104 protein-coding genes and 1 pseudogene (2 of these 105 cut by a window edge) are annotated in these 115,343 nt (G+C 44.7%); 59 read left to right on the forward strand and 46 right to left on the reverse strand.

Annotated elements, in window-relative coordinates:
• Window positions 1-236 carry the 3' portion of a hypothetical protein gene (locus V7R35_RS13320; protein WP_334015377.1) on the forward strand. Its footprint begins 130 nt before the window's first position, so only the last 236 of its 366 coding nucleotides appear in the window; its start codon lies off the left edge, out of view; it ends in the stop codon at window positions 234-236.
• 83 nt (window positions 237-319) lie between these two features.
• Window positions 320-868, forward strand: coding sequence for a DUF3016 domain-containing protein (locus tag V7R35_RS13325; protein WP_334015378.1), 549 nt, complete (start codon window positions 320-322; stop codon window positions 866-868).
• Window positions 869-1,031: 163 nt separating this feature from the next.
• On the opposite strand, the gene V7R35_RS13330 is transcribed toward V7R35_RS13325, so the two are convergent.
• Complete coding sequence (locus V7R35_RS13330; RefSeq protein ID WP_334015379.1) at window positions 1,032-2,792, reverse strand: acyl-CoA dehydrogenase family protein; 1,761 nt, start codon at window positions 2,790-2,792, stop codon at window positions 1,032-1,034.
• Window positions 2,793-3,036: 244 nt separating this feature from the next.
• Between V7R35_RS13330 and V7R35_RS13335 the strand changes: the two genes are divergently transcribed.
• On the forward strand, window positions 3,037-3,786 hold the full coding sequence (locus V7R35_RS13335; RefSeq protein WP_334015380.1) for an SDR family NAD(P)-dependent oxidoreductase: 750 nt from the start codon (window positions 3,037-3,039) through the stop codon (window positions 3,784-3,786).
• Window positions 3,783-4,694 (forward strand): amidohydrolase family protein, encoded by a 912-nt coding sequence (locus tag V7R35_RS13340; protein ID WP_334015381.1) that lies wholly within the window; start codon window positions 3,783-3,785, stop codon window positions 4,692-4,694. The genes V7R35_RS13335 and V7R35_RS13340 overlap by 4 nt, the downstream gene beginning before the upstream one ends.
• A gap of 88 nt (window positions 4,695-4,782) precedes the next feature.
• Here the strand turns inward: V7R35_RS13340 and V7R35_RS13345 are convergent, their stop codons facing one another.
• The 3 genes from V7R35_RS13345 to V7R35_RS13355 all read right to left on the reverse strand — a co-directional run bounded on the left by V7R35_RS13345 (window position 4,783) and on the right by V7R35_RS13355 (window position 7,329).
• Window positions 4,783-5,967 carry a mandelate racemase/muconate lactonizing enzyme family protein gene (locus V7R35_RS13345; protein ID WP_334015383.1) on the reverse strand — a complete coding sequence of 395 codons (1,185 nt, stop codon included), beginning with the start codon at window positions 5,965-5,967 and terminating at the stop codon, window positions 4,783-4,785.
• 30 nt (window positions 5,968-5,997) lie between these two features.
• Window positions 5,998-6,765: a class II aldolase/adducin family protein gene (locus tag V7R35_RS13350; protein ID WP_334015384.1), complete on the reverse strand. Its 768-nt coding sequence runs from the start codon at window positions 6,763-6,765 to the stop codon at window positions 5,998-6,000.
• 123 nt (window positions 6,766-6,888) lie between these two features.
• On the reverse strand, window positions 6,889-7,329 hold the full coding sequence (locus V7R35_RS13355; protein ID WP_334015385.1) for an NUDIX hydrolase: 441 nt from the start codon (window positions 7,327-7,329) through the stop codon (window positions 6,889-6,891).
• 279 nt (window positions 7,330-7,608) lie between these two features.
• Here V7R35_RS13355 and V7R35_RS13360 point away from each other — a divergent pair, with 279 nt between their 5' ends.
• From V7R35_RS13360 to V7R35_RS13380, 5 genes are all read left to right on the forward strand, one after another.
• Window positions 7,609-8,658 carry an efflux RND transporter periplasmic adaptor subunit gene (locus tag V7R35_RS13360; protein WP_334015386.1) on the forward strand — a complete coding sequence of 350 codons (1,050 nt, stop codon included), beginning with the start codon at window positions 7,609-7,611 and terminating at the stop codon, window positions 8,656-8,658.
• 11 nt (window positions 8,659-8,669) lie between these two features.
• On the forward strand, window positions 8,670-11,774 hold the full coding sequence (locus tag V7R35_RS13365) for an efflux RND transporter permease subunit (protein WP_334015387.1): 3,105 nt from the start codon (window positions 8,670-8,672) through the stop codon (window positions 11,772-11,774).
• Window positions 11,775-12,266: 492 nt separating this feature from the next.
• Entirely contained in the window at window positions 12,267-12,671 is a 405-nt protein-coding gene (locus V7R35_RS13370) for a phosphate ABC transporter substrate-binding protein (protein WP_334015388.1), read from the forward strand.
• Between the two features lie 33 nt (window positions 12,672-12,704).
• Window positions 12,705-13,886 (forward strand): topoisomerase IV, encoded by a 1,182-nt coding sequence (locus V7R35_RS13375; RefSeq protein WP_334015389.1) that lies wholly within the window; start codon window positions 12,705-12,707, stop codon window positions 13,884-13,886.
• A 147-nt stretch (window positions 13,887-14,033) separates the two neighbouring features.
• Entirely contained in the window at window positions 14,034-15,653 is a 1,620-nt protein-coding gene (locus tag V7R35_RS13380) for a methyl-accepting chemotaxis protein (protein ID WP_334015390.1), read from the forward strand.
• Between the two features lie 207 nt (window positions 15,654-15,860).
• Here V7R35_RS13380 and rpoD read toward each other — a convergent pair whose 3' ends face one another.
• From rpoD to rpsU, 4 genes are all read right to left on the reverse strand, one after another.
• Window positions 15,861-17,693 carry an RNA polymerase sigma factor RpoD gene (gene rpoD, locus V7R35_RS13385; protein WP_334015391.1) on the reverse strand — a complete coding sequence of 611 codons (1,833 nt, stop codon included), beginning with the start codon at window positions 17,691-17,693 and terminating at the stop codon, window positions 15,861-15,863.
• A gap of 398 nt (window positions 17,694-18,091) precedes the next feature.
• A complete protein-coding gene (dnaG, locus tag V7R35_RS13390) occupies window positions 18,092-19,870 on the reverse strand; it encodes a DNA primase (RefSeq protein WP_334015393.1) in 1,779 nt (592 codons plus the stop codon).
• A gap of 147 nt (window positions 19,871-20,017) precedes the next feature.
• On the reverse strand, window positions 20,018-20,464 hold the full coding sequence (locus V7R35_RS13395) for a GatB/YqeY domain-containing protein (protein WP_334015395.1): 447 nt from the start codon (window positions 20,462-20,464) through the stop codon (window positions 20,018-20,020).
• Between the two features lie 107 nt (window positions 20,465-20,571).
• Window positions 20,572-20,787: a 30S ribosomal protein S21 gene (rpsU, locus tag V7R35_RS13400; RefSeq protein WP_012517258.1), complete on the reverse strand. Its 216-nt coding sequence runs from the start codon at window positions 20,785-20,787 to the stop codon at window positions 20,572-20,574.
• A 352-nt stretch (window positions 20,788-21,139) separates the two neighbouring features.
• On the opposite strand from rpsU, the gene tsaD reads away from it, so the two are divergent.
• Entirely contained in the window at window positions 21,140-22,165 is a 1,026-nt protein-coding gene (gene tsaD, locus V7R35_RS13405) for a tRNA (adenosine(37)-N6)-threonylcarbamoyltransferase complex transferase subunit TsaD (RefSeq protein WP_334015396.1), read from the forward strand.
• A gap of 107 nt (window positions 22,166-22,272) precedes the next feature.
• A complete protein-coding gene (locus V7R35_RS13410) occupies window positions 22,273-23,529 on the forward strand; it encodes an ectonucleotide pyrophosphatase/phosphodiesterase (RefSeq protein WP_438823481.1) in 1,257 nt (418 codons plus the stop codon).
• On the opposite strand, the gene plsY is transcribed toward V7R35_RS13410, so the two are convergent.
• Window positions 23,519-24,121 carry a glycerol-3-phosphate 1-O-acyltransferase PlsY gene (gene plsY, locus V7R35_RS13415; protein ID WP_334015398.1) on the reverse strand — a complete coding sequence of 201 codons (603 nt, stop codon included), beginning with the start codon at window positions 24,119-24,121 and terminating at the stop codon, window positions 23,519-23,521. The two genes, V7R35_RS13410 and plsY, sit on opposite strands and share 11 nt — an antisense overlap.
• Before the next feature lie 342 nt (window positions 24,122-24,463).
• On the opposite strand from plsY, the gene folB reads away from it, so the two are divergent.
• From folB to V7R35_RS13435, 4 genes are read left to right on the forward strand one after another with little or no spacing between them, the layout of a single operon-like run.
• Window positions 24,464-24,817, forward strand: coding sequence for a dihydroneopterin aldolase (folB, locus tag V7R35_RS13420; RefSeq protein ID WP_334015399.1), 354 nt, complete (start codon window positions 24,464-24,466; stop codon window positions 24,815-24,817).
• Window positions 24,817-25,311, forward strand: a complete 495-nt coding sequence (gene folK, locus V7R35_RS13425; RefSeq protein WP_334015400.1) for a 2-amino-4-hydroxy-6-hydroxymethyldihydropteridine diphosphokinase — start codon at window positions 24,817-24,819, stop codon at window positions 25,309-25,311. Before folB ends, folK begins: the two co-directional genes overlap by 1 nt.
• Before the next feature lie 8 nt (window positions 25,312-25,319).
• Entirely contained in the window at window positions 25,320-26,120 is an 801-nt protein-coding gene (locus V7R35_RS13430) for an undecaprenyl-diphosphate phosphatase (RefSeq protein ID WP_334015401.1), read from the forward strand.
• Window positions 26,121-26,179: 59 nt separating this feature from the next.
• Entirely contained in the window at window positions 26,180-26,551 is a 372-nt protein-coding gene (locus V7R35_RS13435; RefSeq protein ID WP_334015402.1) for a histidine triad nucleotide-binding protein, read from the forward strand.
• A 175-nt stretch (window positions 26,552-26,726) separates the two neighbouring features.
• Here the strand turns inward: V7R35_RS13435 and V7R35_RS13440 are convergent, their stop codons facing one another.
• On the reverse strand, window positions 26,727-28,424 hold the full coding sequence (locus V7R35_RS13440) for a dipeptidyl-peptidase 3 family protein (protein WP_334015403.1): 1,698 nt from the start codon (window positions 28,422-28,424) through the stop codon (window positions 26,727-26,729).
• A gap of 459 nt (window positions 28,425-28,883) precedes the next feature.
• On the opposite strand from V7R35_RS13440, the gene V7R35_RS13445 reads away from it, so the two are divergent.
• Window positions 28,884-29,720: an HDOD domain-containing protein gene (locus tag V7R35_RS13445; protein WP_334015404.1), complete on the forward strand. Its 837-nt coding sequence runs from the start codon at window positions 28,884-28,886 to the stop codon at window positions 29,718-29,720.
• A 67-nt stretch (window positions 29,721-29,787) separates the two neighbouring features.
• Here V7R35_RS13445 and V7R35_RS13450 read toward each other — a convergent pair whose 3' ends face one another.
• Complete coding sequence (locus tag V7R35_RS13450; protein WP_334015405.1) at window positions 29,788-30,942, reverse strand: benzoate/H(+) symporter BenE family transporter; 1,155 nt, start codon at window positions 30,940-30,942, stop codon at window positions 29,788-29,790.
• Between the two features lie 204 nt (window positions 30,943-31,146).
• Here V7R35_RS13450 and V7R35_RS13455 point away from each other — a divergent pair, with 204 nt between their 5' ends.
• Window positions 31,147-31,737: a helix-turn-helix transcriptional regulator gene (locus V7R35_RS13455; RefSeq protein ID WP_334015406.1), complete on the forward strand. Its 591-nt coding sequence runs from the start codon at window positions 31,147-31,149 to the stop codon at window positions 31,735-31,737.
• Between the two features lie 82 nt (window positions 31,738-31,819).
• On the opposite strand, the gene rdgC is transcribed toward V7R35_RS13455, so the two are convergent.
• Together rdgC and V7R35_RS13465 are read right to left on the reverse strand one after the other, a co-directional pair.
• Window positions 31,820-32,731, reverse strand: coding sequence for a recombination-associated protein RdgC (gene rdgC, locus V7R35_RS13460; protein ID WP_334015407.1), 912 nt, complete (start codon window positions 32,729-32,731; stop codon window positions 31,820-31,822).
• Window positions 32,732-32,818: 87 nt separating this feature from the next.
• Window positions 32,819-34,549 (reverse strand): sensor histidine kinase, encoded by a 1,731-nt coding sequence (locus V7R35_RS13465; RefSeq protein ID WP_334015408.1) that lies wholly within the window; start codon window positions 34,547-34,549, stop codon window positions 32,819-32,821.
• A gap of 240 nt (window positions 34,550-34,789) precedes the next feature.
• On the opposite strand from V7R35_RS13465, the gene phoB reads away from it, so the two are divergent.
• From phoB to V7R35_RS13520, 11 genes are all read left to right on the forward strand, one after another.
• Window positions 34,790-35,479, forward strand: a complete 690-nt coding sequence (gene phoB, locus V7R35_RS13470; RefSeq protein ID WP_334015409.1) for a phosphate regulon transcriptional regulator PhoB — start codon at window positions 34,790-34,792, stop codon at window positions 35,477-35,479.
• Between the two features lie 65 nt (window positions 35,480-35,544).
• Window positions 35,545-36,846, forward strand: a complete 1,302-nt coding sequence (gene phoR, locus V7R35_RS13475) for a phosphate regulon sensor histidine kinase PhoR (protein ID WP_334015410.1) — start codon at window positions 35,545-35,547, stop codon at window positions 36,844-36,846.
• Between the two features lie 113 nt (window positions 36,847-36,959).
• Window positions 36,960-37,943 carry a PstS family phosphate ABC transporter substrate-binding protein gene (locus V7R35_RS13480; protein WP_438823482.1) on the forward strand — a complete coding sequence of 328 codons (984 nt, stop codon included), beginning with the start codon at window positions 36,960-36,962 and terminating at the stop codon, window positions 37,941-37,943.
• 428 nt (window positions 37,944-38,371) lie between these two features.
• Window positions 38,372-41,152: a hypothetical protein gene (locus V7R35_RS13485; protein WP_334015413.1), complete on the forward strand. Its 2,781-nt coding sequence runs from the start codon at window positions 38,372-38,374 to the stop codon at window positions 41,150-41,152.
• Between the two features lie 117 nt (window positions 41,153-41,269).
• Entirely contained in the window at window positions 41,270-43,918 is a 2,649-nt protein-coding gene (locus V7R35_RS13490; protein ID WP_334015414.1) for a TonB-dependent receptor domain-containing protein, read from the forward strand.
• Window positions 43,919-44,094: 176 nt separating this feature from the next.
• On the forward strand, window positions 44,095-44,853 hold the full coding sequence (locus tag V7R35_RS13495) for a DUF3450 domain-containing protein (protein WP_334015415.1): 759 nt from the start codon (window positions 44,095-44,097) through the stop codon (window positions 44,851-44,853).
• Between the two features lie 13 nt (window positions 44,854-44,866).
• Complete coding sequence (locus tag V7R35_RS13500; RefSeq protein ID WP_334015416.1) at window positions 44,867-46,231, forward strand: MotA/TolQ/ExbB proton channel family protein; 1,365 nt, start codon at window positions 44,867-44,869, stop codon at window positions 46,229-46,231.
• 2 nt (window positions 46,232-46,233) lie between these two features.
• A complete protein-coding gene (locus tag V7R35_RS13505) occupies window positions 46,234-46,752 on the forward strand; it encodes a MotA/TolQ/ExbB proton channel family protein (protein WP_334015417.1) in 519 nt (172 codons plus the stop codon).
• A gap of 31 nt (window positions 46,753-46,783) precedes the next feature.
• Window positions 46,784-47,191: an ExbD/TolR family protein gene (locus V7R35_RS13510; protein ID WP_012517280.1), complete on the forward strand. Its 408-nt coding sequence runs from the start codon at window positions 46,784-46,786 to the stop codon at window positions 47,189-47,191.
• 3 nt (window positions 47,192-47,194) lie between these two features.
• Window positions 47,195-47,803 (forward strand): energy transducer TonB, encoded by a 609-nt coding sequence (locus V7R35_RS13515; protein ID WP_334015418.1) that lies wholly within the window; start codon window positions 47,195-47,197, stop codon window positions 47,801-47,803.
• A gap of 6 nt (window positions 47,804-47,809) precedes the next feature.
• The gene (locus tag V7R35_RS13520) at window positions 47,810-49,135 is read left to right on the forward strand and encodes a tetratricopeptide repeat protein (RefSeq protein WP_334015419.1); all 1,326 of its coding nucleotides are present in this window, start codon (window positions 47,810-47,812) and stop codon (window positions 49,133-49,135) included.
• 50 nt (window positions 49,136-49,185) lie between these two features.
• Here V7R35_RS13520 and V7R35_RS13525 read toward each other — a convergent pair whose 3' ends face one another.
• The 5 genes from V7R35_RS13525 to V7R35_RS13545 all read right to left on the reverse strand — a co-directional run bounded on the left by V7R35_RS13525 (window position 49,186) and on the right by V7R35_RS13545 (window position 56,726).
• Window positions 49,186-50,286: an HD domain-containing phosphohydrolase gene (locus V7R35_RS13525; protein WP_334015506.1), complete on the reverse strand. Its 1,101-nt coding sequence runs from the start codon at window positions 50,284-50,286 to the stop codon at window positions 49,186-49,188.
• Complete coding sequence (locus V7R35_RS13530) at window positions 50,279-53,200, reverse strand: PAS domain-containing hybrid sensor histidine kinase/response regulator (RefSeq protein ID WP_334015420.1); 2,922 nt, start codon at window positions 53,198-53,200, stop codon at window positions 50,279-50,281. Before V7R35_RS13530 ends, V7R35_RS13525 begins: the two co-directional genes overlap by 8 nt.
• The gene (locus V7R35_RS13535; RefSeq protein WP_334015421.1) at window positions 53,197-54,354 is read right to left on the reverse strand and encodes an FIST signal transduction protein; all 1,158 of its coding nucleotides are present in this window, start codon (window positions 54,352-54,354) and stop codon (window positions 53,197-53,199) included. The genes V7R35_RS13530 and V7R35_RS13535 overlap by 4 nt, the downstream gene beginning before the upstream one ends.
• A gap of 156 nt (window positions 54,355-54,510) precedes the next feature.
• Window positions 54,511-56,085, reverse strand: coding sequence for an AMP-binding protein (locus tag V7R35_RS13540; protein ID WP_334015422.1), 1,575 nt, complete (start codon window positions 56,083-56,085; stop codon window positions 54,511-54,513).
• Window positions 56,086-56,276: 191 nt separating this feature from the next.
• A complete protein-coding gene (locus V7R35_RS13545; RefSeq protein ID WP_334015423.1) occupies window positions 56,277-56,726 on the reverse strand; it encodes a hypothetical protein in 450 nt (149 codons plus the stop codon).
• 67 nt (window positions 56,727-56,793) lie between these two features.
• Between V7R35_RS13545 and V7R35_RS13550 the strand changes: the two genes are divergently transcribed.
• Both V7R35_RS13550 and V7R35_RS13555 read left to right on the forward strand, forming a co-directional pair.
• On the forward strand, window positions 56,794-57,975 hold the full coding sequence (locus tag V7R35_RS13550) for a PQQ-dependent sugar dehydrogenase (RefSeq protein ID WP_334015424.1): 1,182 nt from the start codon (window positions 56,794-56,796) through the stop codon (window positions 57,973-57,975).
• Window positions 57,976-58,473: 498 nt separating this feature from the next.
• A pseudogene (locus tag V7R35_RS13555) lies at window positions 58,474-61,275 on the forward strand (bifunctional aconitate hydratase 2/2-methylisocitrate dehydratase); the annotation flags it as partial.
• Between the two features lie 17 nt (window positions 61,276-61,292).
• Here the strand turns inward: V7R35_RS13555 and lnt are convergent.
• From lnt to V7R35_RS13575, 4 genes are all read right to left on the reverse strand, one after another.
• Window positions 61,293-62,999, reverse strand: coding sequence for an apolipoprotein N-acyltransferase (lnt, locus tag V7R35_RS13560; RefSeq protein WP_334015425.1), 1,707 nt, complete (start codon window positions 62,997-62,999; stop codon window positions 61,293-61,295).
• Entirely contained in the window at window positions 62,996-63,784 is a 789-nt protein-coding gene (locus V7R35_RS13565; RefSeq protein WP_334015426.1) for a lipase secretion chaperone, read from the reverse strand. The genes lnt and V7R35_RS13565 overlap by 4 nt, the downstream gene beginning before the upstream one ends.
• A gap of 81 nt (window positions 63,785-63,865) precedes the next feature.
• Window positions 63,866-64,795 carry a hypothetical protein gene (locus V7R35_RS13570; protein ID WP_334015427.1) on the reverse strand — a complete coding sequence of 310 codons (930 nt, stop codon included), beginning with the start codon at window positions 64,793-64,795 and terminating at the stop codon, window positions 63,866-63,868.
• 138 nt (window positions 64,796-64,933) lie between these two features.
• Window positions 64,934-65,866 (reverse strand): alpha/beta hydrolase family protein, encoded by a 933-nt coding sequence (locus tag V7R35_RS13575; protein WP_334015429.1) that lies wholly within the window; start codon window positions 65,864-65,866, stop codon window positions 64,934-64,936.
• 304 nt (window positions 65,867-66,170) lie between these two features.
• On the opposite strand from V7R35_RS13575, the gene V7R35_RS13580 reads away from it, so the two are divergent.
• Window positions 66,171-66,620 carry a DUF192 domain-containing protein gene (locus V7R35_RS13580; RefSeq protein ID WP_334015431.1) on the forward strand — a complete coding sequence of 150 codons (450 nt, stop codon included), beginning with the start codon at window positions 66,171-66,173 and terminating at the stop codon, window positions 66,618-66,620.
• A 60-nt stretch (window positions 66,621-66,680) separates the two neighbouring features.
• Window positions 66,681-68,030: a lysine-sensitive aspartokinase 3 gene (gene lysC, locus V7R35_RS13585; protein WP_334015433.1), complete on the forward strand. Its 1,350-nt coding sequence runs from the start codon at window positions 66,681-66,683 to the stop codon at window positions 68,028-68,030.
• 64 nt (window positions 68,031-68,094) lie between these two features.
• Here lysC and V7R35_RS13590 read toward each other — a convergent pair whose 3' ends face one another.
• The 8 genes from V7R35_RS13590 to V7R35_RS13625 form a co-directional block, all read right to left on the reverse strand.
• Window positions 68,095-68,736, reverse strand: coding sequence for an SOUL family heme-binding protein (locus V7R35_RS13590; protein ID WP_334015434.1), 642 nt, complete (start codon window positions 68,734-68,736; stop codon window positions 68,095-68,097).
• 167 nt (window positions 68,737-68,903) lie between these two features.
• The gene (locus V7R35_RS13595; protein WP_334015435.1) at window positions 68,904-70,928 is read right to left on the reverse strand and encodes a HAMP domain-containing methyl-accepting chemotaxis protein; all 2,025 of its coding nucleotides are present in this window, start codon (window positions 70,926-70,928) and stop codon (window positions 68,904-68,906) included.
• A gap of 269 nt (window positions 70,929-71,197) precedes the next feature.
• A complete protein-coding gene (locus V7R35_RS13600; RefSeq protein ID WP_334015437.1) occupies window positions 71,198-72,025 on the reverse strand; it encodes a symmetrical bis(5'-nucleosyl)-tetraphosphatase in 828 nt (275 codons plus the stop codon).
• A gap of 26 nt (window positions 72,026-72,051) precedes the next feature.
• Complete coding sequence (gene apaG / locus V7R35_RS13605; protein WP_334015438.1) at window positions 72,052-72,426, reverse strand: Co2+/Mg2+ efflux protein ApaG; 375 nt, start codon at window positions 72,424-72,426, stop codon at window positions 72,052-72,054.
• A 6-nt stretch (window positions 72,427-72,432) separates the two neighbouring features.
• Window positions 72,433-73,260 carry a 16S rRNA (adenine(1518)-N(6)/adenine(1519)-N(6))-dimethyltransferase RsmA gene (rsmA, locus tag V7R35_RS13610; protein ID WP_334015439.1) on the reverse strand — a complete coding sequence of 276 codons (828 nt, stop codon included), beginning with the start codon at window positions 73,258-73,260 and terminating at the stop codon, window positions 72,433-72,435.
• Window positions 73,257-74,243 carry a 4-hydroxythreonine-4-phosphate dehydrogenase PdxA gene (pdxA, locus tag V7R35_RS13615; protein WP_334015440.1) on the reverse strand — a complete coding sequence of 329 codons (987 nt, stop codon included), beginning with the start codon at window positions 74,241-74,243 and terminating at the stop codon, window positions 73,257-73,259. Before pdxA ends, rsmA begins: the two co-directional genes overlap by 4 nt.
• 20 nt (window positions 74,244-74,263) lie before the next feature.
• Entirely contained in the window at window positions 74,264-75,547 is a 1,284-nt protein-coding gene (gene surA / locus V7R35_RS13620; RefSeq protein ID WP_334015441.1) for a peptidylprolyl isomerase SurA, read from the reverse strand.
• A gap of 62 nt (window positions 75,548-75,609) precedes the next feature.
• On the reverse strand, window positions 75,610-77,862 hold the full coding sequence (locus V7R35_RS13625) for an LPS-assembly protein LptD (RefSeq protein WP_334015442.1): 2,253 nt from the start codon (window positions 77,860-77,862) through the stop codon (window positions 75,610-75,612).
• Between the two features lie 292 nt (window positions 77,863-78,154).
• Between V7R35_RS13625 and djlA the strand changes: the two genes are divergently transcribed.
• The 12 genes from djlA (at window position 78,155) to V7R35_RS13685 (ending at window position 90,691) form a co-directional block, all read left to right on the forward strand.
• On the forward strand, window positions 78,155-79,015 hold the full coding sequence (gene djlA / locus V7R35_RS13630) for a co-chaperone DjlA (protein ID WP_334015444.1): 861 nt from the start codon (window positions 78,155-78,157) through the stop codon (window positions 79,013-79,015).
• Entirely contained in the window at window positions 79,015-79,953 is a 939-nt protein-coding gene (xerD, locus tag V7R35_RS13635) for a site-specific tyrosine recombinase XerD (RefSeq protein ID WP_334015446.1), read from the forward strand. The genes djlA and xerD overlap by 1 nt, the downstream gene beginning before the upstream one ends.
• 341 nt (window positions 79,954-80,294) lie before the next feature.
• Window positions 80,295-81,023, forward strand: coding sequence for a bifunctional protein-disulfide isomerase/oxidoreductase DsbC (dsbC, locus tag V7R35_RS13640; RefSeq protein WP_334015447.1), 729 nt, complete (start codon window positions 80,295-80,297; stop codon window positions 81,021-81,023).
• A 181-nt stretch (window positions 81,024-81,204) separates the two neighbouring features.
• Window positions 81,205-82,929, forward strand: coding sequence for a single-stranded-DNA-specific exonuclease RecJ (gene recJ / locus V7R35_RS13645; protein WP_334015448.1), 1,725 nt, complete (start codon window positions 81,205-81,207; stop codon window positions 82,927-82,929).
• An 83-nt stretch (window positions 82,930-83,012) separates the two neighbouring features.
• Window positions 83,013-83,297 (forward strand): hypothetical protein, encoded by a 285-nt coding sequence (locus tag V7R35_RS13650; protein WP_334015449.1) that lies wholly within the window; start codon window positions 83,013-83,015, stop codon window positions 83,295-83,297.
• A gap of 35 nt (window positions 83,298-83,332) precedes the next feature.
• A complete protein-coding gene (gene recO / locus V7R35_RS13655) occupies window positions 83,333-84,037 on the forward strand; it encodes a DNA repair protein RecO (protein WP_334015450.1) in 705 nt (234 codons plus the stop codon).
• A gap of 263 nt (window positions 84,038-84,300) precedes the next feature.
• Window positions 84,301-85,038, forward strand: a complete 738-nt coding sequence (pdxJ, locus tag V7R35_RS13660) for a pyridoxine 5'-phosphate synthase (protein WP_334015451.1) — start codon at window positions 84,301-84,303, stop codon at window positions 85,036-85,038.
• A 19-nt stretch (window positions 85,039-85,057) separates the two neighbouring features.
• On the forward strand, window positions 85,058-85,438 hold the full coding sequence (acpS, locus tag V7R35_RS13665; RefSeq protein WP_334015452.1) for a holo-ACP synthase: 381 nt from the start codon (window positions 85,058-85,060) through the stop codon (window positions 85,436-85,438).
• Window positions 85,439-85,515: 77 nt separating this feature from the next.
• Window positions 85,516-87,018: a 23S rRNA (uracil(1939)-C(5))-methyltransferase RlmD gene (gene rlmD, locus V7R35_RS13670; protein ID WP_334015453.1), complete on the forward strand. Its 1,503-nt coding sequence runs from the start codon at window positions 85,516-85,518 to the stop codon at window positions 87,016-87,018.
• A 12-nt stretch (window positions 87,019-87,030) separates the two neighbouring features.
• Complete coding sequence (gene relA / locus V7R35_RS13675; RefSeq protein ID WP_334015454.1) at window positions 87,031-89,214, forward strand: GTP diphosphokinase; 2,184 nt, start codon at window positions 87,031-87,033, stop codon at window positions 89,212-89,214.
• Window positions 89,192-90,085, forward strand: coding sequence for a nucleoside triphosphate pyrophosphohydrolase (gene mazG, locus V7R35_RS13680; RefSeq protein ID WP_334015455.1), 894 nt, complete (start codon window positions 89,192-89,194; stop codon window positions 90,083-90,085). The genes relA and mazG overlap by 23 nt, the downstream gene beginning before the upstream one ends.
• A 234-nt stretch (window positions 90,086-90,319) precedes the next feature.
• Window positions 90,320-90,691 (forward strand): YbaN family protein, encoded by a 372-nt coding sequence (locus tag V7R35_RS13685; protein WP_334015457.1) that lies wholly within the window; start codon window positions 90,320-90,322, stop codon window positions 90,689-90,691.
• 9 nt (window positions 90,692-90,700) lie between these two features.
• Here the strand turns inward: V7R35_RS13685 and V7R35_RS13690 are convergent, their stop codons facing one another.
• Window positions 90,701-91,867, reverse strand: a complete 1,167-nt coding sequence (locus V7R35_RS13690) for a hydroxymethylglutaryl-CoA reductase (protein WP_334015459.1) — start codon at window positions 91,865-91,867, stop codon at window positions 90,701-90,703.
• A gap of 245 nt (window positions 91,868-92,112) precedes the next feature.
• On the reverse strand, window positions 92,113-93,027 hold the full coding sequence (locus V7R35_RS13695) for a hypothetical protein (RefSeq protein ID WP_334015460.1): 915 nt from the start codon (window positions 93,025-93,027) through the stop codon (window positions 92,113-92,115).
• Window positions 93,028-93,297: 270 nt separating this feature from the next.
• Here V7R35_RS13695 and rplM point away from each other — a divergent pair, with 270 nt between their 5' ends.
• The 7 genes from rplM (at window position 93,298) to V7R35_RS13730 (ending at window position 98,415) form a co-directional block, all read left to right on the forward strand.
• Entirely contained in the window at window positions 93,298-93,726 is a 429-nt protein-coding gene (gene rplM / locus V7R35_RS13700; RefSeq protein WP_334015461.1) for a 50S ribosomal protein L13, read from the forward strand.
• 12 nt (window positions 93,727-93,738) lie between these two features.
• Window positions 93,739-94,131, forward strand: coding sequence for a 30S ribosomal protein S9 (rpsI, locus tag V7R35_RS13705; RefSeq protein ID WP_014948330.1), 393 nt, complete (start codon window positions 93,739-93,741; stop codon window positions 94,129-94,131).
• 437 nt (window positions 94,132-94,568) lie between these two features.
• Window positions 94,569-95,201: a ubiquinol-cytochrome c reductase iron-sulfur subunit gene (gene petA / locus V7R35_RS13710; protein ID WP_334015462.1), complete on the forward strand. Its 633-nt coding sequence runs from the start codon at window positions 94,569-94,571 to the stop codon at window positions 95,199-95,201.
• Window position 95,202: 1 nt separating this feature from the next.
• Window positions 95,203-96,468, forward strand: coding sequence for a cytochrome b (locus tag V7R35_RS13715; RefSeq protein WP_334015463.1), 1,266 nt, complete (start codon window positions 95,203-95,205; stop codon window positions 96,466-96,468).
• Window positions 96,465-97,199: a cytochrome c1 gene (locus V7R35_RS13720; protein ID WP_334015465.1), complete on the forward strand. Its 735-nt coding sequence runs from the start codon at window positions 96,465-96,467 to the stop codon at window positions 97,197-97,199. The genes V7R35_RS13715 and V7R35_RS13720 overlap by 4 nt, the downstream gene beginning before the upstream one ends.
• Before the next feature lie 110 nt (window positions 97,200-97,309).
• The gene (gene sspA / locus V7R35_RS13725; RefSeq protein WP_334015466.1) at window positions 97,310-97,942 is read left to right on the forward strand and encodes a stringent starvation protein SspA; all 633 of its coding nucleotides are present in this window, start codon (window positions 97,310-97,312) and stop codon (window positions 97,940-97,942) included.
• Window positions 97,939-98,415, forward strand: coding sequence for a ClpXP protease specificity-enhancing factor (locus V7R35_RS13730; protein WP_334015467.1), 477 nt, complete (start codon window positions 97,939-97,941; stop codon window positions 98,413-98,415). Before sspA ends, V7R35_RS13730 begins: the two co-directional genes overlap by 4 nt.
• Window positions 98,416-98,542: 127 nt before the next feature.
• Here V7R35_RS13730 and V7R35_RS13735 read toward each other — a convergent pair whose 3' ends face one another.
• Together V7R35_RS13735 and V7R35_RS13740 are read right to left on the reverse strand one after the other, a co-directional pair.
• Complete coding sequence (locus V7R35_RS13735) at window positions 98,543-99,400, reverse strand: spondin domain-containing protein (protein WP_334015469.1); 858 nt, start codon at window positions 99,398-99,400, stop codon at window positions 98,543-98,545.
• An 11-nt stretch (window positions 99,401-99,411) separates the two neighbouring features.
• Entirely contained in the window at window positions 99,412-100,227 is an 816-nt protein-coding gene (locus tag V7R35_RS13740) for a spondin domain-containing protein (RefSeq protein ID WP_334015470.1), read from the reverse strand.
• A 314-nt stretch (window positions 100,228-100,541) separates the two neighbouring features.
• On the opposite strand from V7R35_RS13740, the gene V7R35_RS13745 reads away from it, so the two are divergent.
• Complete coding sequence (locus tag V7R35_RS13745) at window positions 100,542-101,288, forward strand: response regulator transcription factor (protein WP_334015471.1); 747 nt, start codon at window positions 100,542-100,544, stop codon at window positions 101,286-101,288.
• Window positions 101,289-101,365: 77 nt separating this feature from the next.
• Here the strand turns inward: V7R35_RS13745 and mgtE are convergent, their stop codons facing one another.
• The 12 genes from mgtE to V7R35_RS13805 all read right to left on the reverse strand — a co-directional run bounded on the left by mgtE (window position 101,366) and on the right by V7R35_RS13805 (window position 110,830).
• Entirely contained in the window at window positions 101,366-102,724 is a 1,359-nt protein-coding gene (gene mgtE / locus V7R35_RS13750) for a magnesium transporter (RefSeq protein WP_334015472.1), read from the reverse strand.
• Window positions 102,725-102,966: 242 nt separating this feature from the next.
• Window positions 102,967-103,257 carry an HPr family phosphocarrier protein gene (locus V7R35_RS13755; protein ID WP_334015473.1) on the reverse strand — a complete coding sequence of 97 codons (291 nt, stop codon included), beginning with the start codon at window positions 103,255-103,257 and terminating at the stop codon, window positions 102,967-102,969.
• A complete protein-coding gene (gene rapZ, locus V7R35_RS13760; RefSeq protein ID WP_334015474.1) occupies window positions 103,257-104,102 on the reverse strand; it encodes an RNase adapter RapZ in 846 nt (281 codons plus the stop codon). Before rapZ ends, V7R35_RS13755 begins: the two co-directional genes overlap by 1 nt.
• Before the next feature lie 70 nt (window positions 104,103-104,172).
• A complete protein-coding gene (gene ptsN / locus V7R35_RS13765; protein WP_334015475.1) occupies window positions 104,173-104,616 on the reverse strand; it encodes a PTS IIA-like nitrogen regulatory protein PtsN in 444 nt (147 codons plus the stop codon).
• A 13-nt stretch (window positions 104,617-104,629) separates the two neighbouring features.
• On the reverse strand, window positions 104,630-104,917 hold the full coding sequence (gene hpf, locus V7R35_RS13770; RefSeq protein WP_012517338.1) for a ribosome hibernation promoting factor: 288 nt from the start codon (window positions 104,915-104,917) through the stop codon (window positions 104,630-104,632).
• A 29-nt stretch (window positions 104,918-104,946) separates the two neighbouring features.
• Window positions 104,947-106,440, reverse strand: a complete 1,494-nt coding sequence (locus V7R35_RS13775; protein WP_334015476.1) for an RNA polymerase factor sigma-54 — start codon at window positions 106,438-106,440, stop codon at window positions 104,947-104,949.
• A 75-nt stretch (window positions 106,441-106,515) separates the two neighbouring features.
• Entirely contained in the window at window positions 106,516-107,241 is a 726-nt protein-coding gene (gene lptB / locus V7R35_RS13780) for an LPS export ABC transporter ATP-binding protein (protein WP_334015477.1), read from the reverse strand.
• Between the two features lie 2 nt (window positions 107,242-107,243).
• Window positions 107,244-107,798 carry a lipopolysaccharide transport periplasmic protein LptA gene (gene lptA, locus V7R35_RS13785; RefSeq protein WP_334015478.1) on the reverse strand — a complete coding sequence of 185 codons (555 nt, stop codon included), beginning with the start codon at window positions 107,796-107,798 and terminating at the stop codon, window positions 107,244-107,246.
• Window positions 107,767-108,345 (reverse strand): LPS export ABC transporter periplasmic protein LptC, encoded by a 579-nt coding sequence (gene lptC, locus V7R35_RS13790; protein WP_334015479.1) that lies wholly within the window; start codon window positions 108,343-108,345, stop codon window positions 107,767-107,769. Before lptC ends, lptA begins: the two co-directional genes overlap by 32 nt.
• Window positions 108,342-108,890 (reverse strand): 3-deoxy-manno-octulosonate-8-phosphatase KdsC, encoded by a 549-nt coding sequence (gene kdsC / locus V7R35_RS13795; protein WP_334015480.1) that lies wholly within the window; start codon window positions 108,888-108,890, stop codon window positions 108,342-108,344. The genes lptC and kdsC overlap by 4 nt, the downstream gene beginning before the upstream one ends.
• Window positions 108,891-109,874 carry a KpsF/GutQ family sugar-phosphate isomerase gene (locus tag V7R35_RS13800; protein WP_334015481.1) on the reverse strand — a complete coding sequence of 328 codons (984 nt, stop codon included), beginning with the start codon at window positions 109,872-109,874 and terminating at the stop codon, window positions 108,891-108,893.
• A complete protein-coding gene (locus V7R35_RS13805; RefSeq protein WP_334015482.1) occupies window positions 109,874-110,830 on the reverse strand; it encodes a calcium/sodium antiporter in 957 nt (318 codons plus the stop codon). Before V7R35_RS13805 ends, V7R35_RS13800 begins: the two co-directional genes overlap by 1 nt.
• A 465-nt stretch (window positions 110,831-111,295) precedes the next feature.
• Between V7R35_RS13805 and mlaF the strand changes: the two genes are divergently transcribed.
• From mlaF to murA, 7 genes are all read left to right on the forward strand, one after another.
• On the forward strand, window positions 111,296-112,096 hold the full coding sequence (gene mlaF, locus V7R35_RS13810) for a phospholipid ABC transporter ATP-binding protein MlaF (RefSeq protein ID WP_334015484.1): 801 nt from the start codon (window positions 111,296-111,298) through the stop codon (window positions 112,094-112,096).
• Entirely contained in the window at window positions 112,096-112,872 is a 777-nt protein-coding gene (gene mlaE / locus V7R35_RS13815) for a lipid asymmetry maintenance ABC transporter permease subunit MlaE (protein ID WP_334015485.1), read from the forward strand. The genes mlaF and mlaE overlap by 1 nt, the downstream gene beginning before the upstream one ends.
• A 9-nt stretch (window positions 112,873-112,881) precedes the next feature.
• Complete coding sequence (gene mlaD, locus V7R35_RS13820; protein ID WP_334015486.1) at window positions 112,882-113,355, forward strand: outer membrane lipid asymmetry maintenance protein MlaD; 474 nt, start codon at window positions 112,882-112,884, stop codon at window positions 113,353-113,355.
• Between the two features lie 96 nt (window positions 113,356-113,451).
• Window positions 113,452-114,117 carry an MlaC/ttg2D family ABC transporter substrate-binding protein gene (locus V7R35_RS13825; protein WP_334015488.1) on the forward strand — a complete coding sequence of 222 codons (666 nt, stop codon included), beginning with the start codon at window positions 113,452-113,454 and terminating at the stop codon, window positions 114,115-114,117.
• The gene (locus V7R35_RS13830; protein WP_334015489.1) at window positions 114,114-114,422 is read left to right on the forward strand and encodes an STAS domain-containing protein; all 309 of its coding nucleotides are present in this window, start codon (window positions 114,114-114,116) and stop codon (window positions 114,420-114,422) included. The genes V7R35_RS13825 and V7R35_RS13830 overlap by 4 nt, the downstream gene beginning before the upstream one ends.
• Window positions 114,423-114,451: 29 nt before the next feature.
• Complete coding sequence (locus V7R35_RS13835; protein ID WP_334015490.1) at window positions 114,452-114,709, forward strand: BolA family protein; 258 nt, start codon at window positions 114,452-114,454, stop codon at window positions 114,707-114,709.
• A 12-nt stretch (window positions 114,710-114,721) separates the two neighbouring features.
• Window positions 114,722-115,343, forward strand: partial view of a UDP-N-acetylglucosamine 1-carboxyvinyltransferase gene (murA, locus tag V7R35_RS13840; protein WP_334015491.1) — the 5' end (the start) only. It continues 644 nt past the right edge of the window; the window shows 622 of its 1,266 coding nt (coding positions 1-622); the start codon lies at window positions 114,722-114,724; the stop codon falls past the right edge of the window.

Raw genomic sequence — 115,343 nt, forward strand, 5'->3', positions numbered from 1 at the left:
TGCCCGAACGCAACGAATTAGAAGCGTTTAGAGAAAACGTGGTAATGCAAATTGGCCCGCTTAAACCCTACCAACAAACCTATTTACAGGAAATAACCGTAGATAAAGCAAGTCTTCGTCGTTTCAGTGGCGTGTATTGTGACGGCGACGATATAAACCCAAATTTTACGGGAACTAAAAGGGCACAGTTGTGCCTAATTATAAAGCAGTCGTCGGTTTTGCAATCGCCTAATTAGTTATTGCTAGCTAGCAATGGGGCGTTGTAACCGAAAGATCAACAAGTGCTGTTTACCTGTAGCGGTTATGTAGGAGTTTCAACGTGAATAAAATCATTCTATGTTCCTTGTTAGGAAGTGCGGTGGCGCTACCGCTGCTTTTCGCTAGTTCGCCGGTGTCTGCGGCTGAAGTGAAAGTAACATGGGAAAATGCAGAGAAGTATACCGATGTACGTCCTGCCAATGAATCGAGAAAGCGATTTCGCGAACGTACCCTAGCGGCATTGGAAGAGCATATTGTTGAACTTGCATCGAAGTTGCCTGAGTCACAAAAGTTAACGATGACGGTAACGAACGTGGATTTAGCAGGCCAGGTTTGGCCAAGTCAATTTGTGGGGTTTGGCGTAGGTGCGGCCAACGATGTACGCGTTATTCAACGTGTAGATATTCCCAGAATGACGTTTAGCTACACCTTGTCAGATGAGCAAGGCGCTGTGATCTCAAGTGCTGAAGAAGTGCAGCTGAAAGACATGAATTTTATGGAGTCGAATATTCGCCAAAATCGCGGAGACACGCTGAGCTACGAAAAAATCATGTTAGAAGACTGGTTTAACGATACGTTTACGACAAACGTGGCTGCAAACGAAGAGTAGCGAACTGGCCTCTTACCGGCTATTGTTCCTGCGCTAATATAAGCCCGATATAAATGTATAAATGCAAAAGAAAAGGCCGCCAATTCTTGACGAATTAGGCGGCCTTTTTGTATCTACGATGGGACGAAAGCTCTGCTTATTTGGCAGGACTATCTACTTACGCTTACAGGTAATCGAACTCACTGCCAGCAATGGCAAGTGTGCTGTCAGGACCCGCTAGGTACGCTGCTTTGTGTGCATCGCGACGAGGTAGCAGACGTTCAATGTAGAAATCACGTGTCTTCTTCTTCGACGCAGCAAGTACTGCATTGTCGCCGCGCGCTGCCGTGTCGGCCATGCTGTACCACAATACCCCAATTAGCGAGTATGCAGTGTAGTTAAGGAAGTCACAGGCAGCCGATGCTGCTGTAGTTGGATCCATGCCCAAGCAGTCCGATGCCGATGCACGCCAGTCGTCTAGAATGCCTTGGGCAAGCGCTTTGTCTTCTGCGTTTTGAATGTCAGCAACTAAAGTACCAAATGCATTGTACGTTGCTTCCATCATTTGACCGCCGTCGCGCGTTAGCTTACGGCCAATTAGATCAAGTGCTTGAATACCGTTAGTGCCTTCATAAAGCATAGCAATACGCACATCACGCATTAATTGCTCCATGCCCCATTCGCGAATGAAGCCGTGACCGCCAAATACCTGAACACCAATGCTGGTAGTCTCTAGGCCCATATCGGTCATGAATGCCTTACAAACTGGCGTTAAGAACTGCAGAACTTTGTCGGCATTTTCTTTTTCTTCACCATCGCTTAGCTTTTCCACGTCCATAAACTTCGCATAAAGTAGCGATAGCGCACGACAGCCTTCAATTAACGATTTCTGCGTTAGCAGCATACGTGCAACATCGGGTTGGAATACAATAGGGTCAGCTTTGCCTTCAGGGTTTTGAATACCTTGAGGTGCACGTGACTGAACACGCTCGCGTGCATAAGTAAGCGCACCTTGATAAGACGCTTCAGCTGCACCTAGGCCTTGCATACCAACTTGGAAGCGCGCGTCGTTCATCATAGTAAACATGCACGCCAAACCTTGGTTTTCTTCACCTACTAACCAGCCAGTAGCATCATCGAAGTTCATTACACAGGTTGGGCTAGCTTTAATCCCCATTTTGTGCTCAATGCTACCCACAGATAAGCTGTTTGCTTCGCCTGGTGCGTTGTTAGCGTCTGGTAGGAATTTAGGTACAAGGAACAAGCTGATGCCTTTTACGCCTTTCGGTGCATCAGGAAGACGCGCCAGTACAAGGTGAATAACGTTCTCACTCCAATCATGATCGCCGGCGGTAATAAAGATTTTGTTACCCGTAATTTTATAACTGCCGTCGCCTTGCGGCTCAGCCTTGGTGTTAAGCAAGCTAAGGTCGGTGCCCGCGTGTGGCTCTGTCAGGTTCATAGTACCTGTCCACTCGCCGCTAATTAGCTTAGCAAGGTAGATATCTTTCAGCTCTTTGCTGGCGTGCTTAGTCACAGCTAGCGTGGCACTTTCGGTAAGCATGGTGGTTAATCGCCAGCTTAAATTCGCCGCATTTAGCATTTCATGCACCGGGACTGCCATGGTATACGGTAGGTCTTGGCCGTCGTACTCTGCAGTACCTAGCATCGCATTCCAGCCATTGGCCACATACTCTTGGTATGCTTCAGCGAAGCCTTTAGGGGTCGTCACTTTGCCGTTTTCTAGTTTACAGCCTTCTTCGTCACCTTCACGGTTAAGAGGAGCAACAACATCAAGTGCGAACTTCGCGCCTTGGGAAATAATTTCATTGGCCAAATCACTGTCGAAATCGCTAATACCTAGCTTTTCGTAGTGCGCATCAAGTCCAAGCCAGTCTTTCAGAAGGAACTGAAAATCAGCTGTTGGGGCATGGTACAGAGGCATGGATGACTCCTTTTTCAAACAAGTGTTTTAATTTTGCCTATTATAGTCATAAAAAGCATAGTCAGAGTAGCCCGTTAAAGGAAAGTTAATAATAAATTTGGTTTATGTGGCGGGGGAAATCGGTAGCACATAGGTTGGCCATAAAGAGTAAACCCGCACCAAAACATATCTTGCTTGCTTTTCTGCTGTGCCTTGGCATGCTTAGCCATTAGAAAACAAACGTAACCGACAAGTAATGTGTGATATGACAGAACAGCGTCCTGTGTGTGTAGTAACCGGCGGAAGTCTGGGTATTGGCTTAGCCGTGTGCAACGTATTTTCAAGCAACGGCTACAAGGTAGTTAACCTAGATATTCGCGACTTTGAAACCGCGCCGTTAAATAGTGAGTGGATTCACTGCGACGTAAGCGTTGTCGCCAATGTAGCAAGCGCAGTAGAGCAGGTTGCTGCAACGTACGGTCGTATAGATGCCTTGGTGTGCAATGCAGGCATGCATGTGTCGGCAACCATTGAAGATACCGATGAAGCACTGCTTGATAAAATATTTAACCTTAATGTTAAAGGTGCCTACGGTGCTATAAAAGCCACGTTACCAGTAATGAAAAAGCAGGGGGCTGGTGCCATTGTAGTAATGGGGTCAGATCAGTCTTTTGTGGGCAAGCGAAATTCATTTGCATACGGGCTAACGAAGTCGGCGCTGGCGTCGGTAGCAAAAACCACGGCCTTAGATTATGCCCCTTTCAACATTCGGGTGAACGCGGTGTGCCCCGGTACCATTGAAACGCCTTTGTTTCACAACGCCATTGATAAATACGTTGCGGCTTCAGGAGCAAACAAGAGTGAAGTGGTGAAAGAGGAAGCCGCTGCACAGCCCATTGGTAGACTGGGTCAGCCTGAAGATGTTGCCGAGTTAACCTATTTCTTATGCAGCGAAAAAACATCGTTTATTACAGGTAGCCTGCACGCTGTCGATGGTGGGTACACTGCGCAATGACCATAACTGGTAGTGCGGTTGAACCTCGTGATGAATGGGTAGACCCTCATATTCATTTGTTTGCGCTAGATAAAGGGCGTTACGATTGGCTAAAGCCTAGCAACCCACCTTACTGGCCTGATAAAAGCCAAATTGCCAGCTCTAGAACAGAGACGCAGTTAAGACTGGCATCACACAATAAGTTAGGCAGCTTTGTGCATATTGAAGCCGGTTTTGATAACGAAAGACCTTGGCGCGAAGTAGAGTTTTTAACACAGCACTGCACTATGCCTTTTAAAAGTGTGGCGTGTATAAATGTAACTGCAAACTCGGCCATACAGCATATTAGTAAACTAGCACGCTACAGCGCTGTAGTGGGAGCAAGGCATATTCTTGATGACGATGCCTACGACATTCTTCGTTCGCCAAAAACGCGTCATAGTTTGGCGTATTTAAGTGAACAAGAACTGTCGTTTGACGCGCAGTTTGATGTATCAAACGCTCAGGCAGTAAGCGCGTTATTGCGCGTTGTTGAGAGTAACCCTGCATTAAAGGTTATTGTTAACCATACAGCCATCGCGCCGTTAGATATGGCCAGTAGAGCGTTCCAAAATTGGCAGCAGCATATTCAGTTACTGTCGAACACCGGCCAAGTGGCGTTCAAGTTCTCTGGCCTTGAAATGCAAGACAGAAACTGGCATTGGCAGCGTGCAAACTCGGTGTTCAACGCGTTAGTAGACGCAGCGTCAGGGCAAAATGTTATGTTTGCAAGTAACTACCCACTATCGCTATGGCGTTTGCCATATATTGCGTTGTGGAATGGGTTCAAACATATGGCGGAGCGATATGACAGTGCGCTACAAAAAGCGTGGCTTACAGACAACGCGAATAAATGGTACCGCCTTCAAAACTATGCGTCTTGCAAATAGCACGTCTTATAGCGAGCTCGTTTTGCAATAAAAAAGGGTTAACTGTAAAACGTTAACCCTTTTTCGATGTTGCGCTCTAGTAACGCTATTATTTTAACGACGTCACAGTCATGTTCGGTGAGCGATACACCACTTCATCGTTAAGCTCTATGCCAATTCCAGGGGTATCTGGCGCTTCAATAAAGCCATTTACAGGCTGTGGGTCTTGAAGACAAAGTTCGCGGTTCCAATCTTTAATGGCGTAAGTGTGATGCTCGTGAATTAAAAAGTTAGGAATAGCCGTCTCTAAGTGCAAGCTAGCCGCCGTTGCTACCGGGCCGCCACACACGTGAGCCTGAATACGCACATCGTAAATATCAGCGTAGTCACACACTTTTTTCGCTTCAGTAAAACCGCCGCATAAGCCAACGTCGGGCTGAAGTACGTCAAGCGATTGGTCTTCAAGGTAAGGGCGAACATCCCAGCGGTGATATAAACGCTCGCCGCCAGCAATAGGAACTCTCACGTTCTTCGCCACCTTGTCATGCAGCTTCGAGTTCAGGTAATTAACCGGCTCTTCGTAATACAAGCAGCCAATTTCTTCTACAATGTCGCCCAGTTGAATAGCCGTAGAAGCGCCAAGTAAGCTATGGCATTCAAAGATGATATCGCCATCTTCACCCATGGTGTCTCGAATGGCTTGAAGACGTGCTTTAAATAGTTTTAGCTCTGGTTTAGTAAAAAGCTTGGTTCTATCGAAATGGGTATTGCCGTCTTTGTCGTAAACAATAGGGTCTACTTTTACGGCATCGTAGCCATCTTTTAACGCTTTTTCAGTAGCACGCGCATAGTCGGCAGGGTCATTCAGTTTGGTAACTTCTTTATCCCAGTCAAACTGTAACTGGCTTGCATAGCTGCGTAATTTACCGTTTGTTTTGCCACCCAATAGTTCGTATACGGGTAGGCCCAATGCTTTACCCTTGATATCCCAAAGTGCAGTATCAATAGCGCTCATTGCTGCATAAATAACTGGGCCGCCGCCTAAGCCCCAAAAGCCTTCTCGCAGCATACGCGACCACAATAACTCGGTGTGAAACGGGTTAAAACCAATTAGCATTGCTTCAGCAATTTCTTTAATCATATGCGCAGCAGCACTGTGACCCCAGTCGTAGGCCAAGCCGGCTTCGCCCACACCCGTTAACCCTTCATCGGTGTAAACACGCACAAAAACCGGGTTCCACTGCGGGCGTTTAGGGCATTCAATATCAAAAATTTCTACTTTTGTGACTTTCATTGTGTTGATGTTATTCCGTTAAGGTAAGGGTTATTCGCAAAAACTCGGGTCAAGCTTGTAGGCTTTACGTAGCATGGCTGGCCATGCTTTTTGCCCGCCGGTTTCGCCGCTGTGTACCACTTTGGCTTGTTCGTATATACCGTCGATAATAGGTTGAGGGATCTCAATAATGTCTTCATTCGACTGCATTAGCGCTAGCTGTATTTCACACGCGCGCTGTAAATCGTAGAAGCGCATAAATGCGTCTCCAACGGTAGGGCCTACTGTAAGGCCACCATGATTAGGTAGCAGCATGTGGTTGGTGTCACCTAAGTCATTTTGTAGGCGCTGTTTTTCGCCATCATCTACGGCTAAGCCTTCATACTTGTGATAAGAAAGTGAAGGTAAAGAAAACATAGAGTACTGGCTCCACGGCCTTAAGCCGCCTTTTACCGACGCCACCGAAATGGTGGCAAGCGTATGCAGGTGGATGACGCATTGGGCGTCGTGACGAACTTCGTGAATAGCACTGTGTATGGTAAAACCAGCAGGGTTTATACCATAAGGGGTGTCATCAAGAATGTTGCCCGCCAAGTCTACTTTAACTAAGTTAGACGCAGTTACTTCATCGAAGGTTAGGCCAAATGCATTAACCAAATAATGGTCGGTGCCAGGCACTTTTGCCGATATATGGGTGTAAATAAGGTCGCCCCAGCGCATATCTGCCACAAGGCGGTAGCAGGCCGCAAGGTCTACTCGGGTTTGCCACTCTTCATCAGACACTTTGCCTTTAAGGCTTAAGGTGGGCAGTGAAAACAAGCTCGTTCTCCTAAAAGATGTAAGCGCACAATTTACCAATACGCTTTGAAATGAACAACGCTTTGTCAGTACAGATTGTTATTAGCTAGAGCGTGTGGCTATTACTCGGTTTTTATAACCACGCTATTTTACCGAATATGCTGTGTATGCATCTCGAAGTACAACCAAGTCATCTGCAAAGCGTAAATCATCATGGGTGAGTAAAAATGGGTCTGCTTTTTCTAGTGCTGTCACCTCAACGGTAGCCCAAGCAGGTGCGTCGAATACTTCTGGTAATACGTCTAGCCCTGCGTCGGTATAACACCCAAAAAGTAGTAAGCCATTGCTACTTTGTCCAAGAAACTGCTGTACTTCAACGTTAAACCCCGTTTCTTCCCATGTTTCTCTATGCGCCGTGCAGGCCGCAGAAACGCCATCAATACGCCCACCACCGGGAAAGTCTAGTTTTCCAGATAAGCGATGGCGAATAAGCAGTACACGGTTATTGGTTTTAATAACGCAGGCTGCGGCTTTGAAAGTATCGTCGGATGAATCGAGATGCACTTTAGATAAGTTTTCATGCATACGGCAAGCGGGCTCGTTTGGAATAGATTCTGAGCAGCCGAAAAACGTTAAAACCGCGAAAATTACTGATAAGCGAAATAAGAATGACATCGAATTGGGTAAAATACTCGTAACAAAGACGTGCGAAACCGTCGTGCTCAAAATGGGCTTTGCACAACGTAAGTAAAAAATAACAACACAGCATGTAAGTTAACCGCTTGATGAAACACTCTCAAGGGAAATTTTCATGTCAACTGCTTGGCTTAACAGTCGAGCAGCATTTTACCTATAGGAAAGGTTATGTCTTCACGTATTTCAGTGTCTCCACTTTTAATCGGTGTTGTACTTCTTGCAGCCGTAGTGGTGTATTTAAACCTGCCAAACGAGCAAGCTTCAGGACAACGAGGCCCGCGCGCAACGCCGGTGAAAACTGCAATTGCCGAAACGCAAACTTTACCTATTACCATAGAGTCGCTAGGCACTGCCGTTGCTAACGAGTCGGTAAATATTACCGCGCAAGTTACCGAAACAGTAAAAGCTATCAACTTTGAAGATGGCGATAAAGCAATGGAAGGTGAGCTACTTGTTCAATTAAATAACACTGAAGAGCGCGCTCGCGTGGAAGAGCTGAAAGCCAATATCGACGAGGCAAAACGCCAGTTCACGCGTATTGCTGACCTGCGCCAGTCTAATGCTACCTCTGAGCAGTTATTAGATGAGCAACAAGCTCGAGTTAAAGCACTTGAAGCGCAGTTAGATATCGCCATTGCGCAGCTTAATGACCTTCAAATTCGCGCACCGTTTAGCGGCCTGTTAGGTAATCGTGAAATTAGTATCGGCTCATTGGTTCAGCCGGGCACAACCATTTCAACGCTTGATGATATAAGCGTAGTAAAGGTTGACTTCAGCATAGCTGAAAACCATCTTGGAAGCGTTGCTAAAGGACAGCGATTATCTGCTGCGTCTGTCGCCTATCCTGGCGAAGCATTTGAAGGCGAAATTACGAATATAGACACCCGTTTAGACCCTGTTAGTCGTGCTATTCGTGTGCGCGCTACTATTCAAAATAAAGACAGCCGTTTACGTCCAGGCATGCTGCTTACTGTGGTTGTAGAAAAACGCGTGCTTAATACACTGGTACTGCCAGAAAAAGCCCTAGTACCTGTAGAAGATAAGCAGTTTGTTTATGTGGTTAAAGACGATGTTGCACATCAGCAAGAGGTGGTGATTGGTGAGCGTCGTCCAGGCTTCGTACAAATCATTGAAGGGGTTAGCATAGGCGATGAGGTGATCACAGAAGGTACGCTTCGCGTTCGTGACCAGTCGCCCGTTAACGTCTTAAATCGATAGGAGCGCACATCATGCTATTGTCTGACGTATCGGTTAAGCGCCCAGTCTTTGCTACGGTAATCAACCTTATTCTTATTATTTTCGGCATTGTGGCAGTGTCGATGTTGTCACTGCGTGAATATCCCGACATTGACCCGCCTATTGTGTCGGTATCTACCACTTACACTGGCGCATCTGCAAACATTGTTGAAACACGTATAACCCAATTACTTGAAGATCGTATTTCAGGTATTGAAGGCATAAAAAATGTCACGTCGACGTCGAGAAACGGACGTTCGGACATTACCATTGAATTTAAGCTTTCCCGCGATATCGATGCAGCAGCGAACGATGTGCGCGAGCGGGTAAGTCGCGCGTTAAATAATTTGCCTGACCAGGCCGATCCGCCCGAAGTGTCAAAGGCGAATTCTGATGAAAGCGCAGTGGTGTGGTACAACCTAAGAAGTACAAATTTAAATACCATGGAACTTACCGACTACGCAGAACGCTTTTTAGTAGACAGGCTATCTATTGTTGATGGTGTAGCGCGTGTGCAAATTGGCGGTGGCCGTCGTTATGCCATGAAGGTGTTTTTAGACCGCAATGCAATGGCTGCTCGTGGTATTACTGTTAGTGACGTAGAGCAAGTCATTCGCGCTGAAAACGTTGAGTTACCAGCCGGCGAAGTAGAATCGGTTGACCGTAATTTTGAAGTGCGCGTTGCCAGAACGTTCTTAACACCAGACGACTTTGCTGCGCTTACTGTAGCGGTGGGGAGTGACGGTTATTTAGTGCGCTTGGGAGAGATTGCCAACGTAGAGCTAACCGCTGAAGACGATGAAACCGAGTTTCGCGGTGACGGCGTAAACATGATTGGTTTGGGTATTATCAAGCAATCAAAAGCAAATACGCTAGACGTAGCTCGGGCCGCAAAAGAGCAAATTACTCGCATAGAAGAGTCGTTACCCGACAATATCTTTATTGTACCTAGTTACGATTCAAGCGTGTTTATCGAAGCATCCATTGATGAGGTTTATCAAACGCTTGCCATCGCGATGATGATGGTTGTAATAGTTATCTACCTGTTTTTGGGCAATGTACGCGCCACCTTTATCCCTGCTGTGACCGTACCGGTATCTATTATTGCCGCGTTTATCGTAATGTACGCACTGGGCTTTTCAATTAATTTGCTGACGTTGTTGGCCATGGTGCTTGCCATAGGTTTGGTGGTAGATGACGCCATTGTTGTGCTAGAAAACATCTATCGTCGAATTGAAATGGGTGAGCCACCAATACTTGCAGCCTATCGCGGCGCACGAGAAGTCGGTTTTGCTGTTATTGCTACCACGTTAGTCCTTATTTCCGTATTTGTACCCTTGGTATTTTTAGAGGGGAATATTGGTAGGCTATTTACTGAATTTGCGCTAGCTATTGCTGCTGCTGTGGCATTTTCAAGTTTCACAGCACTTACCCTATCACCCATGATGGCATCTAAAATTCTGAAAAAACGCGAGCGTTCATCGGGTTTTGGCAACTGGATGGATAAGCAGTTTAGTGCGCTTGAAAACAGCTATTTCAACAGCTTAGGCAAAACCCTTCATCAGCCATTACTTATGGTAATTATGCTAGTTGTAGCGGTAGTTGCTTTAGTGCAGCTTTCTGAACGTGTCCCGAGTGAGTTTGTACCTAAAGAAGATAGAGGTAACTTCTTTATTTTGATGAATGCCCAAGAAGGTGCCAGCTTTGAAAGCAATGCGTCAAACCTCAAGCAAATTGAAGACGTACTTATGCCTTATCGTGAGAACGGAAAAATAAACCGTCTTTTGGTGCGCACTCCGGGGTTTGGCGGCAATGCAGGTATTGCTATTGTAGGTTCAGCAGATTGGGATGAGCGAGACTTTTCCACCTTTGAGCTCATGGACGAAATAAGCGCAAAGCTTAATACCGTGCCTGATGTTCGTGCATTCGCCATTATGCGAAGTGGTGTGTCAGGCGGTGGTTTTGGACGTCCTGTTCAGTTTGTATTGCAGGGTGATACCTATGAAAACTTGGTTGCGTGGCGAGATACTGTGCTCGAGAAAGCCAGTGAAAATAGCAATCTCATTCGCCTTGATTCAGATTACAAAGAAACATCTCCTCAATTATTGGTGAACATTAATCGCGACCGAGCGGCGGACCTCGGTGTTTCAATAAGTGACATTGGCGGAACACTTGAGGTGATGTTAGGGCAGCGCAGAGTATCTACCTTCCTAGACAGAGGTGAAGAGTACGACGTTATTATTGAAGGTATCGAAGATGACTTTAGAAGCCCCAACAGTATAGAAAACCTCTATGTGCGTTCTTCGCGTACCGGTGAGCTTATTCCTATGGATAACTTACTTACTTTTGCAGAGCAGGCTACGTCATCACGATTAAACAGATACAACCGTATGCGTGCGGTTACTATTTCTGCCAATTTAGCCGATGGCTACACACTGGGCGAGGCATTAGCGTACCTTGAAGATATTGTTCGAACGGAATTACCAGATAACGTATCGATAGACTACAAGGGCGAGTCTCAGCTGTATAACGAAGCCGGTAATTCGTTTGTCTATGTGTTCCTTTTGGCGTTAGCAGTGACCTACCTTATATTGGCTGCACAGTTTGAAAGTTGGGTGCATCCATTGGTTATCATGCTAACCGTTCCATTGGCCCTTGTGGGCGCTTATATTGGGCTCTTCTTCTCAGATATGACCATCAACATCTACAGTCAAATAGGCCTAGTTATGCTCATTGGTCTTGCGGCTAAGAACGGTATTCTTATTGTTGAATTTGCTAATCAGCTTCGCGATGCAGGAATGGAGTTTGAGCAGGCGCTTAAACGCGCCGCAGCGCAGCGCCTACGCCCTATAGTGATGACAGGTTTTACTACGGTATTTAGTTCACTGCCACTCGTGTTGGCTTCAGGCCCTGGCGCTGAAAGCCGTATGGTTATTGGTATGGTAATTTTCTCCGGTGTGTTGTTGTCTGCATTTATGACGCTGTATGTTGTGCCTACTGCTTACAGTTGGATGGCCAGAAACACAGGCTCGCCACTTATGCGAACGCAAGAAATAGAAAAACTTGAAAAAGATATACCTTACAAGAAAGGTGAATAGTTTACTTGAGCGGGCCAACACACTGTGTTTGCCTGCTTTTTGTGCAGGCATGCTGCGCTACGGCGAATAAATAATAAGCATTCAGGTATTTGATACTATACTCCAATATTATTAGGTATTCGTTTTTATATATAGGTATGTGTTTTTATATATTTGATATATAAAGCTTATTTTTCTTCTGGCTAGCAATTAGTCACCTAAAAATGGCAAGTTAATACGTTGAAACGTATTGATTAGACAATTGTATAGTTGAATAAACTTGCCCTTCCTCTAAACTGCGCCCAATTTCAAACGCTTGTATAAGTTATTAATTTTTAAACAGTAAAAACTTAATGCTCAAATTGGCGAATATGGCTTTTGTGACTAATACTTACTTCGTTGTCTGATAATTAGCATAAAAGATATCGCAACGCTTAACACCTTGCCTACGAAGAGTAGCAGTTGATAAGCAAAAGAGCATGAAACCTAATAGTAGAGTTTAGAGGACACATCATGAAGAAATGGATACTTGCAGCAAGCCTATGCTGCAACGTGGCTTTTGCTGAAGTAGCAGTTATCGTTAATCCAAGTAACGGTGACGCCCTCGACAAAGATAGCATCAGCCGTCTATTCCTTAATAAAGCGAAAGCATTCCCAAGCGGTACGCAAGCAGAGCCAATCGCGCTTGACGAGGGTGCAGCGGCAACAGATGAATTCAACGGCAAAGTGTTGAACAAGACAGCGGCACAGCTAACTGCGTTTTGGTCGAAGCTTGTATTCACTGGTAAGGGTCAGCCTCCTAAAGCACTGTCGAGCGATGCAGACGTTGTTGCAGCCGTAGCGGCAAACGCGGGTGCAATTGGCTATGTAGATGCAAGTGCAGTAAACGACAGCGTTCGTGTAGTTGCTACGTTTTAGTTTACCGACAAATAAAGATTTAAAGGAACACACATGAAAACCAAATTAGCTATGTTATCTATGGCTGGCCTTTTGGCGGCACCTGCAATGGCAGACGTACAGATTAATGGTTTCGCGAACCTTATTGGCGGTATGACGCTGAGCGATGGCGAGACTGTTTACGACTATGACGATGATTTCAGCTTCGATCCTGCAAGCGTATTTGGCTTGCAAGTACGTGGCGAAGTTAGCGATAAGTTATCTGCAACGGCGCAGGTAGTTGGACGTGGTCGCGACGATTACGACGCAGACTTTGAATGGGCTTACATGACCTATTCGCTAAGCAACAATACAAACATCAGTGCTGGCCGCCTACGTATGCCGTTATTTAAATATTCTGCATCGCTTGATGTTGGTTATTCGTACCACTGGCTAACACCACCTGATGCGGTATATGGCATCGACTTTAACAACATTGATGGTGTGCGTGTTGATTATTCAAATTACGCTGGCGATTGGGAATACGGTGCACAGTTTACTGCGGGTCGTGTTGAAACTAACACAACAATTTCAGGCACACCTGCGCTACTTGAGCTTGAAAACGTACTTGCAGTGTCTGTAGAAGCCACTCGTGATTGGTTTAGCGTTCGCTCGCTTATTGCACGTGGTAAAACAAGCGCTCAGAACCCAGAGTTTGATGGTTTTGTTGCTGGTTTAGGCCAATTCGCCCCGTTTGTTCCAACAGCAGGCGCCGCGGCTGAAGGCTTTAGCGTAAATGAAGATACAGGAACCTTCTTTGAAGTAGCGGTAGATATCGACAAGTACGACTGGTTTGTAGGTGCAGAATTTACACAAACTGAAGTAGATGGTTCTATTATTGCTGATAACAAAGCGTATTACATCACCGCAGGCCTACGTCTTGGCAAGTTCACGCCACACATTACTTATGAAGTAGAAGAGGCTGATAATGCAAACCAACTAGCGCTTGTTGCTGGTCTTCCATCAACAATTATGACGGGTGATGCAGTAACTGATGCAACATATGCAGGTTTAGTGCAAGCCGCGGGTGGTATTGCAGCGCAGCAAGAACTTGATGTTTCGGCTGTTACTGCGGGTCTTCGTTACGACGTTGAGCCAGGTTTTGCTCTTAAAGTCGACGTTACTTGGTATTCTGACGACCTGAACGATGCAAATGATGCGACCCTACTGAAAGTAGGTGCGAACTACACGTTCTAAGTAGTGAAAATAGGGTCGCGCTTGTGTAAAGCGCGACCCTTTTAATTTAGATTAAAGTTTTTCGTAAATAAGAAGATATAATAGAACAAGAGGTATTTTCGGGTTAGCCTGAAAGTAGATGTAAATAATAAAACAGTGAGATAGCTGATGAATTTCCTGAAGAAAATGCCCATAGCGACAAAGATATTTCTAATTCCGGGAATAGCGGCGTTAAGCTTTATCATATTTTTGCTTATCACCGTATACACGGCGCTAAATAACGGCGCTACGCTTGAAAAGGTACAAAAGGTACAGTTCCCAGCGCTACAGCTATCCGCTTCAACGCTTGTTGATATGCAGAAAGTGCGAGACACACTTTCAAGCGCGGTAACAACAGGTGATCAAGACACACTAGCAGTTGCACAAGACCTAGCTGCTGAAGTGGAAACAGGCCTTAATCAAATTTCATCCATAAGCCCAGATTTTCGATCTGAGATCTCGCGCATTTCTTCAGGTTTTGAAGATTACTTTAAAGTTGCGTTTGATGTGTCGCAGTCAATGGTTAACGGAACCGCTGATTTTAGCCGCCTTGGCGAGTTGTCGTCACAAATGAATGGCTCATACGACGGCGTTATTGCCTCGATGACACGCTTCAGAGACGCACAGCAAGCTGCATTTGAAAAAGCATTCAAAAATACGGATTCAGCAAATACCTCGCTTATTAGCACGGGTGTAATTCTTACTATCGCAGTAACCATTTTATTATTTGCTACTGCTGTACCGATTGTACGCGGCATCAAGCAAAGCATTGACGATGTTGTTCGCTCGTTAAAGGACATTGCCCAAGAAAACGGCGACCTAACGGTACGTATTGAAACGAAAAGTGAAGACGAAATTGGTGAGCTTGTTTATTGGTTCAACCAATTTATGGATAAGTTACAAGGCGTTGTAAAAGACGTTGTTGAAGCTAGCCTGCCCTTGTCTAACTTAGCGCAAAATCTTCGCGGTGTAACGGAAGAAACGCAGCGTACTATCGACGTTCAGCAGAAATCAGCGACCAATGCGAAAAAAGCGGTTGATACCATGAGTGGCTCGGTAGACGGCGTGGCACACAGTGCAGCTCAGGCAGCGAGCGATGCTAATGAAGCGACGTCTGCGGCAAGTGAAGGCCGTCAAATTGTACAGCAGACGGTAACCAGCATTCAGCAGCTTGCTGAGAACGTGCGTGAGACCGCCGACGTAATTGCACGTCTCGAGTCAGATTCAAACAAAGTTGGCTCTGTGCTTGATGTTATTAAAGGTATTGCTGAGCAAACTAACCTTCTTGCACTTAACGCGGCGATCGAGGCTGCACGTGCCGGTGAACAAGGCAGAGGCTTCGCGGTTGTTGCTGATGAGGTACGAACGCTAGCTTCACGTACACAGCAGTCTACTGAAGAAATTCAAAGCACCATCGAGCAGCTACAAAATGCAGCCCATTCTGCGGTAGAAGTAATGGCTCGTGGTACTGAACAGGCAACAAGCAGTGTTGAGACTGCCAATAAAGCCGGTAGCAGCCTAGAAACTATTACTAGCACTATCGGCCGCATTAATCAGATGAACGAGCAAATTGCACATAACACCGAAGACCAACGTACGGTTGCTGTTGATATTGTACGCCACGTAGATGAAATTCATGAGCGTACAGAGCAAACTGCAAGCCGCTCAGGTGAACTAGGTAGCATGTGTAATGAACTTGCAGATTTAGCGCAACACCTAGAGTCAATTGCAAAACAATTTAGAGTGTAAGCCGTAGGCAGCAAGCATAACGTCTATCATTATGAAGCCTCCATTCGGAGGCTTTTTTGTGTCTAAGGGTATTTAGAAAACGCTTAGTTACCGCTGAGGAACCTTCTAATTACGTGCGGGTGTGTAAAGCATTATCTTGGATAAAGCGTAGGCATAAAAAAATCCCCAGCCAAGGCCGGGGATTTTTATTCGAAGTATTACTTTTTACTATTCGTCCAAGAAGCTGCGAAGCTGCTCTGAACGGCTAGGGTGGCGAAGCTTACGAAGCGCTTTTGCTTCAATCTGACGAATACGCTCACGCGTTACATCAAACTGCTTACCTACCTCTTCTAGCGTGTGGTCGGTGTTCATATCAATACCGAAACGCATACGCAGTACTTTCGCTTCACGTGCTGTTAGGCCTGCTAGAACTTCTTGAGTAGCGTCTTTCAAGCTACCGCCAGTTGCAGAATCGAGGGGCTGAATAATTGTGCTGTCCTCGATAAAGTCACCAAGATGTGAATCTTCATCATCACCGATAGGCGTTTCCATCGAGATTGGCTCTTTTGCAATTTTCAGAACTTTACGGATCTTATCTTCTGGCATTAGCATGCGTTCCGACAATTCTTCAGGTGTAGGCTCACGACCCATTTCCTGAAGCATTTGACGAGAGATACGATTAAGTTTGTTAATAGTCTCAATCATATGCACTGGTATACGGATAGTACGGGCTTGGTCCGCGATTGAACGCGTGATTGCCTGACGGATCCACCATGTTGCATAGGTAGAGAACTTATAACCACGACGGTATTCAAACTTATCTACCGCCTTCATTAGGCCGATGTTACCTTCCTGAATAAGATCAAGGAATTGAAGGCCGCGGTTTGTGTACTTCTTCGCAATTGAAATTACAAGACGAAGGTTAGCTTCTACCATCTCTTTCTTCGCACGGCGTGCTTTCGCTTCACCGATAGACATGCGACGGTTAATGTCTTTGATATCAGCAATAACTAAACCAGTTTCTTGTTCAACTTGGTTCATCTTGCTGATGCAACGCTCAATTTCTTCTTGGTTAATGGCTAAATCTGCTGCGTAAGCCGCGCCAGATTTTACTGCTTCATGTAACCATGCCGTTGATGTTTCGTTGCCTGCGAACGCTTTAATGAAGTCTTTCTTCGGCATTTTTGCGTTAACAACGCAGAACTTCATAACAAGACGTTCTTGGATGCGAACCTTGTCCATCATCTCACGCATGTTTCTTACCATGCGGTCGAATTGCTTAGGTACCAAGCGGAACTCTTTAAACACGTCACTAAGCGCAGTGATTTGCTCGCGAGAGTCGGCGTGAGCACGACCTTTCTTCTCGATAACAGCGCGCGTTTTTTGATACTGTTCACGTAGCTCAGCAAAGCGCTCACGAGCTAGTTCAGGATCAACACCGCCTTCATCTTCATCGCTGTCGTCGTCATCACCGTCGTCATCTTCGTCGTCAAGCTCTTCTTCTGAAAGCTCAGAACCAACGTGCGTGGCCGTAGGTGCTAAATCTTGGTCGTCATTCGGGTCTACAAAACCTGAAATGATATCGCTTAGGCGAATTTCTTCAGCCTCAAAAAGGTCCCATTGGTCAAGTAGATAAGTGATGGCTTCTGGGTACTCAGCAACAGAGCACTGAACCTGATTAATACCGTCTTCAATACGCTTAGCGATTTCAATTTCGCCTTCACGCGTAAGAAGTTCAACCGTTCCCATTTCACGCATGTACATACGAACAGGGTCAGTTGTGCGACCAATTTCACTTTCTACAGTAGCAAGTGCCTGTGCTGCAGCTTCAGCAGCATCTTCATCGGCATTTGCTTCTTGCATGAGAAGTTCGTCTGCATCAGGAGCTGATTCAGAAACTTGAATTCCCATGTCGTTAATCATGCGGATTATGTCTTCGATTTGATCAGAATCGACAATGTCTTGCGGCAGGTGGTCGTTAACTTCTGCAAAGGTTAAGTAACCTTGCTCTTTACCCTTTGCAATCAGGAGTTTAATCTGAGACTGCTTGCTTTGCGCCATATAACCTACACTTCTCACATTCAATTAGTTTGCATTAAAAAAGACAACACACACGGCGGCATGTTCCCTTATTTGCTGTATTACTGCTTTTGTATCAAGGCCGTTTTGTTGCTCGATGCCACGCTGCTCTCATTCTACGCATATGCGGTTCACATCGGCTCGGGTTCGGTTCTGCCCGTTATAGTCGGCTATATCTTTGCTACTTTTGTTGCTGCATTCTTGTTTACATAAGCTGTTCACATTAGCCTTCATCTCTAAGCTCATATTAGAGCTGTCTAATGCAATCATGTCTACCTACAGCGAATTAGCCAGTATAGCAGAGTCAACGGTTGTTTGACCAGATTGGCGGCCGATTTTTTAGCCAGTATTTTGTGAACAAAAAAGGGTTAACCCGTTGGTCAGCTTTTTTGTCTTTCCCTCATAAGTAGGTTCAGTTCCTCTTTCTCCGCTTTTGTCAGCGGCTGAACCCTAGAACGAGAAATTAAGGTCTCTATTCGGCTATCGAAATGCCCATCAAGTAAGCGAGCGAAGCTGTCGTTATAAACACGTTCAGCATCCTCGTCTTTTACCAAGTGTTCTTGTAACAATAATTTCGCGATAGTAGATGAGTGGGGATGGTTGCGGAAATTTTCAACAAGTTGCGCAGTATTAGCATTAGGATTGGCTAAACAATAAGTGTGAATATCGCGCAATAAGTCCATGCCAGCGGCGTTGCTTCCCGCGAAAATACCAATTTGTACGTCTTCGCACTGGCTTGCCAACGCAGGTTGGTCTAATAGCAGACGAATTAGCATACGCAGCGGCGAAAGCTTAGGCTTGTTAACCTGGGTTCTATTAGGTGAATACGCTTGTTTGCTGCCCTGGTTTGCTCGAGATATATCTTGTTGAAGTTTGAAACGATCGAATTCGCCAGTGTGTTTGGCAAGCTCTTCAAGCAGCATTTGTTTCTGATCTTCACCCAACGTACTTTCAATAAGCGGCATAGCAGCTTTTTTAAGTGCTATTTTGCCCTCAGGTGTTCCCACATTATGGGTTTTCAATAGGTTTTCAAAGAAAAATCGCGACAAGGGCATTGCCGTATCGAGCATACCCATAAATGCATCTTTACCAACTTGGCGTACCATGGTGTCTGGGTCTTCGCCGTCAGGCAAAAATAAAAACGAAAGTCGCACGCCATCTTTAAGCGAAGGCAGGGCATTTTCAAGTGCACGCCATGCGGCTTCGCGACCAGCGCGGTCTCCGTCATAACAGCATACAATGTGTGACGTCGCGCGCACTAGCATTTGTATATGTTCAGGGGTAGTGGCCGTACCTAGGGCGGCAGTAGCAATATTGATGTCGAACTGGCTAAGCGCAACCACGTCCATATAACCTTCAACAATCACTACCGTATCTAGGTTTCTGTTTTGCTGCCGGGCAGAATAAAAACCAAAAAGCTCGCTTCCTTTGTGGAAAATACGCGTTTCAGGCGAGTTTAAATATTTAGGACCACCGTCTTCTAATACGCGTCCGCCAAAACCAACTACGCGTCCTCGCTTATCGCGGATGGGGAACATAATTCGGTCGCGGAAAAAGTCATAGGTGCGACCTTGGTCGTTTTTGTTCACCAGCTTTAAATCAATTAGCTGTTTAATACGTCCAGGGTCGGTGCCAAATGTCTTTAATAAGGCATCCCAACTATCAGGGGCGTAACCAATTTCCCATTGCTTAACAATATCACCGCTTAAACCGCGATTTTTAAGATAGTCGATGGCCTTTTTACTGTTGCTGTTCTGACGAAGCTGATGCTGGAAAAAACGAGCTACTTGTTCCATTACAGCGTAGTCGTCTTGCTGCTGTTGTTTTTTCTCCTCGCTCATAGCAGGGCGACTGCCTTTTTCACGAGGAACTTCTAAACCGTGATAGCGCGCTAGTTCCTCAATGGCTTCAACGAATTCAAGCCTGTCGAATTCCATCATAAATGAAATAGCGTTGCCGTGAGCACCACAGCCAAAGCAATGATAAAACTGCTTGTCTTGGCTTACGGTAAACGAAGGGGATTTTTCATTGTGAAAAGGGCAGCATGCTTGATAGTTCTTGCCAGCTTTTTTCAACTTAACACGACTGTCTACAATCTCTACAACGTCGGTACGAGAAAGTAAGTCATCAATAAAATCGCGAGGTATTTTTCCAGCCATGGGAGAGTCAAAAACGTAAATCGAACAGTACTGTAACAGGGAAGTTTGAAAATGAGAACGACTAACCAATCAGCGTTCTCATTTTTACCTATTATAAATGCATGACTAGGGTGTTGCGCCTTCGTTATACACTTTTTGCATTAGGGCTTATGCGTTCAGGCGAGCCTTAATTTTAGCACTTAGCGCGCCCATGTCGGTACGGCCCTGTACTTTTGGCTTTATTGCGCCCATTACTTTACCCATGTCTTGCATACCGCTAGCACCTGTTGCGGCCATTGTTTCATCAATAAGCGCACTAAGCTCATCGTCAGTTAATGGCTTAGGCAAGAAACCTTCAATATGCGTGATTTCTTCGCGCTCTTTACTTGCAAGATCATCACGGTTGGCAGCATCGAACTGAGAGGCAGCGTCTTGGCGCTGCTTTACCATTTTGGTCAATACCGCAAGAATTGCGCTATCGTCTAATGTGATTTGTTCGTCGATTTCTTTTTGTTTAATTGCAGCAAGCGCCATACGAATAGTACCTAGACGTACTTTATCTTTCGCGCGCATAGCGTCTTTCTGTGCATTTTTTAAATCATCAATTAGTGCCATGATGCTTCCTGTTTTTTATTTGATTAAGCGAAGTAAAAAATAGAGGCCCAGAAACGCGAAAGGTGCTGCAATTGCAACACCTTTCAGACTCGTTACTTAACCCTATATTAGTAGAGTTTTACGCGACGTGCGTTTTCACGAGCTAGCTTCTTAAGATGACGCTTTTTAGCGGCAGCTTTCTTGCGCTTGCGTTCCCAAGTTGGCTTTTCGAAGAATTCACGACGACGAACTTCAGAAAGAACACCTGCTTTTTCACAAGAACGCTTAAAACGACGCAGCGCCACATCAAACGGCTCGTTTTCTCTAACTTTAACGATAGGCATTAAACACTCACCTCAAAACTTTTACTGTGTAAATCCGGGTAAAATTGTGCGCTAAAAAGGCCACCCGGGTTAAAAATGGTGCGAAATTCTAATCATATCTACAGAGAAAGTAAAGGATGAATTGCCAAAAAATAGTCAATAAACTGCAATTACCCCTTTGTTAGCATTCCATGAATGCTGGTTTAAAGGTAAACTCTGCGCCCATATGATGTGAGCGACCCACCGCAAAGAATATGTTTTGATGTGGAGTCGGATTCGATCGCGGGCAGATCATAAAGATGATCGCACAAGATCGCCAGTAATAATTTTCAGATCTTTGAAAATCTATAAGTAGTGAATAGGGGTCGCCTTAATGCGGATTTTAGGAATAGAAACATCGTGTGACGAAACAGGCATTGCCGTGTACGACGACGAAAAAGGGTTGTTATCGCACGAATTATACAGCCAAGTGAAGCTGCATGCCGACTACGGTGGTGTCGTTCCAGAACTGGCCTCACGCGATCACGTTCGTAAAATTATTCCTCTTATTGAAAAAGCCATGCAGGATGCCAACAGCAAACCTTCAGATATTGACGGCGTTGCATTTACACAAGGCCCAGGTTTAGTTGGCGCACTGTTGGTAGGCTCTTCTGTAGGACGTTCGTTAGCTTACGCATGGAACGTGCCCGCGGTTGGCGTTCATCACATGGAAGGACATCTTTTAGCTCCTATGCTTGAAGCACATGCCCCTGAATTTCCTTTTGTAGCACTGCTTGTGTCTGGCGGTCACTCTATGTTGGTTAAAGTAGAATCCATTGGTGCTTATGAAGTACTTGGTGAATCTATCGACGATGCAGCCGGTGAAGCATTTGATAAAACTGCAAAACTGCTTGGTTTGGACTACCCTGGTGGCCCGCTACTGGCAAAGTTGGCTGAAAAAGGTGAACCCGGGCACTATAAGTTTCCACGCCCTATGACTGACAGACCAGGTTTAGATTTTAGCTTTAGCGGTTTAAAAACGTTTGCCGCTAATACTATTCGCGATGCAGACTTAACCGGAAACGATGCTGAGCAGATAAAAGCCAACATTGCGTATGCGTTTCAAGAAGCGGTTGTAGATACGCTTATTATCAAATGCAAGAGAGCACTTAAGCAAACAGGCATGAAGCGACTAGTAATAGCGGGTGGTGTAAGTGCCAACACTATGCTGCGCGAGCAAATGCAAAACCTAATGACAGAGCTTAAAGGTGAAGTGTTTTATCCTAGCCTTGCTTATTGCACAGACAACGGTGCAATGATTGCGTACGCGGGTATGCAGCGACTAAAAGCGGGTGAAATACTTGGGCTTTCTTCTCAGGCCAAACCGCGTTGGCCGCTAGACACCTTAACAGCTATCTGACTTTAAGGTAGGCACTTTAGAATAAAAGTGCGCAAAGCATAAAGCACGGCAAGAAAATAAAAGAAAGTTGAGGTAGTAGTGTGAGTAGGGCAGCGAATAGTTTGAATATGCAGGGCATTACTTGGTTTTTAATATGTTTCTTTTTATCGTGTACCCCAACACGCGCTGCCAATGAAAATATACAAGTAAAGGCAAATGCACCGCAGCACGTGGTGTTAATGTCGCTTGATGGTTTCAGGCACGATTACGTTGAGTTACACAATGCCAAGCACCTCAACCGCATAGCTAAAGACGGTGTTCGCAGCGCCTCGTTAACACCGGTTTACCCTGCCAATACATTTCCCAATCATATTTCGTTAGTAACCGGGTTATTACCAAAAAACCACGGCATTGTTAATAATAGGTTTTACGACAAGTCACGCCCGTATATGCAAAATGATATGCCGGGCTATGCACAATACAAGCTGGGCGGTGGACTTAAAGACAGTACGTGGATAACGGGTATTCCGCTATGGACATTGGCTGAGTATCACGGTTTAAAAGCCGGTGCCTTTTTCTGGCCTGAATCCGATGCTCGCATATCAGGTGCGCTGCCTACTTATCACTACCACTACTCAAAGTTTGCGAGCTATCAGCAGCGCATCGATCAAATTGTGCAGTGGATGAGTTTGCCGGAGGTGTCTCGCCCCCGTTTTGTCGCAGGTTATTTTTCACTAACCGACACCATTGGTCACAATGAAGGCCCAGCGTCTGATGAAACTAAATATGCCGTACAGTTCGTGGATGCGTTAATTGGGCAGCTGTATGACAGATTAAACGACCTTGGTATTAACGTTAATCTTGTTGTGGTATCAGACCACGGAATGACAAACATTGATAACAACGCGTTAATTGATGTTGCCACGCTCAATATTTCAGATAATTTTATTGCTGAAAACGAAGGGGCACAAATTCATCTTTATGCATTGCCGGGCGTATCTAACGACGAAATAAGCAGAGAAAAAGAGCGTCTAAACTCTATATCGCAAGGCAAGTTCTTAGTGCTTAACGATTCGCAGCGTGCAGATAGAGCAATGCAGAAAGGCGACCGTACCGGCGATATTTTAATTGAAATTGCGCCACCCGCGCGCTTTGTTAGCGACGGAAAAACCTATTCTAATAAAGGCAGTCATGGATATTTAAATACGCTACCCGATATGGGCGCGCTTTTCATTGCTGCCGGGCCCGCTTTTAAAAAGGGAGCAACGCTTCCGGCATTTTCAAACCTTGAAATTTACCCTGCATTGGCAGAAATCCTAGGCATAACGCCGCTTTCACCTATAGACGGTAAAATTGACGTATTGGAAGACGGCCTTACTCTTTAATATTGCCCTTGTCCCATACTTTACTTTCGTTGCCAGCAAATAAGCGGCTGATGTTGTCTTTATGGCGTACAATAATAAGTAGAGACAACATAGCTACAGGAATGGTGTACAGAGGTTTAATAAGGTAGGTAAAAATGGGTGCAAGCGACACCGCAATAAGTGCGCCCAGCGATGAATAGCCAGTAAAAAACACTGCAATAACCCAACACAAAATAAGTAGCCCAGCCAAGTCCAACCCTATGGGTAACATAGCACCGAAGGCAGTAGCCACTGCTTTACCGCCTTTAAAACCAAAATACAGTGGGAAAATATGGCCAAGGCACGCCGCTATTGCGATAACGCCAAGTAAAATAGGCTCAATACCTAAAAAGTAACTTCCGTAAACGGGAATGGTGCCTTTTAAGATATCCATTACAAGTACCAATAGGGCGGGTATTCTGCCGCCTAAGCGATAGACATTTGTAGCTCCAGGGTTTTTTGAGCCAGCTGTCCTTGGGTCGGGTAATCGAAAAGCGTGGCTAATTACCACAGCACTGGATAGCGAGCCGAATAAGTAGGCCACGGTAATCATTAAAAGAGTTAGCGATGTCATGGGTAATTCACGTAAACGTTTATAGCTGCCTTGCTGTTTTATTTCATTTCTATACTACGGTGCTATTTTTAGGTGCCATATTTAAGGGCCATATTAAGTGCTATCTAGCGTAGTCGTACTTATAGGCATTTAACGTTTTATGGCGTAAACATACGTTTAGACGTTAAATTTGAAAACCTTGGTTGCCCCTAGTAATAGTACAGCGGTATAGTTGTGCCACATTTTCTGCGGTGGTTTAGCGTAACGCTACTCCATCCAAACGCGATATACCACCTTTACGCCGAAATAATGAAGGTAAAACCGCAGTCGTAAGACCAGTAATGACACGAGTAGATTAATTTCATGGGCAAAATTTATATAACAGGGCTAGCTGTAGACACCCTGATTGGCGTGTATGACTGGGAAAGAGTTCAAATGACCGAGCTTTTACTGGATATCACATTAGATGTTGACCTAGATGCCGCAATGCAAAGCGATAACGTGCACGACACGGTAGACTATGCCAAAGTGGCCGACTGTATTGTTGCTGTAGGCAAAGAGAGTACCTTTGAACTTTTAGAAGCCTTTGGTTCACGGGTAATGGATACCGTGCTTGCAACGTTTAACGTTCACGCTATTAAGCTAAAAATAGTGAAGCCAAACATTTTGCCAAATGCACAGACCGTAGCAGTAGAAATGACAAGAGAGCGCGCTTAATGGCTCAACACGTCATACTTATCAGTATTGGTTCAAATATTGAAAGAGAGCGCTACACGCGTCAGTCTGTTGTGGCGCTTAAACAGCATTTTAGCAACGTTACGGTGTCGTCGGTGTATGAAAGTGAAGCCGTCGGCTTTAATGGCAACCCTTTCTACAACTTAGTCGCGCGAGCTGAGACCGACATGTCGGTTGATGACGTGTGCAATATTCTTAAAACAATAGAAAAAGAGAATGGCCGTGTGCATAGCGCGAAGAAGTTTTGCGCACGAACGCTAGATTTAGATTTACTCACGTTTGACGACCGAGTGATAAACGAGCCTGTGGTGCTGCCTAGAGACGAAATTACGTTTAATGCTTTCGTGCTGTGGCCGCTAGCTGAACTGGTGCCTAATGATATTCACCCAGTCACAAAACAGTCCTACGCACAAATGTGGCAGGCATTCGACAAACAGAAGCAGCAGCTTTGGCCTATTGACTTTACTTGGAGCTAATCAAGGGAATGACACTTTTCGAAATTATTATACTTGCCATTATTCAAGGCGTTACCGAGTTTTTACCTATTAGTAGCTCGGGGCACCTATTACTACCGGCAGAGCTTTTAGGCTGGGTAAGCCAAGGTTTAGCCTTTGATGTAGCGGTGCATGTTGGCAGCTTACTGGCCGTTATCATTTACTTCCGCCAAGAAATCGTAAGAATGACGGTGGCATGGGTAACCGAAGGCTTTACTAAAGAGCAGTCAACCGACAGCAAACTGGCGTGGTACGTTATTGTTGCCACTATTCCTGCGGTTATTGTCGGCTTTTTAATGAAAGGTTGGATTGAAGAGAGCGCAAGAACTGCCTTGGTTATTGCTGGAACCACTATTTTATTTGGTTTACTGCTATGGTACGCCGACGCCACCGCCAAGCGAAAGCAAGAGTTAGACAGGCTAACCATGAAGCAAGCCATCTTTATAGGTATTGCGCAGGTGCTAGCTTTGATACCGGGGACTTCACGTTCTGGTATTACGATGACCGCCGGTTTAATGCTGGGTTTAACTCGTGAAGCCTGTGCACGTTTTTCATTTCTTTTGTCAATCCCCGTTATTTTGGGAGCTGGCTTACTGGCAACGTTAGATTTATTAAGTGCGAATGAAACCGTAGATTGGGCTGCATTAGTATATGGCGCGGCATTTTCTTTTGTTAGCGCTTACTTGTGTATATTCCTATTTTTAAGCTGGATATCGCGCATTGGGATGTTGCCATTTGTGTTGTATCGATTGGCATTAGGCGGTGTTTTATTGTGGTTTGTTTTTGCATAATGAAAAGCTAATAGACAATAGGTTTTGCATTAATCGTAAGGAAGGAAGGAAGAAAGGTTATGGCCGAGACAATTTTTACTAAAATTATCAATAAAGAAATACCGGCAGAAATACTTTATGAAGACGACATGGCATTGGCGTTTAAAGACATAAACCCACAAGCGCCTGTGCATTTCTTAGTCATTCCAAAGAAGCCAATTGCTACGATTAATGATATTGCACAGGAAGATAGGGAAGCGGTAGGTCACTTGTCTTTCGTCGCCGCTAAAATAGCAGCTGAGCTTGGCTTTGCCGATCAGGGGTTTCGTACGGTAATGAACTGCAATGAATATGGCGGGCAAACCGTTTACCATATTCACCTTCATGTGCTTGCGGGTAAGCCTTTGGGATGGCCTCCTTACACGGAAAACATGAAACAGCACGTAGAGTAAAACTTGATGTACTGACCGTTGAGGTTAGCTGAGCGTGCTTAGCTACAACAAGCAAATAAAAAAACGCAGTGGGTAAGTCACACTGCGTTTTTTATTTGTGTTTTATTACTTGCTAGTAGGAACTTGCCTTAATGCAGTGCCTAACCGCCAGCACAAGTGAGCTTTTGCGTTAACGCTATTCAGTTAACCCAAGTACTTTTTTGCCTTGGTTAAAGTGAATATCTACAGGAATGTTCGCCGCTTCTAAACGGGCTAAATCAGAAGCTAAATCTGGCTTTATCATCCCCATTGTTGCCACTAAGTCAGCAACACCACCGTAGTTACCGTCGCCTTGTAGCGTTAATATAAGCTCAGATAACGCTGCAACCGCCGCGCCCATTTTCTGCATGTTGACGCGATACAAGCCGTCGTCAGTTTTCTCAAAAGCTCCTTGTTGTGCAAAGAAGTTAAAACGGATCATATTCGCTTTACCGTGTGCTGAGCTTGCGCCAAAGCGCACCGAGCGGAATATGCCTGCCATAAAGGTTACATAGTAGTCTTCTAACGACCCTTCAGTAATTTCACCTTTCTCTAATAAGCTTTGCACCATGTAAAGCCCAAGAATATCTGCTTTACCTTCCTCAAGTGCCGAGGCGTGCTCTTTAAGTGCTCCGCGAACGGTGCCTTCACCGTCTAGCGTGTTTTTAATACCAAGCCCATGAGCAACTTCGTGAAACATCGTATTTGCAAAAAACGCGTCAAACGTAATGTGGCTGCGCTGCTCTTCAACAATAAGCGTGTTGGCAATAGGCACTAGAATATTGTCGAATTTAGCCTGCATTGCATTTTTCAATTGAAGCCTGCGTGTGCCTTTTTCTAGTTGTACACGTTCATCGTTAGGCAGGTTAATCGCAATAGTTTTGCTACCCGCATTGGAATGACCGGCATAATAGATAACATCATAGGCGTTAAGGTCGGCATCAGAACCTGGCATTTCTGCTTTGTAGGCCTCTGCTACAGGTAAACCTTGTTGAAGCTCTGGTAAAAATGCTGCGTATTTTGCAAGTTTCTCGCTCCACGCTAAGTCTTTTACCAATACATAGGCTTCAAATGCTGCGCGATAACCAAAAAGCTGATCTTCATAGCTTTCAATAGGACCGATAACCAGTTCGATTGGGTTGGTTTTCATATCCATCCAGGCCATATCTGATGCAAGATAATCGTCGGTAAGTAACGCTTTAGAACGCAGTGTTAGATATTGTTTAAAGCTCTCATCATCAGCAAGTTCTGCAGCTTTTGTCAGCAGCTCAGAGGCTTTCATGAGCTCGCTTTTAAATGCTTCTGAGTACGGCTGTGAATAAAGCTGACCAGCGTTGTCTCGTTTTACTACTGAATAAAGACCGTCTTTGTCGCTAAAGTCTGCTGTTGCGAATTCCGCTTTGTCCATATCGTGAGGGTAAAACTCAGCCCCCATCGCTTTATCCTCATAGCCAGCTAAAAATGGCGTGTCACCATTTAAGCGATCCCAAGGGCCATAATTAATAGCTGCAAAGTGACGCACGTTTTTGTTTTCAATAGACTGAAGAAAGGTATCTTTGTCTTCAAAAAAAGCCTGTTTCCAGAACAAGTCGTCCATAATCTTCGACGCATCGATAAGCAACGACAGCATGGCTTTTTGATTGTTAGATAAATGCGATAAATCTGCGGTCAGGTCTACTGGGTGATAAATTGCTAGTCGTGATTCATCCACTAATAGCGACTGCGCAGTGGGTGCTGCGTCGTCCACCGATGTTGTGGCGATGTTTTCTGTGTTTTTTGTACAACCTGATAAAAGGAAGATACCCGCTACTGCCGCCGCAATAGGTGAGAAAGAGGCGCGTTTTATTGTTTTCATATTATGTGTTCACCGTTGTCGTTAAGCTGACTTTATCTACTGTTTTTATATCTATGCTTTTGATTTCATACAAAAGTATGAAAATATTTTTGGCAAAATCAATAGTGCTTTCTTACTTGTTGTCTATACTTTCAAAAGCAACTATTTACAGATATTGAAATTTTTGTGATTACCATCAAAGGGGTCGGATGTGTTGGATATTTGTCACAACTGACACGTTTTTAGTTGGTCGAATCGTTTCAGCTACTATAGTATGTTGGTTGAAATACTAAAAGAAAACAATGAGCTTCTGTGCGCTGGTTTATACCCCGTGCATTGACAACAAACGATTAGAAGCTAACAAGCACAACTAACCTATTTGGTATATTGGAACGCCAATCAAATTACCGTAGGTAGGTTAAGATAATTAGTCACTGGTTGCCTTAAACAGGCCACACGGAATTTTCTAAGGGTAGAAATATGTCTACACAGAACGCGCTCTCAACAATACTCGTTGAAAAAATTAATAACGATACACTCGTACTGCCTACGTTGCCAGCAATTGCACTTAAAGTGCGAAAAGCAGCGGATGACCCTGATATCAACCTTAGCGACATGGGCGACGTAATAGGTCAAGACCCTTCATTAAGCGCTAGAATGATTAAGATTTCCAATAGCGCCTATATGGGCCGCAGCGTAAAGGTCTCCTCTATAAGCCAAGCGGTTACGCGTATTGGACTTCGCCAAATTAAGAATATTTCTACTGCACTTGCAATGGAGCAGTTGTTTGTTTCAAAAAACGACATTGTGGCTAAACAATTACAGAAAGAGTGGGCTAATACGGTCAATATCGTTGCTAACTCGATGGCCGTGTTACAAGTTTACATTGCGCGAACTAAGAAGCGTGAAATGAGTATGGACACCATGACGCTTGCGGCATTGGTTCACAACATTGGTGTGTTGCCTATTTTGACAGAAGCTGAAAGACATCCTGAGGTTTTTGCAACGCCTACGTTTTTAGAAAATGCGATAGACAAACTTGCAGGTCGTATTGGCGCCAGCATTATGCGCGAGTGGGGCTTTGGCGATACCTTTGCCAACGTAGCAAAAAATTGGAAAGATCTTAGCTATATGCCAGAAAATCTTAGCTACATCGACTTTGTACGCGTTGGTGCTGCTATATCTGGTGCAATGGATAGTCAAAAAGATGCGGTGTTAAACCTTGCCATGCAGCGCGGCGTTGTGGAAGACATGGGTGAGCTGCACTCAGATGAGTTTGAAGAGTTGGCAAGCGCAGCAAAACAAATCTTCGCTTAATAAACGTTCTTTTATCCTCTAAAAGCCGGCATTTAGACTTAAATTGCCGGCTTTTTTGTGCATGCCTTCAAGGCTTCTTCTTTTGAACCAATAACAGTAATAAGCCCAACGTTAGCCCCCACACTGCTGACGTGATAGAAAATAAGCTAAACCCTGATGCAGTGCAGAGCAGCGTGATTAACGCCGGAGCGCGATGCTGCTCTATTTCTACACACTTTGCCAGTGCACCCTGTAAGGTGCCTAATAAAGCCAGCCCGGCAAGAAGATGAATTATAATAACAGGCATACTCACAAATAAGCCAACCACCACTGAAGCAAGTAGCCCCATCAATAAATACCCTATGCCCGCGGCGATGGCTGCTTTATAGCGCTGCGATTTATCTTGGTCGGCTTGTTCGCCCATGCACAGTGCAGCAGTGATTGCCGCTAAATTAAATGTAAACCCTCCTAATGGCGCCAATAAGCCTTGAACAAGCGCAATGCCTGATAGAATAGGTTTATGATCGGGGCGGTAACCGTGTGCATGATGTATAGCAATGCCAGGTAAGTTTTGTGACAAGGTAGTGATAATAAACAGGGGAATAGCCAAACCCACTGTAGCCGATAAGGAAAAGTGGGGCGTAACCCAGACAGGCGAGGGAAGGGTGAAATGTAAGGCAGCGTTTGTTTCTGACTGAAAAAACAGGCTTATAACCAGCGAAAGTGAGAGTAATACAAGCATTAAATAGTGCGGAAATAGGCGGCTTCCCACCATATATACAGCAAGAAATGTAGCAACGAGTAATGGCGCTTCATTCACATCACTAAAAATTGCTAAGCAAATAGGCAGCAAAATACCCGCAAGCAACGCTGATGAAATGGCCACAGGAATGCGACTTATTAGGGTTAAAAGGCGGCGACTCTGGGCGGCAACAAGAGAAAGCAGAGCACAGGTGACAAAGGCACCTATACTTTCTTGGAGTGAATAATCACCTACACTGGTTAACAAAAAAGCAGCGCCCGGCGTAGACCATGCGGTAACGACAGGAAGCTTGGTAAGCCAAGAAAATACAATGCAGGTTGCACCCATTCCGATACCAAGCGCCAGCAACCAGCTCACTACCATGGGCTCAGTTGCACCCGCACTTCGGGCAAGATCGATTACAATAACCACTGCACTGCTATAGCCTACGGTCACCGCCGTTAGACCGGCACTTATATGACTTAACTTCCAGTATTTCATGCTAATTCCTTAAAAGAACGCTTGAGACTTACGCTAGTATTGCTACAGTTGCTTTGTATTATGTGCGTTATAACGTACGTCTATTTCTGTAACTGTAGCATTTGTGCGTTATAGCGCACAACTCAAAATAGAAATAATAAGCAAAGAAAGAAAAAGCAGCAGCATAAACGACTTCACGAATACATTTGGTAAGCGAAAAGCATAATGACATCACAGAATCAAAACGACATCTCTGCGCGTATTGCGAGCCACCTTAAGGCACTACGAAAATCGCGAGGCCTCTCGCTTGATAAAACAGCGCAGCTTACCGGTGTGTCAAAAGCCATGCTTGGGCAAATTGAAAGAGGTGAATCTAGCCCCACTATCGCGACCTTATGGAAAATTGCTACGGGGTTGTCTGCATCTTTTTCATCTTTTATTACGCCTACAGAAGGTGTAGTGGCTGATGAGCAAAATTCAGTAGATAACAAATTTTCAAACGACCCCAATATGGATGTGAAAACACTGTTTGCTTTTGATGAGTTAACACAGTTTGAAGTATTTGCACTAGTGCTTAGAAATAAACATGAACAGCATTCAACGGCTCACCAAGTAGGGGTAACTGAGCGAATTCATGTCACAAAAGGCTGTTTAAGCGTTTTACAAAATGGCCAATGGGAAAAATATGAAGAGGGCGAACAATGCCTGTTACATGCAGACCAAGCTCATGGATATAGAGATGAAGTAGGCGAGACCCATTTTATTGCGGTTATCCATTATCCCAATGGGGCAAGCGCTTCAAAAAGTGTCGATTAAAGTGCTGATTGCAGCAATATAATGGGCACGAAGCGTTGAATAAACTCGTGCATCACGCCTAGTGCCCGAAATTTGCGCTTAGTTAAAGCGCAGTGTCATTTAAATTTAGCTCATCTCTTAAGAAGTTAAGCAGGGTAGTAATTTCTGCCGACATTAAAGCAAACTCTGCGTCTAACCGTGCTTCAACCTGATCTTTAGGTACATCATCGGTCTCTTCTTTAATGCGGTCAGTAAACTTAATGCGTTTAACCGCCCCGTCTTCACAAATAATAGCGGTCAACGTATCGGCATACTCAAAAGCGACCTTTTGAACCAGTTTTCCAGCATCTAAGTGAATACTAATTTCTTCGCTGTCTAACGGCTGATTTTTACAGCGGATAACGCTACCGGTGTCGTCGCTAGACTTAAACTCAGCTTCTTCAAGCAGTGAAATGCCCTCGGGTGTTGCTTCTGTAACCCAATGCGTCAATTCGCTTTGCAGGCTACGTCTGGCTAATGGCACAACGGGCAAAGAGCCAATGGCTTTGCGTACCATCGCAAGAAAAGCTTCTGCTTTTCCGTCAGAAGAGGCATCAACAACCACAAGGTTGTCTGGTAACGAAATGAAACCGTGGGTATAGCTATTTTTAGTAAAAGCCTGCGGAAGTAAGCGCGTTTGGATTTCCTGCTTTAAGTCGGCTTTCGCTTTTTTACCAACAGGAGAGCCGGTTTCCATTTCGATCTTCGCAACCATCTCTTCTAACTCAGCATTTACCACCGCACCGGGTAAAATCTTTTCTTGTTTCTTAAGCGTGATCCAGAAACGCTGCTGGACTACGTGAAACATAGTGCCCTGTTTACCTGCTTGTGAAAACGGAGAAGCAAAGCCCATTGTTGCTAAGTCTTGACTACCACACGGACGAAAAGCATGTTCGCTTAACATGCGTTCAAGATCGCCCTCGTCGAGTGATAAGGGTTGGGTTAGTTGATAGGCTTTAACGTTTTTAAACCACATAGGTAAGCTGTCTCTTTGTAAAAGTGGGGCGCAAGCGTACCAACGTACGCTTAGCCGTGCAATTGAAAATAGGGGGGAGTTTTTTTATTAAGCGCTTCGAGATGGGAAGCGAATAGTGTACTTAAGGCCGTCGCCAACCGCGCTCTTGGCCTCAATTTGGCCATTAAGTGTTTGCGTGACTAAGTTGTACATAATATGCGTTCCAAGACCACTGCCACCTTCGCCACGCTTGGTGGTGTAAAAGGCGTCGAAAAGCTTGTCTAATTCGCTTTCAGAAAGTCCTCTGCCGTTATCAGCATACTCAATAACAACATCGTTCTTATTTTTGCTGACGTCGAGTTTTATTTCGCCCGCCTCTTTGTTTTCGAAGCCGTGAGTTAGGGAATTAACCACCATGTTCGTTACAATTTGAGCAATAGCACCAGGTGCGCAGCTTACCACTAAGTTCTCTGGGCACGTAACCTCTATAGTGTGGTCGGTATGTTTAAAGCTGGGCTTTAACGACTGAATAATTTCTTGAATATAGTTGCCTAAGATAAACTCTCGCTCAGTTTCGCTAGTTTGGTCGACGGCAACCTGTTTGAAGCTGGCAATTAGGTCAGAAGCCCGTTCTAAATTGCTAAGCAGCAATAAAGCAGTTTGTTCTGCCTCGTCAATAAAGCTAGCCATGTTCTTGCTGGTTAGGCTTTTATCTTCAAAGTCGGTTTTCAAATTGTTTAACCGCTCTTGAAGAAAACTAGCCGCCGTCACACTTACCCCAAGTGGGGTATTAACATCGTGTGCAATACCCGCTACTAAACCACCAAGTGACGCCATTCGTTCACTTTCGACCAGTTGTTCTTGCGCCTGATTTAGCGTGTCCATGGAGCTGGCAAGCTCTTCATTTCGTTTGCGCAGTTCAGCTTCAATGTACTGACGGTTTTCATTTTCTTGTCGCAATTCACGCTGGTGCGCTATTAGTTCGTCTTTTTGCTGTTCTAAGTCCAACATTATCTGTGAAAGCGATGCAGTTTTCTTGGCGACTTCTTGTTCTAAAATTAGGTTTTGATCGTCAAGTTTCTTGTTTGCCAGCGTTAACTCGTCTTGCGTACCTTTTAACTTGTTGTTCGACACTATTAAGTCGTCGATTACATGGTTATACGATTCTTTTAATTGAAGTAACTCGTTATCTTCATCTAGCTGTATCGTGAGCTTACTCTCTTCAGGATGATGTGGGTCAAAGTTACCCATTTGTTCCGTCATCTTTTGCAGCGGCTCTGACAGCATGGTTTTGAATGCGGTCATAAACAAGAATACAAGGAAGGTGGTTTTCACCAATGCGTTGCCAATAAGAAAGAAAACACCTACTTCGATACGGCTAAAAATGGTGTCGAAGCTGGAATAAAGCGTTACGTCACCTACTGTGGACTCTCGCCCTGAAAACTTAAAAACAAGGGGGAAACTGTAGCTGAATACACCGCCAGGGTGGTCTTCTATTAATTCTCTATCTATAGGGGCAGAGGAGCGTTGCGTGCGGATGCCGTATTCGGCAATGTAATTGCCGTTTTCACCTCGTACCTGCAGCCCTTCTACAATGGGAAGCGACATAAGGCCTTCGGCGATAGCTCTTACTTGGTCGTTGTTAAGTTCCCACAATGCCCGCGTAAGACTTGACGAAAACGTGTTTTTTAGTGTTTGAAGTTCACTTTCTACGTGGTTTTTTGTACTCAAGTATTCAGTGAAAATTTGACCAACGGTGACTATTAGCGTTAGAGAAAAGTACACCGACAGTACTCTTGCTAATAGTTTCCTTGATAACCCTGTCTTTACCGCAGCCATCGATAAACATACCCCTGTTTAGCATCGACACTATTAATTTACTCCCCAAGAATATGCGTAAACGTATGAATAAACAAGCCAATGCGATTAAACTTTGGTCACACTGTGTTAGGTAAATCACTGCGCCAGTCACTGTTTTATTTTTGTCCAAAACTTGACACATTTGTGTAATCCATTTAATAAAACTGTCACACACCGCATGAATAATAACGGCGTTTTAACATGATCAGGAAAATATCGATGTCTCGTACAGTATTGGTGGTTGAGGATGAAGCGCCTATTCGTGAAATGCTAAAGTTTGTGCTTGAGCAGTCTGGCTTTAATATTATTGAAGCTGAAGATTTCGATATCGCACAGGAAAAAATTTGCGAGCCTTACCCAGATTTGATTTTGCTAGACTGGATGTTGCCGGGTGGCAGCGGTGTACAGTTAGCGAAAAGCCTAAAGCAGCATGAATTTACCAGAGACATTCCAGTAATTATGCTAACGGCGCGTGGTGAAGAGGAAGATAAAATTCGCGGTTTAGACGCTGGCGCGGATGATTATGTCACTAAGCCGTTTTCGCCAAAAGAGTTAGTGGCGCGAATTAAAGCGGTAATGCGTCGTGTAACGCCTACTTCAAATGAAGAGCCTATTGAGTTTAACGGCTTGAAACTTGAGCCTGTATCGCATCGCGTTATGGCCAACGATGAGCCGCTTGATATGGGGCCAACAGAGTTTAAGCTTCTTCACTTCTTTATGACACACCCAGAGCGTGTATATAGCCGAGAGCTTTTACTCGATAACGTGTGGGGTACAAACGTTTATGTGGAAGACAGAACGGTAGACGTACACATCCGACGTTTACGCAAAGCTATATCTCGTAACGGTCATGATGCTATGATTCAAACTGTGCGCGGCGCGGGATATCGTTTCTCGACAAAGCTGTAACAAATAGGGAGTGATGAGCAATAGTCACTTCCTCTGTCTTTTTTGCAACAAATAAGAGTTTATTCATGTACTACCCATTCTCTTGGTTGAGAAGCTGTTTACGTTTAGTGCTTTTCCTTGTGGTGTTTGCACTAATTGGGTGGTATTTGGACGACATGGTCCTCGCGGTAGCGGTAGGCGCTACCGTTCTGCTCATTTTCAACTATTGGCATCTTTATAAGCTTAATCGCTGGCTATGGCACAGTAGAAAAATGTCGCCACCTACAGTACGCGGCGTATGGGAACACATTTATGAAGGTATTTATTACCTTCAGCGTCGCAACAGAAATAAGCGTAAAGAGCTTGGCGAACTGGTAAAGCGTTTTAGAGAAGGGTCGGAAGCACTTCCTGATGCCGCAGTCGTTGTTGATTCTAAAGCGTGTATTATTTGGTGTAATAGACTGGCGCGTTTGGATTTGGGGCTTAAATGGCCGCAGGATTCAGGCAGAAGAATAGACAACTTAATACGCCACCCTGAATTTATCCAGTACTTTCATGATGGGAATTATAAATACCCTATTGAAGTACCATCGCCCACAAACCCGAACAAAACCTTCGAATACCGCATCATGCCCTACGGTGAAGAGCATCTGCTGCTTATTGCACGTGATGTCACCCGCGTTTCGCAGTTAGAAGAAATGCGCAAAGACTTTGTGGCGAATGTATCCCACGAGCTTCGCACGCCGCTAACGGTAATTAATGGGTATTTGGAGATATTGCCTGTTGATGAAAAGGGCGACCCGTTCATGCAAAAAGCCATGAAGGAAATGTCGTCACAAACCCATCGAATGCAGAACTTAATTGAAGATTTGCTGGTGCTCTCAAGAATTGAAGCGAGTTCTGAGCGTATTTACGAAAATGTCGTTAACATGCCCGCTGTACTTTCTCAGATAGAGCGCGAGGCACAGGCACTGAATAAAGAAAAACAGCATACTATTCGTTTTCATATCGACCCAGAGCTTTATGTGTTTGGTGTGGAAACTGAACTGCGAAGTGCCTGTTCGAATTTGGTATTTAATGCTGTGCATTACACGCCGTCTGGCGGTGAAATTAACGTGCACTGGCGACGCAGCGATACTGGCGTGCACTTTGATGTTGTTGATAATGGTGACGGCATAGAGCCTAATCATTTGAACCGCTTAACAGAACGATTCTATCGCGTTGATAAAGCGCGCTCTCGTAAAACCGGCGGTTCAGGATTGGGGCTATCCATTGTAAAACACGTATTAAGCCACCATAATTCTCGCTTGGAAATATCGAGTGTAGTGGGTGAAGGAAGTTCTTTTTCCTTTGTACTTGATAACGAATTAATAGCCGAACAGCTGTAACGACATTGTACTCAATAAGTGTACTTTAAATAGCATGCTTTGATGTTGTACTTGAACGAGGTACGTTAATGAAGCGGTTTACCCTTAGCTTTTCACACATACTATGCACGGTGATGATTGCTTTTTTCTCGCAAGCAGTATTAGCGCAACAGCTGTCCAACGGGGAAGCGCAAACCGCTGAAAGTTTGGAAACTAAAACAGCCCTCGTATATAACGTTCCGTCATACACTCGCACTCCCGGCGTTGCAGGCAAAATATCCTCTGTTGGTTCAGATACCCTCGCGAACTTAATGACGTTTTGGTCTCAAGAATTCAAAACACTCTACCCGCAGGTTGGCTTTCAAATACAGGCATCAGGGTCGTCTACTGCACCTCCTGCACTTATTGAAGGCACTGCAACAATAGGCCCGATGAGCCGCGAATTAAAACCCAGTGAAATAAGAGACTTTACTCGTGTGCATGGTTATCCGCCTACCGTACTAAAAGTAGCCATGGACGCCATTGCTATTTTTGTTGATAGACGAAATCCGATATCGGGCATGACACTTCAACAAGTTGATGCGGTTTTTTCTCAAACCCAATACTGTGGCAGCGACACCAGAATAGAGCAATGGTCTCAGTTAGGGGTGGATGAAGTGGGCTACCGCAGCCCTATTAGAACCTATGGCCGAAACTCGGTATCGGGTACTTATGGGTTGTTTAAGATAATGGCCTTGTGCGATGGCGACTTTAAAAATACGGTGAATGAGCAGCCCGGCTCTGCGTCGGTTGTGTTGTCTGTAGCCAGCGGTACCGGTGCTATAGGCTATGCCGCATACGGATATAAAACGGCGGGAGTGCGCGCCGTTCCATTAGGCGAATCACTCGATTCACTTATTCCCCTTTCTATTGAAACGGTCAGAAACGAGAGTTACCCCTTTGCGCGTTTTCTTTACTTGGTTATTAATAAAAAGCCTGGCGAACCTCTGCCTACCTTAGAAAGAGAGTTCTTGCGGTTTATCTTGTCAAAAGAGGGGCAGGCGCAGGTAATTCGCGATGGTTATTTCCCGATTCGAGAAGATGTATTGCTTCGTCAGCGCAGGTTGCTTGATGAATGAAAAGCGTTACCCCTTAACGATTGAAAATCATCCAACGGCGTTTAAATAATTTATTGCCTGCTTGTAGACGAGAATAGTTGTGACACTGTGATCATGCCGCCTCTGCCTGTCATGATTTTGTCATAAATCAGAAAGATATTATTGTAATTTTCCTGCTATTCGAGGTGAAAAAATGGAGGTATCTAAGATCTATCATGCCCGTATTCAATTAGGTTACATAATGATCATTCTGGTAAGTTAAAGAAAAATAGACAAAAAACTAATTTTTACTTTGGGTAGTACGACTAGTTTTTTGTTTTTTAGCCCAAAATTGAACTTTTTCTATGAAACTTTTGTTACAGCGACTTAATGTAACAAATGTGTCATCTACCTCAGTTAAAGTTTCCGCGTTTTCAAAATCCATAACTATACCGTACCTGGAGAAACACATGGAACTTAAGCAACTCTTCAAGGCTTCAGCTATTGCTACTGCACTTGTGCTAGCAGGCTGTGGTGGCGACATCAATATCAGCGAAGGCGATATTGATAACAGCGTAACTAACAACAACGGTGGCTCTACTGGTGGTGATACTGGTGGCGGTACAGGTTCTACTGACACAGCTCCAGGTGAAGTAAGCTCTTTCCTAAGTGGTGAAGTTTCTGATGCGTTTGGCCAAACAGTTGAAGTTCGTGTTCTTTCTGGCCGCTTAACAGCGGATGATGCTGACGAACAAGGCGTTATCACGCTAACTAACGACAAAGTATGGGCGCTTGAAGGCCCAGTATTTATTGGTAACGACAAAGCAGATAGCGTAACGCTAGCAATCGAAGAAGGTACAGTGATCTTTGGTCGTACTGGTGCAGATTACCTTGTAGTTAGCCGTGACTCTCAAATTGAAGCAGAAGGTACAGCATCTGCTCCAATTATTATGACTTCATTCAACGACGTTGTTGGCGACGAAGTTGGTGCTGGTCAATGGGGTGGTGTGGTTATCCTTGGTAACGGTACATCGACTAAGTGCCCACAAGACGGTTCTGATTGTGCACTTCAAGTAGAAGGCGCTGAAGAAGGTGCAGTATTCGGTGGTACTGATGATACAGACAGCTCTGGTATCCTTAAATACGTAGTAGTGAAATACGCTGGTTTTGAAATTGCGCCAGACAACGAACTTAACGGTATCACTTTTGGTGGTGTTGGTTCAGGTACTGAAGTTGACTATGTACAAGTACACAGTAATGCTGATGATGGTGTTGAATTCTTCGGTGGCGCGGTAAACGCGAAACACTTAGTTTTGACAGCTAACCAAGATGACTCAGTAGACTGGGACAACGGTTATAAAGGTAAGCTTCAGTACGTTTATGTACAGCACGCGGCTGACAACTCTGATGCCAACCGTGGTATCGAAGGTGACGGCGATGGCGGTGACGGCCTAGAGTTCTCGAAGCCAATGATCGCTAACATGACGGTTATCGGAAACTCTTTCGATACAGCTGACGCTGACTCTGAAGGTCTTCTACTTCGCGACCAAACTGGCGCAAACCTAATGAACTTCCTTATCACTGGCCCAGAAGGTATGGGCGAGTGTTTAGAAATGGACACCGACGAAACGGTTCAAGCTAACCTTTCTGACGGTGACCTAACTATGACTTACTCAGCTATTGCGTGTTCTGAACCGTTCAACACACCTGAAGGTGCAGTTGACTTAGAAACTTGGTTTACTGGCCAAGAAGGCAATCAGCTAATCGCATTTGAAGACCGTGCAAACCTTGGTCTGAACCCAGATGGTACTTTAACAGCGCAAAGTGACCTTCTTACAGCTGGTGGCGATGCGTCAACATTGCTTGATACATTCTTTGAAGCGAACACGTTTATTGGTGCTGTTGGTGAAACAGACTGGCGTCAAGGTTGGGCGTTTGGCTTCGGTGGCGGCAACATCGAACTAGTACAATCAGCTTCTGGCTGCCCATCAGGTACTACTTCAATCACGCCAGTTGACGGTTCGACTACTACGTGTGAAGTGTCAGGTACTATCACTTCAGACCTAACCCTTACAGCAGGTAACTTCTACGCGCTTTCAGGTGCAGTTTTCGTAGGTGGTGATAAAGAAAACAGTGCAACCCTTACTGTTGAGCCAGGCGTAACGGTTTACGGTGCCTCAGGTAACGACTACCTAGTAATTAGCCGAGACTCTGAAATCAACGCAAACGGTACGGCTGCTGACCCAATTACTTTCACCTCACGCGACCACGTTGTTGGCGGTCTTGCTGCAGGCGAAGCTGGACAATGGGGTGGTATGATTGTTCTAGGGAACGGCGAATCTACTAAATGCCCTCAAGATGGCACATCGTGCTCACTACAAGTTGAAGGTGCGCAAGAAGGTGCAGTATTTGGCGGTACAGACAATACTGACAGCTCTGGTACACTTCGCTACGTTCGCGTAATGCACGGTGGTTTTGAAATAGCGCCAGACAACGAACTTAACGGTATTACGTTTGGTGGCGTAGGTTCTGGTACTACTGTTGAGTATGTACAAGTTCACAAAAACGCAGATGACGGTGTTGAGTTCTTCGGTGGTGCAGTAAACGTTAAATATCTTACGCTAACAGGCATTCAAGATGACTCAGTAGACTGGGATAACGGTTACGTAGGTAAGCTACAGTTCGTACTTGTAAAGCATGCAGACGACAATTCAGATGCTAACCGCGCTATCGAAGGTGACGGTGACGGCGGTGACGGTACCGCATTCTCTAACCCAATGGTTGCTAACATGACGATTATTGGTAACGAGTTTGATACTGCTAACGCTGATTCAGAAGGTGTTCTGCTTCGCGACCAAACTAATGCACAACTTTACAATTTTGTTGTAACTGGTCCAGCGGGTATGGGTGAGTGTTTTGAAGCAGACCTAAGCGATGGCGACACTACGCTACTTGCTAACATGGACGGCACCAATACTCCGCAGCTAACTTTTGAAACGTCTGTATTAGCTTGTGCAGAAAATATCAAAGATTCTGGCGACTTCAGCCAAGAAGCTTGGTTCACAGCACAAACAGGTAACAGCTTACTTGATAACACTGCAACGGTACTTGACGGTATCTACACAGTAGATGCAACAGAAGCGACTGATGTATCGACGCTAGACAGCTTCTTCTCTTCAGTAGACTTTATTGGCGCAGTTAAAGACGCTGATAACGACTGGACAGCGGGATGGACTGTTGGTCTTGAATAAGACCCAGTTCGCATAGCTAAAAACAAGCAAGTGCGTTGCAACAGTGGCGCACTTGCTTTTAAGTTTGTAAGACACGAATTATTTTCGTGAATGTATTCCTTTCTAAAGAGGTTCATCATGAACAGACCTGCTAACAGGTTTCTTCTAAAACCCATCAGCTTAGCCGTTGCCGCAAGCATTGCGCTTCCAACGTCTATGGCTTTCGCTCAATCGAATGAAGAAGAAGTGATTGAGGAAGTTGTCGCGACCGGTACACGCCTTAAAGGCACGGCAACGGCAGTAATGGAAGAACGTAAAAATCAAGCCTTCGTGGCTGATATAATGGGTGCAGAGCAGATCGCTCGTACAGGTGACAGTGACGCTGCTGGTGCGCTTCGTCGTGTAACTGGCCTAACGCTGGTAGATGGACGTTTTATCTACGTTCGTGGCCTTGGGGAACGTTATTCATCAACACAGCTAAACGGAGCAATCGTTCCAAGCCCTGACCCTACGCGTAACGTAATTCCTCTTGACTTGTTTCCGTCGAGCATTATTGAAAGCCTTGCGGTTCAAAAGTCGTATTCTCCTTCAATGCCTGCGGCATTTGGTGGTGGTAACGTAGATATTCGCTTGAAATCTATACCCACACAGCGTGTTTTCAACGTATCAACTGCGGTTGGTATCGATACGGAAAACTCTGGTGATGTTCTGGATTATGCTGGTGGCGGTCGCGATTGGACAGGTGAAGACGATGGAACACGTGCAGCCTCTGCCGCTATTCAAGAGCGTTGGGATTCAAAGAATTTCTTAGACGATTTAGAGCCAGAAGAGGCACTAGAGTTGTTTAAAGGCACTAACAGAGAGTATGGCCTTGAAAAAACATCAGCCGATCCAGATATGCGCTTCAACGTTACCTACGGTGACAGTTATGACTATGATGAAGACTGGCGTTTTGGCTTTTTGGTAACTTCACGCTACTCGGCTCAAACTCGCTCTTCTGACGAATACGAGCTACAAGACCCTGACTTAGTGGGCGATGACATCATCAATGTACGCTTCTTCGACGATATTCAGGGCACCGAGCAAACTGTTACTTGGTCGTCGTTGCTAACCCTTGGTGTAGACTACAACCGCCAGCATCGTATTGATTACAGTCTTATTGTTCTAAACGATACACGTGATGAAATTCGCGAAATGTTTGGTAACACTGAAAACTTGAACCAAGCCGAAGGCTTGCGTATTCGAGATATTGACGTTCAGTACGAAGAGCGCTCGCTGTATACCAACCAGATTAAAGGTCAGCATACAATCCCAGAGCTAAACTTCATGGGGATTGACTGGACTTACTCACTAGGTCGCTCTGTGCGCCATGCGCCGGGTAACTTCAATGCTCGCTTCGTTATGGAAGATGTGAATCAGGACGGTATCTTCGACGACGAGAACGAGATCTTCTTATCTGATGCGCAAACTGCGGCTCGCTATACTTTCCAAAATCTTCACGATCGTTTGGAGAACTTTGGTTATAACGTGACTTACCCAATGTCCTTGGGCAAATGGGAAACAGAGTACAAAGTGGGCGCAAGCTTTGTAACCAAGACACGTTCCGCAGAAAACCGCCGCTTTGACATCAATACATTAGGTGTAGAAGACCGTTCGATTTTGGACGGTAACGACTTTAGCGAAATATTTAGCGACAGTGTTTTAGATACTCTATCGTTATCAAGCCGCCCAATTATCCGTGATACAACCATTGCAGGTGATGACTACGTAGCGGGTCAAAAAGTTGATGCGTACTACCTTGAAGCTGATTTCTTCTATGACAATAAATGGCGCTTCACCGGTGGTGTTCGATGGGAAGACTTCCGTCAGGTGGTGGCTCCCTTAGATCCTCGTACTAACCAGTTTGATTTAAGCGATGAAGCAGATCGTTCACAACTAGCGTTCCAAGAGGATGGCTTTTATCCAGCGCTTGCTGTTACGTACTTCCTTGAAGACGATATGCAGCTTAGAGCGAGTATTGGCCAAACGGTAGTTCGTCCTGACCTTCGTGAAGTCTCGTCAGCAACTTACCTAGATCCATTGACTAACTTCCCAATTGCGGGTACTCCTGGTGTTAGTACCACGGATATCATTAACTACGATTTACGCTGGGAATGGTACCGTGAAGCAGGTAACAACGTATCGGTAGGTCTATTCTACAAAGATATGGAAGCACCTATCGAATCAGTGCAGTCTCCGGCTCAGGATGGTCCTCCGCTTATTCGTATTGCTAATGCTGAATCTGGCGAAGTGTACGGTGTTGAAGTTGAATTCCTGCAGGACCTAGCCTTTATTGGTGACGGTATTTGGGACAACTTGTTTACCACTGGTAACATTACAGTGAGTGACTCTGAAATTGTATTAGACCGTCAGAATATCGTAGAGCAAACTGGTGTGTCTGCAGCAATTACAAATGTAGAGCGTCGTATGACAGGTCATTCTCAGTATGTGTTAAACATGCAATTAGGCTATGACTCAGACAACGGTGAACACTCAGCGTCACTTGTTTACAACGTATTTGGTGAGCGTATCCTGATTGCGGGTATTGATGGTTTCGATGATAACTTCGAACAACCATTTCATTCACTTGATATGGTTTACAAGTACTACCCAGACTTTAATAGCACTGTCACATTACGTGTTCAGAATATCCTAGGTGAAGATCGTGAAATTGAGTTCAACGATACGCTGCTTAGGTCTGAGACAAGGGGCACAGGCATTAGGTTGTCATTTAAATACGACTTCTAAACCTATACTTATGGAAAAGGCCGCAAGTTAGCGGCCTTTTTTATGCGATGAAGATGACGCTTTTGGTCGATTTATGACAGTTTCGTAATAAAACTGTCACAGAAAACTCCTATCCTACGCGCAGAAATTTATAGTCGGACAGAACCGATTTCTTTTAACTTTAAAGGTTTGAATGTATGAAGCTTATCAATGCTTTGCTTGTTGCGGGTGCGTTAGCAGCGACACCGGTACTTGCACAAGACGATGAAGTCTTAAAACCCGTTGTCGATTCGGCAGCGAAAATAAATGATTCTGCGGCTACGTCGCAAGAAAAGATTAACGGTATTACCGATCAAATCGACAGCAAACTTCAACAGTTCAAAACATTGATGAAAGAAATCGAAGGTCTTGAGGTATACAACTCTCAGCTTCGTAAACAAATCAATAGTCAAGAGCAAGAAATGGCAGACCTAAATGCTGCTATTGACGAAGTATCTGTTGTTGAACGTCAAATCACGCCACTAATGATGCGTATGATTGACGGTCTAGAGCAATTCGTAGCACTTGACGTGCCTTTCCTTCCAGAAGAGCGTGCTAATCGTGTTGCCGACCTACGTGCAATGATGGACCGTGCTGACGTTGCTGCGTCAGAGAAGTTCCGTCGCGTAATGGAAGCATTCCAAGTTGAGATGGATTACGGCCGTACAATGGAAGCATACAGCGGTATCCACACTATTAATGGTCAAGAGCGTGATGTTGAATTCCTACGCCTTGGTCGTACAGCGCTTATGTACCAAACACGTGATGCAAGCATGCAAGGCGTTTGGAACAAGCAAACCCGTCAGTGGGAAGAGCTTGATAGCAGCTACCGTACACAAATTACTAAAGGTCTGCGCATGGCTAAGAAGCAACTTGCTCCAGACTTGCTAATGCTGCCAGTGGCAATTACAGACTAAGAGGTTGATGAGAATGTTAAACACAGTTAAACGTATCGCTGTTGGTCTAGCCGCCCTTAGTATCAGCGTTGGCGCATTTGCACAAAGCGACCGTGCAATGGACTTAGACGCACTTCTAAAGCAATTAGAAGAAGGTCAGTTCGCACAAACACAACAAAACAAACAGCGCGAGCGCGACTTCCAAGCGCAACGTGCAGAGCAAGACCGTATTCTTCGTGAAACCCGTGAAAAGCGTGATCAGATGTTAGCGCAATCTGAACAGCTTGAAACGCAGTTTGAAGAAAACGAATTTAAGCTTGCTGACCTTAACGGTGCACTAGACACGCGTCTTGGTTCACTAAAAGAGCTTTTCGGTGTGTTGCAGCAAATCGCTGGCGACACAAAGAACAAGTTCTATAACTCAGTTATCTCTGCGCAAATTCCGGGGCGTTCTGAGTTTCTAGACAAGATGGCGCAAGACATGGGCTCTAGCTCTAAACTTGCTTCAATTGAAGAAATTGAGCGCGTATGGTTTGAAATGCAGCGTGAAATGACAGAAGCCGGCAAAGTGACCACTTTCACTACAGACGTAGTTGAAGCGGGCGGTGCTAAAGTAAGCAAGTCTGTTGTTCGCGTTGGTCCTTTCGCACTTGTTGCTGACGGTAAATACCTAGACTACAACGGCGTAACAGGCACAGTGTCTGAGCTAGTACGCCAGCCAGCTGACCGTTACATGAGCTCTGCAGCAGAACTTCAAGGTTCAAACGGCGAGCTAGTACAATTCGGTATCGATCCAACAGGTGGTTCAATTCTTGGTCTTCTTGTTCAAGCGCCTAACCTTCAAGAGCGTGTAGAACAGGGCGGTGTAGTTGGTTACATCATCCTAATCGTTGGTGCGTTTGGTCTTCTACTAGCACTTGAGCGCCTTGTAACACTGTCGCTAACGCGCATGAAAGTGAACAAGCAGCTTAAGAGCAAAGAAGTAAATACTAACAACCCTCTTGGCCGTGTACTTAAAGTACGTGACGAGCACCCAGACGCTGATGTTGAAGCACTTGAGCTTCACCTAACAGAAGCTATCTTGGGCGAAGTACCTAAGCTAGGTCGTAACCTAACTATCATAAAGATTATCTCTGTAGTTGCACCGCTTATGGGTCTACTAGGAACAGTAACCGGTATGATAAACACCTTCCAAGCAATCACATTGTTCGGTACAGGTGACCCGAAACTAATGGCTGGTGGTATTTCAACAGCACTTGTAACAACGGTACTAGGTCTTGTTGTAGCGATTCCAATGACACTGCTTTATGCAATGCTTAACACGCGTTCTAAGAACATCGTGTACATCCTACAAGAACAGGCGTCTGGCGTAATTGCAGAGCGCGCTGAGCGAGGCTAGTTATGATCGAGTTTCTAGAAGCAATTCGCGATTTCACAGAAACAGGTGGCCAGGTTCTCCTGGTCATCGGTCTGCTGATATTCGTTATGTGGCTTTTGATCCTCGAGCGTGCGATGTATCTGATGGTATGGCACAAGCAAGCAAAGAAAGAAGCGGTTGCAATGTGGGCAGCCCGCGCTGACCGCTCTTCTTGGTTTGCTGAACAAGTCCGTCAGAAAACAATTTCACAGTTAACCATGCGCCTAAACGGCAGCATCCCAATTATTCAATCGCTGGTTGCGCTATGTCCGCTGCTAGGTTTGATGGGAACGGTTACCGGTATGATTGAAGTGTTTGATGTAATGGCGATATCGGGCTCAGGTAATGCTCGTTCAATGGCGTCAGGTGTATCAAAGGCCACTATCCCGACAATGGCGGGCATGGTTGGCGCACTTTCAGGCGTTTTCGCCGCTACTTGGTTAACCCGTATGGTGAAATCAGAACGCACGCATCTTGAGGATGCATTGATTATTCAACGTTAATGCCCTAAGGCATTAAGGTAAGGTACTTATTATGAAGCAGCACTTTCAAAACTTGGTCGATGAGGAAGAAGCAAACATCGACATGACGCCCATGCTGGACGTTGTATTTATCATGTTGATCTTCTTTATCGTGACTGCGTCGTTTGTGAAAGAAGCCGGTATCGATGTGAACCGTCCTGAGGCAGCTACCGCTGTGAAAAAGGATCGCGCTAACATTCTTATCGCTATTTCTGATAAAGGCGAGATTTGGATTAACAAGCGCCGCATTGACGTTCGCGCGGTTCAAGCGAACATTGAGCGTCTGCACGCTGAAAACCCTCAGGGTACTGTTGTTATTCAGGCTGATAAAAAAGCGACAACAGAAACACTGATTAAGGTTATGGACGCGTCGCGAGCAGCAGGCGTGTACGATGTTTCGATTGCAGCCCAAGAGCAATAAATCATGCCACGATATTTAATCGCATTTGCATTATCCCTTGCGATCACGTTAGGCCTGTTCTTCTTGATGCAATCGCTTATCAAGATGGGTGGCAGCGCACTAACGGAGCCGCCTAAGGGCAGCGTGCTTGACTTCGTAAGGGTTAAGCAGGATGAGCAAGTAGAGAAAAAAGAGCGTAAGCCTAAAAAGCCGCCTAAGCCGGAAGAGCCGCCACCGCAAATGGAGCAGCCGCAAATGGACTCGCCTTCTCCAGATGCAGACGGTACGTCGATGGACTTTGGTGCGGAAGTGGGTGACGATATTTCGCTTGAAGGTGGTTTAGCCCTTGAGTCGGGTGATGGTGAGTACCTTCCCATTGTGAAGGTAGCGCCGGTATACCCAAGACGCGCACTTCAACGCGGTATTGAAGGTTTTGTTATTGTTGAATTTACAGTAACTAAGCAAGGCGCTGTTCGCGACCCGATTGTTGTGGAAGCTAATCCACAAGGTATTTTTGAACAAGCGGCAATTGATGCTGCAATGAAGTTCAAATATAAGCCTCGTGTGGTAAACGGTGAAGCGACAGAAGTGTCGGGTATCCAAAACCGTATAACGTTCCAAATTGATGGGTAACAGAGCATGATGAAAAAACAGACGAATACGTTGCTTAGTGCACTGGCGTTTGCATTTGCATCGGCCACGGTTACGGTGCCAAGCTTATTTGTGGCGACCGACGCTGTTGCACAAGAACAAAAAGCGAGTGAAAAGAAAACCCGCCGCGTGCCCACGCTACGCGGTAAGGTTTACGAACAGCTTGCGCGTGCCCAGTCTGCAGCAGACGACGCGGGTAACGTTGAAGAAGCTATCTCTATTTTGAAAGAAGTAGAGGGCAAGGCTGATTCAATGAACGCATACGAAAAAGCCATGATGTACAACTTTTTCGGCTTTATTTATTACAACAACGAAGACTATACAAAGGCGTTAGAATCGTTCGCGAAAGTCGTAGAGCAGCAGCCAATTCCTGAAAAGTTTGAAATGACCACGCTTTTCAGTTTGGCGCAGCTACACCTTATGCAGGGTAACTTCGACGACACCATCACGTATTTAGAGCGTTGGGAAAGTCTTAATGCTGGTCCCGTACCGGTAAAAAATAAAGTTATAAAAGCGCAGGCTTACTATCAAAGCAAGCAATACGAACTTGCATCTAGATGGATTTCAGAAGCCATTAGCGATCATGAAAATGAAGGTATGATCCCTGATGAGGGCTGGCTTATTCTTCAACGTGCCGTTTTCTACGAACTAAAGCAGCCTAAAAAGGTGAAAGACGTTTTAGTTAAAATGGTAAAACTGTTCGACGAGCCAAAGTACTGGATCCAACTTGCGGGTATGTATGGCGAGTTAGGCGAAGAGCGTAAGCAGCTAGCCATTATGGAAACGGCGTATCAACGTGGTTTCGTTGAAACATCTGCAGATATCTTCAACATGGCACAGCTTTATTACTATCACCGCGTACCTTACAAAGGTGCGAAGTTGATGGAACAAGCTATGAGCGAAGGCGTGCTTGAGAAAAACTTGCGTAATCTTAAGTTCCTAGGTCAAAGCTGGTCGCTGGCCAAAGAGCAGGATAAAGCGATTCCTGTTATGGCCCAGGCAGCAGAACTATCTGAAGATGGTGAGCTTGACGCACAACTTGCTCAAATTCTTCTTAACGAAGAGCGCTTCGATGATGCTATTGCCGCAGCAGATCGTGCAGTAGAGAAAGGTGAACTTAGAAACCCTGGTCTTGTATACCTGATTAAAGGTATGGCGCTTTACAACAAGAAGCAGTACGCATTGGCGCTTAACCAGCTAGCTGAAGCTGAAAAGCATCAGAAAAGCCGTGCTATGGCACAGCAGTGGAAACAGTTCGTGCAAGGTGAAAAACGTCAGGCAGATGCGATCGCTGCCGAACTAGGCGCTAGCTAACGCTAATATTTATCTAAAATGCAAAAAGGCCACATAATGTGGCCTTTTTCTTATGATTTACGAGATATGACGTCTGGTATAAAACTGTCTATAGACGGTAACAAGTTCTCTTCTTCAAGTTTATCCCAGTACTGCTTAGTCGTTAATATAATCTCCCTTGCATCAAGAAAGTGCTTCACAAGAGTAGGGTCAAAATGTGTACCTGCATGTTTTGTAAGATAATCAAACGCGTCGTCGTGAGCCCATGCAGGTTTATAAGGTCTTTTCATCGTAAGTGCATCGAACACATCTGCGATAGCGACTATTCGAGCACTTTGGGGGATCTCTTGGCCATTAAGCCCTTCTGGGTAACCTGTGCCATCCCACTTTTCGTGATGATAGAGTGCGACCTCGGCCGCCATAGAGAATAATGGCGTGTTAGATTGCGATAAAATTTTGTGCCCTATTGCTGCGTGTGTTCTCATTGTCACCATTTCGGCTTCGCTAAGCTTTCTAGGTGCTTTTAGAATACTATCTGGGATCCCAATTTTTCCGGTATCGTGCATAGGCGCGGCTTGTGAAAGTAACGTTGCTTGTTCATATGACCAACCAGACTGCAGTGCAAGGAGTTTTGCATAAGCTGCCATTCGCCAAATGTGATGGCCTGTATCTGTATCGTTGTAGTGTCCTGCAGCGGCAAGCATAGTAATTGCGCTTTGTTGACTCGCCAATAAATCTTGGGTTCGCTCCTTTACCAGCGCTTCTGTTGTTTTCATTTGATGCGCCAAACTAAGGTGTGTCTTCACTCTAGCAAGCGTAATACTTGGAGAGACTGGCTTTGTGATATAGTCAACAGCCCCAGCACTAAATCCATGCTCTTCATCCTCACCTTGGCCTAGTGCTGTTACAAATATTACAGGGATAGATGTAAACCTTTTATCCGACTTTAATCGTTTGCACACTTCAAAACCGTCCATGCCTGGCATCATGATATCGAGTAAGATGAGATCTGGGATAAACTGCTCAACTATCTTCAGTGCCACAAAGCCAGAAGGTGCTACTTTCAATTTATAGTAGGGTTTTAGAATACCAAGAAGGATGTCGATGTTTGCTGGCTCGTCATCCACAACCAAAATACTAAAATGTTTACTTTCGCTAGTCGCGTTAGTCATCATTATCTAATAAACCTCGTAGTTGAATAGCAGCATCTAGTGCTCCCTCGAAGTCATACATATTGGCGTTTTGTTTTATATGATTAATGTGATGTGCATAGGTTGTTTGACCATATTCGCTTACAAGTAGAGCAATTTTATTTATCGCTTCCGCATCATAGTTTTCTAACGCTGTTATTATTTGGTTAAGTTGCTCCTGAAGGCTTTTTTTGTCGAAGTCAAAAGTAACGTCAGATTGCATATCAATAGTGTGAGCAATTAATCGCATGGTTGCATCTAGCGCTATAGAAACACGAGAGACACTATTGGCAAAGCCCTTGTGCTGTCTGTCTGCAAAATTCAAGACTTTATTAAGCTCATGGACAAGAGAGTTTGCGCCTATATCCTCTGCATCGATGGACATTACTGTTAGGACCGAAGTATCCGCTTCAGGACTAGATAGGTGGCTAAGAAGGTTTGTCATGATCTCAGGTTGCCTATACTTCTCATAAAAGGCAATAAGTGAATTGATGAAATCCTCATTATGATGTGTTGCTTGAACTTCGAGGTAACCAGAGTGAATGTGAACATCGAGTGCATGAATAATTTCTTCTACTGTTGCGGGTTTTATAAGATGCTCGCACATACCCGCATCAAGCGATTTAGCTTCATCAGATTCATTAGCACTTAATGCCAATATAGGCGTGTTCCATTGCTGCCTATGGGTCAACTTTTCTGCCACGTCATACCCACTAATACCAGGTAGGTTACAGTCTAGTATTAGTGCATCGAACACTTGATGTTCACAAAGAGAAAGTGCCTGTTCTCCATTGCTAGCGTGGCTAACGGAAATGTCAAAAGACGACAACATCTGCTGCGTGATTTCAAAACTAATGATATCGTCTTCTACCACAAGCACGTGTTTGCCAGTAAGTCTTTTTTTCCGTAATTTTTTGCCTTCTAACCCGTATTCTGCAGTGAGAGTTACTGTTTGCTTACTCTCTGAGAGTGTCGCTTTAAGTTCCTCGTCAGTAAAAGGTAACTCAATAATATCAAGGTCGTTAAAATAGAGCGCCCCCATGCGCTTTATTACATCAGCTTTACTTAGAGGGCTGATAAGAGTGCTTAGTCCTAGCTTTTTAAATTCTCCAAACTTCAAAAGGTTTAAAAAGCGCGTCCAAGGCTTTTCTTCACAACTAAGCATTATTATTGAGTGTTGGGCGTCTTCGGGCAGCGTGTCCTCATCCATATTCACAAGATTACAGCTCACCCCAAGTCGCTTATACGTTCGTTGTAAGATAGCGCCAGCCTTGTCAACAGTCATGCCTGCCATCAGACAGGTCACATTGTTTACTGCCAAGTGGGCACGTTGCGAAGGAATAGTTGTACAGCAGCCTTCGTTTGAAAAAGGAAGTGAAAACGAGAATGTGCTTCCCACGTTCACTTCGCTTTCAAATTCCAGTTTGCCGCCCATAAGTTCAACAAGGTGCTTACTGATAGTAAGACCTAAACCTGTACCCCCATATTTTCTTGAGATGCTTGCGTCTGCCTGCACAAATGCATCAAATAAAACAGCTTTCCCTTTTTCACTTATTCCCATGCCTGTATCGCTTACTGCAAAGTAAACTCTGTTATCCTCTCGTTTTATTTGAACCAGAACATAACCTTTCTCAGTAAATTTAATTGCATTACCAACTAAATTCATTAGCACTTGATAGAGCTTTTCACTGTCGCCCAAGCAATTAATATTGATATCAAATTGAATGTCGAAGAGCAGTTGAAGCTGTTTTTCCCTTGCTTTAAGTTGAAAAACCTGTGCAAGTTTCTCAATGGGACGTGCCAACATATACGGTTCGTTATTTATTTGAACCTTATTAGCCTCTACTTTAGAAAAGTCTAAAATGCTGTTGATTAATTCTAAAAGTGACGTTGCACTGTCTTTAACTTTTTTAAGGTAATCTTGCTTTTGGTCACTGTCATTGGCTTCTATTGCTAAATGAGTTAAGCCGATTATGGCGTTCATCGGAGTTCTAATTTCGTGGCTTATTGTGGCTAAGAAATTACTCTTTGCTTTATTGGCACTTTGGGCTTCTTTATACGCCTTTTCGAGTTTTTGTTTGATAGCCTGCTGGTCACTTATATCACTGAAAACCCCCACATGCCCATCTGGTTCTCCATTGGCGTCTAGGAGAGGTACGGCCACTATAGATACGGGAAATATACGGCCGTTTTGGTCGGTAAAATATTCTTCATAAGAGGTATATGAAACCCCTTGTTGAATGTGATTACTAATATCACATTCGTCTCTTGATATAAGGGTGCCGTCTTTTCTTTGATAATGTACTGTGTCGTGAAAGGCTCGTTTTTGTAACTCTTCGAAAGTCCACCCTAGTAGTTTAGAGGCAGTAGGGTTAAGAAAGCGTAAATTATCATTACCGTCTACAGCATAGACGCCATCCCCTATACTGTTGGTAATACTTCGATAAAAACGACGGTCTTCCTTAAGCGTATCTCTTAGTACTTTTTGTTCATCGATTAGCTCTAGTACACGATGAGTAAGATCTGAAAGATTCGAATACCCATGTTCAATTATTGGTTTATCAAGCTCAGTAAGAAGTTTATTTACTGATACTCTTAGCATTTCGATAACGTTATGCTGAGCCTTATTTTCGTGACGAATTTTTTGATTGGCTGACATCAGTTCTTCTGAACTGAGTTGCAAGCTTCGGTCGCGAAGTACAATATCTCTTACATGTGCCTCATAGCTATCTTCTACTTTAGGTAGCAATGCGGCTAACCCTGTTCTCAGCTTATTGAACTCTTCCTGATTATTCTCTAATTCGTTGTTGTTTAGTTTACTCAACCACTGCTCGAGAGAGAGGTCGTCTTTTAAGCCGAATGCTTTTCTAAGCTGACGAGAGAAGAGGGGATTCAAATTCTTTCTCTCAGCAACATGATGGTTAGCGTCTGGTTGTGGAGTTGGCTGTGTAACGTTCCGTTAAAAGGGCTCATTTCTCCGTATGAATAAAAACCTGCGATTTTCACGTTTTCTGGTAAACAACGCGTAACTTCTTCTATTTCTTCTTCAACACGATCGCCCATGACCAATTTTCGGCCCACGCAACTGGTGATCAGCGCGATGTCTTGCGACTTGTTATGTGCTGCGGAAGCTAAACGGTGTACTGGAAGCTGCATAGAGGCATGAGATGCGCCATCAATTAGGTCATCTGTCGAAGCATGCATCAACCTAACGTATTGTCCTTCATGTACTTCGCCCGCCAAGGTCAAACTTTGCTGCCTTTCATCTACACCCAAAATAGTTCGTATTATTCCAACAGAACGGCCTTCGCTATCAATAACTTCAAATGGAAACAATAGACCGCTAGCAGGAAGGTCCTCGGCATATTCGCCTAGGTATTTTTTATAAATATCTAATGCTGACTGATAATCTAATTCGTAAAGTTGATTCTCGGTCGCTTTAGTCACTAAGCGGGTTGGGCCGAAAGATCTCCAACCACCCAGTGCTGCATAATCAAAGTCGAGTTTATCTCCATAAAGTGCAAGTGCTACAACTTGTTGATTGCTGATGCCATTTGGCCCCATGACAAATGTCTTCTCGAAGGCATCACCATCTCCACCAAGGCCACCACTTATGCCAACGTGCTTTGGTAGTTTTTGCCTCAACCCATCAACCAAGGCCGAGCCGTTTACGTTAACGCCTGGAGCGAGTATATACACTCCTCTCAGGCTGTCGCTTTGAATTTGGTTTGCAAGCGTAATGCCGACCTCTTTTGATGCCTGCATTCCAGCAAGTTCACACGTATATATTTTCGCGTGAGCATCGGTTTGAAAGCGCCACAAAATAATTGAAATACTGTTTTCACGTACTTGTTCTCCTGATACTTCACCTGCTGTGCTGCAACCTAGCAGTTTGCCGCAAAACGGCAGTAGCGTGGCGAACAGTCGGTCGTCATCAAAAAATGAGGCAGACGCATACACTATTGTTACATCGGCGTGAAACTGGGACAGTGCTTCCCGGTGAATCAATAATTCGTCAAGACTGCTACAAGAAATTGTTTTGGATTGCATGTAAATAATGTATTACTTTCTAGATACCTTAGTTATAGTAAGGTTTGAAAGCTTATACAATTTGAATAGCTTATTCTTTGGTAGTAATAAGCTGATTTGTAAATAAAGAAGCAGCGAGCTAGCGCTGCTTTTTACAATGTTGTGGGACCTATGATATTAGGCTGATCGCAATTCTCTGCGCAGGATTTTGCCAACGGTAGATTTAGGCAATTCCTGTAATACGGTAACCGACTTTGGCACTTTATAGTTGGTCAGGTGCTCTTTACAAAAGGATGTGATGGCCTCTTCGCTAACAGGTTGTGTAACCGTGATATAGGCACATACGCGTTCGCCTGTTTTTTCGTCTGGTTTACCCACTACTGCAGCCTCCATCACATCAGGATGCGTTGTAAGAATGTCTTCCACCTCGTTTGGATAAACGTTAAAGCCAGATACAATAATCATATCTTTTAGTCTATCTACAATTTTAATGGCTCCTGATTCAGAGCGAATGCCAATATCGCCGGTTTTAAAGAAGCCGTCTTCTGTCATTACTTTCGCCGTTTCATCATCGCGCTGCCAATAGCCCATCATCACTTGTGGTCCGCGAACCGCAATTTGGCCTGATTCGCCTTCAGCTACAGGTTTGTCGTAGCTGTCTAGCAGTGCCACTTCTGTTTCTTGAAGCTCGTGACCAACGGTGCCTATTTCTTCTTTACCTGGAATGTTAAAAGACACCACAGGCGCGGTTTCTGACAAACCATAGCCTTCGGTAATTGTGTTGCCTGTTACATTTTGCCAAATTGATACTGCTGCTTGTGTAAGCGCCGTACCGCCCGACATGGTAAGGTGAAGCTTCGAGAAGTCGAGTTTTGCGAACTCAGGGTGACGACCTAGGCCAACAAATAAGGTGTTTATCCCCATAAAAGCACTAATGGTATGGGGCTTTAACGTTTGAATAAAACCGTCGATATCGCGAGGATTAGGAATAAGAATAATTTGGCTACCTTTTGCAAACAACGCCATCATTCCTACGGTAAATGCGTATATATGATAAAGCGGTAGTGGGCAAACCAATACTTCTTCGCCATCTTTAAACCCATCACCAATGCGGTCGAGCATTTGAATGCAGTTTGCCAATACATTTTTGTGGCTAAGTGCGGCACCTTTCGATACGCCAGTGGTGCCACCTGTGTATTGCAGCATTGCGAGGTCTTCTAAATTACTCTTCTCGCGTGTGAAGTCAGGAAGGTTACTGCCCACGTTAATAGCGTCAGAAAAGGAAACTGTGTTTGGGGCATCAACAGCTGGCGCCGATGATGGGTCTAGAAGCTCTGTTGCCGACGTAACAATGACCGTTGCTATTGTTGTATCCGCTTTTATGTTGTCGAACTTAGGTAGAAGGTCGCCAAGAATCACCAAGGCCTGTGCGCCACTATCGGTGAATTGATGTTTCATTTCACGTTCGGTATAGAGCGGGTTGGTATTTACCACCACCAAGCCAGCGCGCAGTGCGCCATATACCGCTATGGGGTTTTGAATAAGGTTGGGTAACTGAATAGCGACTTTCGTCCCTGGTGCCAGTTTGGCCTCATGTACAAAATACTTTGCTAACGCTGCCGACTTTTCATCAATATCTTTAAAAGTCAGCGTTTGTCCAAGTGCGGTGTATGCAGGTTTATCTGCAAATTTTTTAAGTACATTTTCTAAATAATCAGCCAAGCATGCTACGTTGTCAGGGTACGAAATCATTAAGCTAGTTCCTAAAAGGTACAGTTAAAGGGTTTAATTAACAGTAGCAAAGTTAACTTTTTATTTACATCTTTCTTCGTTTATAAATCGTTATAAAGCATGTTGATAAATCAACATGCTTGGTTGTGTAATAGATGTAGCGATAGGCGCTTAATAACAGGCGATAACGACAGTCGATACGGCGAACCCTTTTAAAACCTTTGTTTTAGCGAACTAAATACTATGCCTGCAATAACACCGGCGCAGCACTGGGCAATAAACCCGGCCGTACTTCTCGCACCAGCAATTAAGGTTACATTTAATATAGGTTGCATGGCTGACAACATAACAAAAAAGCCAACCATGCCTGCTAGTGCGTAAATTAAAACTGTGAAGCTCGCCGGCTTCTGCTGTTTTAAAAACACAAATCGTGTAAACGTGAACGCCAAAGTCAATGTCGCGGCAATAATCACACCATAGGTGGGCAGCAAGCCCAGTATGTCACGGCCAATCATCTGTAAAGCTTCGGTAAGTCCAATTTCTATATTGATATCGGTAAGTGCCTTTAATACAAATATCGAGTGCAGGGCGCTCGCAAGCAAGAAAGCACAAAGGCAAGTGATTAAAAACGGTAATGCAGTGTGTTTTATAAAGTGAGCCATTAAATTTACCTAAACAAGGCCAGTTGTTTTTGGTATACCATAAAGAAAGCCTGTTTGAGTACTGTTTATGAAACCTATTTTTACCTTGCTGCTAGTAAGTTGCGCGTTCATGTTAAGTAATGCGCTGGTTGTTAGTACAAGTGCTAGCGCAAACACAAGTGCCACGCCTCAAAGCTTACTTCAAGCGGATAGTTACAGTTTGGACACTATTGCGTCGGGTTTGCAGTACCCCAAAGCATTGGCTGTGTTACCCGACGACAGTATTCTTATTTTAGAACGCGATGGTTTTCTAACAGTGGTGTTAAATGACGGCAGCAGTATACGTCATGCGCTAAACCTGCCAGAGCTTTATACACAAGGGCAAGGTGGTGTGCTTGATGTGCTTGTTTTAGACGACAAGCTTTTATTGTCTTATTCAAAGGGCAATGAGGAAGCCAACGCACTAGCGGTAGCGTTGGTATCGTTTTCTGCTGAACAAGGTGTATCGGGTTTTACACCTGTATTTGAGGTGAAAGACAAAAAAGATACGCCAGTGCACTACGGTGGAAAGCTGCTGGCCCTTAAACGTGGCGGCTTTCTTGTGACTACCGGCGATGGCTTCGACTATCGCGAGCAAGCCCAGGTGGTCAATTCGCAACTCGGCAAAATTATTGGCTTTAAACTAAATGGTGAGCCGCTAGACTCGCCACCATTCCCTGACAGTCCTTATGTCTACAGTGTTGGGCACCGCAATCCGCAGGGACTGGTTTATGGCAGCGACGGCAATGTTTACCAACATGAGCATGGCCCCGATGGCGGTGACGAGCTTAATCTCATCACACGCGGTAATAATTATGGTTGGCCGGTAGTGACGTTGGGCAAAGACTACTCGGGTGCCAATATTTCTCCGTTTACTGAATATCAAGGCATGATTAACCCGCTAGTAAACTGGACGCCATCCATTGCGCCGTCTTCAATGGTGGTGTACCGCCAACCAGCGCCTGACATGCCCGCTTTGTTTCCACACCTTGAAGGTGCATTCCTTATTACATCATTAAAAGCCAAGACACTGTTCGCTGTTCTTCCTCAATCTACTAGAGATGCGAAGCAACTAAGCGAAGAAAGCAATAGTTTTACCGTGCAGCCGATTGTTGAAGAGCTAAATATCAGACTTCGCGACGTTGAAGTAAACAGCAAAGGGGAAATGTTGGTGCTTACCGATGGTGACAATGCCAACCTTATTAGAGTGACAGCGCCTAAGCAGCAGTAAGCTAACAGTAGTAAAAACAGCCAAAAAGACGTTTAATAGCACAACACCGCAAGCTTGTTTTAGCGTAATTTACTCGCAATATGCCACACCGTAGCGCTAGCATCGCCAGGCCTAAGTGCGTCAAATTCTTCATATTCGTTGCTTATTTGTACTGGTAGTACCATAAATGCGAGAAATGTTTGTCATAAATACAACACTATTATTTATTACGCTTTGCTGACAATTGTTTGACCGAGCACGTTTTTTATTTTGTTAGCTTGCTCTTATGTTGCTGATTATTAATAAATAATTTTAACGTTGTGCTTTTTTTTGTTTCTGAGGTGAGGCAAAACATAATGCTGCTTGGTGTAAAAAATTCTTGCATTAACGACTATACTCTTTTTCGCCAAGCATTACGTGCAGCGCGAAAATCAGTTAAAATATAGCCCATTTTCATATGCGTATAGCTAAGACCGACTTAACACTACGCCCAAGTAAAACTAAGACCGAGAGAACTATATGAGTTTGTATTCAGAATATCTGGCAGAGATTGAGACCCGTAAAACGGAACTTGGTCTTAACCCTAAGCCAATCGACAGTGCAGACCTGCTGTCTGAAATTATTGCTCAAATTAAAGATACAACAAACGAGCACCGCGAAGACTCTCTTAAATTCTTTATCTACAACACGCTGCCAGGTACTACACCTGCAGCAGGTGTTAAAGCACAATTCTTAAAAGAAATTGTACTTGGCGAAGAAAAAGTAGAAGAAATCACTCCTGAGTTTGCACTAGAGCTACTTTCACACATGAAAGGTGGCCCATCTGTTGAAGCATTACTAGACTTAGCGCTTTCTAGCGACGAAGCAGTAGCAAAACCAGCGGCAGAAGTTTTGAAAACACAGGTTTACCTGTACGAAGCTGACACAGAGCGTCTAGAAACTGCATTTAAAGCAGGCAACGCAATTGCTAAAGACGTATTAGAAAGCTATGCAAAAGCAGAGTTTTTCACCAAGCTTCCTGAAGTTCCAGAGAAAATTGAAGTAGTAACCTACATTGCTGCTGAAGGTGATATTTCAACTGACCTTCTTTCTCCGGGTAACCAAGCTCACTCCCGTGCAGACCGTGAACTTCACGGTCAGTGCATGATTTCTCCTGAAGCACAGCAAGAAATTGTTGAGCTAGGTAAAAAGCACCCTAACGCTAAAGTAATGTTAATTGCTGAAAAAGGCACAATGGGTGTAGGTTCATCACGTATGTCTGGTGTGAACAACGTTGCACTATGGGCCGGTGAGCCAACAAGCCCTTACATTCCATTTGTAAACAAAGCACCAATTGTTGCTGGTACTAACGGTATCGCGCCAATCTTCCTTACTACGGTAGACGTAACTGGTGGTATTGGTCTTGACCTTAAAAACTGGGTTAAGAAAACTGACGCAAATGGCGAAGTAGTTCGCGATGAAAACGGCGATCCAGTACTAGAAGAAGCTTACTCTGTAGCAACGGGTACTGTACTTACTATCGACACCAAAGCGAAGAAGCTATACAACGGTTCAGAAGAACTAGCTGATGTTTCTGCGTCATTTACTCCACAAAAAATGGAGTTTATGAAAGCGGGTGGTTCTTATGCGGTAGTATTTGGTAAGCAGCTACAATCTTTCGCAGCAGCTACGCTAGGTACAGAAGCACCAACCGTGTATGCACCTTCAAAAGAAGTATCACACGAAGGCCAAGGCCTAACAGCAGTTGAGAAAATCTTTAACCGCAATGCGGTTGGCGTAAACTCAGATGCGCCGCTTCACGCAGGTTCTGACGTTCGCGTTAAAGTAAACATTGTGGGTTCTCAGGACACTACAGGCCCAATGACATGCCAAGAGCTAGAGTCAATGGCGGCGTCAACCATTTCTCCACTTGTTGACGGTGCTTACCAGTCTGGTTGTCACACAGCATCAGTTTGGGATAAGAAAGCACAGGCTAACATTCCAAAGCTTATGTCTTTCATGAACAACTTTGGCGTAATTACAGCGCGTGACCCTAAAGGTGTTTACCACTCGATGACTGACGTTATCCACAAAGTGCTTAACGACATCACGGTAGATGACCGCGCAATCATAATTGGTGGTGACTCGCATACGCGTATGTCAAAAGGTGTAGCGTTCGGTGCCGACTCGGGTACGGTAGCACTAGCACTTGCGACAGGTGAAGCGGCAATGCCAATTCCAGAGTCTGTGAAAGTAACCTTTAAAGGTAGCATGAAAGAGCACATGGACTTCCGTGATGTGGTTCACGCTACTCAAGCGCAAATGCTTAAGCAGTTCTCTGGCGAGAACGTGTTCCAAGGCCGCGTAATTGAAGTACAAATCGGTACTCTACTAGCTGACCAAGCGTTTACGTTTACCGACTGGTCTGCAGAAATGAAAGCGAAAGCGTCAATCTGTATCTCTAATAACGAGACTATGATTGCGTCACTTGAGCTTGCTAAGAGCCGTATCCAAATCATGATCGACAAGGGCATGGACAACGAAGCTAACATGCTTCAAGGCCTACTTGATCTTGCTGACAAGCGTATTGCTGAAATCAAGTCTGGCGAAGAGCCAGCGCTTGCTCCAGATGACAACGCGAAGTACTACGCAGAAGTGGTAATCGACCTAGATCAAATCGATGAGCCAATGATTGCTGACCCAGACGTAAACAACGAAGATGTGTCTAAGCGTTATACGCACGACGTTATTCGTCCGGTTTCTTACTACGATGGTAAGCCAGTAGACCTAGGTTTCGTTGGTTCTTGTATGGTGCATAAAGGCGACATGCAAATTATTGCTCAAATGCTACGCAACCTAGAGAAGCTTAACGGCTCTGTAGAGTTCAAAGCGCCCCTAGTAGTTGCGCCACCAACATACAACATTGTTGACGAGCTAAAAGCAGAAGGCGATTGGGAAGTACTTGCGAAGTATGCAGGTTTTGAATTCGACGATGCTAAGCCTAAAGAAGCGGCGCGTACTAAGTACGACAACATTCTTTACCTAGAGCGTCCTGGATGTAACCTGTGTATGGGTAACCAAGAAAAAGCTGAGCCAGGCGATACGGTAATTGCTACGTCTACTCGCTTATTCCAAGGCCGTGTTGTAGCCGACTCTGCTGAGAAGAAAGGTGAATCTCTACTAGGCTCTACGCCGCTAGTAGTACTTTCAACTGTACTTGGCCGCTTCCCAACCACTGAAGAATACAAGCAAGCGGTTGCAGGTATCGACCTTACTAAGTTTGCTCCACCTTCAGAAGACTTAGCAGTTAAGCCTAAATTTGCTGCTGATGTTGCTGTGGAAGCGCCAATTCGTAAGTCTCATTGGCTATTAAGGCGCTTTCCGTGTAGTGCTAAAAAGCTCATAAGAAGGCAAATTACAAATAAGAACGATAAAACAGTAGGTAACGCGTAAGGGTACTGATTGAAGATAGTTGGTTTTGTTGTTTGCATGTGAGGTACGTTAATAAGAAATCCGCCAGCTTGGTTAGCAGGACTCTCGAATATTATCTTGCCAGATAGGTTAGTTGCTATCGAAGGACCATTATTGGTGACGTGCACCAGAGGAACTCGGTTTTCCACGCCACGTAAGATAGAACCCAAAATATGTTGATTGGCTTGGTGCTTAGAATCGAACCAGCCATCATTAGATAGCGCAACAAGAACAGTAGAACTTGGCCTATTTTCTAACGCATTTGTAATTGTCTTAGTGACGAAAAATGGAAAGGTTGTCTCGTAGCAAATTAAAGGAACGATATATTGTGTAGTAGCTTTGGATAAGTCGGTATTTGAGACGCCAGTTTTGAACAAGCCAGTATTGCTTCCTTTTGCTAAATAGCTATCTTCAATATTAAATGAACTTTCAAAAAGCGCAGATATGCCAGTATAGCGCGCAAATGAAGGCATATATTCGCCAAACGGCACTCGCATTATCTTGTCGTATCTCTGCGGTTCACGTTGCTCGGGCGTTAGTAAAATAGCAGCGTTATATTTTTGCATTTCATCTAAGGCGTACGACGTTTCGAAATCATGGAATAGTACCGATGTGTTCAACTGGGCTAGCTGGCGATGATACGCGGCTTTTACTATATTTTCGTTTAGATAACCTTTGCCTTGCCCTTCAGGCCAAATAACTATCTCGGCGCCTGCCGCCGCTAATCGTTCAGTCATGTCCATTTCAGGCGGATATGTATCAGAATATCCAGGGTAGCGCGCATAGTGCTCAATGGCTGGTTTTTCGTTACTTTGAATAACGCCCCATGTTGAATAAGGCGTAAGCGTTGACTGATGCTGCCAAAATGAACTCGCATAAAGCCCGTAGCTAAACCAAGCAGCTAAAGCCACTAAAAGCGGTAAGAACAATGTGAACAGCGACGCCTTTGGCATTGACTGCACGGCATAGCAAATTTTTTCTTTGGCATTATTGGTTTTTAAAACGGCTTTAAGCCATAGAAAAATAGTGTAATTACACCACCCCATCAGGAAAGTGAGTCCTAACGAGCCAGTAATGTCTATTGCTTGTAGGCTTAATGTAAATTTCGCCTGTGTGTCAGCAAGTGAAATAGGGAATAAAAGTGGGAAATACAAATCGGTAATGCACAGACATAACGGGAACAATAGGGACCCGTAAATACGGGTATTTTTTGAAAGAAATGTGAATGTAAGCATCAATAGCACTAGGTAGTGCGCAGAATAGAGCCAATACATTAAGGCAATTGATAGCCCTGTTGCGTCAGAAAAACCTTGGGTTAATACCACAAAATTGTAAATCCAATATTTACCTATCACTATAGCTACTACGCCACCCATTAAGCTGAGAAGATAAATGGGGAGAAAACGCATACCACTTGTTGCAAAAAGCAGGGGAACAAATGCTACCCAACCAAGAGGAAAATAATCGTGTTGGATAAAAGGTAGGGCGAAACATACGCCAAATAAAATACTTAGAAATGCAGACTTTAAAAATCTGGATGTTAAAAAAACAGAGCGTAAACAGTGAGCAATACTTGTTGATAACCCAATGCTCACAATGTTTCCTCAGAACTGCTGTTTACGTTATCGCTGATCTGTTTGTATGCTTCCAACGCAGTTTTATATTTGCGCGCAGTGTTATCAAGCTGCTCTTTTCGCTCTTCATCTGAAAGGGTTGGGTTTAGCAGCGCTATCTTACGATTTAAAAAGTACCGAGTTTGAGCGTTTTCTTTTCCGAAAATAGTTTGGCTCTCTCGTTTTGAAAACAGCGCTTGCTGTAAATGTTCAATTTTAATGTGCAGTTCAAGGTGCTGAAGAGCAGTGTTGTAGCGTGTTGCACTATCCTCATTGCTAGTGTTTCTCGTGTCATTAGTGGCACTTTTTGAACTAAGCTCATTGTGCATTTTTTCTGTGAGTTGGTTTTTCCGCTGTGTGTACAGCTGGTAGTTATCCATCGTTTTTTTCACATACTCACTGTCTTCCCTACCTATTGTCTTTTCAAGCAAATAAAAGAACCGGTCTTTAATTCGCGCGTCTACTGTATTGGCAACAAAGTGATTTATTGAGACAAGCGTTTGTTGTGACAAAGTTATCGGCAACACACTATTTGGCTGTGTGTAAACGTCAGAAAGTAAAGAGGCAAACGAAACGTGTGATAAGCCGTACTGTTCCCTTGATATTGGCGCTTTCGACGAATTTTGATTTGGCTGAGCCCAGAACGTATACGATTTTTCATCTGAAGCGCTGTCATTTAACTCAATAATAAGCAAAGTGATAAGTACAGAAAATGCGAGTATAGCGAACACAAATGCACCTCGGCGGCGAGGATTATTAATCAGCATGTTGTTATCATTGATTGTTCTTCAGCCTTGGTTATCAAGGCTTGTAAGCGGCACGGTTGAAAATACCAACTTTATTGTCCATTAACTTGCAGTAGTTAAACCAAAATAGGCCATTTTTTCTCTTTCTAGTGCTGTGAAGTGAGCGGCTAACAATGCCTTAAACTCTTGTTGTTGCGCAGCTTCAGACAAAGAAGAACGTTTTACTGTGCTCCATTCATCAAGGAAACGATCGTAGCGTGCATCCCAATCATCAATAGATAACGCATCACGTATTTGCTTATCTTGCAGTTCTTGTTGTGCAGCGGCTATTTCTTGCTCACTTAATGTAGTGTCTAAAGAAAGCTTCATAGCATCAAACATATAGGCGGCTGATGCATCAGTAACAGAAAACAAGCTGTTCGCCGTATTTTCCCCTAAATGAAGCTCTCTTAACGTCTTCAGCTCATTATAAAGCTGTTCATTGTCGTCAATGTTTTCCTGTGTTTCCAAGCTAGGCTCTACTAAAGCCTCTTGTGTCGAGGAAAAGATCTCTTTTGCACCTAAAAATTCAGTGTAGTTCTCTACAAGCAATGCAACTTGTTCACCCACTTTACCAGGCAATGCATCCATAATGAGATGCTTCAGCGCCTGTAAATCAGACGGTGAAAGTTTCGCGTGTATACGCTCAAGAGCTTCGTCTAATGCGATAAGAGTAGCATGGTCGAGCACTACATCTCCGTTTGCATCAACCTTAACCGCCTGCAATGCCATAAAGACTTGCTCTTTGGTAAACGGACGATTGAGCGTTGATGATGCAGATGGTGTTGATGCAGTTCGCTGCAGCATGTCCTTTAACGTTGAAAAAGGTACGTCGCTAGTTTGTGCAAGCCCAGCGGTATTCTTCTTTAATTCTTCGTTGTCTGCATATTGTGTTTGTGCGTTGCCACTATTTGATGAGTATTCAGTTAGGGTAAAGACACCAACGGCTACGATGGCACAAGCTAACAATACAACCATTTTCTTTGAAAACATGAAACCCTCAACGTTGAGAAAATATAACTATGAAAAAGCGTGCTAAAAAACTATCACTCTTAAAAGTAAAACAAGGTATGCACTAGCAGAACATCATGCCAACGCATAACCGTGTTAAAATATGACGATAATTATCGCCTAATAATTACATGTATCTCTATAATCAGAAATACCAGAGTTAGCTTCGTGGTTAGGTCCGCACAGGAATTGTGAGTAACGTCTATCTTTATCTAAGAAGCGCTTCATCCAAGACACACCGTAAGTGGCAAGCAATACATTATCTCTGCCTGAACCGCCGTTAGCACAGCTATGATCGCCATTGTTTAACTCAAGCAATGCCTTGTCTACGCTGCCATCAATAGCGTTGTAGAAAGGACGTGCGTGAATACCTACTGGTGCAACAATATCGTTTTCGCATGCCATTATCATGGTCGGAACTTCAATTCTATTGTACGGGTTACCACCTAATGTCCAAGGTGCCATTGGCAGGCTTGCACTTAATCTATTTCGAGAAGCGCTTTGAAGTGCACCACCACCTCCCATGGAATGTCCCATAGTGGCTAAGCGATTTTCGTCAATACGATTGAACAAGCTGCTTCGGCTGTTTTTCCCCTCATCAATGAGATAAGACAGAGCACTATCTAGCTGGCGTCCGCGGCTAACAGGCTGGTCAAAGCGAGAGTTGGTATCAATGGTAATAACAACAAATCCGTTAGATGCTAAGACTGGGCCCCACCAAGCTATGGAGCTTTGTGCCGCTGTAAAACCTGGCGAAATTGCAATGGTGGCTAGCTCACCTGAAAGGTTAGATGGGAAATATACTGTGCCGCCGCCGAAACCGTCCACAGACGAGCCAACACGCGTGGTCGCTACAGAGTAAGGGCCTCGCTGTGAGCTAACGCTACTAAGCGTAGGATTTGCACCATTAGCGTAACCGCAATTAAATTCGCATGTATCAGGCAAAGGGAGTCCATCGTCATTGTTACCACCACCGCCAGCGAGGGCAGTAAAGGAAGACAGTAGTGCTGTCATAGTGGCAAAGCCTAAGGCAATTCTAGTTTTCTTTATCATTATTGTATTCCTAGCTTTATTTAGATTGTTCTGTCGAGGTGCACATTTTCTGTACAAACACGAGAATAGTAGATGGTAAGACCAGTGTAAACAGGTAATTTACATTCTGTTTACAATTTAATAAAAAATTACTTGCTTAAATTTGTAAGAAAAAAAATAAAAGGAAAAAAGCGTTTAGAGTTTCAATGTAATTACATTTTATAGAAGGTTAGCTGCCATTGAATGTTGAAATAAATAGTGTATAAACTACCTGACCGGTTGCCTGTTTGATGACCGGTTTTTTTATGGCGAAAAGGAATGTCTAATGGGAAAATCTTTCTTTATTGTTGCTGCACTTGTATTAACCTTAGGGTGTGCAAAAGCACAGGTTGACCCTGTATCTGCTATGAATGAGGTTAGCTTCGATGCTGTCTCTCTAGAAATAGGGAATAAACGCTACAACGTCGAGTACGCAAAGACCTTTGAACAGCGTGCACAAGGGCTTATGTTTCGCAAAAGTATGTGCGAAGACTGTGGCATGTTTTTTAAGTTTTCTTCGCCTAAGTACGCGGGAATGTGGATGAAAAATACCTTCATTCCACTAGACGTAGCATTTATTGACAAAAATGGCGTAATTACGGATATAAAACCTCTATACCCACACAACTTGGAGTCGGTGGGCTCATCTAAAGAGGTACTTTACGCTTTGGAAATGAACCAAGGGTGGTTCGCCAAAAATAATATTAACGTAGGCGACCAAATAACGATTTACTAGTTACGCAAAAAACGTGTGACTAAGCTAGCAAACCGCTAGTGTCTTTCTGGAGTTAAAAAAGTGACAAATGCTTTATCGATAGCGAAGTTCGGTGGAACGAGCGTTGCAAATTACGAAGTAATGCAGAATTGCGCCCGAATTGTTGCCGGTAATGAAAAAACACGCATTGTAGTAGTAAGTGCAGCTGCAGGTGTAACTAATCACCTTGTAAGCCTTGCGCATACACCTATGACGCAGCAGCAAATTGAAGAGACCTGCCAAGCTATAATAAACATCGAGTTGGCAATATTAAATAAGCTTAGCGACAAAGACGTAGTTGAGCCTAAGCTGCATGACTTGCTGGATGAAATGCGAAGCCTCGCATTTCACGAAGAAATACTGCACCGTGATGATTTAAAAGATCAGCTGCTTTCAATGGGCGAGCGCATGTCTTCATTAATGTTTGCGTCGGTGCTAGCAGAGCAGGGCGTGAATACCATGAATTTTGATGTGCGCAAGGTGTTGCGTACCGATAGTGAATTTGGCGAAGGTGCTCCGCAAATTGAAGAAATTGAAAAACTTGCCAAGCAGTTACTGGCTCCAGAGCTTACCAATGCCATTGTGGTAACGCAGGGTTTTGTTGGCGCAGATGCTGAAGGGCGCACCACAACACTAGGTCGCGGTGGTTCAGACTTTACTGCTGCATTGCTTGCTGAAGCACTAGATGCTGAGTCATGCGAAATTTGGACTGACGTGATTGGTGTTTATACCACTGACCCGCGCATAACATCAGCGGCAAGGCCGTTACCAGAACTGAGCTTTGAAGAAGCTGCTGAAATGGCAACCTTTGGCGCAAAAGTATTGCACCCTGCCACCATGGAGCCTGCGCTTAGAAAAGACATCAAGGTGTTTGTAGGCTCAAGTAAAGAGCCAGAAAAGGGTGGCACTTGGATTGTTCGTGATTGTGAGCACGAGCCAGCGTATCGCGCTATTACACGTCGTAAAGAGCAGGTAATGGTAACGGTTAAAACACCCAAGATGATGTACGCACAGGGCTTCCTGCAGCAGGTGTTCGCGATTATTGCGAAGCATAAGTTAAGTGTAGATTTAGTTACCACGTCTGAAATCTCGGTATCGTTTACGCTTGATAACCCAGCGAACTCAGTGGCGCAGCGACTGAACAAAGAAACCATCGCTGAGCTAGAAACAATTTGTGACGTAAAGGTAGAAAAAGGCTACGACTTAGTAACGGTTGTAGGTAACAACATGCAAACCGAAGCTGGCGTATCAAGCAAGATATTATCTGCAGTGTCAGATTTTAACTTACGCATGATTTGTTTTGGCGCTAACCCGCACAACCTATCGTTCTTGGTTAATGAGAGCGATAGTGAAGATGTTGTAAGAAAGCTGCATAAAGCACTGTTCGAATAAATGATGTCTTGAGCTACTCAATTTAATAAAAACGGCCAGCATTTGCTGGCCGTTTTTATATGTTTTATTTCGCCACCGGCATAATCACTTCGTGACGCTTGTCCCAAGGCAGTGTAAAAGGTGAGTCATAGCCTAAGTAACTGGCTTTTCCCGTTACGCGATATCCGTTTTCTGCCAGGGTTTGCTGAAGTTTCTGTGCATGCTCAGCCCTTTTTTCCTCACTGTCAAAACCGCTATAGCCAATAGCGGCAACGGTTCTAGCATCAACCTTAACTAACGATACACTGTCATGGGTGGGCACTGGTGCGTTCGATTCGGTGTATTGATTAGGTAAGAAAAACATCATTCCATTCGTCGGCGACATTTCAACGGGTGAGGTCATCGATATTTTTGTTCCTGCACCGCCATCGCTTTCGTTAACATCATTTCCAATTTCAACTGGCGATGTCATAGAGATTTCACTTCCAGATGTGTTTTCGCCCGATATGTAGTTAAAAAGAAGCTTGAATGCCCCCGCTTCACTGCTTCCTTTAGACATAACAGCCATGGCTTCAGGGTACGCTCTTATCTCTATCTCATTTTCTAAAGAAGCTTCTATGGTATAGGGCAGGGTTTCAGTGTCTTTGTAATATACTTTTTCATTGTCGGAAGCAGCAACAGGCATAGTAAGTAAACTCATGAATGAAATTAATGATAGTAAGCGCATAACGTAAGTTGTTTTCCCAGATACTTTACTGTTATTTAGCTACGTTATTACCGCGTTTCATGGTCACTTTGAGTAGTTGTTTTGTGCTATTGTTTAAAGCTATTACTTTTTGTTTAGGCACAAAAAAAGCGCCGTTATAAGGCGCTTTTTAACACAATAGAGTGAGCTTACACTTTAAACTGTCTAATTGACTGCTGAAGTTCTTCTGCAAGTCTTGCTACTTCATGACTCGATTCAGACGTTTGTTGGGCACCTGCTGTTGTTTCTTCAGCAATACCAACAATAGTCTCTAGCTTTTCGCTAATTTCTTGTGACACAGTATTTTGTTCACGAGCTGACTGTTCAATTTGAGAACTTACGTCGTGAGCTTTGTGAACCGCTTCAGAGATAATATCCAGTGCCTGCGTTGCTTTCTCGGTTTGAGATACACAAGCTGCGGTTTGCTCTTTGCCTTGATTCATTACTGCAACAGCGCGTTCGGCACCTGCTTGCAGCACTTCAATCATGGCATTAATTTCTTGAGTCGACTCTTGTGTGCGGCTAGCCAGTGTTCGAACTTCGTCAGCAACAACCGCGAAGCCACGACCTTGTTCACCCGCTCGTGCGGCCTCAATGGCTGCGTTTAATGCAAGCAAGTTGGTTTGGTCAGCAACACCGCGAATAACGTCAAGAATACCGCCAATGCTGGCGCTATCTTGGTGTAGCTTGTTAATAACGTCAGCGGCGTCTTGTACGTCCTTAGCCAATATTTCAATAGTGTTTTTGTTTTCCAGTGAAATTTGACGAACGTTTTCGGCTTCAGTATCGGCGTGTCGAATTTGGCTCAACGTATCTTCTGCATTTTGCACAACAAGTTGAGACGTTGAGTGCATCTCAGTAGTTGCCGTTGCTACCTGACCAATTTGTGACTTCTGATCTTGAATTGAATGCGTAGTCTGAGCAGTTACCGCCGAGGTTTGCTCTGACGCTGCAGCAAGTTGCTCAGCACGTTCGTTAATGGCCGTAATAAGCTCTTTTAGGTTACCTATTAACGTATTGCAGTTACGGGCAAGTAAACCAAACTCATCTTGAGCACTATCGTCTAGACGATGGGTTAAGTCGCCCGATGAAGCAATAGTAAGCAGCTTATTCACGCGATATAGCGGAATGATGATGGCGCGTACGGTGCGGAAACCAATAATAACGGCAATTGCAATCGAGATAAGCACTACCACGATAACAATGGTATTGCCCGTAGCAATGGTATTGTTAACTTGCTCTTCAACATCGCTGGCTTTTCTATCAGCAAGGCTTAATAGGTTTTCAAGGTCTACCACACCTTGTGCAATGTTTTCGTCAGAGGCATTAAGCGCTTTCTCCGCATCGTTTCTACGTTCAAGACGATCGATATGCAGCTGAACAACACCGTCGCTCGCTTTAATAGCGTTTACCGCGTCGTTAACTAATTCGTTAATATCATCTAACGTACCAGAGTCATCGCGACCATCTGCGGTTTGCACCATATCACTAAGCTGCGTAACCACTTTCTCTACAACCAAATCAACCTCATTGCCCAACGTTTGTGAACGAACAAGGGTTTGCGTTTTAACGTATTCCGATGAAACCGTTAAAAGAGACAGCAGTGACGTTTCTAACTGGCCGCCAATTTCAGCAGCGCGACGAAGCTTTGGATCGCTGTCAACTGCATCAAGGTCAGAAAAATCTAGAAGGTATGTAGATGCATCGTCGGCGTTGTCTTCAGCATCGCCTAAACGGCTTTGAATGGTGTTGCGTAACTCTAAGTATTGCTGGTGGCTGTTATATAGCGCTCCAACATTTGTGATATAGGTTTCGTAACTCTCGCGAACACCATTAAGCGTGCTTTTTAGCTGCGGTTCGTTTTTTACTGCTTGCGCTAACTTTTTGTATTCTGTTTCAAACGTGTCTTTTGCGGCATTAAACGCATCACGTTTTTCTTTAAGTCCACCGAGTTCCTCTTCGATGTAGCTCTCAAAAGTCAGTCTACCCATGTTGAGGAAGCTGGCTTTCAGTGCGTTACTACCTGCTACGGTGGGAAGTGCTACGTCATTTACTTCTTCGGTCGCTGAACCTATTGAATTAAGGTTGAAGAGTGAAACAACACTGATAATGATCAGAAGAGCACTTATCGCTACAAATCCACCGATTATGCGTGTGGCTACCGTTATTTTCATCGGAACTCCTGGATGAGTGTTTTTTTGTTTTTATCGGTTACGATATTACCCCTCTAGCGCAGTAAAATATACCTTTTCGCTAGCACTCGTTTCTACATACGCCGAGGTAAGAGAATAAACTACATCGTTTGGAACACGTTATTGTATCGGCTACAACAACTTAATGTTTACCTAAATTGCTAGTAGATGAATAATTTAAGTACTGGTAATACCAGTGCTGTGACGAGCTTTGCTTTAAATCCGAAAACTAAGAAGTGAAGGGCGTGGGCTTAAGCGTCAATTTGTATAAGTTCGTTTGAATTAAGGTTAAGCATGGTCATTGACTGTCCCCACACATAACCTGTGTCTAAACCTATAAACTGGTGCTTTTGTGTTTGCCCTGACAGCGCAGCCCAATGGCCAAAAACAACGCGGTCGTTTTTATCCAGTTTAAGGTTATCTACAGTGAACCAGGGTTGAAGTGAACTATTGACGCTGTTAGCGACGGCACTAGGATGAGATTTATGTTCGAAGTCTAATACGTTGATGTTCTCTATAAAGCGCATGCGAGTGCACGCATTTACAATAAAACGAAGTCGCTTTTTACCTTGTAGGTCATTGTCCCAACGGTTGGGCTCGTTCCCATACATGTCGCTTAGAAACTCAGCGTAATTGTCGGCACGAAGCACCTTGCTTACTTCGTCACTTAGGCTAACAGCCTCGTCGATTGACCACTGTGGATACAGGCCCGCATGAACCATTATAGTGTTAGGCGCTATGTGTTTTACCAGCGGAAACTGTCGAAGCCAGTCAGTAAGCTCTTGTAGGTCGTTAGCCTTTAACAGCGGGTTTAATTTGTCTGATTTTTTCGCTTTTCGTAAGCCATTAATAACGGAAAGCAAATGCAAGTCATGATTTCCCAGCACGCTTGAAAACCCGTTTCCCAGCGACTTTAAAAAACGAAGTGTGCTAAGCGAGTCTTCACCTCTTGCCACTAGGTCGCCCACCGCAAGCAGTGTGTCCGAGTCGGGATTAAACTTAACTTTATCTAGTATACGGCGAAGGCCTTCATAACAGCCTTGAATATCGCCAATGACGTAGGTATTGCTTTGCGACAATATAGCTTTCTCTGCGCTTAGAAAAATTAATGGAGTATATTAGGTACCGCTAACCGAAATACAGCGATAGGAACACGGAAGCGTTCTCCGTTTTCCCGCTCCATTTCGTAGTAGCCTTCCATACTGCCAACGGGAGTGTCAATAACAGCACCGCTAGTATACTCGAACGATTCACCTGCTTTCATTATAGGCTGTTTACCAACAACGCCAGCACCTTCTACTTCTGACGCTTTTCCATTGGCATCACAAATGCGCCAGTAGCGGTTGATAAGCTGCACTGTCTCAAGGCTCTTATTCTCTATCTTAATGTGATAGGCAAATGCGTATTGCTTTGAATCCGAAGGAAGGTGCTCAGGTAGGTGGCGAGTGTTAACTCGCACCTCAATGTCTGGAGTATCCATAGCAAATTACTGCTCTTGCTGGCTTTCTTTTGCTGAAACCGCATTTGCCAATGTGGCAAAATCGCTAAGCGACAACACTTCTGCTCGGCATGTTGGATCTATCCCCAGTGCTGAAATTTCTTCTTCACTTAGGCAGTCTTTCAGCGAATTACGAATGGTTTTACGGCGTTGATTGAAAGCTTGTGCACATACGCGCTCAAGCGTATTTACCGACTCAACATCAACAGGTGGTGTCTGATGTGGTATCAATTTCACCACCGCCGAGTCTACTTTTGGTGCAGGCTTGAAAGCGCCTGGCGGCACGTTCAGCACAGGGATAACGTGGCAGTAATACTGCGCCATAACAGACAATCTGCCGTAGTTTTTCGAACCAGGGCCCGCAGCAAGGCGGTTAACCACTTCTTTTTGCAGCATGAAGTGCATGTCTTCAATGCTTTGCGCGTGGTCGAATAGGTGAAACATTAACGGCGTTGAAATGTTGTAGGGCAGGTTGCCGAAAACGCGCAGCTTCTTGTCTTTTTCCGGCATATCTTTCAATAAGGCAGAAAAATCCATTGTCATTGCGTCTTGCTCAATGACGGTAAGCTTTTCACCGTTAAATGGGTGATGGCGTAAGCGCTTGGCAAGATCCCGGTCTAGCTCAATAACGGTCAGTGCGTTAACTTCTTCGCATACAGGGTCGGTAAGTGCGCCTAATCCAGGCCCTATTTCAACCAGGTTTTGCTCGTTCTTTGGGGCAATGGCGGCAACAATTTTTCCAATCACGTATTCATCGTGAAGAAAGTTCTGACCGAAGCGCTTTCTGGCCGTGTGGCCTAAATGTGTTTTACTCATTGTTGATGATGTGCAAGCTCAATGGCTTTTTCTAATGCTTTTCTGAAACTGCCCGCGTCTGCTTCTCCTGTGCCCGCTAAATCAAGCGCGGTACCATGATCGACAGATGTACGAACAAAAGGAAGGCCTAAGGTAATATTCACCGAGGCGCCAAAACCCTTGTATTTTAGCACGGGTAGTCCTTGATCGTGATACATTGCTAACACAACATCGGCTTTATCAAGGTATTTAGGCTGAAAAATAGTATCGGCAGGTAACGGACCGGTAACATGCAAGCCTTCTTCACGCAGCTCATCTAGGGCTGGCGTGATAGTTTGAATTTCTTCTTTACCAATATGACCATCTTCACCCGCGTGAGGATTTAATCCGCATACATAAATATTAGGCTCTTTAATGCCAAACTTTAATTTTAAGTCGGTATTAATAATATGAATAACTTTATGAAGGCGTTCGCGCGTAATGGCCTTAGCTACATACTCTAGAGGAATGTGGGTGGTGGCAAGTGCTACATTCAGCCCTTCTGTCGATAACAGCATAACAACGTCAATAGTGTTCGACTGATAGGCAAAAAACTCGGTATGGCCACTAAAAGACACGCCCGCTTGGTTAATAATGCCTTTGTGAACAGGGCCCGTAACCACGGCGTCGAAGTCCCCATCCATATTAGCTTGGCAGGCTTGGCGAAGGGTTTCAACAACGTATAAGCCGTTGTCGCTATTAAGCGTACCGGCTACTACATCAACAGATTTGTCTATTTGCTTAATATACAACGAACCCGCATTTTGAATTTGCGGGTTATTGGCGTCGTAATCAATAAGGGTTAGCGGTAGGCCTAGCATCTCAGCTCTTTGTTCAAGCATGGCTCTGTCGGCGAATACCACAAGCTGAGCCTGCCATGCTTCTTGGGCCAGTTTAATAATTAAATCTGGCCCTATTCCCGCCGGCTCTCCCGGTGTTATTGCAATTTTAATCGGTGTACTCATGTACTAATGTGTCTTCTCTCTTATGACTCGACAACTTCTACATACGCTGAATCGCGCATTTCACGTAGCCAGTTCTCGGTTTCTTCAGCAAACTTTCGGTTGAAAATCAGCTGATAGGCTTTGTCTTCTTTGCGCTTGTCAGTCGCGTCATCAACGCGGCGCTCTAGTAGCTGGATTAAGTGCCAGCCGTGAACGGTACGCACAGGTTGACTAAATTCACCAGGCTCTAGGTTTGCTAGGGCTTCTGAGAATTCAGGTACGTAAACTTTTGGATCTGACCAACCTAATTCACCACCACGTAGTGCTGAACCAGGATCTTCAGAATGCTCTTTCGCTAGTTCTGCAAAGTCTGCATCGCCATTTATTACGTCTTCTTTAAACCCGATAAGCATTTCTTTTGCTTTGTCTTCACTTAAAATAATGGAAGGTTTTACGAGAATGTGACGAGACTTCACTTCTTCAACGGTCACTTTTTCAATACCGCGCGTGTCTATTACTTTTAGAATGTGGAAACCTGCACCACTTCGAATAGGACCTACTAGTGAATCTTTTTCTTTATCTTGGATAGCTTCAGCAAAAAGCGTTGGCATGGCGTTAATATTCAACCAGCCCATGTCACCGCCTTCAAGTGCTTCGTTACCTGATGAAGAGGCAATCGCAATTTTGGCAAAATCAGAACCTGACTCTAATAAACCAATAACTTTGTCAGCACGCTCGCGCGCAGCTTGAATGTCTTCATCAGATGGCTCTGGTGGAAAACCGATAAGTATATGACCTAGACGGTATTCAGCCTGCTCTGCACCTTGTTGTTCCATTACAGATAGCAACGTTTCAATTTCTTGAGGCGTAATGTAAACACGGCGACGTACGTTAGCGCGGCGCACTTCACCCATGATAATTTCTTCACGGATGTCTTCGCGATAGTCTTCATAAGCGATACCGTCAGCGGCAAGCTGCGCACGTAATCGTTCTACTGTTGCACCTTGGTTAGTTGCAATGTTGCTTATCGTTTGCTCTAGCTGAGGATCGCTAATACGAATACCCATGCGCTCGGCCATTTGTAGCTGAAGGTTTTTAGTGATCAATCGCTCAATGGCTTGAGTGCGAAGTGCGCGGTCTGATGGCAATTGCTGGTTGTTTGCTTGCGCATTGCGTTTAACTTCCGCTACAAGCGCGTCAATCTCGCTTTCTAGCACTACGCCTTGGTCAACAATAACAGCCACACGGTCAAGCATCACCTCTTGAGCAACGGTGTTAAACGAAAGAAGGGCACCTAACATCAATGCACGGATAATGAACTTCATAAACACTCTTATTTTATTAGTTAATTGCACTCACGCGTACCACTGGTACGCACAATTGCGGGTTAATTTAAACTATAAGGCTGTCGATAGCCAAACATACCGTCTTGCAGCATGCTTCTTCTTGTTCCAGATGAACCAATACCTTTAAAGATAAATTGCAGCGAAATACCAGAGTCGAAATCGTCAATAGTTTGCTCGCCTCTTGCATTAAAGCGATTGTTGAGCGTGCGCTGAGCCACTAGACGAATGGCCCAACAGCAAGACTCATATTGAATACCAGTATAGGTTTCAACGCTGCGATGTCTTTCCAAATCTCGGTAAGTTCTGCCTACCCATTGCCAATTTTCAGAGATGGGCCAGCTTGCCGATACACCAATTTGGTCAATGGTTTCACCACTTAAATCTCTTACATAACGATGACTGAGTTGTATAAAGCGACTGGCATCTTTTCGGTATTCAACACCAATACTGCTTAAATCAACTTTTTCTGTTTCAGTCGTTACCTGTACATCAGTGTGTAAAAACCAGTTTTTATTCACACGCCAATCTACTTCGGCAGCTAGCGCAGAGCGGTCTTGATTCTTCGTAGCTGCAATTACCTTGTTATCTTCAAGGTAGAATATCTGACCCACGCTCAATACAAATTGTTCCCTGTTGTTTTTATCTAACAGGCGCGTGGTTGCACCAAGTGTAATTTGGTTGTTGTCGTTAATACGGTCAAGGCCAGTAAATTCTTGGCCGCGAAACAATCCTTCAACATCGGTTAACAGTGGCGTTGAGTCGTAAAAACCAATGTCAGTTTGATCTTCGAAAGACGTATACAAATACTGCACTTTTGGTTCAAAGGTCATTGATAAGTTTTCATCGAACCACGATTTTTCGCGTTCAAAGAAAAGGGCACCGTATAGTCTTGCTTGACCTAAGGTACGATCAACGTCTTCCGCTAGTGGTGTTCCTTCAACATTGTCTTGTTGGTAAACCGTTTGAAAAATGGTGGTTTCAGCAACAAATTCACCCCAAGCAGCGCGCAGCGGCATGGCAAGGGTAGGCGCAATGTGAAAACGGGTTGCAGTAGGCGCTGTGTCGAGCGCGTTGTCGAAATGTGCGAGCTCAGAGTCGATGCTAATTTCGAATAAGTCACCCAAAGGCTTGGTGTAATTTACCTTAATTTCTGGCACCGCACGGTAGCTATCAGCAATATTACCAAGTACTTCAAAGTCTTTTACCTGCATTTGCAGAGCAATATTTTCAGAGTAATAGCTTAGCCCAACACTTCTGTACAAATGCGTATCGGCACGGCTGTAATAATCGCTGCCTAAATCTAACAGGTAGTTATTGTCGCTTAACCCGTTGAAATCAACGTTAAGCAGCCAGTTGTCGCCAATTAACCCTTGATGCTCTAAACGATAAAAGTAACGGTCTGGGTTACCGTCAATATCTGAGTCACTCGGCAAGTATTCAATATAGGCTTTACTTTGGCTTGTCTCGCTTAAGTAGCGAAACTCGGTATTTAACTGCACACCGCGACGGGTCATCAAACGCGGTGAGATTGTCATGTCGTAATTAGGTGCCATGTTCCAGTAAAACGGCTGGGTGTAATCTACACCTGTACGACTTGAGCTTGTTAAGTTCGGAAAAAGCAGGCCAGTTTGACGCTGGTTACTTACTGGGAAGGCAAAGTAGGGAAGATAAAATACAGGTATATCGGCAATGTAAAAACGGGTATGTTTAGCCTGACCCCATACGGTTCCTTTTTCTAAGCTAATCTCACTGGCACGAATCTGCCAGTCTTCTTGCCCCTCTGGACACGTTGAAAAACTTACATCGCTAAGCACAATGCCAGTGTCTGTCGCAAGAAGAATATCCTCGGCAGCACCTTGACCAACGAAACCGGTAAGTTGATACCGCGTGTTTGCCATTTCTAGGCGCTCTTCGGTTGCGCGAAGTGTGACAGAATCGCTTTCAACTTTAAGCTGAGCATCTTGGTACACTACATCGCCTTTCGCGATGAGATCTCTGCCACCGCCGTTAACCTGTGCTTGCGATGCGCTTATCACTGCCGTGTCTGAGGTAATATCAACATTGCCTGAAAACAAGGCAACTGTGTCTTCAATAATCTCTGTTCTGTTCGCTTCTACTTTTACATGCCCTTTAGGCATAAGTGCTTCACTACTAAAGGTCACTGGCTCAGCCGAGCAAAACGCAACGGGCGCAGCTTCGGTGACTGTATTTGTAGTGTTTGCTAGTGTTTCCTGAGCTATCGCGACAGAAGGCAAAAGGGTCGCGGAAACGAGCATGGCGCAGGTATTTTTCATGCGTAAAAGGACGGCCTGTTTTATTGTTTGTGCTTTTTTACTCTATTTAAGAGACGCGTTCTTTAAAAGAGTTCGGCAAATTTTTCATTAAGCCCTCAATTCTAAGCACTTCTGCTTCAATAACCAACCATTGAGGTAAAAAAATGCGCTTTTTCTGTGCATTTTATCTCTTTTCTTTATATTTGCGGCTTTGGTATATTGCCACAAGACAATTTAGGGGGCATAAAACCAAGCTTCCTTTCAACTTATAAAAGCGTGTCAAGCAGATAGCCGCGCTACGGAGAGCTAATTCATGTCAATTTGGGGAAAGATCCTCGGCGCTGTTTTTGGGTTTATGTTTTTAAAAATCCCAGGAGCCATTTTAGGGCTCATCGTGGGTCACTTCTTCGATAAAGCATACAGCCAAGACTTCAATCGACTCGGCGGGTTTGGACGCTTTTTTTCTGACCAAGACAGCCTTAAACAGCAAGCCATATTTTTCCACAGCCTTTTCAGCGCTTTGGGGCATTTGGCAAAAGCAGACGGTAAAGTAACCAATAAAGAAATTGAAGTTGCTACGGCACTGATGGACGAAATGCAGCTTACCGGTGAAGCCAGACGCGAGGCGCAGGAAGCATTCCGTGAAGGCAAGGCAAGAGATTTTCCACTTGTCGATACTCTTAAAGGCTTTTATGAGGCTACGCACGGGCGCAGAGATATTCTTCAAGTCTTTTTGGAAATCCTTATTCAAGCCGCATTTGCTGATGGGCAGCTTTCTCAAGAAGAGTATAACGTGCTTGAAAAGGTGGCGAAGCCCCTTGGTTTTAGACGTCGTGACTTAGACTATCTTATTTCTATTTATGAGGCTGAAATACGTTTTCGCCGAGGCCGCTCACAGCAGTCTCGACAAGGTGGCTATCGTCACGGCGCTCATGGTCAGCAAAGTACTTATTCGGAACAGCAAAGTATAGACGATGCCTATCGTATTCTTGGCGTTTCGGCTAGTGACGACGAAAAGGTAATAAAGCGAGCATATCGCAAGCGCATGGCTGAACATCACCCCGATAAGCTGGTATCGAAAGGGTTGCCCGAACAAGCGATGGAAATAGCGAAAAAGAAAGCGCAAGACATACAGTCAGCATATGAGCTTATTAAGCAGAAGCGTGGTTTTTAATGGCCGGTAAAGCAAGTAAACCAGCGCGAGAATTAACTTATGTGCCCGCGGCCAGCCAAGCACATATTGATGGCTTCATCGACATGTTGTGGTTGGAAAAAGGGTTGTCAGAGCATACACAGCAAAGTTATCGAACCGACTTAACTAAACTGGCTATTTTTAGTAATAACATCGGAGTCAAAGACATCGCTGTTTTAACCACCGAGCAACTTCAAGATTACTTGGCATATCGCCATGACAAAGGGTTGTCTACGAGAAGCACGCAGCGAGCACTTAGCGCAATTCGGGCTTTTTTCGTTTTCTTAATTAGCAAGCAAGTACGCGTAGATAGCCCTGTTTCTGCGCTGTCTAACCCTAAAACGCCAAAGTCGTTGCCCACTTCGTTAAGTGAGCAACAAGTAGAGGACTTGTTGTCAGCTCCACTTACCGATGACCCCATCGAATGTCGTGATAAAAGCATGCTAGAAGTGTTGTATGCAACAGGGCTTCGCGTTAGCGAGTTAATTGGTTTAACCATGGATCAAATAAGCTTGCAGCAAGGTGTTGTAAGGGTTGTGGGTAAAGGTGATAAAGAGCGATTAGTGCCACTTGGCGAAGAGGCTATCGAGTGGCTATTACACTACATTAAAACCGCGCGACCTGTTCTTGCATCAAAACAGTCAGATTTTGTGTATTTAAGTAAACGTGGGCAAAAAATGACGCGCCAAACGTTCTGGCACAGAATTAAATATTACGCTGTAAAAGCCGGCATTGAGCAGCATTTGTCGCCGCACACGTTGCGCCATGCGTTTGCTACGCATTTGCTTAATCACGGTGCCGACCTGCGTGTAGTACAAATGTTGCTAGGGCACAGTGACCTATCAACAACTCAGATTTATACCCACGTTGCAACAGAAAGACTGCAAACACTGATACACAGCCATCACCCAAGAGGGTGAACGGGCAATGGTGCAGATAGGGCAGACAGAGTAGAGAGTGAAAAAGGGCAAAAGGTAAACAGGTGTGCTATCAAGTAGCGCATTCACACGATAAGTGGTGGGCGTGCGTGTTTTAATAGCAGTGTAGTGTGTTAGCATTAATGCAATTTTTAACAAGGTTCGTCGGTCTGATAGCTAAATGAAGAACCGAATAGCTTATTTTTAAAAGCTGGTTTTTAACAGCTAAGCTTTTATCTAGCATAGCTCGTACAGGTAATCAGATTTCGCGGCGTATTAACTATACTCATGGTAATAGTGACCGCTTACGAATAAAGCCCAATGTGGCTGATGGAGTAATTTAAGTGAAAGCAGTAAAACAGTTTATCCTTGCAGGCGCGATTGCCGCTACCTCGCTTCTTAGTTCAGCTGTATTTGCCGCAGATGAAGCAGCAATAACAAACAAACTTACTTCAAAGCTAGGGCTTGAGGTAGATTCGATAGCAGATTCGCCGGTAAAAGGTTTGGTTCAGGTATCAACAAACCGTGGGCTTTTTTATGTAAGTGAAGACGGTGAATATTTGCTTCAGGCACGCGTTTTTAATATTGATGCTGAAATGCGTAACGAAACTGAAGTTGCGCTATCGTCACTGCGTGTTGAAGGTGTAAATAATATGGCGTCTTCTGCCATTGTGTTTAAAGCTAAGGACGAGAAGCATGTTATTAGCGTATTTACCGACATTACCTGCGGTTACTGTCGTAAGTTTCACAATGAAATTGATGAGCTAAACGAAAAAGGTATTACTGTTCAGTACCTTGCGTTCCCCCGCTCAGGCTTAAACAGCCCGAACTACAACGACATGGTGTCGGTATGGTGTGCTGAAAATCCACAGCAGGCATTGACAGACGCCAAGGCGGGTGACGACGTTGCTGCTGCTAGCTGTGCTAATAAAGTTGCAGAGCAGTATATGTTAGGTCAGAAGCTTGGTGTAAACGGTACGCCAAATATCATTCTTCCAGACGGCTCACTTATTCCGGGTTATCAGCCTGCAGCGTTACTTTCACAAGCATTAGACGCTGCCGCTCAGTCTTAAACGAATAGCGTCCAAACTTTTTTGGTACGGGTTATTTATTCGAAAAAGAAAACGCACGATTTGTGCGTTTTTTTGTTTTATGCGATATCATTTCGCGCATATTTCACAGCGTTTCGCTTTTTTGCCTTGTAGGCTTAAAACATAAAACGCTGCCATCTACATAATTAGAAAGTGATACTTCATGATCCTGCCCATTGTACGACGAGATGTCGCGGGAGCGTCTTTAAGCGAAGACTTGCACCCTGTTATTGATAGAATTTATCGCGGCCGAAACATTACGCATATCGACGACTTAGAAAATGGCTTAAAAGGGCTTACCCATTTCAATGCACTAAAAGGAATGGCTGAAGCAGCACGTTTATTGGCTGATACTGTTGAGCAGAACAAGCGTTTAATCATAGTAGGCGACTTTGATGCCGACGGCGCAACAAGCACTTCGGTGTGTATGCTCGCGCTTAAAATGATGGGGCATACCAACGCAGACTTCTTGGTGCCCAATAGATTCGACTTTGGCTATGGCTTAAGCGTGCCTATTGTTGATGTTGCGGCAGAGCAGGGTGCTGACATCATTGTTACCGTAGACAATGGCATTAGCTGTATAGACGGTGTGAAGCACGCAAAACAGCTAGGCTTGCAGGTATTAGTTACCGACCATCACTTACCGGGTAATGAATTACCGCCCGCAGACGCTATTGTTAACCCTAATCAACCTGGCTGTACTTTTATATCCAAGAACTTGGCAGGTGTTGGCGTGGCCTTCTATATAATGCTGGCGCTTAAAGCAGAGCTGCAGCAGCGAGGTTATTTTGAGCGAACAAATATAGCGCCACCAAATTTGGCATCGTTACTAGACATTGTGGCAGTAGGCACTGTTGCCGACGTGGTCGTGCTTGATAAAAACAACCGTATTTTAGTGCACCAAGGCCTTCAGCGTATACGCGCGGGTAAATGTCGACCAGGCATCAAGGCGCTTGTGGAAGTGGCGAATAGAGAGTGTTCGCATTTAACGTCCACCGATCTAGGTTTTGTTGTTGGCCCGCGCCTTAATGCGGCAGGGCGATTAGACGATATGTCGCAGGGCATTGCCTGTTTGTTAGAAGACGACACCATTCAAGCGCGCATGATTGCCGCAGAGCTCGATGCTTTGAATAAAGAGCGCCGCGAAATTGAAACGGGCATGAAGGCGCAAGCCGAGCAAGCATTGGAAGAAATGGCGATTAATGAAGGCGATATTCCGGCTGCATTGGTGGTGTATAGAGAAGACTTTCACCAAGGTGTAATAGGTATTGTTGCAGGTCGCCTAAAAGAGCAGTATTTAAAGCCAGTCATTGCTTTTGCTCATCAAGACGATGAAGTTATAAAAGGGTCGGCACGTTCAATACCTGGCGTGCATATTCGCGATGTGCTGGATGAAGTTAACACGCGCTATCCTGGTGTAATAGATAAATTTGGTGGCCACGCTATGGCAGCAGGTTTAAGCTTGCCCGTTGTTAAATTAAAAGCATTTGAGCATGCGTTTGTTGCGGTTGCACAAGAGCACGTAGCAAAACTAGATGGTAATCATGCTTTGCTGTCAGACGGAGACTTGTCGGCCAGCGAATTAAGCTTACCCTTTGCCCATTTATTGCGCCAAGCTGGGCCTTTCGGGCAAGGTTTTGAGTCGCCGCTGTTTGACGGAGAGTTCGAATTACTCGATCAGCGTTTAGTAGGGCAAAAGCATTTAAAAATGGTGTTGCGAAGCCAAGGTTTATCAGAGGTAGATGCAATAGCATTTAATATCGATATAAAAGCGTGGCCTAATGCAATGGTAAAACGGGTTCATATTGCATATCGACTAGACGTAAACGTTTTTCGTGGCCAAGAAACTGTGCAGCTTATTATTGAGCAAATTGAAGCGTGCAAGTAAGTACATACATACCTTAGGGTGTATTTTTCGAAAGCCCTAAGGTTTTGGTGCAACGAAAGAATACCGATAAAAGTAGGGTTAATGTGGCTAAAACAGAACGACAAAAGCTGTTAGAAAAGCACGGACAGCTTAATCAAACTGACAATGCAAAAGTGATATCTCACGTGCAGCGAGAAGAGAAAGACAGTGACTGGGTTCGCCACACTATTATGCTTGATGGAATTGATGTTCCCTTTATTTATCGGCGAAAGCAGCACTATCAAAATTTAAAAGGTGCCCGAGTTAACGTGACGTATTATCGCCATGTTGAAGACGTTGCCGGCATTGAGTTTGAAACCATGAAAGTGGTTAGAATTAAACGAAGCTAGTAGCAAAGAAAACCAAAATAAAAAAGTAGATGACAATGAATGATGAATGGTTGAACGCGTATGTGTTGCATAGACGTCCCTATCGTGAGACCAGTTATATTGTTGACTTTTTTACACTGGAAGAGGGGCGTATTAGCGCGGTAGCAAAGGGCGTTAAAAACAGTAAATCTGATAAGAAAAGCCTGCTACAACCTTTTCAACATTTACGTATTCAACTTAGTGGCAAGTCGGAACTTAAAAACCTGCGGCATGTTGAAAGCGTGTCGCCATCAATATCTCTTGTTGGCACCGCCTTATTTTGCGCCATGTATGTAAACGAGCTTTCAAACCGTATATTGCCAGCTGGTCTAGCCAGCGACGGCGTATACAGTGCGTATGAAAGTGCACTAAATGCTCTACACCTTAATGGCGACATTGAAATAACGCTTCGTGAATTTGAATTTGCCTTACTAGATGAAATGGGGTTACTGCCCGACTTCACTACTGATGTAGAGTATGAAATGCCCATTGAGGAAAAAGGCAGCTATCACTTTCAACCTGATGTAGGTTTCATACAGATGCCAGATAATATGGCTGGTGCTAGGGGCTTTCCTGGCAGTGCATTGCTGTCACTGGCGCAGGGAGAATTCACACCGTTAAGTAAAAAGGTGGCCAAAGTGTTGTGTCGCGATTTGCTGAAGCCACTTATTGGTTCGAAGCCGTTAAAAAGCCGCGAACTTTTTATGCCGCAAAAACGCTAACAAAACCTGGTTATTCCAAATGCATCACTTAAATCGTTTACCCTTTTCGATTACGTTATTTAACGTGTGTCTCTAAATAAATTATTTTCTTTTAACACAAGTAGGTAGGGTCGTAATTGTACCCCTAGAAAGTAAAAAGTTTGCTACAATCCGCTCATTCGTTTTGAGGCCAGCGGCTACTTCTTTCAGTGTCTAACTGGTTCAACACAACTCTATTAACTTATGAGGCTGATACGTCAGCGTCTTCAATGCTAGGTGATGAAATGAGTACGATACTTCTAGGCGTTAACATCGACCATATTGCAACATTGCGCAACGCGCGCGGAACCCATTATCCAGACCCAGTGCATGCCGCAGATATCGCTGAACGCGCTGGAGCCGATGGCATAACGGTGCACCTTCGTGAAGACCGCCGCCATATTAAAGATCGCGATGTACGAATTCTTGCGCAAACCATTAATACTCGCCTTAACCTAGAAATGGCAGTAACGGATGAAATGTTGGCCATTGCTGAAGAAGTAAAGCCAGTATTTTGCTGTTTAGTACCAGAAAAGCGTGAAGAGCTTACCACCGAAGGTGGGCTTGATGTTGCCGGTAATTTCGATGCTATCAAAGCCGCTTGTGACCGATTAGCGAACGCGAACATTCTTGTGTCGTTGTTTATTGATGCTGACAAAGCACAAATCGACGCTGCTGCGAAATGCAACGCCCCGTATATTGAAATACATACAGGTCAGTACGCAGAAGCGACCAGCGAGGAAGAGCAAAATAAAGAGCTAGCACGTTTGGTTGAAGGCATTGAATATGCCGACAGCTTGGGGCTAAAAGTGAACGCTGGCCATGGTTTGCACTATCATAATGTGAAGCCAATTGCCGCTATTCCTCAGCTTATTGAGTTAAATATTGGGCACGCTATTATCGCTCGAGCAGCGTTTGACGGCTTACATACTGCCGTGGCAGATATGCGTAAACTAATGCTTGAAGCGCGAGCTGGTATCTAACATAAGGTAACTATGAACTATGGCAATTGCTGGCTTAGGGACAGACATTGTTGAAATTGCGCGTTTAGGTAAAAACGACGAAGTGAATGAACGTTTAGCCAAACGCGTTTTAACACCCGCTGAGTGGCAACAGTTTATAGAGCATAGTTCGCCTATTCGCTTTTTAGCTAAGCGTTTTGCAGCCAAAGAAGCCGCCGTGAAAGCACTTGGAACCGGTATCGGTAACGGCATTAGCTGGCAGCATATTGAAGTACGCAATAACGAACTTGGCGCACCATCACTGGTGTTTAACGGCGCGTTTAAAGCAAAATGTGAGGCTCGAGGCATTACTCGTAGTGCAGTGAGTATTTCAGATGAGCAGCATTATGCCGTTGCTACCGTTATACTTGAGTCAGACTAAACGTTGTCATACAGCGCACATTTTTATTACACCTAAACGCCTATAATCAATGCACGGCAACTATCCGGAGATATTCCTTGGCAAACCTTTTTAAACAATCGCGCAAGAAAAGTGCATCATCATCTAGCGTTAAAAAAGGGGCAAATGCCAATGCTCAGGTTGCCGGATTACGTTTTGCAAAAAAATCATCGATTGCGACAAAGCGAACCGACATCGTCGATAAAAAAGGTCAACAGAGTAAAACTAGTGAGAATATAGTCTCTATCTCAATTGATACTTTGGATTGGATGGGGCAGGGAGTTTCACGCGGCAATCCCACCTATTTTGTGCAAGGTGCGTTGCCAAAAGAGCAGTGTGACGTTGAAATACTGTCCGTTAAAAAGACGGTTGCACAAGCGACTACGGTTAACGTTGTCGCACCATCTGAACATCGCGTTGAACCATTTTGCCCTGTATTTGAGCAGTGCGGTGGATGTCAGTTGCAGCATATTGAGCCACAAGCTGCGCTGTTACAACGAGATACCGCGCTACGTGAGATGATGGAGCGCCAGTTGTCGATGTCAGCATCGGCATGGCAGAAACCCTTGTCTGGCGAACGTCCACAGTATCGTCGTAAAGCAAGGCTCGCTATTGATGCGCGTAATGTTGATAACGTTAAACTGGGTTTTCGCGAGGCCGGCAGTAATAAAGTGGTTAATGTAAACACATGTCCCATATTAACGCCCACACTCACTACACTTCCTGGCTTGTTGCAAAACTGTATATCAGGCTTTGATAGTGCAAAATACATCGGGCATATTAGTTTGATGGAAACCGACAGTAATGAAAACACGAATACGGCGTGGGTTACAATCAAACACACCAAGCCTCTTGAGCCTTTGTTGTTAGATACACTTATCGCACTGGCCAAAGAGCAGTGCTTTACGCTTTCATTAGAAAACAAGCGTGGTGCAATTCGCTCGTTATATGACGCCACACAATCTGAGTCTCTTCGCGATACTGCGTCAAGCGCAAAAATATACACCGTTGACGGTTTTTGGCTATCTCCCTCAGCCAATGACTTTGTTCAAGTAAACAAGGCAGTGAACGAACAAATGATCCATCAAGCGCTTTCATGGCTTGATGTGGGAAGCGACGAGCGGGTGGCCGACTGGTTCTGCGGGTTAGGTAATTTTACCCTGCCTCTGGCGAAAACGGGGGCGCACGTTCAAGCTGTCGAGGGCGTGGCCGAAATGGTGCAAAGGGCAAAAGTTAATGCATCAGCACAAGGCATTGAAAACGTAGAGTGGTTACATTTAGATTTAGCAGATGAAACGAACGTTGAGCAGTCACTTTCACAAGGCTTTGACAAAGTATTGCTAGACCCCTCGCGAGATGGTGCATTGACGGTTTGTCATGCCCTTGTAAAAGCAATGCCAAAAGCGATAGTGTATGTTTCTTGCAACCCAAGTACTTTCGCAAGAGATGCAAAAGTGCTGCTTGAAGGCGGTTTTACTATTGAAAAAGCTGGAGCGGTAGAAATGTTTCCTTTCACTCATCACATGGAAATGATGGCGCTCTTCACAGCAGTATCGCGGTAACGAGTAACGGATATGGTATCGACAAGAAAAGTGCATGAGGCCGACAGGCCACCGTTTGAAGCCTGGTTAGACAGTCTTGGTTTAGCTGACGAAACCAAACACAAATTAAGCGCGGTTTCCGCTATTCCAGAGCGACTGCTGGTGGGGCAGGAAATGGTAGAAATACTGTGTCAGCTGAACATGGATGATGCCACGCTTCAGGCTGCGCTGGTTTTTCCGTACTGCGAACAGCATGCACTAAACGAAGACGATATCTATGAAGAGTTTGGCGGTGAGATACGCGACCTTATTGTTGGCGTACGCAGAATGGACGCCATTAAAACGCTGCACGCTAGAAAAGTAAGCGGCTCTGGTTTTGCCGAGAAGTCAGACGAACAACATATCGACAGTATTCGTCGAATGTTGCTGGCAATGGTGGAAGATGTGCGCGCCGTTGTTATTAAAATGGCAGAGCGCATTTGCGCCCTACAGCAGGTCAAAAAAGCCGACGAAGAAACCCGTGTAATGGTTGCCCGCGAGTGCGCCAGCATTTATGCACCATTAGCAAATCGTTTAGGTATTGGCCAGCTTAAATGGGAGCTAGAAGACTTAGCCTTTCGCTACCTTCACCCCATAACCTACAAACAAATTGCGCAGCAGCTTGATGGCAAGCGCAAGGCCCGCGCTCAGTACATTGATACCATCGTTGATGATCTTCAGGGGCTATTAGACAACGAACATATTCGCGCCGAAGTGTATGGCCGCCCCAAACATATCTTTAGCATTTGGAAGAAAATGCAAAAGAAGCGCCTTACGTTTGAGCAGCTTTTCGATATTCGAGCGGTTCGTATTATTGCCGAACGCCTACAAGACTGTTATGCCGCGCTGGGCACGGTGCATGCCAGCTATAAGCATTTGCCAGCTGAATTCGACGACTATATTGCAACTCCAAAGCCAAACGGATATCAGTCTATTCATACCGTTATTGTGGGGCCTGAAGGTAAGTCGGTAGAGATACAGATTAGAACACAGCAAATGCACCAAGACGCAGAGCTTGGTGTAGCGGCGCACTGGAAGTACAAAGAAGGCAGCACGGGTAAACAATCGGGCTACGATGAGCGCATCAACTGGCTTCGCCGAATATTAGCGTGGCAAGAAGAAGTGGCTGAGTCGGGCGATTTAGTGGAAGAACTGCGCAGTCAGGTGTTTGATGACCGCGTGTACGTGTTTACGCCAAAAGGCGATGTAATAGATTTACCGCAAGGCGCAACACCGCTAGACTTTGCTTACTACATTCACAGTAATGTGGGTCACCGCTGTATTGGCGCCAAGGTTAACGGGCGCATTGTGCCGTTTACTTATTTGCTGCAAAGCGGCGATCAAATTGAAGTGCTAACAGGTAAAGAGCCAAACCCCAGTCGAGACTGGATGCATCCAGGCCTAGGTTACGTACATTCCTCGCGCGCTCGCGCTACCATTCATTCTTTCTTTAAAAAGCAAGACAGAGACAAAAACCTTGCCGCTGGTAAAGAGCTTTTAGAACGCGAACTTCACCGTGCCCACTTACCGGCAAAAGTGCCTAACGAGGCAATAGACAAGTTTAACGTTCAAAATATTGATGACCTATATACCGCAGTAGGCGCTGGTGACGTTAGGGTAATGCAGGTGATTAATTATATTCACCACTTACAAGAGCCTGTACCTGAAGAGCCAGAAATAAGCCCAAGGGTAAAAACACGCAAATCCGCAGCGGGTTCGGGCAAGAAAGATGCTGTAGTAGTGCAGGGGGTTGGCCACTTAATGAGTCAACTTGCCAACTGTTGCAAGCCGGTTCCCGGTGAACCTATTTTAGGCTATATCACGCAAGGCCGTGGTGTTAGCGTGCATAAAGAAAGTTGCGACCAGCTTCAGCATTTGTTGTCACAGCACCCCGAACGTCAAATAGAAGTGAATTGGTCTGAAGCGCTGAAAGTGGGCTTTGAAACGGGTATTGATATCTTCTGCCATGACAGAAACGGTATACTGCGTGATATCACTACTGTATTGGCAAATGAGAACGTGCCGTTACTTGGCGTGAATAGCTTAAGCGATAAAAACAGACAGACCGCGCTAATTACTATTTCAATTGAAGTACAAGATTTAGACACTGTGTCGAAGGTGCTTACACGCTTAAGGCAGCTAAAAGGCGTAACAGATGCACAACGAAAGCGAAACTAAGAAAAGCAAACTAATGCTTACTGAAACGCAGCGCTTGCTGGCCATAATGGCGCAGCTGCGCGACAAAGATTCAGGCTGCCCTTGGGATGTTGAACAAACCATGGAAAGTTTAACGCGCTACACCATAGAGGAAGCGTATGAAGTGGCCGATGCCATTGCCAATGGTGACATGGGCGATATCAAAGATGAACTTGGTGACCTTCTGTTTCAAGTCGTGTTTTACGCACAAATCGCTAGCGAACAAAGTGAGTTCAATTTCGATGATGTGGCGCGCGGTATTAGCGACAAGTTAGTTAGGCGACACCCTCATGTTTTCGGCGACGGTGACAACAATCTCGGCTCAACAGTGCAAAAACTCAGCCACGCATCGCTTAATGCGCAATGGGACGCCATAAAGGCGCAAGAAAAGCTAGCAAAGCAACAAAGCCAATCAAGTACCTCAGTGCATGAGAAAGAAAATGCCAATATCAGTATTCTTGATAATGTGCCATCGGGTATGCCTGCATTAATGCACGCACAAAAGTTGCAAAAAGCCTGTGCAAAAGTGGGGTTTGATTGGCCAGAAGTTACGCCCGTACTGGAGAAAGTACGTGAAGAGGTAGATGAAATAGCCCAAGAAGTTGGGATAGAAAACAATCATGCCGCTATTGAAGAAGAAATTGGTGATGCGCTTTTTGCGATGGTGAACTTGTCGCGGCATTTAAACGTTGATGCAGATACTGCACTTCGAAAAGCCAGCCATAAGTTTGCCAACCGTTTTAAAGGCGTAGAGCAATTAGCACACACTAAAGGTGATGACTTAAATTCACTTACCCTTGATGAAATGGAAGCCCTTTGGCAGCAAGTGAAAGCAATGCCCTTAGACCCTTAGTTTGTCCACCACATATTTCATTGTTTGCTTGTAACACATTAGAGCACTACCGCGTGTTATCAAATATGATCTCAAAAAGATAAAAAGTATATCGGTAGCTTTGTGCATCTAATGTAAAAATAAACTATTCTTTTCAAAAGAGAGCTCGCTACGTTGTAATTGCGTCCGACCGCATATTAATGTGTCTATTAGTGAGTAAAACTTGTATCGATGACATGTTTGAGTGGCTGTTTTATGGGGAAATCAATCTATCTTCTCGGTGGTTTAATTCTGACTGCAATTGGCATTGTGGGTGCTTTTTTACCTGTGTTGCCAACTACGGTTTTCCTCATTGGCGCTTTGTTTTGTTTCGCCAAGTCATCGCCAAAACTTGAAGTATGGTTGTTAACGCATCCTCGCTTTGGTGATAATTTAGTTGCTTGGAAACGTCACGGTGCCATTTCTAAGCGAGTAAAATGCATTGCCTGTTGTAGTATGCTTATTAGTTTTATCTTGGTGTGTTTGCTTGCTTCCTTGCCTTTGCTAGCTTACGTTGGTATTGCTATTTTCATGGGCATTGGAGCGTACTTTGTAATCTCACGCCCCAATTTGACTACTCAACAGTAAACAACTGTGTTATCTATTTCGGCCGAAGCGTTCATGGCTACTCACCCATTCATCTGCGACAACGGCGGAGCCTAGCGACAGGTCACCACACAACACCGTGGCGGCAACAATTTCTGCGAACTTGTTTACGCTGCCTTTGCCACTGCAGCCTAAAACACTAAGGCATTCATTTTGAGTAGCAAGGCCCGTGCCCCCACCATATGTGGCGACAATCAATGACGGGATCGTAACTGAAAAATAGTAATCACCTTGAGGCGTAATTTCTGCAAAGGTAAACCCGGCAGAGGACTCCGCTACATTCGCCACATCTTGTCCGCAAGCAATAAACAGTGCGGTTATACCATTTGCAAAATGAGCACCATTACTCACACTTCCCGCCATCATGGCCCCCATATTGGAGTACTGGCGCTGCTTATATAGTGCTTCTGGCGTGCAATGCATTATATCGGTAACCAGTTGACGAGGCAGGGTCACTTCAGCGACTACGCGTTTTCCGCGAGTATGCAGAGAGTTAAGGTGAGAGTGCTTTTTATCTGTGTCCAAGTTAGCGGCTAGTACAAAGTGATCAATCGGGAAAGGGTAGTTTGCCATGATCCACTCACAGCCCGCTTTTGTGGCTTTACTTACCATGTTTTGGCCTGCGGCATCACCACAAGTAAAGTTAAATCTTAACCAGCGTAGCTTAGAGACCGCGTGCTGTTCGATGTCGCGCAAGCGCCCAACGCTTGTTGTCGCATCACACGCCGCTTTAATGCTTGAAAAATGTTGTTTTACCCAGCTACCAAACGCGAGTGCTTCGCGAGCGTCTTTAAAGGCAAACATAGGAGCGCGCTGCATGGCGTCATCAATTACCGTGGTAGTTACACCTCCTGCTTCACGCGTAAGACGCATGCCACGGCTATAACTGGCAACTAAGGTACCTTCTGTCGTGGCCATAGGCACAAAAAACTCACCGTTAGCGTGTTCTCCATTTACGTGCATAGGACCGGCAAAGCCCACTGGTATTTGTGCAACGCCCGTGAAGTTCTCAATATTCCCTTTAAGCGTTTCTTCAGGCACAGAGTAGTGACCGGTATGGGTCAATGCAGTACCAGTTTGAGCTTCAATAAACTCGCGACGGGTTTGACTCATTTGGGCGCTATGATCATTACTCTTTGTGCGTGGGATCTTTGCCATCCGCTTACTCCGGTTACATACACTGTACTCATAGTAAAAGTGAAGTAGACGGAAGAAAAGCGAGTCACTTTTATACACATGGATAACTTATGTGAATGAATTGTTAATGTTGGTGGTTCACGCCCTATGTCCACTTACTAATAAAACCGATATTTACTAGTTTGGCCTCTGACCCGCTACAACTATGAAAGACCTATGGCCAAAGTCTTGAGATTAAAATCGACTAAGCGCCCTTTGGGAGTCAACTAATTTTCCGGCTTATATTCGTCGCGTAATGCTTTGATTGCTGCGCTAGCATATTTATCCCATTGCGCGTAGTCGAGGACGTAAGGAATGGCGGGGTTTTTTAAAGCATGGGTTGTTCTTGAAGGTGATTCCACAATCGATGCTGCTTTTTTATGGCCTTCTTGTGCCTCAAATAATGCTGACAGTTCGCCGTTTTCTAACAAGCGTATTAGTCCAACACGCAAACGATTAGCTAGTGCGGTATTTTGAGGGCTGACAAAAAAATACTCGTAACTTGGGTATTGGAGAAGATGATTTTTTTCTAATGCAATAGCTTTATCAGAGTGACGTGCCAAATCGCGATGAACCTCTATAACGTTACGAGGAAATCCGTCGACTAAATTTTTCTCTACCATGAAATACATCGATTGAAACCATAAACTCCAATCTTCGCCCGAGACGGTAAAGCCATTATATTGGAGTATATCAAGGTCAGGCCAATCAACGCCTTGGACAAGCGTCATTGATTTGAGTTTGTTTACACCGAGTTGTGGATGGAAGTCCGATTGACGCTCAGGGCTTATAACCAACACGCGGTGACCCGAAAAACCTTTCAACAGTGGAAGTTTAATTGGGATAAGTTTTTGTTCGCGAGTTTGATTTGTAACGCTCCACATCACATCAGCATCACCTTTGACCAGTGACGCGAGTTGCCGACTTTGACTCATTGGATGGGGATGAGGAACGACTGACGTTGTACCAAATTCAGACGTAGCATTTAGCGCTGCTTGCAAAACGGAGACGTGATAATGTCCGTAGTCACTGTCGGCAAATGCTCGGGTGTAGATTATTTCGTCCGTTTCGTTTGCCTGCGAAAAACTGATAGTAGTTATCAACAACCACGAACTCACGGCGAAGTACAAGACGTTTTTCATTTCTTATTTTTGTTTAAAAATACAACAATATAAATCTACACTAATTTTTAAACCAAGTCACCGATGTTCGTTGAAAAATCATCCTATTTTTTTGGTTTTAGGGGTTCGCATTTCTAACAATTCCTGTATAATTCGCGCCCTGCCCAGTTACGCCCACCTTTGGGAAGGTGGAAGAATCAGCCGGCTCGAAGGGGTCATTGTGTTGATTTTAAGGTGATTTCTGGTGTTCAGAAATCAGTAACGACGATATTATTCGGGTGAATTTGAAAAATGAAAACTTTTGTTGCTAAGCCAGAAACGGTACAACGTGACTGGTATGTGGTAGACGCCACAAACAAAACTCTAGGCCGTTTGGCTTCTGAAATCGCACTACGCCTTCGTGGCAAGCACAAGCCAGAGTACACACCTCACGTGGACACTGGTGATTACATTGTAGTAATCAATGCTGAAAAAGTTGCGGTAACAGGCCGTAAAGCGCAAGACAAAATGTACTATGCGCACTCTGGTTACCCAGGTGGTCTTAAAGAGACAAACTTTGAAAAACTAATTGCTCACAAGCCAGAAATGGTTATTGAAAAAGCAGTTAAAGGCATGTTGCCAAAAGGCCCTCTAGGTCGCGCAATGTTCCGTAAAATGAAAGTTTACGCAGGTGCAGAGCACAAGCACACCGCACAGCAACCACAAGTTTTGGACATTTAAGGAGCTATTAACATGGCAGATACTCAATACTACGGCACAGGCCGCCGCAAAAGTTCTACTGCTCGTGTGTTCCTACGTCCAGGCACAGGTAGCATTAAAGTAAACCAACGCGCTCTTGACGAGTACTTTGGTCGTGAAACAGAGTGCATGGTTGTTCGTCAGCCACTAGAACTTGTTGAAATGACTGAAAAGTTTGACGTTTACATCACTGTTAAAGGTGGTGGTTCTAACGGTCAAGCGGGTGCAATTCGTCACGGTCTTACTCGCGCTCTTATGGAGTACGACGAGGCACTACGTCCAGCACTTCGTAAAGCTGGCTTCGTTACTCGTGACGCACGTCGCGTTGAACGTAAGAAAGTTGGTCTACACAAAGCGCGTAAGCGTCCACAATTCTCAAAGCGTTAATTTTTACGTTTTTGTATTTGCAAAAACCCGGCTTATGCCGGGTTTTTTATTTTTCGTTTTTACTACGCTTCATCTGCCCTGTAGCCTAATTGCATAGCAGCTACGCTCCTTGTGAAAATAACAAAGGTTTAATTTCCTCTGCCTTTTTGGGTTAAATCGCGTCAAAACCTTGATTTGCGGTATTTCCGTCTTTGATCTTAAATAAAGTTTTGTATTAAATTATCGCTTAAATATCAGTAAAACCTTGTGTTTATAAGGGCTTTTCTTTTATCATTTGCGGTCGAAAATTTTGTAAACTTTCGTGAATTCGGAATCCAGTGAAATTTCACTGCAATATCGCTTTCATGACAAGCCATATGATGCAACGACACAAGCGTGATAAAACCAGTATAAGCCTGTGTTACACATCATAATTATCCAAACCTGGAGAAATGTGGATGAGCAATGTATCTGTAGATGCAAAAGAGTCTGCACAAAACGATAATCAGCCTGAGAACAACACTCGTCGTCGGTTTTTGACCGTTGCCACGTCGGTAGTTGGTGGTGTAGGTGTCGTTGGTGCTGCTGTGCCTTTTATTGCGTCCTGGAATCCAAGTGCCAAAGCGAAAGCGGCCGGTGCTGACGTTGAAGTTGATATCAGCGGGATTGAGCCTGGACAATTAGTACGTGTAATGTGGCGAAGCAAGCCTGTATGGATTGTGCGTCGTACGCCAGAAATTCTTGAAGAACTAGGCACACACGAAGATAAGCTTAAAGATCCTAACTCTGAAGCTGAGCAGCAACCTACTTTTGCTCAAAACCGTTTCCGTTCGATGAAAGAAGAATACCTAATCCTTGTAGGTATTTGTACGCACCTTGGCTGCTCTCCACAGCACCTTAAAGATGGCGCTTTCGAAGAAATCGTTGAAGGGGTTCCTGACGGGTTCTTCTGCCCATGCCACGGTTCTAAGTTTGATATGGCAGGACGTGTATTTGAAAACGTACCGGCACCATTAAACCTGGTTGTGCCGCCTTACCAGTTCGTTGATGACACTACCGTTATCATCGGCTCAGAAGCGGAGGTTGCTTAACATGAATGCTTTCCTAGGTTGGATTGAAGAACGCATCCCAATGATGCGCGTGGCTAACATGCACGCACTTCAATACCCTGCTCCAAAGAACATGAACTTTTGGTATGTGTTCGGATTCCTAGCTACTATCGTTTTGGTAAACCAAATTGTTACTGGTATTTGGTTAACCATGAACTTCGTTCCATCTGCAGAAGGCGCTTTCGCTTCTGTTGAATACATCATGCGTGAAATCGACTACGGTTGGATTATCCGTTACATGCACAGTACTGGCGCATCGGCGTTCTTTATTGTTGTGTACATGCACATGTTCCGCGGCATGATTTACGGTTCATACCAGAAACCTCGTGAGCTTTTATGGGTGTTTGGTATGTTTATATACCTAGCACTTATGGCAGAAGCGTTCATGGGTTACGTTCTACCTTGGGGTCAAATGTCTTACTGGGGTGCACAGGTAATCGTATCGCTATTTGGTGCTATTCCTGTTGTGGGTCCTGACCTTGTTGTATGGCTACAGGGTGACTACGTAATTTCTGGTGCTACGCTAAACCGTTTCTTCGCACTGCACGTTATTGCTTTGCCATTGGTTATCGTAATTCTAGTGTTCCTACACATTATTGCGCTTCACGAAGTGGGCTCTAACAACCCAGACGGTATTGCAATCAAACACAAGAAAGGTTCACTTCCAGAATCTGAAAAGACTAAGTACGAAATTCACGAGTACTACACTAGCAAGTACGATATTGCTGACGACGTACTGCCGTTCTTCCCACACATCGTGCTTAAAGATCTTGTGGCGTTCTGTGTGTTCTTAGCATTGTTTACTTATGTTTTGTTCTTCGCACCAGAAATGGGCGGTAAGTTCCTAGAACATCCTAACTTTGAAATTGCTAACCCGTTGAAGACACCTGAGCATATCTTCCCAGTGTGGTACTTCACGCCGTTCTACGCCATTTTGAAAGCGGTACCGGATAAGCTATTCGGGGTACTTGCTATGTTTGGTGCAATTGCTGCGCTATTCGCAATGCCTTGGGTTGACCGTGGTCGCGTTAAATCGTGGCGCTATCGTTGTGGTCTACACAAAGTAAACCTAATCGTGTTTGCTATTGTGTTTATCTTCCTAGGCTACCTAGGTGGTACACCACAAGAAAACTGGAAAATTATTGCGTCTCAAATTGCGACGGTAATGTACTTCGGTTTCTTTATTGCATTGTTCTTGTACAGCAAAAACGAAAACACTAAACCTGTGCCAGAGAGGATTTCTAAATGAAAAAATTGATGTGCTTTTTAGCCTTCTTCCTACCTGGCGTAGCGCTTGCGGCAGGTGGAAATGTGCACCTAGACAAGGCGCCTATCGATTTAACCGATAAGGCCTCTTTGCAGCGCGGTGCACAATTGTTCATGAACTACTGCTCGGGCTGCCACTCAATGAAGTATCAGCGCTATCAGCGTTCATTCCAAGATTTGGGTATTCCTGATGAATTGGGCCAAGAGTATTTGCAGTTTACGGGTGAGAAAGTGTCTGACTATATCACTCGTGCAATGCCTGAAGAGGGTGCTGCTACATGGTTTGGTGCTGCGCCACCAGACCTAACGCTTGTTGCTCGTGTTCGCGGTGAAGACTGGATTTACACTTACCTTCGCGCTTTCTATGTAGACGAGAGCCGTCCGTTTGGTGTGAACAACACAGTTTTCCCAGAAGTAGGTATGCCACACGTACTTCAGCCACTTCAAGGTACGCCGACGCGTACTTACGAAGAGCAAATGGTTGACGGTGAAATGGTTAAGCGTTACGTAGGTATTAAGTCAGATGGTACTGGCTCTATGTCTCCTGACGAGTACGACCAAGCTGTTGCCGATATTGTGAACTTCCTTGAGTACACAGGTGAGCCTTCAAAACTTGAGTCTCACAAAATCGGTAAGTGGGTACTTATCTTTATCGCAGTATTGTTTGTATTTGTTTACTTACTTAAGAAAGAATACTGGCGAGAAGTGCACTAATCGCACAGATTTATGTATAATACCAAAAGGGGGCATCTCGCCCCCTTTTTTGGCATTTGTAATTCGCTCTTTTTCATGAGCATAACTAATTTCTCGACGGAGGAAATTGAATGGCCGTAGCCGCAAATAAACGTTCTATTATGACGTTGTTCTCTGACACAATTGATATTTACAGCCACCAGGTGCGCATTGTGTTAGCAGAAAAAGGTGTGGGTGTTGAAATCAGCTACACAGATCCTAGCAACCTGTCTGAAGATCTGTTGGAGCTAAACCCTTACGGTACTGTTCCAACTCTTGTTGATCGTGAGCTTGTGCTTTACACATCGCACATCATCATGGAATACCTAGATGAGCGTTTCCCTCATCCACCTCTTATGCCAGTTTACCCTGTGTCTCGCGGTCAAAGCCGTCTTATGATGCACAGAATTGAACAAGACTGGTATTCGCTAGCTGCTCGCGTATTCCGTGGAGAAGGCGATGTTGATGCAGCGCGTAATGAGCTTCGCGAAGCGTTGCTTTCTTTAGCGCCTGCGTTTGCTGAAATGCCATATTTCATGAGCGAAGAGTTTAGCTTAGTTGACTGCTACCTAGCGCCACTATTATGGCGTCTTCCAGCCCTTGGTATTGAACTAAGCGGTGCTGGCAGCAAAGAAATCAATGCATATATGAACCGCATTTTCTCTCGCAGTTCGTTCAAAGCGTCACTAACAGACCAAGAACGCGAGATCCACAACCCACTATGACATCTATGACGTCAAACCAGCCCTATTTGCTTAGGGCTTTTTATGAGTGGATTGTTGATAACGATTTAACGCCTTATATCGTTGTTGATGCGACGAATGAATTGGTAGAAGTGCCGCAGGAATTCGTCAAGGATGGTCAAATAGTGCTTAACGTATCGCCTAGCGCATGCGTTAATTTTTCACTGGATATAGACGGTGTGTCTTTCCAAGCACGCTTTGGCGGTCAACCTCGTCGTTTAAGCATGCCATGTGAAGCAGTGATGGCTATTTACGCTCGCGAAAACGGTGCAGGTACCGTGTTTGCCACTGAAGAAGATGTTGCACGCGCGCAGGAAAGTCGTGCTGAAGAAGCTAAAGAGAGTGATGTTCAGGTGTCTGGGCCAACTTCTTTGGAAGATGCCGACACACTTGATACTGATGATGCACCAGTGCCACCTAAAAAGGGCAAGCCAACGCTTAAGATAATAAAATAAAAAGCCATTAAGTAGAAGGGCATAAAGTAAAACGTTGTTTTTACACGAAGTGCTTTATTGAACGTCTTTCAAGAACAGTGAACAAAAGCTGGCATTATCCCAAAAGGGTATGCCAGCTTTTTTATTTTTAGCGCGTACGAGTAATAACAATACGGCTTGTTGGTGTGTCAAAGCGATGACTTTCATCTAGTACCGAGGTAACCAAGCCTTCACGGCTAGGGTCAAATGCATTTGCGCTAGTAACAACACCTTGGTGTAGTCGAACCGCATCGGCAAAATCATCTCTTACTGGGTCGTAACCTGCTGGTGCTCCACCACCGCCTGCAGCTCCCGCTGCTGGACCTGGCATCGTGGAAGCCGTTTCAGTATTTCCTTCCGTACCTGCATCCCAAGTGATAGTCATAAAGCTTTTAGACTCGCCTACGGCAAGATTGCTTACGTCAGCAGCATTAAGCCCGGTAAAGGCATCGTTGGTATTTACCAGCATGGTGGTAACTGACAGCCTTAAATCATCTGCGTCTAATTCAGGAACCACTAAGGTTTGCATTTCACCCGTCATTCTTGGTGGTAAAATGCCTCCTGAATTTTGAGCATCTAAAAAGTCAGTTGACGCCATGGCTTCTGAGATCACCATCGATGGGTCTCCACCTTCTGCCATGACTTCTATACCCATACTTGCAGGCATACCTTCGTTGAATGCCAGATAGCCTGATTCGTGCAGAATAACGGCTGCAGGTGCGAAAGGTTGTGCAAACGTCAGGTTAGTAATTTGCACTGTGTAAACCGCTGAGTTACCGTTTACGCCGTCTTCGCCATCCTCACCGTCAGCGCCGTTTGCACCATCGGCTCCATCCATACCATTTGCGCCAGCTTCTCCCTGTGGGCCCGCTGGCCCTTGCGGCCCAGTGTCACCATCATCGCCACACGCGGTTATAAGCGCCGATAGTATTAGCAATGTGCTAAGTTTTACAATTGGAGTTTTCATAGTGATGCCCCTTAAGATGCAGGAACGGTAATAACAATACGAGCAACAGGGTTTAACCAACGGTGCACGGTTGAATCTAAATCACTTGCGCCAGCCGCATTGTCTGTATCGCCTAGTGCATTTCGATGTATGTGAACAGGACCGTCTTCACCGTCTTCTACCTCACCATTCACAAACTGTGCGCCTACGCCTGTGCCGCCTGTACCTAAATCAACAATGCGCGTAGGTGCACCGCCGCCTGCAACGCCAGGTAAGCCATACCCGCCTAGCGCGTTTCCAGTGCCTGCTTCAACCACATCGGTACGTGCACTGTTAAGCTCATCATTTAGCTCAGTACCAGCATCGTACGCATTCAGGTAGTAAGTGTATGTTCCCGGCTCTGTAGGTATTTCTACACTATCCATGCCCACAAAAGCATCATTCGTTGGAATAAGCATGGCAAGTACCGACAGCAACGGTTTATCCATGGTGTCGAAGTCGTAGCTCAAGGTCGCTTTAGGCGCTAGAAGACCGCCAAAACGGTGCCAGGTATTCGACCCATTGTCGGTGTCTACCGGGCCTAGTGCAGCTTCGAAGTTCGCGCCGCTAGAATCGGCATTTTGTGCATCATCAATTACCCCTGCTTCAGCTAACCACGCTAATGCAGACGATGCAGGCTGGCCTACTTCAAATGCGTCAACGGTATTGTCGTGTGCAATTACAAGCCTTGGCGTAAAGCTTTGCGCCTGCGTTAAGTTTGTAATTTCGACATCAAGCGTAACCGCCTGAGTTGCTGATACTGCCGCCATTGAAAGCAGCAATGCGCTAGCTAATTTAGTGAATTTCATTTTGTTATACCCTGATGTGATTTATAAGCGCTTAAAAATGTAGGTCAGCAAAAACGGCAATTCATCACAGAAGTATCACAAAATAAACACAGATTTTTGTCTGAAAAAGTACGAACTCATAATAAGGAGAAGGGTAAGAAAAGAGGCAAGGATAAGAGCAGGGAAAAAAGGTCAGGGATGTAAGAGAGGGAATAGAAGAAGCGAGGAAGCACATAAAAATTGAGTAAAAGCTTTTTATAAATTCTTTTAATTAAAGTGAAATATATTTTTCAGCGCTACGGTCTAGTTTTTTAAGCGGCAAAATGGAGCGCCTCATGATCCTCGTTATCTATAGCGATAATCAGTTTCAGCAAACAATTACTCAGTGCTTAAGCGAGCACGCTTTTCTTCACGACGTTGTGTCGAACTACCAGTCGGCTATGTCACTGTTATCTGCTCAGCATTACTCTCTGGTTATTGTGCAATCTCATGCTGATCAATCGTGTTTGTCACGTATTCGCTCATTGGTTAGTAACAACCCAGACTGTTGGGTAATGTCTGTCGAGGGTAGAGTTGATGCTGATATACCAATGCCTGCTGATGAAGCAGATTATTTTGAAGCAGGAGTGGACGACTACCTCCAAGGCCCTTTTAATGAGCGGGTTTTTATAGCACGAATTCGCTCGCATATGCGCAGAAGTATGCCGTCGGTTGATAATGGCACTGCGCTGAATGCTGGTGATGACAGTATAGAAATAGGACCATTAAAGGTAGATCATCGTTATCATAGCGTTACTTTAGGCGGTCATACACTGTCGCTTACGGCAAGAGAGTTCGCCCTTCTTGATTACTTCTGTCGTCATCCTAATCAAGTGTTTTCTCGTAACCAGTTACTTACTGCCGTGTGGGGATACAATCATGAAGGTTATGAGCATACGGTAAATACACACATTAACCGTTTGCGTAACAAACTAGATAATGTGTCTGTACCGTTAAACGGCGGACAGCTAGTGCAAACAGTATGGGGTGTGGGTTATAAGCTTAATGTTGAGGGATTTGTGGGCAAAGCCCTTAGCGCTTAGAAGCCCCTAGCGAGTGAAGAGCCCTCAGCGAGTGAAAAGCCATCAGCGCTTAGGCTCGCGTGTTCTATCAACTGCGCTTAGATCAAAAATAGTGTGGCTGTACCAAGGAATGCGAAAATTCCCACAACATCAGTAATGGTAGTAAGTATAACGCTACCTGCCAGCGCTGGGTCTATTTTAAGGCGCTTCATAATCATAGGTAGGGTAGCACCCGCTAGCCCCGCGGCAATCATGTTTACCAACATGGCAAAAGCAATAATAACCCCTAGCATATAATCTTGCTTCCACAGCGCAATAACAGAAGCAATAAGCACAGCCCAAATAGCACCGTTTAAGAAACCAATAGACAGCTCTTTTGTTATCAACCATCGGCTGTTGCTAGCATTAACGTGCCCAAGTGCCATACCGCGAATAACTAAGGTTAAGGTTTGATTACCGGCAACGCCACCCATACTCGGCACTATGGTGTTTAATATAGCCAAAACAGCTAGCTGACTAAGCGTTGCTTCAAACAAATCGCTTACCATCGCTGCCATTAGTGCAGTCACAAGATTCACTGCCAGCCAAACCGAACGGCGTTTAGTACTCTGCATAACCGGGGCGAACGTATCTTCGTCATCATCAAGACCGGCCATACTCATCATTGAGTGCTCTGCGTCTTCACGAATAATATCTACCACGTCATCAATGGTAATTCGGCCCACCAATCGATTGTTTTCATCCACGACAGGCGCCGACAACCAATTGTAACGTTCGAACAAGCTTGCCACTTCGTCATCTGGCATATGCACCGGTATCGCTTCCGATTCTTCGTCCATAATGTCCGACACTCTTTCGTCGGTATCGGCAGTTAATAAACGGGTCACAGGTACAATACCTACCAAGTTATCGGTGCGATTTACCACATAAAAGGTATCGGTATTTTCTGGCAACTCACCTTTAAGGCGAATGTAGCGAAGTACAACATCTATAGTAACGTCTGGACGCAGCGTTATGGTGTCGGTATTCATAATGAAACCGGCGGTTTCTTCACCATATGAAAGGGCTTGTTCCGCGCGTAGGCGGTCTTGCGCATCCATTGAATCAAGAATGTCGGCAAGTACTGGCTCTGGTAGGCTGCTTAAGGTTTCTGCCAGGTCATCGGTATCCATCTCTTCAAGAGCGTCAACCACGTTGGCAGGCAGCATCTTGGTAATAATACCGTTTCTTACATCGTCAGAAAGCTCTTCTAAGATATCGCCATGAAAATCGCCGTCTATCAATTCCCATAGCTCATCACGGGTGCGGCTAGGGCTAGACTCAAGAATGTGAGCTACATCTGAAGGGGGAAGTTCAAGCAAAAGCTTACGTACAGAAACAAACTGACCATTGTTCAGTGCGCCATTTAGTGCACGAAGTTGGGTTTGTACGTATTTAGAGACGAGAGCTTCTGCCATAAATAGCGAGTCCTACCAAGCTAAACAGGTTTAAGAGTAACGCTAGAACCCAATATGCAATGCTGCATTGAGATTAGGTATTATGATAAGAATATCGTACTTGCTGTTGTGCTGTCATAATTAAAACACCGATTACGTATTTATTATGACCGAATGACGAATATTTCGCCAATACAGGGGGTTAACCACGAGAGTTAAAAAGTAAATGCTAAATAGTACTAACGCTATTTAGCCAAATGCACTTACTCTTCTTCGTTAAACTTTCCTGCAATAAGTTGCTCAATAGCCGCCATGGCTGCTGGTGCATCATCACCATCTACCACCACAGTTACCTGCTCACCTTGATGGCTTTCAAGCATCATTAGCCCTAAAACACTGTTAGCATCGGCTTCTTTGTCTTCTTTTTTCAGTACAATTTTAGCGTCGAACTGATTGGCCAACTGCACAAGCTGGGTAGCTGCGCGTGCATGCAATCCAAGCTTGTTGACAATGGTCATTGTTTTTTCGATAGAACCTACTTTTCCATTACTCATTACTGGTTCAACTCCCTATGACGTATTTGTACATCTGGGTGAATTTCACTGAAGGTCTTCGACAGGCTTTGTGCAATATAAACCGAGCGATGCTGGCCGCCAGTGCATCCAATAGCTACTGTTACATAGCTTCGGTTGTTTCGCTCTAAATGAGGTAACCATGTGGTGATAAGGTTTTGTATTTGCCAGATAAACTTAGTAACAACTGGCTGAGAGCCTAAGAACACTTCTACCGGTGCATCTAAGCCAGTTAGGTGTTTTAAATCTGGTTCCCAGTGTGGGTTAGGTAAGAACCGCGCATCGAATACATAGTCAGCGTCTTTGGGGATGCCGTGCTTGAAACCAAATGATTCAAACACCAATACCAACCTTGAACTCTTCTTACCCAAAATACGCTCGCGAATTAATTCGGCAAGCTGGTGAATAGTAAGTTTGTCGGTATCTAAATACAGGTCTGCACGTTCAACGATGGGGGCAAGTAGTGCCGACTCGGCTTGAATGGCCTCTGAAAGCGATTTGTTAAGTTTAGCAAGCGGGTGCAACCGACGTGTCTCGCTGAAACGCTTTACCAAAACGTCATCACTGGCATCGATATACACAATAGTCATCGACCACGAGCTAGGTAGATAGTCGAGTATTTCTACCAATTCATTGGGGTTTTTAGGTAGGTTTCGAACGTCAATGCTTACTGCCACTTGGTCATATTCATCAACCACAGTGTGGGTTAGGGTAGGCAGTAAGTTCACGGGAATATTGTCTACGCAATAGTACCCTAAATCCTCTAACGCTCGCAGTGCGACCGATTTCCCTGAGCCTGAACGACCACTGATAATAATCAGCTTCACCTTGCCTCTCCCTTTATTAAAATCTTAAGCACGCACTGCTTATTGCAGTGAGATCATATCTCTTACGACGTTAGCCCAGCGCTTTTATTATATCGTCGCTGGTGGTTGCGCGTCTTATTGCTTTTACGGTGTCTTTATTGTTCAGCTTGCCAGCTACGGTGGCTAGCGTTTGTAGGTGCCCTTCGGTTTGTTCTTCTGGTACCAAAAGTGCAAAAAAGATATCTACCGGCTTTTCATCAATAGCATCAAAATCGATTGCTGGTGTACTGGTTACCACAATTGCAATAACTCTATCAAGACCAGCTAAGCGTCCATGGGGAAGGGCGATACCGTTTCCAATGCCGGTGCTCCCCATACGCTCTCGCGACATTAGGCTGTTTAATACAGTAGCGCCGTCTATATTCTCATTATTTTTAGCCGCAATGTCGGCAATGATTTCTAGAATACGCTTTTTACTATTACATTGAACCGCACACTCGGTGCGGTCCAAACTTACGATGGCTTGTATATCCATACTTAATTAACTACTAATGTTTTTTGAGTTTTTCCTTATGCTTGATTACCTGCCGGTCGAGCTTATCAACCATGCTGTCAATCGCCGCATACATGTCGGTATTTTCTGAGGATGCGAATACTTCAGCGCCACTTAAGTGAACTGTCGCTTCGGCTTTTTGATTTAATTTTTCAACGTTCAGGATGACATGCACATTAGAAATGTGATCAAAGTGACGTTCAAGTTTGCTGAACTTCGTATCGACATAATTACGCAAAGAGTCGGTGATTTCGACATGATGACCAGTAAGGTTGATTTGCATATTTCGTCTTCCTTATATTATGTAGCCCGTTAAATAAGGCTTTTGCGTTGGTTCGACGGCGGGATCGATAACGATTCCCGGTATTTTGCTATTGTTCGCCGGGCAACTTTAATGCCTTGTTCGGCCAACAATGAAGCAATCTTGCTATCACTTAGCGGCTTGCTAGGTTTTTCAGCTGCCACTAACTTCTTGATCAATGCACGTATCGCTGTAGATGAACACTCACCACCCGACTCGGTTGCTACGTGGCTCGAGAAGAAATACTTCAATTCGAATATACCGCGAGGCGTATGCATATACTTTTGCGTGGTGACGCGTGAAATAGTGGATTCGTGCATATCTACCATTTCTGCGACATCATTGAGAACCATTGGTTTCATCATTTCTGGGCCATGCTCAAAAAAGCCCATCTGTTGCTGCACAATACAATTAGCAACCTTCATTAAGGTGTCGTTACGCGACTCTAGGCTTTTGATAAACCATTTGGCTTCTTGCATGTGTGAGCGAATAAACTGCGAGTCGCTACTGTTTTTTGCACGACGACTCATTGCAGCATATTGTTGATTAACGCTAAGTTTTGGCAGGCTATCAGGGTTTAGCTCTACCACCCAGCGCCCGTTCTTTTTGGTAACCGATACGTCTGGAATAACGTATTCGGGTTCTTTAGTAACTAAAGCACTACCAGGGCGAGGATTCAAGGTTTGCAGCAAGCGCATTGCTTCGCGAAGCTGATCTTCTTTCAAACGGCTTTTACGCATGAGCGTACGGTAGTCTTTACTGCTAAGAAGGTCTGAATATTCTTCAATAAGCTGCTTGGCTTCAGCAAGCCACGGTGTGTCCTCAGAGAACTGACGTAGCTGCACCATAAGGCACTCTTGTGGAGAACGTGAGCCAGAACCAATGGGGTCGAACATTTGAATACGTTTTAACACGCACTCTACTTCATCCATTTCAATTAGCTCATCGCTGTCTTCGTCTAACACTTCCTCAGCGTTGACCGCTTCTAGAATATCTTCAAGTGACACGGTTAGATAACCCGACTCATCAATAGAGTCGATGATTGCCATGGCAATGGCTCTGTCGGTATCAGAGAAAGGGGTTAAACGCATCTGCCACAGCAAGTGTTCTTGAATGTCTTCGGTAGTTTCGCCCTGAAAAATTTGTTCGTCATCACTGGCTGGGCCAGGCGCGGGCGCAGAAGAGGCCGAGTAGTATTCATCCCACGTGCTGTCTATGGGAAGTTCGTCTGGTAAATCGTTCTTTTCAAGCGCATCTCCGGCTTCTAACGTATCGCTTGAAGCCGTAGGTTGAACATCGCCACTGTCGTCGTTGTCGATGTTGTTCTTTTCACCTTGAGGTTCGTCGTTGCCTTCTTCAACTTCTAAAAGCGGATTAGAGTCCAGCGCTTCTTGAATTTCCTGTTGAAGGTCAAGCGTAGAAAGCTGCAGCAGTTTGATAGCCTGCTGAAGCTGAGGTGTCATGGTAAGTTGTTGGCTAAATTTTAGCTGTAAAGATGGTTTCATCTACGTCTTATTTAAATACTTTAAATTGAATACACCAAGAGCGAAACTGAAAAAATGACAATCCGGTTACTTTAACTATAGCCTGAATTGTTCGCCTAGGTATACATCCCTAACTTTTTGATTACTTAAAACCTGTTCTGCGGTTCCCTGCGCAATTAATTCGCCATGACTCACAATGTACGCTTTCTCACAAACATCCAATGTTTCTCGTACGTTATGATCGGTGATAAGAATGCCTATGCCTCTATCACGAAGATGTTGAATGATCTTCTTTATATCATTAACTGATATAGGATCAACACCAGCAAATGGTTCGTCTAGCAAAATAAACTGTGGTTTCGCCGCCAGCGCTCGCGCTATTTCAACACGACGTCTTTCACCGCCCGACAAACTCATCCCCGCACTATTACGTATATGGTTAATATTAAATTCATCAAGTAGTGCGTCGGCTTCTTCTTCTTGTTGTTGTGAATTTAAATCTTTACGCGTTTGTAAAATAGCCATGATATTTTCATGCACAGTAAGCTTTCTAAAAATAGACGCTTCCTGCGGGAGGTAGCCAATTCCGCGGCGTGCACGTTCATGCATAGGTTGGTGAGTAAGCTCATTGTCGTCTATTTCAATTTTGCCTTTGTCTAGCGGAACAAGGCCGACAATCATATAAAATGTAGTGGTCTTACCAGCGCCATTCGGACCCAATAGCCCAACAATTTGCCCTGTTGATACCGATAAGCTAACGTCGCGCACGACTTGTCTGGCTTTATAGGCTTTTGCAAGGTTCTTTGCACTTAACGTCGCCATAACTATTCGTTACCTTCGTTGTCTTTTTTGTCGTCTTGAGACTTTGCTTTTCGAATGGTTTCAGGTGTAAATACGGTGGTTACTCTGCCATCACCATCGGTATCGTCACCGCCAGTTGCAAGCAGTTGCTCTGTAATCATGTCGAAAGTAATGTTATCGCCTTGCACCATGCTGGTATCTTGCTTAAGTTCGGCTTTACCCGTTAGCGCAATAGTGCGGTTGACTACCTCATAACGAATTTCATTCGCCTTTGCCGAAACCGGCGTACCGTCTTCAAGCTGCTGAGAGTAGCTTGCAGGGTTTCCTCTCGCGACGAAAACTTCTCTTCCTTCGCCGTCAGTGGCGATAACTTCTACTTCGTCAGCATTAATAACTAACGAGCCCTGAGAGATTCGAACATCATCCTTAAATAATGATGTTTTGTTTTTCCCATCGACAAACTGCGACTTTGAGTCCACTTTAATGGGCTTGTTAAAGTCGGCTTCGCTTGCAACAACACCGCTGCTTGCCAAGGCTAAAAGTAGGCTAGTTGCTAGGGGAATAAGTGGTTTGTACATGATCGATAAGCTCGTATTCTTGGGTGCGTAAGTTCGCGTTAAACCCATTGCTTTGAATAACATACTGTGACCCTAGTATTTCAACTGTTTGGTCTGATGTCATCTGCTTGTTGTCTAAATTTATTTGTATGTATTGCGTTGTGATGGTTTTTACAAAGTCATCACCGGTTTGATTTTCAATAACGACATTGTTTTCTAATTGAATAAGTTCGTTATTGTACAGGGTTCCTTCTACTGCCGAGACCACCCAAGGCGACGAATTGCTCTCGGTATATAGGGTGTACTGAGGCTGCTGAAATAGTACGAAACCAAGTTGGTCATAGTGCTCCATCGACGTAGCGAACACCTTATGGTTTAGCTGACCTTCTTGATTGTATAGGGTAGTAGTTAAGTTTTTAGCCTTGTAGGCAGGTTTTAGCGCGTCTGACTGTTGGCTGCCAGTAACTTCAGGTTCCTCTTCCATCCATGTCGGTAAGTACATCAACATGGCCAATATGAATAGCGCAGAAATACTTACGCCTAAACGGTTAAAGCCAAACAGGCTCATACGCTGGCCCCGAATATACCGTCAGTAACGCCTTTAGCCTGTAAAATGGTGTCAGAAATTTCTCTTACAGCACCAAAACCGCCTGGCAGGGTGGTTATCCAGTTTGCTTGTTTAGTTACAAAGGGGTGTGCATCAGCAACGGCAATCTTTATTGCTGCGTGAGTAAACATGCCGGTATCTGGCATATCATCACCTACCGTCGCTACCTCATCAGCGCTTAGTCCTAATGATTTCATTAACGATGCTAGCGCATCAGACTTATTCTCTTCGCCTTGAATAATATGCGCCACATTCAACGCCTTCATTCTGTTTCCAACAATGGAAGAACGTCGGCCGGTGATAACGGCAACTGTTACACCGTGGCTAACCAATGCTTTTACACCGTAACCATCGCGAGTGTGAAACGCCTTAAACTCTTCACCGTCGTTGCCTAGATAGATGCGGCCGTCTGAAAATACGCCGTCCACGTCACAAACCAACAGCTTAATGTTTGCTAAACGTTCAAAAAAGTCGTTATCCAATTCTGTGTATAACGTGGCTACCACTTATAAAACTCCTGCTTTAAGCAACATGTGCATGTTAAATGCACCAATGGGTTTTCTATTCTCATCGACAACCATAAGCGCGCTTATTTTATGCGCTTCCATTAAGTTTAACGCCTCAACAGCTAACTGGTCGGCACGCGTGGTTTTTCCGCCTTTTGTCATTACATCGTTTACCACAGCATCGTGAAGGTCAACGCGCGCATCCAAAATACGGCGAAGGTCGCCATCGGTGAATACGCCTAGTAACGTGCCGTCGTCTGCAACAATGCCCGTCATGCCTAAGCCTTTTTTCGATATTTCAAGCAACGCATCAGCCACTTTGTCGTTAGCACTGCTAAGTGGAATATCACTCCCGCTAAGCATAATGTCGCTAACTTTCAGAAGCAGCTTTTTACCGAGGCTACCGCCTGGGTGTGAAAGGGCGAAATCATCAGACGTAAAACCCTTGTGATCGAGCAGAGCAACGGCCAGTGCGTCACCCATTACCAGTGTTGCAGTGGTACTAGAGGTTGGTGCTAATCCCAAGGAGCACGCTTCTTTTTCTACGCTAATGTCTAATACTACGTCGGCGTGCTGGCCCAATGAGCTTTGCTCACTGTTTGTCATTGCTACAACTTTAATACCCAGCCGCTTTACTACTGGAAGCAAGTTCACAAGTTCGCTAGTTTCACCTGAGTTCGATATGGCTAGCAGCACATCGCCTTTGGTTAACATACCTAGGTCGCCGTGATTTGCTTCGCCAGGGTGCATGAAAAACGCGGGCGTACCCGTACTTGCTAGCGTGGCCGCAATTTTGTTGCCGATATGCCCTGATTTTCCCATACCGCACACAACCACTTTTCCTTCACAGGCAAGCAAAATGTTGCACGCTGTAACAAACTTTTCATCAAGTCTTGCGCTCAAGTTTTGTATTGCTTGAGCCTCAATATCAATGACACGTTGCGCCGATAAAATAAATTCAGCCTGTAGGTTTTTATTTGTCATTATCCAAACAGCCAAAATTGGTAGCCAATAAAGCAGGCTAAAAGTAAAAATCCGTTCGCTCGAGAAATGATGCGTTTACCAACAAGATCGAAGCTAAACAAAAACAATAACAGCGTTAATCCTAACATGACATACATGTCGCGGTTGTATACATCTGGGTCTAATAGCCCTGGCGCCATTAACCCTGGCATACCCAGTACCGCCAGCAGGTTAAAGATATTCGAGCCAATAATGTTGCCCAAGGCTAAGTCATCTTCACCTTTTAAGACACCCGCAATACTTGCTGCAAGTTCAGGTAAGCTGGTACCAAAAGCGATAATGGTTAACCCTATTATCAGGTCTGATACGCCCATGTATCGTGCTATTTCTACCGCAGAGTTCACTAAGAAATGTGCACTCAAAGGCAAAATTACAAGGCCAATGCCAATCCAAACTAGCGCTGCGGTATTCGACACATTTTTAGGAATTTCTTCCGCGGTCTCAGCAGCAAGCGGGTCTCCTTTTTCTACTTGTAGCGATAACCACGCCATCATGGCTAATACAAAAATGAAGAGCCCCAGCAGAATTACGCCTTCATACGACTTTAATTCGCCGTCAAACATAAAGGCAATGGCAATAAGTGAGATAATTAATAGCGCAGGAAGTTCACGCTTTAATGTGGTTGAAGATACAAGCAGGGGTTTTACCAGCGCAGTTATTCCCAGTACCAAAGCAATATTGGTGATGTTCGAGCCAAGTGCATTGCCTACTGCGGTATTCATGTTTCCGTTTAAAGAAGCAATGGCTGACACCATTATCTCAGGTGCTGATGAACCCATGGCCACAATGGTTAACCCAATCATCATGGGTGATATGCCAATGTTCTTAGCAAGCGCCGAAGCACCATAGACAAATCTGTCTGCACTCCAGCTAAGCACCACTAGGCCGACGATGAAAATGACAATGTTTAAAAGCACAACAACCTGTAATAAAAAGTATTTCGTGAGATTGTCGCAAAATCGGTGCCATTTTCCTACGGCCTCAGTACTTTATTTTAGTAATCTATTGAATTAATCCCGTTGGATGCTTACTTAGTAAAACCTTAATAAACTCGTCAACACGCTAAAAAATAAACAAAAAGTAGGGTTTGTTCAGTTTCAGTTAATGATTTTCAGCCTAGGATTTAAAACGTTCGTCTACATCGAACATAAGTTGTAACTTTTTGACTTTGGCTGGGGTCTTGAAAAAGCGTACAATGAGCCTAAATTACAATGCCCCGCGGCGTTTTTATATGTTACGGGGATATGGCAGCGGTTTTGCCATAGAGACATTACTTAAGAGACATTACTTATTTTTGTGGCTGCAAGTTTGTAACAGCAGCGTTAAAAGCTGTGATTAGAAATTGTCAGCATTACTAGGTCAAGGGTCGACAACAAAGCGCTATGGAACATTTAGTTGAAATAGATAATCTTACCTTTAAGCGTGGTGAACGTACTATCTACGATGGTATTTCATTGAAAGTGCCAAAAGGTAAGATAACGGCCGTAATGGGGCCAAGTGGGATAGGGAAGACCACATTGCTTCGCTTGATGGGCGGACAGCTATTACCTGATGAAGGCGATGTGAGGTTTGACGGCAAATCGATTGTATCGATGTCGCGTAAATCGCTGTATGAAACTCGCCGCCGAATGAGCATGCTGTTTCAAAGCGGTGCGTTATTCACCGACATGAGCGTTTTTGACAACGTTGCGTTTCCTTTGCGTGAGCACACGTCACTTTCTGAAGATATTATTGCCACTATTGTTGCGCTAAAACTTCAGGCTGTTGGGCTTCGAGGCGCCGCTAAACTTATGCCGAGCGAGTTATCAGGCGGTATGGCGCGACGAGCGGCACTGGCGCGTGCCATTGCGTTAGACCCAGACCTCATTATGTTTGACGAGCCATTTGCAGGCCAAGATCCTATTTCAATGGGCGTACTGGTTAAGCTGATTCGCGAACTTAATGATGCACTAAACTTAACCAGCGTGGTGGTCACTCACGATGTAACTGAAGTACTGACTATTGCAGACTACATTTATATTTTGGCCGACAAACGCATTATTGGCGAAGGCACTGCGCAGCAAATCAAGGACAGCGATTCTGAGCTTGTGCAGCAGTTCTTAAAAGGGGAAGCCGATGGCCCAGTGCCATTCCACTATCCCGCTTCCGATTTGAAGGAGAGTTTTTTGGGAGCAGATAAGTAATGAAGTTCTTTCAATCGCTAGGTGCAAAAACCATAGGTAAGGTAACCGCCATCGGGCGCGCCGCGCTTATGTTGTTTGGTGCACTAGTGGCCGTACCGCGTCTTAAAAATATACCGCTTATTATTAAGCAACTTTATGTTGTGGGTGTGCAGTCGCTGCTTATCATTATGGTTTCGGGGCTGTTTATCGGCATGGTTATGGCGCTGCAAGGCTATACAATACTCGTAGACTACGGTGCAGAGGGAAGCCTTGGGCCAATGGTGGCGCTGTCGTTACTCCGTGAGTTGGGGCCAGTGGTAACTGCACTGCTGTTTGCAGGTCGTGCTGGCTCTGCACTTACAGCTGAAATTGGTTTAATGAAAGCTACAGAACAGCTAAGCAGTTTAGAAATGATGGCTGTTGACCCATTGCGTCGTATTGTTGCGCCACGTTTCTGGGCTGGCATGTTAGCCATGCCAATGTTAGCCATTATCTTCAGCGCTATTGGTATTTTAGGTGGCCATTTAGTGGGCGTTGACTGGCTAGGTGTTGATGCAGGTAGCTATTGGTCAATTATGCAGTCGACAGTAGATTGGAACCAAGATGTGATAAACGGTGTGATAAAAAGCCTTGTTTTCGCCTTGGTTGTGACCTGGATTGCCATATTTAAAGGTTATGATTCTATTCCTACGTCGGAAGGGATCAGCAAAGCAACAACTGAAACAGTTGTGTATTCATCATTAGCAGTATTAGGGCTGGATTTCGTGCTAACCGCCCTTATGTTTGGTATCGAGTAGGGGACAAATATGAACAAGTATAAAACGGAAGTAATGGTTGGCGTGTTTGTCATGCTTACAATTGGGGCGCTACTTCTATTGGCGCTCAAAGTGGCTAATCAAACAGTAGCGACTGAAGGTGATACCTACACCCTGTATGCGAAATTCGACAACATCGGCGGGCTTAAACCACGCTCGGCGGTGAAAGTAGGCGGTGTAACGGTAGGCCGTGTGTCTTCTATCTCGTTAGACCAAGAAGACTATACGCCAGTAGTTACACTATCTATTTTAAACGATTATAAAGGTTTTCCAGAAACCAGCTCGGTATCTATTTTAACGTCTGGACTTCTTGGTGAGCAGTACGTTGGTTTTCAACCAGGCTTTTCGTTCGACGGTGTAGCAGACTTAAAAGATGGCGACTATCTGCAAGACACCAAGTCGGCGCTAGTACTTGAAGATCTTATTGGCCAATTTTTATTTAACCGAGGTGGCGAAGACGAATAAGTCGTCGCACTTAGACACGATTAAACGCAGATTAGATGAAACTTTACAGTAGTTTATCTGGTCTGCACTAAAGAATGATTTGTTAGGAGAGATACTTTGAAAAAATTTATAGCGGCGATGGGCATTTTTATGATGTCAGTTGTGGGGATGGCGAATGCACAGGACGTGAATGAGCAAAACCCGTACGCATTGGTTCAGGATGTGGCGAATCGCACGTTTGAGCGTATTAAAGCAAACCAGGAGTCGATTAAGGCCGACCCAGAAATGCTGCGAACCATTATGGAAGAAGAGCTTGTGCCGCACATCGATTATAAATTCGCTGCTTTCATGGTATTAGGTAAACACTTTAAGTCTGTTCCTCAAGAGAAAATGGGCGAATACATTAGCGTATTCCGCCAATACCTTATTACCACTTACGCGGTTGCAATGGGATATTACGACAACCAAACCGTAGTGTTCGAGCCAGAATCTAGCTTTGATGACAAAAAGTCAGTAACTGTACGCGCTGTGGTTCAAGACCCTAATCGTCCAGAAATTAAAATTGCATTTAAGGTTCGTAAAGACAGCAAAACCAACGAGTGGAAAGCTTATGACATGGTGGCTGAAGGTATAAGCTTACTAAACAGTAAGCGTAGCGAGTTCGAATCTATTTTGCGTCAAGACGGCATCGACTCAGTTATTGCCCTGATGCGTGAAAAAATTGGCAAGCCAGTTGAACTTAAAACTGGCGAGCCTATTGAAGTTGAGGGAGAGGCTGAGTGAGCCTGTTCGAGGTAAACAATAAAGGTAATATCATTGTTCACGGTCACCTAGACCGTGACACCCTATCTACCAATTTCTGGCAAGGCTTAAGTAGCAGTGAGCGAAGCGTGTTAATAAATGCCAAGCAAAGTGCTATTGATTTAAGCGATGTTGAGCGAGCAGATAGTGCTGGTTTAGCATGGTTAATAAATGCGGTTAGGGATGCAAAGCAAAATGGTGTTAGCATTACGCTATTAAACATGCCTGAAAAACTCCACAAGCTAGCAAAACTTAGCAGTGCCGATAGTTTTTTACCGGTAAAATAGTGACCAATCAGCAAATTAAGAAGTAAGTTATGGAACTGTCAGAAATCGAAAAAATCTTGAAAGACGCGTTAGATCTTCACGATGTTGTTGTGAAAGGCGAAGGTTCTCATTACAACATTGTCGCGGTAAGCGATGCTTTCAGCGAGATGAGCCGTGTAAAGCGCCAGCAGGCAGTGTATGCACCTTTGGCCGATAAAATTGCTGATGGAAGCATGCATGCTATCACTATCAAGACGTTTTCAGTAAAAGACTGGGAGCGCGAGCGCCAGTTTCATATTCCTCAGTAATAGGCGACTTTCGTGGATAAACTTGTAATAAAGAAGAGCCCAGCCCTTCAGGGTGAAGTGCGTATTTCTGGCGCGAAAAACGCGGCACTTCCGCTGTTAATGACAAGCCTGTTAACAGATGCTCCTTGCCGCTACACCAATGTGCCGCGTCTTCGTGACATTAACACCACTACCGCATTGCTGCGTGAGTTAGGTGTTGAAGTAGCGCAACCTGCGCCAAACGATGTGCTAATTGATGCAAGCACTCTTGAAAGTGTGACGGCGTCGTATGAACTTGTGCGAACCATGCGTGCATCAATTTTAGTGCTCGGCCCGCTGCTTGCCAAACAGGGAAAAGCTAACGTGTCGTTGCCAGGTGGCTGTGCCATTGGTGCAAGACCTGTAAACCTTCATTTGTCTGGCCTCGAAAAAATGGGTGCGCAAATAGAAGTAGACGAAGGCTATATTCGCGCAAAAGTCGACGGCCGCCTAAAAGGCGCTCGTATCTTTATGGATATGGTAAGCGTAGGGGCTACTGAAAACCTATTAATGGCGGCTGCACTAGCAGACGGTACAACGGTACTTGAAAATGCCGCGCGCGAACCTGAAATTGTTGACCTTGCCAACTGCCTGATTCAAATGGGCGCAAAAATTA

This window comes from Alteromonas sp. S167 (assembly GCF_036864375.1).
Lineage (GTDB): Bacteria > Pseudomonadota > Gammaproteobacteria > Enterobacterales > Alteromonadaceae > Alteromonas.

Excerpts from the sequence above, each read along its gene's own strand:
- V7R35_RS13455 (WP_334015406.1), top strand. The coding sequence starts at position 31,147 with ATGACATCACAGAATCAAAACGACATCTCTGCGCGTATTGCGAGCCAC.
- mgtE (WP_334015472.1), bottom strand. The coding sequence starts at position 102,724 with ATGGCAGAAGCTCTCGTCTCTAAATACGTACAAACCCAACTTCGTGCA.
- mlaF (WP_334015484.1), top strand. The coding sequence starts at position 111,296 with ATGGAACATTTAGTTGAAATAGATAATCTTACCTTTAAGCGTGGTGAA.
- V7R35_RS13740 (WP_334015470.1), bottom strand. The coding sequence starts at position 100,227 with ATGAAATTCACTAAATTAGCTAGCGCATTGCTGCTTTCAATGGCGGCA.
- V7R35_RS13590 (WP_334015434.1), bottom strand. The coding sequence starts at position 68,736 with ATGCGCTTACTATCATTAATTTCATTCATGAGTTTACTTACTATGCCT.
- rsmA (WP_334015439.1), bottom strand. The coding sequence starts at position 73,260 with ATGAGTAAAACACATTTAGGCCACACGGCCAGAAAGCGCTTCGGTCAG.
- V7R35_RS13435 (WP_334015402.1), top strand. The coding sequence starts at position 26,180 with ATGGCCGAGACAATTTTTACTAAAATTATCAATAAAGAAATACCGGCA.
- V7R35_RS13685 (WP_334015457.1), top strand. The coding sequence starts at position 90,320 with ATGGGGAAATCAATCTATCTTCTCGGTGGTTTAATTCTGACTGCAATT.
- rplM (WP_334015461.1), top strand. The coding sequence starts at position 93,298 with ATGAAAACTTTTGTTGCTAAGCCAGAAACGGTACAACGTGACTGGTAT.
- lptB (WP_334015477.1), bottom strand. The coding sequence starts at position 107,241 with ATGGCGACGTTAAGTGCAAAGAACCTTGCAAAAGCCTATAAAGCCAGA.
- V7R35_RS13545 (WP_334015423.1), bottom strand. The coding sequence starts at position 56,726 with ATGGCTCACTTTATAAAACACACTGCATTACCGTTTTTAATCACTTGC.
- mlaE (WP_334015485.1), top strand. The coding sequence starts at position 112,096 with ATGAAGTTCTTTCAATCGCTAGGTGCAAAAACCATAGGTAAGGTAACC.
- rpsI (WP_014948330.1), top strand. The coding sequence starts at position 93,739 with ATGGCAGATACTCAATACTACGGCACAGGCCGCCGCAAAAGTTCTACT.
- V7R35_RS13775 (WP_334015476.1), bottom strand. The coding sequence starts at position 106,440 with ATGAAACCATCTTTACAGCTAAAATTTAGCCAACAACTTACCATGACA.
- rdgC (WP_334015407.1), bottom strand. The coding sequence starts at position 32,731 with ATGTGGTTTAAAAACGTTAAAGCCTATCAACTAACCCAACCCTTATCA.
- V7R35_RS13490 (WP_334015414.1), top strand. The coding sequence starts at position 41,270 with ATGAACAGACCTGCTAACAGGTTTCTTCTAAAACCCATCAGCTTAGCC.
- V7R35_RS13540 (WP_334015422.1), bottom strand. The coding sequence starts at position 56,085 with ATGATTTCGTACCCTGACAACGTAGCATGCTTGGCTGATTATTTAGAA.
- sspA (WP_334015466.1), top strand. The coding sequence starts at position 97,310 with ATGGCCGTAGCCGCAAATAAACGTTCTATTATGACGTTGTTCTCTGAC.
- V7R35_RS13730 (WP_334015467.1), top strand. The coding sequence starts at position 97,939 with ATGACATCTATGACGTCAAACCAGCCCTATTTGCTTAGGGCTTTTTAT.
- V7R35_RS13355 (WP_334015385.1), bottom strand. The coding sequence starts at position 7,329 with ATGCATGAAAACTTATCTAAAGTGCATCTCGATTCATCCGACGATACT.
- V7R35_RS13625 (WP_334015442.1), bottom strand. The coding sequence starts at position 77,862 with ATGAAAAATACCTGCGCCATGCTCGTTTCCGCGACCCTTTTGCCTTCT.
- V7R35_RS13495 (WP_334015415.1), top strand. The coding sequence starts at position 44,095 with ATGAAGCTTATCAATGCTTTGCTTGTTGCGGGTGCGTTAGCAGCGACA.
- V7R35_RS13330 (WP_334015379.1), bottom strand. The coding sequence starts at position 2,792 with ATGCCTCTGTACCATGCCCCAACAGCTGATTTTCAGTTCCTTCTGAAA.
- hpf (WP_012517338.1), bottom strand. The coding sequence starts at position 104,917 with ATGCAAATCAACCTTACTGGTCATCATGTCGAAATCACCGACTCTTTG.
- phoR (WP_334015410.1), top strand. The coding sequence starts at position 35,545 with ATGTACTACCCATTCTCTTGGTTGAGAAGCTGTTTACGTTTAGTGCTT.
- lptA (WP_334015478.1), bottom strand. The coding sequence starts at position 107,798 with ATGTACAAACCACTTATTCCCCTAGCAACTAGCCTACTTTTAGCCTTG.
- V7R35_RS13535 (WP_334015421.1), bottom strand. The coding sequence starts at position 54,354 with ATGCAATCCAAAACAATTTCTTGTAGCAGTCTTGACGAATTATTGATT.
- mlaD (WP_334015486.1), top strand. The coding sequence starts at position 112,882 with ATGAACAAGTATAAAACGGAAGTAATGGTTGGCGTGTTTGTCATGCTT.
- acpS (WP_334015452.1), top strand. The coding sequence starts at position 85,058 with ATGGCAATTGCTGGCTTAGGGACAGACATTGTTGAAATTGCGCGTTTA.
- recJ (WP_334015448.1), top strand. The coding sequence starts at position 81,205 with ATGATCCTGCCCATTGTACGACGAGATGTCGCGGGAGCGTCTTTAAGC.
- relA (WP_334015454.1), top strand. The coding sequence starts at position 87,031 with ATGGTATCGACAAGAAAAGTGCATGAGGCCGACAGGCCACCGTTTGAA.
- mazG (WP_334015455.1), top strand. The coding sequence starts at position 89,192 with ATGCACAACGAAAGCGAAACTAAGAAAAGCAAACTAATGCTTACTGAA.
- V7R35_RS13570 (WP_334015427.1), bottom strand. The coding sequence starts at position 64,795 with ATGTTTTCAAAGAAAATGGTTGTATTGTTAGCTTGTGCCATCGTAGCC.
- V7R35_RS13525 (WP_334015506.1), bottom strand. The coding sequence starts at position 50,286 with ATGACTAACGCGACTAGCGAAAGTAAACATTTTAGTATTTTGGTTGTG.
- V7R35_RS13550 (WP_334015424.1), top strand. The coding sequence starts at position 56,794 with ATGAAACCTATTTTTACCTTGCTGCTAGTAAGTTGCGCGTTCATGTTA.
- V7R35_RS13595 (WP_334015435.1), bottom strand. The coding sequence starts at position 70,928 with ATGAAAATAACGGTAGCCACACGCATAATCGGTGGATTTGTAGCGATA.
- recO (WP_334015450.1), top strand. The coding sequence starts at position 83,333 with ATGAATGATGAATGGTTGAACGCGTATGTGTTGCATAGACGTCCCTAT.
- djlA (WP_334015444.1), top strand. The coding sequence starts at position 78,155 with ATGTCAATTTGGGGAAAGATCCTCGGCGCTGTTTTTGGGTTTATGTTT.
- V7R35_RS13755 (WP_334015473.1), bottom strand. The coding sequence starts at position 103,257 with ATGAGTAATGGAAAAGTAGGTTCTATCGAAAAAACAATGACCATTGTC.
- V7R35_RS13410 (WP_438823481.1), top strand. The coding sequence starts at position 22,273 with ATGCAGGGCATTACTTGGTTTTTAATATGTTTCTTTTTATCGTGTACC.
- V7R35_RS13335 (WP_334015380.1), top strand. The coding sequence starts at position 3,037 with ATGACAGAACAGCGTCCTGTGTGTGTAGTAACCGGCGGAAGTCTGGGT.
- folK (WP_334015400.1), top strand. The coding sequence starts at position 24,817 with ATGGCTCAACACGTCATACTTATCAGTATTGGTTCAAATATTGAAAGA.
- V7R35_RS13745 (WP_334015471.1), top strand. The coding sequence starts at position 100,542 with ATGATCCTCGTTATCTATAGCGATAATCAGTTTCAGCAAACAATTACT.
- lptC (WP_334015479.1), bottom strand. The coding sequence starts at position 108,345 with ATGAGCCTGTTTGGCTTTAACCGTTTAGGCGTAAGTATTTCTGCGCTA.
- V7R35_RS13365 (WP_334015387.1), top strand. The coding sequence starts at position 8,670 with ATGCTATTGTCTGACGTATCGGTTAAGCGCCCAGTCTTTGCTACGGTA.
- surA (WP_334015441.1), bottom strand. The coding sequence starts at position 75,547 with ATGAAGTTCATTATCCGTGCATTGATGTTAGGTGCCCTTCTTTCGTTT.
- plsY (WP_334015398.1), bottom strand. The coding sequence starts at position 24,121 with ATGACATCGCTAACTCTTTTAATGATTACCGTGGCCTACTTATTCGGC.
- V7R35_RS13565 (WP_334015426.1), bottom strand. The coding sequence starts at position 63,784 with ATGCTGATTAATAATCCTCGCCGCCGAGGTGCATTTGTGTTCGCTATA.
- V7R35_RS13450 (WP_334015405.1), bottom strand. The coding sequence starts at position 30,942 with ATGAAATACTGGAAGTTAAGTCATATAAGTGCCGGTCTAACGGCGGTG.
- V7R35_RS13430 (WP_334015401.1), top strand. The coding sequence starts at position 25,320 with ATGACACTTTTCGAAATTATTATACTTGCCATTATTCAAGGCGTTACC.
- V7R35_RS13515 (WP_334015418.1), top strand. The coding sequence starts at position 47,195 with ATGCCACGATATTTAATCGCATTTGCATTATCCCTTGCGATCACGTTA.
- V7R35_RS13345 (WP_334015383.1), bottom strand. The coding sequence starts at position 5,967 with ATGAAAGTCACAAAAGTAGAAATTTTTGATATTGAATGCCCTAAACGC.
- petA (WP_334015462.1), top strand. The coding sequence starts at position 94,569 with ATGAGCAATGTATCTGTAGATGCAAAAGAGTCTGCACAAAACGATAAT.
- V7R35_RS13465 (WP_334015408.1), bottom strand. The coding sequence starts at position 34,549 with ATGGCTGCGGTAAAGACAGGGTTATCAAGGAAACTATTAGCAAGAGTA.
- V7R35_RS13720 (WP_334015465.1), top strand. The coding sequence starts at position 96,465 with ATGAAAAAATTGATGTGCTTTTTAGCCTTCTTCCTACCTGGCGTAGCG.
- xerD (WP_334015446.1), top strand. The coding sequence starts at position 79,015 with ATGGCCGGTAAAGCAAGTAAACCAGCGCGAGAATTAACTTATGTGCCC.
- V7R35_RS13575 (WP_334015429.1), bottom strand. The coding sequence starts at position 65,866 with ATGATAAAGAAAACTAGAATTGCCTTAGGCTTTGCCACTATGACAGCA.
- V7R35_RS13735 (WP_334015469.1), bottom strand. The coding sequence starts at position 99,400 with ATGAAAACTCCAATTGTAAAACTTAGCACATTGCTAATACTATCGGCG.
- V7R35_RS13480 (WP_438823482.1), top strand. The coding sequence starts at position 36,960 with ATGATTGCTTTTTTCTCGCAAGCAGTATTAGCGCAACAGCTGTCCAAC.
- V7R35_RS13370 (WP_334015388.1), top strand. The coding sequence starts at position 12,267 with ATGAAGAAATGGATACTTGCAGCAAGCCTATGCTGCAACGTGGCTTTT.
- pdxJ (WP_334015451.1), top strand. The coding sequence starts at position 84,301 with ATGAGTACGATACTTCTAGGCGTTAACATCGACCATATTGCAACATTG.
- V7R35_RS13510 (WP_012517280.1), top strand. The coding sequence starts at position 46,784 with ATGAAGCAGCACTTTCAAAACTTGGTCGATGAGGAAGAAGCAAACATC.
- V7R35_RS13340 (WP_334015381.1), top strand. The coding sequence starts at position 3,783 with ATGACCATAACTGGTAGTGCGGTTGAACCTCGTGATGAATGGGTAGAC.
- apaG (WP_334015438.1), bottom strand. The coding sequence starts at position 72,426 with ATGGATACTCCAGACATTGAGGTGCGAGTTAACACTCGCCACCTACCT.
- V7R35_RS13380 (WP_334015390.1), top strand. The coding sequence starts at position 14,034 with ATGAATTTCCTGAAGAAAATGCCCATAGCGACAAAGATATTTCTAATT.
- V7R35_RS13485 (WP_334015413.1), top strand. The coding sequence starts at position 38,372 with ATGGAACTTAAGCAACTCTTCAAGGCTTCAGCTATTGCTACTGCACTT.
- V7R35_RS13800 (WP_334015481.1), bottom strand. The coding sequence starts at position 109,874 with ATGACAAATAAAAACCTACAGGCTGAATTTATTTTATCGGCGCAACGT.
- V7R35_RS13520 (WP_334015419.1), top strand. The coding sequence starts at position 47,810 with ATGATGAAAAAACAGACGAATACGTTGCTTAGTGCACTGGCGTTTGCA.
- V7R35_RS13690 (WP_334015459.1), bottom strand. The coding sequence starts at position 91,867 with ATGGCAAAGATCCCACGCACAAAGAGTAATGATCATAGCGCCCAAATG.
- V7R35_RS13445 (WP_334015404.1), top strand. The coding sequence starts at position 28,884 with ATGTCTACACAGAACGCGCTCTCAACAATACTCGTTGAAAAAATTAAT.
- V7R35_RS13505 (WP_334015417.1), top strand. The coding sequence starts at position 46,234 with ATGATCGAGTTTCTAGAAGCAATTCGCGATTTCACAGAAACAGGTGGC.
- V7R35_RS13395 (WP_334015395.1), bottom strand. The coding sequence starts at position 20,464 with ATGGCACTAATTGATGATTTAAAAAATGCACAGAAAGACGCTATGCGC.
- V7R35_RS13375 (WP_334015389.1), top strand. The coding sequence starts at position 12,705 with ATGAAAACCAAATTAGCTATGTTATCTATGGCTGGCCTTTTGGCGGCA.
- pdxA (WP_334015440.1), bottom strand. The coding sequence starts at position 74,243 with ATGAGTACACCGATTAAAATTGCAATAACACCGGGAGAGCCGGCGGGA.
- tsaD (WP_334015396.1), top strand. The coding sequence starts at position 21,140 with ATGCGGATTTTAGGAATAGAAACATCGTGTGACGAAACAGGCATTGCC.
- rpoD (WP_334015391.1), bottom strand. The coding sequence starts at position 17,693 with ATGGCGCAAAGCAAGCAGTCTCAGATTAAACTCCTGATTGCAAAGGGT.
- folB (WP_334015399.1), top strand. The coding sequence starts at position 24,464 with ATGGGCAAAATTTATATAACAGGGCTAGCTGTAGACACCCTGATTGGC.
- ptsN (WP_334015475.1), bottom strand. The coding sequence starts at position 104,616 with ATGGATATACAAGCCATCGTAAGTTTGGACCGCACCGAGTGTGCGGTT.
- V7R35_RS13835 (WP_334015490.1), top strand. The coding sequence starts at position 114,452 with ATGGAACTGTCAGAAATCGAAAAAATCTTGAAAGACGCGTTAGATCTT.
- rpsU (WP_012517258.1), bottom strand. The coding sequence starts at position 20,787 with ATGCCTATCGTTAAAGTTAGAGAAAACGAGCCGTTTGATGTGGCGCTG.
- phoB (WP_334015409.1), top strand. The coding sequence starts at position 34,790 with ATGTCTCGTACAGTATTGGTGGTTGAGGATGAAGCGCCTATTCGTGAA.
- V7R35_RS13715 (WP_334015463.1), top strand. The coding sequence starts at position 95,203 with ATGAATGCTTTCCTAGGTTGGATTGAAGAACGCATCCCAATGATGCGC.
- V7R35_RS13580 (WP_334015431.1), top strand. The coding sequence starts at position 66,171 with ATGGGAAAATCTTTCTTTATTGTTGCTGCACTTGTATTAACCTTAGGG.
- V7R35_RS13500 (WP_334015416.1), top strand. The coding sequence starts at position 44,867 with ATGTTAAACACAGTTAAACGTATCGCTGTTGGTCTAGCCGCCCTTAGT.
- V7R35_RS13695 (WP_334015460.1), bottom strand. The coding sequence starts at position 93,027 with ATGAAAAACGTCTTGTACTTCGCCGTGAGTTCGTGGTTGTTGATAACT.
- dnaG (WP_334015393.1), bottom strand. The coding sequence starts at position 19,870 with ATGGCTGGAAAAATACCTCGCGATTTTATTGATGACTTACTTTCTCGT.
- V7R35_RS13360 (WP_334015386.1), top strand. The coding sequence starts at position 7,609 with ATGTCTTCACGTATTTCAGTGTCTCCACTTTTAATCGGTGTTGTACTT.
- V7R35_RS13440 (WP_334015403.1), bottom strand. The coding sequence starts at position 28,424 with ATGAAAACAATAAAACGCGCCTCTTTCTCACCTATTGCGGCGGCAGTA.